The organism is Streptomyces sp. NPDC001858 (assembly GCF_053594615.1).
Window position 1 is genome coordinate 48,002 of record NZ_JBSFEV010000023.1, and the last position, 105,502, is coordinate 153,503.

General features: G+C 71.1%; 87 protein-coding genes and 1 riboswitch. Of the genes, 61 read left to right on the forward strand and 26 right to left on the reverse strand.

Features of this window, described 5'->3' with window-relative positions:
- Positions 1 to 491: 491 nt before the first annotated feature.
- Both ACWCPF_RS28120 and ACWCPF_RS28125 read right to left on the reverse strand, forming a co-directional pair.
- On the reverse strand, positions 492 to 1,718 hold the full coding sequence (locus ACWCPF_RS28120; RefSeq protein WP_451047897.1) for a cation:proton antiporter: 1,227 nt from the start codon (positions 1,716 to 1,718) through the stop codon (positions 492 to 494).
- A gap of 3 nt (positions 1,719 to 1,721) precedes the next feature.
- The gene (locus ACWCPF_RS28125; RefSeq protein WP_451047898.1) at positions 1,722 to 2,207 is read right to left on the reverse strand and encodes a cation:proton antiporter regulatory subunit; all 486 of its coding nucleotides are present in this window, start codon (positions 2,205 to 2,207) and stop codon (positions 1,722 to 1,724) included.
- Positions 2,208 to 2,504: 297 nt separating this feature from the next.
- Here ACWCPF_RS28125 and ACWCPF_RS28130 point away from each other — a divergent pair, with 297 nt between their 5' ends.
- The 4 genes from ACWCPF_RS28130 to ACWCPF_RS28145 all read left to right on the forward strand — a co-directional run bounded on the left by ACWCPF_RS28130 (position 2,505) and on the right by ACWCPF_RS28145 (position 6,646).
- Positions 2,505 to 3,515, forward strand: a complete 1,011-nt coding sequence (locus tag ACWCPF_RS28130) for a sensor histidine kinase (RefSeq protein WP_451047899.1) — start codon at positions 2,505 to 2,507, stop codon at positions 3,513 to 3,515.
- Positions 3,512 to 4,234 carry a response regulator gene (locus ACWCPF_RS28135; RefSeq protein ID WP_451047900.1) on the forward strand — a complete coding sequence of 241 codons (723 nt, stop codon included), beginning with the start codon at positions 3,512 to 3,514 and terminating at the stop codon, positions 4,232 to 4,234. The genes ACWCPF_RS28130 and ACWCPF_RS28135 overlap by 4 nt, the downstream gene beginning before the upstream one ends.
- A 69-nt stretch (positions 4,235 to 4,303) precedes the next feature.
- Complete coding sequence (miaB, locus tag ACWCPF_RS28140) at positions 4,304 to 5,833, forward strand: tRNA (N6-isopentenyl adenosine(37)-C2)-methylthiotransferase MiaB (protein WP_451047901.1); 1,530 nt, start codon at positions 4,304 to 4,306, stop codon at positions 5,831 to 5,833.
- A 93-nt stretch (positions 5,834 to 5,926) separates the two neighbouring features.
- Positions 5,927 to 6,646, forward strand: a complete 720-nt coding sequence (locus ACWCPF_RS28145) for a class III extradiol dioxygenase subunit B-like domain-containing protein (protein WP_451047902.1) — start codon at positions 5,927 to 5,929, stop codon at positions 6,644 to 6,646.
- Between the two features lie 156 nt (positions 6,647 to 6,802).
- Here the strand turns inward: ACWCPF_RS28145 and ACWCPF_RS28150 are convergent, their stop codons facing one another.
- The gene (locus ACWCPF_RS28150) at positions 6,803 to 7,072 is read right to left on the reverse strand and encodes an antitoxin (protein WP_451047903.1); all 270 of its coding nucleotides are present in this window, start codon (positions 7,070 to 7,072) and stop codon (positions 6,803 to 6,805) included.
- A 24-nt stretch (positions 7,073 to 7,096) separates the two neighbouring features.
- Complete coding sequence (locus tag ACWCPF_RS28155) at positions 7,097 to 7,408, reverse strand: hypothetical protein (protein WP_451047904.1); 312 nt, start codon at positions 7,406 to 7,408, stop codon at positions 7,097 to 7,099.
- A 181-nt stretch (positions 7,409 to 7,589) separates the two neighbouring features.
- On the opposite strand from ACWCPF_RS28155, the gene miaA reads away from it, so the two are divergent.
- From miaA to hflX, 6 genes are all read left to right on the forward strand, one after another.
- The gene (gene miaA / locus ACWCPF_RS28160; protein ID WP_451047905.1) at positions 7,590 to 8,528 is read left to right on the forward strand and encodes a tRNA (adenosine(37)-N6)-dimethylallyltransferase MiaA; all 939 of its coding nucleotides are present in this window, start codon (positions 7,590 to 7,592) and stop codon (positions 8,526 to 8,528) included.
- Between the two features lie 108 nt (positions 8,529 to 8,636).
- The gene (locus ACWCPF_RS28165) at positions 8,637 to 9,146 is read left to right on the forward strand and encodes a hypothetical protein (RefSeq protein ID WP_451047974.1); all 510 of its coding nucleotides are present in this window, start codon (positions 8,637 to 8,639) and stop codon (positions 9,144 to 9,146) included.
- Positions 9,147 to 9,178: 32 nt separating this feature from the next.
- Complete coding sequence (dapF, locus tag ACWCPF_RS28170) at positions 9,179 to 10,048, forward strand: diaminopimelate epimerase (protein ID WP_451047906.1); 870 nt, start codon at positions 9,179 to 9,181, stop codon at positions 10,046 to 10,048.
- A 299-nt stretch (positions 10,049 to 10,347) separates the two neighbouring features.
- Entirely contained in the window at positions 10,348 to 12,552 is a 2,205-nt protein-coding gene (locus ACWCPF_RS28175) for a RelA/SpoT family protein (protein ID WP_451047907.1), read from the forward strand.
- 135 nt (positions 12,553 to 12,687) lie between these two features.
- A complete protein-coding gene (locus ACWCPF_RS28180; RefSeq protein WP_451047908.1) occupies positions 12,688 to 14,247 on the forward strand; it encodes a M1 family metallopeptidase in 1,560 nt (519 codons plus the stop codon).
- Positions 14,248 to 14,384: 137 nt separating this feature from the next.
- Positions 14,385 to 15,878 carry a GTPase HflX gene (hflX, locus tag ACWCPF_RS28185; protein WP_451047909.1) on the forward strand — a complete coding sequence of 498 codons (1,494 nt, stop codon included), beginning with the start codon at positions 14,385 to 14,387 and terminating at the stop codon, positions 15,876 to 15,878.
- Positions 15,879 to 15,987: 109 nt separating this feature from the next.
- On the opposite strand, the gene ACWCPF_RS28190 is transcribed toward hflX, so the two are convergent.
- Entirely contained in the window at positions 15,988 to 17,175 is a 1,188-nt protein-coding gene (locus ACWCPF_RS28190) for a trypsin-like serine peptidase (RefSeq protein WP_451047910.1), read from the reverse strand.
- A 180-nt stretch (positions 17,176 to 17,355) separates the two neighbouring features.
- Positions 17,356 to 18,576, reverse strand: a complete 1,221-nt coding sequence (locus ACWCPF_RS28195; RefSeq protein WP_451047911.1) for a trypsin-like serine peptidase — start codon at positions 18,574 to 18,576, stop codon at positions 17,356 to 17,358.
- Between the two features lie 280 nt (positions 18,577 to 18,856).
- On the opposite strand from ACWCPF_RS28195, the gene ACWCPF_RS28200 reads away from it, so the two are divergent.
- The 4 genes from ACWCPF_RS28200 (at position 18,857) to ACWCPF_RS28215 (ending at position 25,392) form a co-directional block, all read left to right on the forward strand.
- Complete coding sequence (locus ACWCPF_RS28200; RefSeq protein ID WP_451047912.1) at positions 18,857 to 20,458, forward strand: diaminobutyrate--2-oxoglutarate transaminase family protein; 1,602 nt, start codon at positions 18,857 to 18,859, stop codon at positions 20,456 to 20,458.
- 70 nt (positions 20,459 to 20,528) lie between these two features.
- The gene (locus ACWCPF_RS28205) at positions 20,529 to 22,526 is read left to right on the forward strand and encodes an IucA/IucC family protein (RefSeq protein WP_451047913.1); all 1,998 of its coding nucleotides are present in this window, start codon (positions 20,529 to 20,531) and stop codon (positions 22,524 to 22,526) included.
- On the forward strand, positions 22,421 to 23,188 hold the full coding sequence (locus ACWCPF_RS28210) for a GNAT family N-acetyltransferase (RefSeq protein ID WP_451047975.1): 768 nt from the start codon (positions 22,421 to 22,423) through the stop codon (positions 23,186 to 23,188). The genes ACWCPF_RS28205 and ACWCPF_RS28210 overlap by 106 nt, the downstream gene beginning before the upstream one ends.
- 167 nt (positions 23,189 to 23,355) lie before the next feature.
- On the forward strand, positions 23,356 to 25,392 hold the full coding sequence (locus tag ACWCPF_RS28215) for an ATP-dependent DNA helicase (RefSeq protein WP_451047914.1): 2,037 nt from the start codon (positions 23,356 to 23,358) through the stop codon (positions 25,390 to 25,392).
- A 233-nt stretch (positions 25,393 to 25,625) separates the two neighbouring features.
- On the opposite strand, the gene lexA is transcribed toward ACWCPF_RS28215, so the two are convergent.
- Positions 25,626 to 26,405: a transcriptional repressor LexA gene (gene lexA, locus ACWCPF_RS28220; RefSeq protein WP_351909523.1), complete on the reverse strand. Its 780-nt coding sequence runs from the start codon at positions 26,403 to 26,405 to the stop codon at positions 25,626 to 25,628.
- A gap of 582 nt (positions 26,406 to 26,987) precedes the next feature.
- On the opposite strand from lexA, the gene nrdR reads away from it, so the two are divergent.
- Positions 26,988 to 27,557: a transcriptional regulator NrdR gene (gene nrdR, locus ACWCPF_RS28225; RefSeq protein WP_451047915.1), complete on the forward strand. Its 570-nt coding sequence runs from the start codon at positions 26,988 to 26,990 to the stop codon at positions 27,555 to 27,557.
- A 166-nt stretch (positions 27,558 to 27,723) separates the two neighbouring features.
- The gene (locus ACWCPF_RS28230) at positions 27,724 to 30,624 is read left to right on the forward strand and encodes a vitamin B12-dependent ribonucleotide reductase (protein WP_451047916.1); all 2,901 of its coding nucleotides are present in this window, start codon (positions 27,724 to 27,726) and stop codon (positions 30,622 to 30,624) included.
- Positions 30,625 to 30,729: 105 nt separating this feature from the next.
- Here ACWCPF_RS28230 and ACWCPF_RS28235 read toward each other — a convergent pair whose 3' ends face one another.
- A complete protein-coding gene (locus tag ACWCPF_RS28235) occupies positions 30,730 to 31,263 on the reverse strand; it encodes a TerD family protein (RefSeq protein WP_451047917.1) in 534 nt (177 codons plus the stop codon).
- Between the two features lie 156 nt (positions 31,264 to 31,419).
- On the opposite strand from ACWCPF_RS28235, the gene ACWCPF_RS28240 reads away from it, so the two are divergent.
- The 5 genes from ACWCPF_RS28240 (at position 31,420) to ACWCPF_RS28260 (ending at position 35,583) form a co-directional block, all read left to right on the forward strand.
- Positions 31,420 to 32,025, forward strand: coding sequence for a YdbC family protein (locus ACWCPF_RS28240; RefSeq protein WP_451047918.1), 606 nt, complete (start codon positions 31,420 to 31,422; stop codon positions 32,023 to 32,025).
- 132 nt (positions 32,026 to 32,157) lie between these two features.
- Entirely contained in the window at positions 32,158 to 32,817 is a 660-nt protein-coding gene (locus ACWCPF_RS28245) for a histidine phosphatase family protein (RefSeq protein WP_451047919.1), read from the forward strand.
- Positions 32,818 to 32,829: 12 nt separating this feature from the next.
- On the forward strand, positions 32,830 to 33,735 hold the full coding sequence (locus ACWCPF_RS28250) for an ADP-ribosylglycohydrolase family protein (protein ID WP_451047920.1): 906 nt from the start codon (positions 32,830 to 32,832) through the stop codon (positions 33,733 to 33,735).
- 443 nt (positions 33,736 to 34,178) lie between these two features.
- Positions 34,179 to 34,880, forward strand: a complete 702-nt coding sequence (locus ACWCPF_RS28255) for a ribonuclease HII (RefSeq protein WP_358804472.1) — start codon at positions 34,179 to 34,181, stop codon at positions 34,878 to 34,880.
- Between the two features lie 67 nt (positions 34,881 to 34,947).
- The gene (locus ACWCPF_RS28260) at positions 34,948 to 35,583 is read left to right on the forward strand and encodes a hypothetical protein (protein ID WP_451047921.1); all 636 of its coding nucleotides are present in this window, start codon (positions 34,948 to 34,950) and stop codon (positions 35,581 to 35,583) included.
- Between the two features lie 353 nt (positions 35,584 to 35,936).
- Here the strand turns inward: ACWCPF_RS28260 and ACWCPF_RS28265 are convergent, their stop codons facing one another.
- Together ACWCPF_RS28265 and ACWCPF_RS28270 are read right to left on the reverse strand one after the other, a co-directional pair.
- Positions 35,937 to 36,557 (reverse strand): hypothetical protein, encoded by a 621-nt coding sequence (locus ACWCPF_RS28265; protein ID WP_451047922.1) that lies wholly within the window; start codon positions 36,555 to 36,557, stop codon positions 35,937 to 35,939.
- 366 nt (positions 36,558 to 36,923) lie between these two features.
- Entirely contained in the window at positions 36,924 to 39,089 is a 2,166-nt protein-coding gene (locus ACWCPF_RS28270; RefSeq protein ID WP_451047923.1) for a RecQ family ATP-dependent DNA helicase, read from the reverse strand.
- A 195-nt stretch (positions 39,090 to 39,284) separates the two neighbouring features.
- On the opposite strand from ACWCPF_RS28270, the gene ACWCPF_RS28275 reads away from it, so the two are divergent.
- From ACWCPF_RS28275 to ACWCPF_RS28305, 7 genes are all read left to right on the forward strand, one after another.
- Positions 39,285 to 41,087, forward strand: coding sequence for a DUF4192 domain-containing protein (locus tag ACWCPF_RS28275; RefSeq protein ID WP_451047924.1), 1,803 nt, complete (start codon positions 39,285 to 39,287; stop codon positions 41,085 to 41,087).
- A 649-nt stretch (positions 41,088 to 41,736) separates the two neighbouring features.
- Positions 41,737 to 43,656: a glycogen debranching N-terminal domain-containing protein gene (locus tag ACWCPF_RS28280; protein WP_451047925.1), complete on the forward strand. Its 1,920-nt coding sequence runs from the start codon at positions 41,737 to 41,739 to the stop codon at positions 43,654 to 43,656.
- 140 nt (positions 43,657 to 43,796) lie between these two features.
- Positions 43,797 to 44,567 (forward strand): NUDIX hydrolase, encoded by a 771-nt coding sequence (locus tag ACWCPF_RS28285; protein WP_451047926.1) that lies wholly within the window; start codon positions 43,797 to 43,799, stop codon positions 44,565 to 44,567.
- A gap of 133 nt (positions 44,568 to 44,700) precedes the next feature.
- Positions 44,701 to 46,998: an ATP-binding cassette domain-containing protein gene (locus tag ACWCPF_RS28290; RefSeq protein ID WP_451047927.1), complete on the forward strand. Its 2,298-nt coding sequence runs from the start codon at positions 44,701 to 44,703 to the stop codon at positions 46,996 to 46,998.
- Between the two features lie 163 nt (positions 46,999 to 47,161).
- The gene (locus ACWCPF_RS28295) at positions 47,162 to 48,049 is read left to right on the forward strand and encodes a FadR/GntR family transcriptional regulator (RefSeq protein WP_451047928.1); all 888 of its coding nucleotides are present in this window, start codon (positions 47,162 to 47,164) and stop codon (positions 48,047 to 48,049) included.
- 427 nt (positions 48,050 to 48,476) lie between these two features.
- Positions 48,477 to 50,018 (forward strand): RNA polymerase sigma factor, encoded by a 1,542-nt coding sequence (locus ACWCPF_RS28300; protein WP_451047929.1) that lies wholly within the window; start codon positions 48,477 to 48,479, stop codon positions 50,016 to 50,018.
- 133 nt (positions 50,019 to 50,151) lie between these two features.
- A complete protein-coding gene (locus tag ACWCPF_RS28305) occupies positions 50,152 to 51,018 on the forward strand; it encodes a serine protease (protein ID WP_451047930.1) in 867 nt (288 codons plus the stop codon).
- 137 nt (positions 51,019 to 51,155) lie between these two features.
- Here the strand turns inward: ACWCPF_RS28305 and ACWCPF_RS28310 are convergent, their stop codons facing one another.
- Positions 51,156 to 51,386, reverse strand: coding sequence for a DUF7455 domain-containing protein (locus ACWCPF_RS28310; protein WP_451047931.1), 231 nt, complete (start codon positions 51,384 to 51,386; stop codon positions 51,156 to 51,158).
- Positions 51,387 to 51,829: 443 nt separating this feature from the next.
- Between ACWCPF_RS28310 and ACWCPF_RS28315 the strand changes: the two genes are divergently transcribed.
- The 6 genes from ACWCPF_RS28315 (at position 51,830) to ACWCPF_RS28340 (ending at position 58,898) form a co-directional block, all read left to right on the forward strand.
- Positions 51,830 to 53,950: a DNA gyrase/topoisomerase IV subunit B gene (locus ACWCPF_RS28315; RefSeq protein ID WP_451047932.1), complete on the forward strand. Its 2,121-nt coding sequence runs from the start codon at positions 51,830 to 51,832 to the stop codon at positions 53,948 to 53,950.
- A 346-nt stretch (positions 53,951 to 54,296) separates the two neighbouring features.
- A complete protein-coding gene (locus tag ACWCPF_RS28320; protein WP_451047933.1) occupies positions 54,297 to 54,821 on the forward strand; it encodes a DUF1453 domain-containing protein in 525 nt (174 codons plus the stop codon).
- Complete coding sequence (locus tag ACWCPF_RS28325) at positions 54,818 to 55,969, forward strand: sensor histidine kinase (protein ID WP_451047934.1); 1,152 nt, start codon at positions 54,818 to 54,820, stop codon at positions 55,967 to 55,969. Before ACWCPF_RS28320 ends, ACWCPF_RS28325 begins: the two co-directional genes overlap by 4 nt.
- On the forward strand, positions 55,966 to 56,649 hold the full coding sequence (locus ACWCPF_RS28330; RefSeq protein ID WP_451047935.1) for a response regulator: 684 nt from the start codon (positions 55,966 to 55,968) through the stop codon (positions 56,647 to 56,649). The genes ACWCPF_RS28325 and ACWCPF_RS28330 overlap by 4 nt, the downstream gene beginning before the upstream one ends.
- An 81-nt stretch (positions 56,650 to 56,730) precedes the next feature.
- Positions 56,731 to 57,309 carry a DUF485 domain-containing protein gene (locus ACWCPF_RS28335; protein ID WP_451047936.1) on the forward strand — a complete coding sequence of 193 codons (579 nt, stop codon included), beginning with the start codon at positions 56,731 to 56,733 and terminating at the stop codon, positions 57,307 to 57,309.
- Positions 57,306 to 58,898, forward strand: a complete 1,593-nt coding sequence (locus ACWCPF_RS28340; RefSeq protein ID WP_451047937.1) for a solute symporter family protein — start codon at positions 57,306 to 57,308, stop codon at positions 58,896 to 58,898. The genes ACWCPF_RS28335 and ACWCPF_RS28340 overlap by 4 nt, the downstream gene beginning before the upstream one ends.
- Positions 58,899 to 58,944: 46 nt before the next feature.
- On the opposite strand, the gene ACWCPF_RS28345 is transcribed toward ACWCPF_RS28340, so the two are convergent.
- Positions 58,945 to 59,637, reverse strand: coding sequence for a response regulator (locus ACWCPF_RS28345; RefSeq protein ID WP_451047938.1), 693 nt, complete (start codon positions 59,635 to 59,637; stop codon positions 58,945 to 58,947).
- Positions 59,638 to 59,798: 161 nt separating this feature from the next.
- Between ACWCPF_RS28345 and ACWCPF_RS28350 the strand changes: the two genes are divergently transcribed.
- From ACWCPF_RS28350 to ACWCPF_RS28360, 3 genes are all read left to right on the forward strand, one after another.
- On the forward strand, positions 59,799 to 60,614 hold the full coding sequence (locus ACWCPF_RS28350; protein ID WP_451047939.1) for an ABC transporter ATP-binding protein: 816 nt from the start codon (positions 59,799 to 59,801) through the stop codon (positions 60,612 to 60,614).
- A complete protein-coding gene (locus ACWCPF_RS28355) occupies positions 60,604 to 61,467 on the forward strand; it encodes an ABC transporter permease (RefSeq protein WP_451047940.1) in 864 nt (287 codons plus the stop codon). The genes ACWCPF_RS28350 and ACWCPF_RS28355 overlap by 11 nt, the downstream gene beginning before the upstream one ends.
- 151 nt (positions 61,468 to 61,618) lie before the next feature.
- Positions 61,619 to 62,680 carry an ABC transporter substrate-binding protein gene (locus ACWCPF_RS28360; RefSeq protein WP_451047941.1) on the forward strand — a complete coding sequence of 354 codons (1,062 nt, stop codon included), beginning with the start codon at positions 61,619 to 61,621 and terminating at the stop codon, positions 62,678 to 62,680.
- Between the two features lie 79 nt (positions 62,681 to 62,759).
- Here ACWCPF_RS28360 and ACWCPF_RS28365 read toward each other — a convergent pair whose 3' ends face one another.
- From ACWCPF_RS28365 to ACWCPF_RS28390, 6 genes are all read right to left on the reverse strand, one after another.
- Positions 62,760 to 63,440 carry a response regulator gene (locus tag ACWCPF_RS28365; RefSeq protein ID WP_451047942.1) on the reverse strand — a complete coding sequence of 227 codons (681 nt, stop codon included), beginning with the start codon at positions 63,438 to 63,440 and terminating at the stop codon, positions 62,760 to 62,762.
- The gene (locus ACWCPF_RS28370; protein ID WP_451047943.1) at positions 63,437 to 65,107 is read right to left on the reverse strand and encodes a sensor histidine kinase; all 1,671 of its coding nucleotides are present in this window, start codon (positions 65,105 to 65,107) and stop codon (positions 63,437 to 63,439) included. The genes ACWCPF_RS28365 and ACWCPF_RS28370 overlap by 4 nt, the downstream gene beginning before the upstream one ends.
- A gap of 162 nt (positions 65,108 to 65,269) precedes the next feature.
- A complete protein-coding gene (locus ACWCPF_RS28375) occupies positions 65,270 to 66,214 on the reverse strand; it encodes a sucrase ferredoxin (protein WP_451047944.1) in 945 nt (314 codons plus the stop codon).
- Between the two features lie 166 nt (positions 66,215 to 66,380).
- Positions 66,381 to 67,658 carry a citrate/2-methylcitrate synthase gene (locus tag ACWCPF_RS28380; RefSeq protein WP_451047945.1) on the reverse strand — a complete coding sequence of 426 codons (1,278 nt, stop codon included), beginning with the start codon at positions 67,656 to 67,658 and terminating at the stop codon, positions 66,381 to 66,383.
- Between the two features lie 76 nt (positions 67,659 to 67,734).
- Complete coding sequence (locus tag ACWCPF_RS28385; RefSeq protein WP_363167549.1) at positions 67,735 to 67,974, reverse strand: hypothetical protein; 240 nt, start codon at positions 67,972 to 67,974, stop codon at positions 67,735 to 67,737.
- Between the two features lie 274 nt (positions 67,975 to 68,248).
- Entirely contained in the window at positions 68,249 to 68,806 is a 558-nt protein-coding gene (locus ACWCPF_RS28390) for a DUF6082 family protein (RefSeq protein ID WP_451047946.1), read from the reverse strand.
- A 323-nt stretch (positions 68,807 to 69,129) separates the two neighbouring features.
- On the opposite strand from ACWCPF_RS28390, the gene ACWCPF_RS28395 reads away from it, so the two are divergent.
- Positions 69,130 to 70,200, forward strand: a complete 1,071-nt coding sequence (locus ACWCPF_RS28395) for a CobW family GTP-binding protein (RefSeq protein ID WP_451047947.1) — start codon at positions 69,130 to 69,132, stop codon at positions 70,198 to 70,200.
- Positions 70,201 to 70,207: 7 nt separating this feature from the next.
- On the opposite strand, the gene ACWCPF_RS28400 is transcribed toward ACWCPF_RS28395, so the two are convergent.
- Positions 70,208 to 72,673, reverse strand: a complete 2,466-nt coding sequence (locus tag ACWCPF_RS28400; RefSeq protein ID WP_451047948.1) for a DNA gyrase/topoisomerase IV subunit A — start codon at positions 72,671 to 72,673, stop codon at positions 70,208 to 70,210.
- Between the two features lie 269 nt (positions 72,674 to 72,942).
- On the opposite strand from ACWCPF_RS28400, the gene ACWCPF_RS28405 reads away from it, so the two are divergent.
- The 4 genes from ACWCPF_RS28405 to ACWCPF_RS28420 all read left to right on the forward strand — a co-directional run bounded on the left by ACWCPF_RS28405 (position 72,943) and on the right by ACWCPF_RS28420 (position 77,730).
- Entirely contained in the window at positions 72,943 to 74,292 is a 1,350-nt protein-coding gene (locus ACWCPF_RS28405) for a M16 family metallopeptidase (protein ID WP_451047949.1), read from the forward strand.
- The gene (locus ACWCPF_RS28410; protein ID WP_451047950.1) at positions 74,289 to 75,677 is read left to right on the forward strand and encodes a M16 family metallopeptidase; all 1,389 of its coding nucleotides are present in this window, start codon (positions 74,289 to 74,291) and stop codon (positions 75,675 to 75,677) included. The genes ACWCPF_RS28405 and ACWCPF_RS28410 overlap by 4 nt, the downstream gene beginning before the upstream one ends.
- 245 nt (positions 75,678 to 75,922) lie before the next feature.
- Positions 75,923 to 76,091, forward strand: a riboswitch (cyclic di-AMP (ydaO/yuaA leader).
- Between the two features lie 11 nt (positions 76,092 to 76,102).
- Positions 76,103 to 76,846, forward strand: coding sequence for a M23 family metallopeptidase (locus tag ACWCPF_RS28415; protein ID WP_451047951.1), 744 nt, complete (start codon positions 76,103 to 76,105; stop codon positions 76,844 to 76,846).
- Positions 76,847 to 77,034: 188 nt separating this feature from the next.
- On the forward strand, positions 77,035 to 77,730 hold the full coding sequence (locus ACWCPF_RS28420; RefSeq protein WP_451047952.1) for a GntR family transcriptional regulator: 696 nt from the start codon (positions 77,035 to 77,037) through the stop codon (positions 77,728 to 77,730).
- A gap of 149 nt (positions 77,731 to 77,879) precedes the next feature.
- On the opposite strand, the gene ACWCPF_RS28425 is transcribed toward ACWCPF_RS28420, so the two are convergent.
- Entirely contained in the window at positions 77,880 to 78,161 is a 282-nt protein-coding gene (locus ACWCPF_RS28425; protein WP_351909603.1) for an HPr family phosphocarrier protein, read from the reverse strand.
- A 179-nt stretch (positions 78,162 to 78,340) separates the two neighbouring features.
- Here ACWCPF_RS28425 and ACWCPF_RS28430 point away from each other — a divergent pair, with 179 nt between their 5' ends.
- From ACWCPF_RS28430 to ACWCPF_RS28445, 4 genes are all read left to right on the forward strand, one after another.
- Positions 78,341 to 81,238: a bifunctional acetate--CoA ligase family protein/GNAT family N-acetyltransferase gene (locus ACWCPF_RS28430; protein ID WP_451047953.1), complete on the forward strand. Its 2,898-nt coding sequence runs from the start codon at positions 78,341 to 78,343 to the stop codon at positions 81,236 to 81,238.
- A 255-nt stretch (positions 81,239 to 81,493) separates the two neighbouring features.
- Positions 81,494 to 82,090, forward strand: coding sequence for a DUF5998 family protein (locus tag ACWCPF_RS28435; protein ID WP_451047976.1), 597 nt, complete (start codon positions 81,494 to 81,496; stop codon positions 82,088 to 82,090).
- Positions 82,090 to 83,280, forward strand: a complete 1,191-nt coding sequence (locus tag ACWCPF_RS28440; protein WP_451047954.1) for an alkaline phosphatase family protein — start codon at positions 82,090 to 82,092, stop codon at positions 83,278 to 83,280. Before ACWCPF_RS28435 ends, ACWCPF_RS28440 begins: the two co-directional genes overlap by 1 nt.
- A 105-nt stretch (positions 83,281 to 83,385) precedes the next feature.
- Positions 83,386 to 84,033 carry a thymidine kinase gene (locus ACWCPF_RS28445; protein ID WP_451047955.1) on the forward strand — a complete coding sequence of 216 codons (648 nt, stop codon included), beginning with the start codon at positions 83,386 to 83,388 and terminating at the stop codon, positions 84,031 to 84,033.
- A gap of 28 nt (positions 84,034 to 84,061) precedes the next feature.
- Here the strand turns inward: ACWCPF_RS28445 and ACWCPF_RS28450 are convergent, their stop codons facing one another.
- Positions 84,062 to 84,865: a VOC family protein gene (locus ACWCPF_RS28450; protein ID WP_451047956.1), complete on the reverse strand. Its 804-nt coding sequence runs from the start codon at positions 84,863 to 84,865 to the stop codon at positions 84,062 to 84,064.
- Between the two features lie 220 nt (positions 84,866 to 85,085).
- Between ACWCPF_RS28450 and ACWCPF_RS28455 the strand changes: the two genes are divergently transcribed.
- Positions 85,086 to 85,937 carry a sulfurtransferase gene (locus ACWCPF_RS28455; protein WP_451047957.1) on the forward strand — a complete coding sequence of 284 codons (852 nt, stop codon included), beginning with the start codon at positions 85,086 to 85,088 and terminating at the stop codon, positions 85,935 to 85,937.
- A 127-nt stretch (positions 85,938 to 86,064) separates the two neighbouring features.
- Here the strand turns inward: ACWCPF_RS28455 and sepH are convergent, their stop codons facing one another.
- From sepH to ACWCPF_RS28470, 3 genes are all read right to left on the reverse strand, one after another.
- Positions 86,065 to 87,102 carry a septation protein SepH gene (sepH, locus tag ACWCPF_RS28460; protein ID WP_451047958.1) on the reverse strand — a complete coding sequence of 346 codons (1,038 nt, stop codon included), beginning with the start codon at positions 87,100 to 87,102 and terminating at the stop codon, positions 86,065 to 86,067.
- 468 nt (positions 87,103 to 87,570) lie between these two features.
- The gene (locus ACWCPF_RS28465) at positions 87,571 to 88,890 is read right to left on the reverse strand and encodes a D-arabinono-1,4-lactone oxidase (protein WP_451047959.1); all 1,320 of its coding nucleotides are present in this window, start codon (positions 88,888 to 88,890) and stop codon (positions 87,571 to 87,573) included.
- Positions 88,850 to 90,088, reverse strand: a complete 1,239-nt coding sequence (locus ACWCPF_RS28470; RefSeq protein WP_451047960.1) for an MFS transporter — start codon at positions 90,086 to 90,088, stop codon at positions 88,850 to 88,852. Before ACWCPF_RS28470 ends, ACWCPF_RS28465 begins: the two co-directional genes overlap by 41 nt.
- Before the next feature lie 238 nt (positions 90,089 to 90,326).
- On the opposite strand from ACWCPF_RS28470, the gene ACWCPF_RS28475 reads away from it, so the two are divergent.
- Both ACWCPF_RS28475 and ACWCPF_RS28480 read left to right on the forward strand, forming a co-directional pair.
- Positions 90,327 to 91,454 carry a ferrochelatase gene (locus tag ACWCPF_RS28475; protein ID WP_451047961.1) on the forward strand — a complete coding sequence of 376 codons (1,128 nt, stop codon included), beginning with the start codon at positions 90,327 to 90,329 and terminating at the stop codon, positions 91,452 to 91,454.
- Between the two features lie 8 nt (positions 91,455 to 91,462).
- Positions 91,463 to 92,278: an inositol monophosphatase family protein gene (locus ACWCPF_RS28480; protein ID WP_451047962.1), complete on the forward strand. Its 816-nt coding sequence runs from the start codon at positions 91,463 to 91,465 to the stop codon at positions 92,276 to 92,278.
- A 74-nt stretch (positions 92,279 to 92,352) separates the two neighbouring features.
- On the opposite strand, the gene ACWCPF_RS28485 is transcribed toward ACWCPF_RS28480, so the two are convergent.
- Positions 92,353 to 92,526, reverse strand: coding sequence for a hypothetical protein (locus tag ACWCPF_RS28485; protein ID WP_351909625.1), 174 nt, complete (start codon positions 92,524 to 92,526; stop codon positions 92,353 to 92,355).
- Between the two features lie 427 nt (positions 92,527 to 92,953).
- Between ACWCPF_RS28485 and ACWCPF_RS28490 the strand changes: the two genes are divergently transcribed.
- The 4 genes from ACWCPF_RS28490 (at position 92,954) to ACWCPF_RS28505 (ending at position 96,551) form a co-directional block, all read left to right on the forward strand.
- Entirely contained in the window at positions 92,954 to 93,607 is a 654-nt protein-coding gene (locus tag ACWCPF_RS28490) for a response regulator transcription factor (RefSeq protein WP_003993508.1), read from the forward strand.
- A gap of 6 nt (positions 93,608 to 93,613) precedes the next feature.
- Positions 93,614 to 94,861 carry a sensor histidine kinase gene (locus ACWCPF_RS28495; RefSeq protein ID WP_451047963.1) on the forward strand — a complete coding sequence of 416 codons (1,248 nt, stop codon included), beginning with the start codon at positions 93,614 to 93,616 and terminating at the stop codon, positions 94,859 to 94,861.
- Between the two features lie 396 nt (positions 94,862 to 95,257).
- The gene (locus ACWCPF_RS28500) at positions 95,258 to 95,554 is read left to right on the forward strand and encodes a DUF4193 domain-containing protein (RefSeq protein ID WP_003993510.1); all 297 of its coding nucleotides are present in this window, start codon (positions 95,258 to 95,260) and stop codon (positions 95,552 to 95,554) included.
- Between the two features lie 13 nt (positions 95,555 to 95,567).
- Entirely contained in the window at positions 95,568 to 96,551 is a 984-nt protein-coding gene (locus ACWCPF_RS28505) for a hypothetical protein (protein WP_451047964.1), read from the forward strand.
- A gap of 84 nt (positions 96,552 to 96,635) precedes the next feature.
- Here the strand turns inward: ACWCPF_RS28505 and ACWCPF_RS28510 are convergent, their stop codons facing one another.
- Entirely contained in the window at positions 96,636 to 97,100 is a 465-nt protein-coding gene (locus ACWCPF_RS28510) for a DUF3093 domain-containing protein (RefSeq protein ID WP_451047965.1), read from the reverse strand.
- 58 nt (positions 97,101 to 97,158) lie between these two features.
- Here ACWCPF_RS28510 and ACWCPF_RS28515 point away from each other — a divergent pair, with 58 nt between their 5' ends.
- From ACWCPF_RS28515 to ACWCPF_RS28550, 8 genes are all read left to right on the forward strand, one after another.
- Entirely contained in the window at positions 97,159 to 97,743 is a 585-nt protein-coding gene (locus ACWCPF_RS28515) for a PaaI family thioesterase (protein WP_451047966.1), read from the forward strand.
- Entirely contained in the window at positions 97,740 to 98,291 is a 552-nt protein-coding gene (gene dut, locus ACWCPF_RS28520) for a dUTP diphosphatase (protein ID WP_451047967.1), read from the forward strand. Before ACWCPF_RS28515 ends, dut begins: the two co-directional genes overlap by 4 nt.
- A 1-nt stretch (position 98,292) precedes the next feature.
- The gene (locus ACWCPF_RS28525) at positions 98,293 to 99,069 is read left to right on the forward strand and encodes a DUF3710 domain-containing protein (RefSeq protein WP_351909637.1); all 777 of its coding nucleotides are present in this window, start codon (positions 98,293 to 98,295) and stop codon (positions 99,067 to 99,069) included.
- 222 nt (positions 99,070 to 99,291) lie between these two features.
- Positions 99,292 to 100,470 (forward strand): alginate lyase family protein, encoded by a 1,179-nt coding sequence (locus ACWCPF_RS28530; RefSeq protein ID WP_451047968.1) that lies wholly within the window; start codon positions 99,292 to 99,294, stop codon positions 100,468 to 100,470.
- A 227-nt stretch (positions 100,471 to 100,697) separates the two neighbouring features.
- Positions 100,698 to 103,250 (forward strand): ATP-binding protein, encoded by a 2,553-nt coding sequence (locus ACWCPF_RS28535; RefSeq protein WP_451047969.1) that lies wholly within the window; start codon positions 100,698 to 100,700, stop codon positions 103,248 to 103,250.
- Entirely contained in the window at positions 103,244 to 103,960 is a 717-nt protein-coding gene (locus tag ACWCPF_RS28540; RefSeq protein ID WP_451047970.1) for a response regulator, read from the forward strand. The genes ACWCPF_RS28535 and ACWCPF_RS28540 overlap by 7 nt, the downstream gene beginning before the upstream one ends.
- A gap of 183 nt (positions 103,961 to 104,143) precedes the next feature.
- Positions 104,144 to 104,542 (forward strand): OB-fold nucleic acid binding domain-containing protein, encoded by a 399-nt coding sequence (locus ACWCPF_RS28545; protein ID WP_078615454.1) that lies wholly within the window; start codon positions 104,144 to 104,146, stop codon positions 104,540 to 104,542.
- A gap of 3 nt (positions 104,543 to 104,545) precedes the next feature.
- Positions 104,546 to 105,319 carry a DUF3159 domain-containing protein gene (locus ACWCPF_RS28550; RefSeq protein ID WP_451047971.1) on the forward strand — a complete coding sequence of 258 codons (774 nt, stop codon included), beginning with the start codon at positions 104,546 to 104,548 and terminating at the stop codon, positions 105,317 to 105,319.
- Positions 105,320 to 105,502 lie beyond the last annotated feature (183 nt).

Consider the following 105,502-nt stretch of genomic DNA (forward strand, 5'->3'; position numbering starts at 1 on the left):
GTCAGCGGCAACGCTTCAGCCGGCCCCTCCGCCGTCGGCGATCGCGCCTCAGCCGATCCACCGCCTTTAGTGCCCGCGCCTCAGCCGACCCTCCGCTGTCAGCGGCAACGCTTCAGCCGGCCCCTCCGTCGCCGGCGATCGCGCCTCAGCCGATCCACCGCCTTCAGTGCCCGCGCCTCAGCCGACCCTCCGCCGTCAGCGGCAACGCTTCAGTGGCCGCCTCCGTCGGCGGCGGCCCGCCTCAACCGACCCCACCGCTGTCAGGGGCCCCGCCTCAACCGACCCACCGCCCTCAGCGCCCCCGCCTCAGTCGCCACCCGCGTCGGCGGCAACGCCTCACTCGCCCACCCGCCTCAGCGGCTCCGCCTCACTCGCCCACCCGCCTCAGCGGCTCCGCCTCACTCGCCCACCCGCCTGAGCGGCTCTGCCTCACTCGCCCACCTGCCTCAGCGGCTCTGCCTCACTCGCCCACCTGCCTCAGCGGCTCCGCCTCACTCGCCCACCGGTGTCGGTGGCAATGTCTCGGGTGACTGCTGAGGCTTGGCGGTGGCGTTGTTGGGTGCTTTGCGACGTGCCCAGCGTGCCGCCAGCGGTTCTGTGTAGCGGGCGGTGATCGGGCCCGCGATGACCAGGATCAGGACGTACGCCGTCGCCAGCGGGCCCAGTGACGGCTCGATTCCGGCGGTGACGGCCAGTCCGGCGATGACGATCGAGAACTCCCCGCGCGCCACCAGCGCGCCGCCCGTCCGCCAGCGCCCCTTGACCGAGATCCCGGCCCGCCGGGCCGCCCAGTAGCCCGTGGCGATCTTCGTCGCGGCGGTCACGATCGCCAGCGCGAGGGCGGGCAGCAGGACGGGAGGGATGCTCGCCGGGTCGGTGTGCAGCCCGAAGAAGACGAAGAAGACCGCGGCGAACAGGTCCCGCAGCGGACTGAGCAAGGTGTGCGCGCCCTCGGCGACCTCCCCGGACAGCGCGATGCCGACCAGGAACGCCCCCACCGCTGCCGACACCTGGAGCTGCTGTGCCAGGCCCGCGACCAGGATCGTCAGTCCCAGCACGACGAGGAGCAGCTTCTCCGGGTCGTCGCTCGACACGAAACGGGAGATGACCCGGCCGTACCGCACCGCCGCGAACAGCACGAGCCCCGCGACGCCCAGTGCGATCGCCACGGTGACACTGCCGGCCGCCAGGCCCACGCCGGCCACCAGGGCGGTCACGACGGGCAGGTAGACCGCCATGGCCAGGTCCTCCAGGACCAGCACGCTCAGGATCACCGGGGTCTCCCGGTTGCCGACCCGGCCCAGATCGCCCAGCACCTTGGCGATCACCCCGGACGACGAGATCCAGGTGACGCCCGCCAGCACCACGGCCGCCACCGGCCCCCAGCCCAGCAGCAGCGCGGCGGCCGCGCCCGGCACGGCGTTGAGGGCGCAGTCCACGAGGCCGGCCGGATAGTGGGACTTGAGGTTGGAGACGAGATCGCTGGCCGTGTACTCCAGGCCGAGCATCAGCAGCAACAGGATGACGCCGATCTCGGCGCCGATGGCGACGAACTCCTCGCTCGCGCCGAGCGGCAGCAGCCCTCCCTCGCCGAAGGCCAGACCGGCCAGCAGATACAGCGGGATCGGCGAGAGCCGGAAACGGGCGGCGAACCGCCCGAGCAGGCCGAGGCCGAGGATGATGGAACCGAACTCGATCAGCAGGACTGCGGAGTGCACGGATCACTCCCGACCGAGTATCGCCGCGGCCGCGTCCACGCCTTCGCGGGTGCCGATGACGATGAGGGTGTCGCCGCCCGCAAGACGGAAGTCGGGGGTCGGGGACGGAATCGCCTCCGCCCGGCGCAGCACCGCCACGATCGAGACCCCGGTCTCCGTGCGCATCCGGGTGTCGCCCAGCAGCCGCCCGTTCCAGCGCGAGGTCGCCGCCACCTCGACCCGCTCGGCGACCAGGCCCAGGTCCGTGGTGTAGAGCAGGCTCGGGCTGTGATGGGAGGGCATCAGCGCGTCGATCAGCGCGTCGGCCTCGGTGCCGGTCAGCCGCAGGGACTGGGCGCAGGAGTCGGGGTCGTCGGCTTGGTACACGCTGAACGTGCGGGTGCCGTCGCGATGGGCCACCACGGACAGGTGGCGCTGCTCCCGCGTGACGAGGTCGTACTGGACTCCGATGCCTGGCAGCGGTGTCGTCCGAAGGCGTGGAGCAGACACGTTTCTTCCCCTTGCTGATCGTGTGCCGGTCGTGCCGGTCGGGCTGGTCGTACCGGTCGGCCAGCCGTGCCGGTCGGACCGGCCGTATCGGTCACGCGGGCTGGGCCGATGGCGTCGGTCGTGCCGATCGTTCCTGTGACGTTCTCGACGACTGCCCTGAGCCGCCATGCTGCCATCCCCCCGTACGGTGACGACATGGGTGTCGTGACGGATGGACAGGGCCGACGGTGGGCGAAGAGGCTGGTCACGGCGGTGCCATGGCAAGACGGAGAGAGCAGGGGAGGAGGAACCGCGCACATGTCGTTGTTCTGGCGGATCTTCGTCCTCAACGCCTTCGGCCTGGTCGTGGCGGCCGCGCTGCTGCTGGGCCCGGTCACCGTCTCCACTCCCATACTGCCGGGCGAGGTGCTCGTCGTGGTGGCGGGCCTGGCCGCGCTGCTGACCGTCAACGCGGTCGTGCTGCGCGTCGGACTGGCCCCGCTGGGGCGGCTGGGCCGGGCCATGGCCGACGCCGACCTGCTGCACCCCGGGGCCCGTGCCGTGGTCTCGGGGCCGGTCGAGACGGCAGAGCTGATCACCACCTACAACGCCATGCTGGACCGGCTGGAGGCCGAGCGCGCGGCCAGCGCGGCCGGGGCGCTGTCCGCACAGGAACGCGAGCGCCACCGCATCGCCCGCGAACTGCACGACGAGGTCGGCCAGACCCTGACCGCGGTGCTGCTCCAGCTCAAGCGCGTCGCCGACCGGGCCCCCGCGGACCTGCGCGAGGAACTGGGCCAGGCGCAGGAGGCCACCCGGTCCGGCCTCGACGAGATTCGCCGCATCGCCCGCCGACTGCGCCCCGGCGTCCTCGACGAACTCGGCCTGCTCAGCGCGCTGCGCTCCCTCGCCGCCGAGTTCACCACCCATGGACTGACCGTGCGCCACGACCTGCGCACCGGGCTGCCCCCGCTGACCGAGGAGACGGAACTCGTGCTCTACCGCGTGGCCCAGGAAGCCCTCACCAACACCGCCCGGCACTCGGGGGCCGACCGCGCTGAACTCCGCGTCCGTCCGGTCGCCGACGGCGTCGAACTCCTCGTCCGGGACAACGGCAGCGGCCTGGGCGCGGCGGCGGAACAGGGCGCCGGCATCCGGGGGATGCGCGAACGGGCCCTGTTGATCGGCGCGACCCTCGACGTCTCGTCGGCGAGGAGGACGGGGGCCGACGGGCCGAGAGGGACAGACGTGCGGCTGCGGGTGGCGGTGCGGGCCACGGCGGCGAGCGCCGACCGACTGGACGCCGCCCCGGTAGGAGGCCCCCGATGACGGACGGCACCTCAGCGACCTCCCCCACACCCGCACCACCTCCCACACCCGCACCACCCGCCCCGCTGACCCGCGTCCTCCTCGCCGACGACCACACACTCGTCCGCCGGGGAGTGCGGCTCATCCTGGACGGCGAGCCCGATCTGACGGTGGTCGCCGAGGCCGGCGACGGGGCCGAGGCGGTCGAGCGCGCCCGCGCCGGGGACATCGACCTGGCCGTCCTGGACGTGGCCATGCCCCGGATGACCGGCCTGCAGGCGGCCCGGGAGCTCTCCCGTCGCCTCCCGGACCTGCCCATTCTCATCCTGACGATGTACGACAACGAGCAGTACTTCTTCGAGGCCCTCAAGGCCGGAGCCGGCGGCTATGTCCTCAAGTCGGTCGCCGACCGGGACCTCGTCGAGGCCTGCCGGGCGGTCGTGCGCGACGAGCCGTTCATCTACCCGGGCGCGGAACGGGCCCTCGTCCGCTCGTATCTGGACCGGCTGCACCGCGGCGACGGCGTCGACGGACTGCCCGAGCGGCCCATCACCGAGCGCGAGGAGGAGATACTCAAGCTCGTGGCCGAGGGCCACACCTCCAGGGAGATCGGCGCGCTGCTCCACATCAGCGCCAAGACGGTCGAACGGCACCGCGCCAACCTCCTGCACAAGCTGGGGATGCGCGACCGCCTGGAGCTCACCCGCTATGCGATCCGCGCCGGTCTCATCGACCCCTGAGGCCGGCCGGCGGCGCCTGCCGCTCGGCGGGGAGACGGGCGTTCGGCGTGGAGCGCCTACCCTTGAGCCATGACCAGCAGCAGCGACCGGAGCCTCGCAGTGGACGTTCAAGCACCCAAGAGCTACGAAATCCGCACTTACGGGTGCCAGATGAACGTCCATGACTCCGAGCGATTGTCCGGGCTGCTCGAAGAGGCCGGGTACGTGCGCGCACCCGAGGGGTCGGACGGCGACGCGGACGTCGTCGTCTTCAACACCTGCGCGGTGCGCGAGAACGCCGACAACCGGCTGTACGGCAACCTCGGCCGGCTCGCGCCGCGCAAGGCGAGCCGTCCCGGGATGCAGATCGCGGTCGGCGGCTGCCTCGCGCAGAAGGACCGCGACACCATCGTGAAGCGGGCGCCCTGGGTGGACGTCGTCTTCGGCACGCACAACATCGGCAAGCTTCCGGTCCTGCTGGAACGCGCGCGCGTGCAGGAAGAGGCGCAGGTCGAGATCGCCGAGTCGCTGGAGGCCTTCCCCTCCACGCTGCCGACGCGCCGCGAAAGCGCTTACGCGGCCTGGGTGTCGATCTCTGTCGGCTGCAACAACACCTGCACCTTCTGCATCGTCCCGGCCCTGCGCGGCAAGGAGAAGGACCGCCGCACCGGCGACATCCTCGCCGAGATCGAGGCGCTGGTCGGCGAGGGCGTCTCCGAGATCACCCTGCTCGGCCAGAACGTAAACGCTTACGGCAGCGACATCGGTGACCGTGAGGCGTTCAGCAAGCTGCTCCGCGCGTGTGGCGCGATCGAGGGCCTGGAGCGCGTCCGCTTCACCTCGCCGCACCCGCGCGACTTCACCGACGACGTCATCGCCGCCATGGCCGAGACGCCCAACGTCATGCCGCAGCTGCACATGCCGATGCAGTCGGGGTCGGACACGGTCCTGAAGGCGATGCGCCGCTCGTACCGGCAGGAGCGCTACCTCGGGATCATCGAGAAGGTCCGCGCGGCCATCCCGCATGCGGCCATCACCACCGACATCATCGTGGGCTTCCCCGGCGAGACCGAGGAGGACTTCGAGCAGACCCTCCACGCGGTCCGCGAGGCCCGCTTCGCCCAGGCGTTCACGTTCCAGTACTCCAAGCGGCCCGGCACCCCCGCCGCGACCATGGACGACCAGATCCCCAAGGAGGTCGTGCAGGCGCGCTACGAGCGTCTCGTCGCCGTTCAGGAGGAGATCTCCTGGGAGGAGAACAAGAAGCAGGTCGGCCGCACCCTGGAGCTCATGGTGGCCGAGGGCGAGGGCCGCAAGGACGGCGCCACCCACCGCCTCTCGGGCCGTGCCCCCGACAACCGCCTGGTCCACTTCACCAAGCCGGAGCAGGAGGTCCGCCCCGGCGACGTCGTCGTCGTCGAGGTGACGTACGCCGCCCCGCACCACCTCCTGGCCGAGGGCGCCGTCCTGGAAGTGCGCCGCACGCGCGCGGGGGACGCCTGGGAGAAGCGCACCGCGGAGAAGGCGGCGAAGCCGGCCGGCGTGCTGCTCGGTCTGCCCAAGATCGGGGTGCCCGCCCCGCTTCCGGTCGCCACGGGCAGCGGCTGCGGCTCCGACTGACGCGTCCGGCGCGTCCGGCGCGTCCGGCGCTTCCGGGGTGACCACCTGCGGGTGGTCACCCCGCGAGTCTTCCGCGGGGTTACCCTGCCGATCATGCTTGTCGCCGCCGCAGTCTGCCCCTGCCCGCCCCTTCTCGTGCCCGAGGTGGCCGCGGGCGCCGCTCCCGAGCTGGACGCCGCACGCACGGCCTGCTCCGACGCGCTGGCCGTGCTGGCGGCCGCGAGGCCGGACCGGCTGGTGGTCGTCGGCCCCGCCGAGGAGTCCGCACGCGGCCCGCATTTGGAGGGTGCCCCGGGCTCGTTCCGCGGCTTCGGAGTGGACCTCTCCGTGCGGCTCGGCCGCGGCGACGGCGAGGGCTCGGCGTCCCCGCGCGGGCTGCCGCCGTCCCTCGCCGTGGGCGCCTGGCTGCTGGAGCGGACCGGGTGGTCGGATGCCCCGATCGAGGGACTCGGCGTGGGCGAGGCGCTGACGGCCGAGCGCTGTCTGGAGGCCGGCCGGGAGATCGCGGGCGCGGCGAAGCGGGTCGCGTTGCTGGTGATGGGCGACGCCAGCGCCTGCCGGACGCTGAAGGCGCCGGGCTATCTCGACGAGCGCGCGGTGCCGTTCGACGCGGAGGTCGCGCGGGCGCTCGGCGCGGCGGACGTCGCGGCGCTCAAGGCACTGGACCCCGAACTGGCGTCCGAGCTCAAGGTCTCGGGCCGGGCGCCCTGGCAGGTGCTCGCGGGCGCCGCCGAGGACGCGGAGCTGACCGGAGTGCTGCTGTACGAGGACGCTCCGTACGGCGTCGGGTACGTGGTCGCGACCTGGTCGTAGAGCCGGGCCGGACGGCGCGGCTCCAGGACGCGCCACGGGTGAAACGGCACATGAGGCGGCACATGAAGCGACAGATGGAGCGGCAGGTGAGACGGCGGACGGCCGCGAGCGCGTGCGCTTCGCGGCCGTCCGCCGTCTCACCGTTCCGCAGTCCGCTCAGGAAGCCGGCGGGGGCGGGCCGGGCGGAGTGAACGTGTCGCCGCCGCCGGCGGGCGGCTCTTTGTGCGCGATCCGGTCCATGGCGCCCTTGGCCTTGTCGGTGCCCGTGTGGATCCTGTCGCTGTACTTGCCCTTGGTCCTGTCGTCGACGACCTTGGCGGCTTTGTCGATGCCGTGCTGAACCTTGTCCCCGTGCTGTTGCGCGAGGTCAGAGACCTTGCCCTTGGCCGGGGCGAGCCTGGCCTTCAAATTGTCCAAAAGACCCATGGGTCACCTTCCCTCGCGGGTGCGTCATGTGCGGGCGCCTTCGCCGGCCTCGCTGTCGGCCGCTTCCTCGGCCGACTGCTGCCGGGGGATCTCGACGCCATCGGTGGCGGCGACCGGCTCGGCTGCCCTTCCCGTTCCCGCCACCGTCTCTGTCTCCGTCGTATCCCCGGCTTCGGCCGTCTCATGCACGGCCTCGGCAGCCTGCTCCGGCTTGGCGCCCTCCTCCGGGGTGTCGTCCGGCGTCGTACCGGACGGTGCCTCGGCGGCGGTCGCCTCCTCGGTCGCAGCCTCCTCAGAGGCCTTTGACCTCCGGAAAAGTCGCGCCAAAACGCCCATATCCACTCCATACGGTACTCGTGCGGGCGAAATCCCGCGTTGGCCGGTGCGTCCGATTGCGCCACCGGGGTCGCCGCCCCTGTGCGGGGCGACGGGAAACTCGCAACGGGCAACGACCCCGGACCGGCGTCGTCACGTAACTCGTTCGAGGGCGGGGGCCGGGGTTTGCGAGACTGGTGCCGTGAGCAGCGCACCCCCCGCCCCCCGCGTCATCGCCGTCGTCGGACCGACCGCGGCCGGAAAGTCCGATCTGGGCGTCTTCCTGGCCCGACGACTCGGCGGCGAGGTCGTCAACGCCGACTCCATGCAGCTCTACCGAGGGATGGACATCGGCACCGCCAAGCTGACGCCCGAGGAACGCGGCGGCGTCCCGCACCACCTCTTGGACGTCTGGGACGTCACGGTCACCGCCTCCGTCGCCGAGTACCAGCGGCTGGCACGCGCGCGGATCGACGCCCTGCTCGCCGAGGGCCGATGGCCGGTTCTCGTCGGCGGCTCCGGGCTGTACGTCCGCGGCGCCGTCGACAACCTGGAGTTCCCCGGCACCGACCCCGAGGTCCGCGCCCGGCTCGAGGAGGAGCTCACCCTGCGCGGATCGGGCGCGCTGCACGCCCGGCTGGCCGCCGCCGATCCCGAGGCCGCGCACGCGATCCTGCCCGGCAACGGCCGCCGTATCGTCCGGGCCCTGGAGGTGATCGAGATCACCGGAAAGCCCTTCACGGCCAACCTGCCCGGCCATGACTCCGTCTACGACACCGTCCAGATCGGGGTCGACGTGGCCCGCCCCGAACTCGACGAGCGCATCGCCCGCCGCGTCGACCGGATGTGGGACGCGGGGCTCGTGGACGAGGTCCGCGCGCTGGAGGCGCGGGGCCTGCGCGAGGGGCGTACGGCGTCGCGCGCGCTCGGCTACCAGCAGGTTCTCTCGGCCCTCACCGGCCAGTGCACGCAGGCGGAGGCGCGCGCGGAGACGGTCCGTGCCACCAAGCGCTTCGCGCGCCGTCAGGATTCCTGGTTCAGGCGCGATCCGCGGGTGCACTGGTTGAGTGGGGCTGCGGCTGATCTCACCGAACTTCCGGAGCTCGCGTTGGCGTTGGTGGAACGACCGGTTACAGCCTGATCACGTCATGGCATCGGGACGCCCAGGCCGCCTTCCGGGCCTCCGACGCCGTGCCATCATCGAGCTTCGATCGACCAAGTGGAGTCCGAGTTGGGAGGGCGCGTGGCGATGGAGGCCGGCCCTCGCGACACCGCAAAAGGCACTGAGCAGGTGACCACCGAGCGTGGTGAACCGGAGCCCGAGGAAGCCCGTCTGAGCCCCGACGGGCCGGACGAGGACGACACCGTCGGCGGGGTGACCGACGACGGTCCCGAGCCCGAGGAGATGTTCGCGGGCGGCCCCGAGGTCGAGGTCGAACTGCGCCCGCAGCGCCGGCTCCGGATCTGGCAGCTCGCGCCCATCGTGGCGCTGGCCGCGACCGGCTCCCTGATGTTCGCCTTCCCGCTCGCCTTCGACTTCGGCGACAGCGGGGCCATGATCGCCATGCTCGGGCTGCTGATCTGCTCCTGCGCGGCCGGCTGGGGAATGATGGCCGCCCGCCGCGTCGGCTACACATGGCCCGGTCTGCCCCAGCGCGGCTCCGGTCGCCGACCCGACTGGCGGGTCGTCCTCGCTTACGTCGTGATGGTCGCGGCGGTGGTCGCCCTGGCCGTCGGGCGGGTCGCCCGACTGCGCTGAGCCCGGCGCGTGCCACCCCGTACGATCGAGGGATGAGCACCCGGATCGCCTTCCTCAAGGGGCACGGCACCGAGAACGACTTCGTGATCGTCCCGGACCCCGAGAACGCCATCGACCTCCCCCCGACCGCCGTCGCCGCTTTGTGCGACCGTCGCGCGGGCATCGGCGGCGACGGACTGCTGCACGTCGTGCGGTCCGCCGCGCACCCCGAGGCGAAGGACATGGCGGCCGAAGCGGAGTGGTTCATGGACTACCGCAACGGCGACGGCTCGATCGCCGAGATGTGCGGCAACGGGGTCCGGGTCTTCGCGCGCTACCTCCAGCACGCCGGTCTCATCCCTGAGGGGGACCTCGCCGTCGCCACGCGCGGGGGTGTGAAGAGCGTCCACCTCGCCAAGGACGGGGACATCACCGTCGGCATGGGCAAGGCGCGGCTGCCCGAAGGGGAGGTCACCGTGAGCGTCGACGGGCGCAGCTGGCCCGCGCGGAACGTGAACATGGGCAACCCGCACGCCGTCGCCTTCGTGGACGACCTCGCGCACGCGGGCGCGCTGCACGCTCCGCCGCCCTTCAGCCCCGCCTCCGCTTACCCGGACGGGGTCAACGTCGAGTTCGTCGTGGACCGGGGCCCGCGGCACGTCGCCCTGCGGGTGCACGAGCGGGGGTCCGGCGAGACCCGCTCGTGCGGCACGGGCGCGTGCGCCGTCGCCGTGGCGGCCGCCCGCCGGGACGGCGCCGACCCGGCGGTCACCGGGACGCCCGCCACGTACACCGTGGACCTGCCCGGCGGCCGTCTGGTGATTACCGAGCGGCCCGACGGCGAGATCGAGATGACCGGACCCGCAGTGATCGTGGCCACAGGCGAGATCGATCCCGAGTGGCTGGAAACCGCCGTTCGCTGACGAGGCCTCGGTTTGGCATCGGAGGCAGGAAGGGGCCGGGGGTGTGGAGGAGCAGCCCCCGGGGCCGGTCGTGGGTTCGAATTCATGACCGCCTCCAGGTCAGGCGGCTCAAAACCGTAAACCCCTGATCCTTCGCTCGAATGGGTGATCCGTTTCACGCTCGGCGAGAGGCGGTCAGTCGGGCGTGGTGGGGTCGGTAGCATCAAGCACCGGCCCGGACGGGGGACCGTTGACCAGTCCCCTGAGCCGTGTCCGCCCTGGGACACCCCGTCCGCCGGTCCACGCAGCCGGAGGTGCCCATGAGTGCGGAGGCCACGAACCCTGCGACCCCAGGCCCGGTAGTGCCTGCAGTGCCTGCAGCCCCCCGCAGGCGCAGTCGCCCCCGGATCGACCTGCGCCGCCTGGGCCGGGCCGCGTTGCTCGGACCGGCCTCCCGCGGCCGGCTGCCCGACGCCATCGGCCATGTGGTCGAGGCCCACCGCGCCCATTACCCCGACGCCGACCTGCAACCGCTGCACCGCGCCTATGTGCTCGCCGAGTCCTCGCACCGCGGCCAGATGCGCAAGAGCGGCGAGCCGTACATCACCCACCCGCTCGCCGTGACGCTGATCCTCGCCGAACTCGGCGCGGAGACCACGACCTTGACGGCGTCTCTGCTCCACGACACCGTCGAGGACACCGATGTGACCCTCGACCAGGTCGGCGAGCAGTTCGGCGCCGAGGTGCGCTACATCGTCGACGGCGTCACGAAGCTGGAGAAGGTCGACTACGGGGCGGCCGCCGAGCCCGAGACCTTCCGCAAGATGCTCGTCGCCACCGGCAACGACGTCCGCGTGATGTCGATCAAACTCGCCGACCGACTGCACAACATGCGCACCCTCGGCGTGATGCGCCCCGAGAAACAGGAACGCATCGCCAAGGTGACCCGGGACGTCCTCATCCCGCTCGCCGAACGCCTCGGCGTCCAGGCCCTCAAGACCGAACTGGAAGACCTCGTCTTCGCGATCCTCCATCCCGAGGAGTACGAGCACACGCGCGAGTTGATCGTCGACAACGCCTCCCGCGCGGACGACCCCCTCGCCGAGTTCTCCGACGCGATGCGCGCCATCCTGCGCGACGCCGACATCCAGGCCGAAGTCCTCATCCGCCCACGGCACTTCGTCTCCGTGCACCGCGTGTCCCGCAAGCGCGGCCGGATGCGGGGCGCCGACTTCGGCCGGCTGCTGGTGCTCGTGAACGAGGACGCCGACTGTTACGCCGTCCTGGGCGAACTGCACACCTGCATGACCCCGGTCGTCTCGGAGTTCAAGGACTTCATCGCCGTCCCCAAGTTCAACCTGTACCAGTCGCTGCACACCGCCGTCGCCCGCGAGGACGGCCAGGTCGCCGAAGTCCTCATCCGTACCCACCAGATGCACAAGGTCGCCGAGGCCGGCGTCGTCGCACTCGGCAACCCGTACACGGGGACCGCGGAGGAGCAGACCGGGCAGCGAGTCCCGGCAGACGAGGAACGCGTCGACCCCACCCGGCCCGGCTGGCTCTCCCGCCTCCTGGACTGGCAGGAAGGCGCTCCCGACCCCGACACCTTCTGGTCCACCCTGCGCGAGGACCTCGCCCAGGACCGCGAGATCACCGTCTTCCGCCCCGACGGCGGAACCCTCGGCCTGCCCGAGGGCGCCACCTGCGTGGACGCCGCCTACGAGCAGTACGGCGAGGACGCGCACGCCTGCATGGGCGCCCGCGTCAACGGCCGCCTGGCGACCCTCAGCACGGTTCTGCGGGACGGGGACACCGTTCAGCTCCTCATGGGCCAGGACCCCGCTTCGGAGCCCTCCAGAGAGTGGCTGGAGCACGCCCACACCCCCGCCGCCCGGATCGCCATCCAGCGATGGCTGGCGACGCACCCGACCCCGGCCGAGCACGAGGGCCCTGCACCGGCAGCCGACTCCGGGGCCGCCGGCACCGCCAAGGCCGCCGAGGCGACCGCACGGTCCACCGCCGACGCGACCACGGGCGACGAGCCCGCCCCGCGGCCAGGCGCCGCGATCACCGTCGTCGACCGGCCCGAGGCCAGCGTCCGGCTCGCCGGGTGCTGCACGCCCGTACCGCTCGACGCGGTCACCGGCTTCGCGGTGCGCGGGGGAGTGGTGACCGTGCACCGCGCCGAGTGCACCGCCGTGGCGCGCATGGTGGACGCGGGACGCGAGGAAGTCGAGGTGACCTGGGGCGACACCACGGGATGCCGGGTCACCCTGGTCGCCGAATCGTTCGGCCGCCCCCATCTGCTCGCCGACCTCACCGAGGCCATGGCCCTGGAAGGCGCGGAGATCGTCTCCGCGACCGTCGAGCCCCCGAGCCAGCAGCGGGTCCGCCACACGTACACCGTCCGACTCCCCGACGCCGCCCACCTGCCCACCCTCATCCGGGCCATGCGCAACGTGCCCGGGGTCTACGACGTGGGCCGCGCGCAGCATCACGCGCCTGCCTCCACGGGGCCGGTCTAGGTCGCCCACACGCGTGTGCCCGAGCCGCGCGGGCGTCCCGCCCGGGCGTCACGCACACGCGCGTGAGCAACCCGTTCGGGTGGGGCGGGCGCGCGTCGCCCACGCGGCACCCGTGCGCGCTGGTAGCGGTGGTGCATGCTGCTCACCCCCCGCGTCCGGCTGAAGTCCGCGCTGCTCGCCTCGGCCGTCTCCGTCTGCCTCGTCGCCGCGAGCGCACCGGCCGTCCCGCTCGGCGTCGGCGACCGTCTCTTCCCGCACCTGGGCAACCCCGGGTACGACGTCGCGTCGTACGACCTGTCCTTCACCTATTCCGGCTCCAACAGCAAGCCCCTCCAGGCGGTCACCACCATCGACGCCTGGACCACCACCGCCCTGGAGCGGATCAACCTGGACTTCGCCCACGGCAAGGTCGACTCGGTCGAGGTCGACGGCCGGCCCGCCGCCTTCGCCGGCGCGGGCGACGACCTCGTGGTCACCCCGGAGGACTCGCTCACCCCGGGCAGCTGGATGCGGATCACCGTGCGGCACACCAGCGATCCAGTGAGCACCGCCGACCGCGACGGCGGCTGGGTCAGGACAGCGGACGGTCTCGCCATGGCCAACCAGGCGGACGCCGCCCACCTGGTCTTCCCGTGCAACGACCATCCGTCCGACAAGGCGATGTTCACGATCCGGGTCACCGCGCCGAAGGAGTACACGGCCGTCGCCAACGGGCTGCCGACCGGCGTCGAACGGGTCGGCGACGCCACCACGTGGACGTACCGCACCCGGCACCCCATGGCGACCGAGCTCGCCCAGGTGTCCGTCGGCCGTTCCACCGTCGTGCACCGCGAAGGGCCGCACGCACTGCCCGTCCGGGACGTCGTGCCCACCAAGGACCGTGAACTCCTCGAACCGTGGCTGAAGAAAACCCCCGACCAGATCGCCTGGATGGAGGGCAAGGTCGGCCCCTACCCCTTCGAGACGTACGGCGTGCTCATGGCCGAGGCGTCCACCGGGTTCGAACTCGAGACGCAGACCCTCTCTCTCTTCGAGAGAGACCTCTTCACCGAGCCCGGCTACCCCAAGTGGTACGTCGAGTCGATCATGGTCCATGAGCTGGCCCACCAGTGGTTCGGCGACAGCGTCAGCCCCCGCACCTGGTCGGACCTGTGGCTCAACGAGGGACACGCCACCTGGTACGAGGCCCTGTACGCGGAGGAGAAGGCGGGCCGCACCCTGGAGGCGCGCATGAAGGCGGCGTACGGCGCCTCCGACCGCTGGCGCGCGGCGGGAGGCCCGCCGGCGCAGCCCAAGGCGCCCGACCCCGGCCAGAAGATCAGCATCTTCCGGCCCAACGTCTACGACGGCGCGGCGCTCGTCCTGTACGCCCTGCGCGAGAAGATCGGCGGGCCCGCGTTCCAGCACCTGGAGCGGGCCTGGGTGCACGACCACCGTGACTCCACGGCGTCCACGGCCGACTTCCAGAACCTCGCCGAGGAGATCTCCGGACGCGAGCTGTCCGGGTTCTTCAAGGCCTGGCTGTACGCCGAGAAGACCCCGCCGATGCCCGGCCACCCGGACTGGAAGTCGGTGGCGCCGACAGCCGCGAAGGGCCCGAAAGCCACACCGCAGGCCGCGCCGCACACCGAGCCCCACACGGCGCACCACACCGCGCACCAGGCCGTGCCCAAGGCCCCGCCGGCCGCGAAATAAGGCCGTGACGAGACGGGCCGTACCGTGCGACCATCGTGACGTCGGCGCGGCACGGCCCGCGGGAATCTCCCGGGGTGCTCGTGCGTTCTTCTCCTTGAAGGCCGCCGTATCGGTATCCCCAACGACGTAAGGACCCAATGACCTCCTCTTCTTCCCCTTCCCAGGACACCAAGCGCATGGCGCACGCCTACCCCGAAGGTCTTCGGGCCGATGCCCTGATGGAAGAGGACGTCGCCTGGAGCCACGAGATCGACGGAGACCGGGACGGCGACCAGTTCGACCGCTCCGAGCGCGCGGCCCTGCGCCGCGTGGCAGGCCTCTCCACCGAGCTCGAGGACGTCACCGAGGTCGAGTACCGCCAGCTCCGCCTGGAGCGGGTCGTGCTCGTCGGCGTCTGGACCACGGGGACGGCGCAGGACGCGGACAACTCCCTCGCGGAGCTGGCCGCCCTCGCGGAGACCGCGGGCGCGCTCGTGCTCGACGGCGTCATCCAACGCCGCGACAAGCCCGACGCGGCCACCTTCATCGGTTCCGGCAAGGCCCTGGAGCTGCGCGACATCGTCGTCGAGTCCGGCGCGGACACCGTCATCTGCGACGGTGAGCTGAGCCCCGGCCAGCTCATCGCCCTCGAAGACGTCGTCAAGGTCAAGGTCATCGACCGTACGGCCCTGATCCTCGACATCTTCGCCCAGCACGCCAAGTCCCGAGAGGGCAAGGCGCAGGTCGCGCTCGCGCAGATGCAGTACATGCTGCCGAGGCTGCGCGGCTGGGGTCAGTCGCTGTCCCGTCAGATGGGCGGCGGCAAGGGCGGCGGCCTCGCCACCCGTGGCCCCGGTGAGACCAAGATCGAGACCGACCGGCGACGGATCCGCGAGAAGATGGCGAAGATGCGCCGGGAGATCGCGGAGATGAAGACCGGCCGCGAGATCAAGCGCCAGGAGCGCAAGCGCCACAAGGTGCCGTCCGTCGCCATCGCGGGCTACACCAACGCCGGCAAGTCCTCGCTGCTCAACCGCCTCACGGGCGCGGGCGTCCTGGTCGAGAACGCCCTCTTCGCGACCCTCGACCCGACCGTGCGGCGCGCGGAGACGCCCAGCGGCCGTCTGTACACGCTGGCGGACACCGTCGGCTTCGTCCGGCACCTGCCGCACCACCTGGTCGAGGCGTTCCGCTCCACCATGGAGGAGGTCGGCGAGTCCGACCTGATCCTGCACGTGGTGGACGGCTCGCACCCGAACCCGGAGGAGCAGCTGGCCGCCGTGCGCGAGGTGATCCGGGACGTCGGCGCCACCAAGGTGCCCGAGATCGTCGTGATCAACAAGGCGGACGCGGCCGATCCGCTGACGCTCCAGCGGCTGATGCGGATCGAGAAGCGCTCCATCGCGGTCTCGGCCCGGACCGGCCTGGGCATCGGGGAACTGCTGGCGCTCATCGACGACGAGCTGCCGCGGCCCTCGGTCGAGATCGAGGCGCTCGTGCCGTACACCCACGGCAAGCTGGTCGCCCGTGCCCACTCCGACGGCGAGGTGATCTCCGAGGAGCACACCCCGGAGGGCACCCTGCTCAAGGCGCGGGTGCACGAGGAACTCGCGGCGGACCTCGCGCCGTACGTACCGGCACCGGCCGCCTAGGACCTGTCGGTCCTGGCCGTTGGTCTGCGTCCGGGCTGTCGTGGCCCGCTGAACGCCCGAAGGCCCGCTCCCTGCTTGTCGCAGGGGCCGGGCCTTCAGCGTGTCCGGCTCACTGTCCGCCGTAGGTCTTGCTCATGTTCTGGTAGAGCGCCTCGGCCTCCTGGCCGAGTTGCGGCCCCGCCAGCCAGGTGTTGTCGACCGGGCCGATGGAGGTGTTGGAGACCAGCTTGGTCTCGCCGTCCACCACCCGGAACCAGCCGCCGCCGGAGGAACCCCCGGTCATCGTGCAGCCGATCCGGTACATCGTCGGCAGCGAGGTGCTCAGCGAGAGCCGGCCCGGCCGGTCGACGCACTTGAACATCTTCAGCCCGTTGTAGGGCGCTGCCGCGGGATAGCCCCAGGCGCCCATCGCGTCGACCTCGGTCGCGGACGGCGCGGAGAAGTCCACGTCCAGCGCCCCGCCGACCGTCTCCTCCAGCGACTTGGAGCCCGCTTCCGGCGTCACATGCAGCACGGCGTAGTCGTACGCGGCACCCGCTCCGCCCGTCTCCGAGCCGCCGGCGATCCACTCGTTCGAGGTCGACGCCCAGTCGGCCCACCAGTTGCCGTAGGGGGCGATCTCGGCGGCCTTGGCGTCGCGGAGCTGTGCCTCGGTCTTGCCGAGGTCGTTGTAGGCCGGGACGAAGACGAGGTTGCGGTACCAGCCGCCCTCGCCACCGGCGTGCACACAGTGCCCGGCCGTCCACACGAGGTTGGACTCGCCCGGGTGGTTCACGTCCGTGACGACCGTTCCGGAGCAGACCATGGTGCCCTCGGGCGAGTCGAAGAAGACCTTGCCGACCGGGGCGGCGTTCTCGTGGTACGGCGTCTTCTCGGCCGCCGCATCGACGGCCGTCGGCTCCGGATCGCTGACGCCCCGGTCGGCGGCGGCGTCCTTCGTCGTGACCGTCTTGTCGGCCTCCTTCGCGGACCGCATCCGCTCCGGCTTCCACAGCCCCTCGATCACGGGGTTGACGAAGTCCTTCGCCTCACTGAGCCACTTGTCCTCGTCCCAGTCCTGCCAGCCGCCGTCGGCCCACTTGTCCACGTCGATGCCGTGCTGCTTGAGCTTGTCGGCGATCTCGGCAGGGAGCCGGGCCTTGCCGTCACCGGAGCCGGTCGCGGTGGCGGACCCTGAGGCGGCGGCAGCCGCCTTGTCGTCGTCGGAGCCGTTGCAGGCGGTCGCCGTCAGTGCCAGGGCGGTGGCGAGCCCGGCCGCGAGCAGGGCGCGCGCGACGGGCGTACGTATGGAACGCATGGTGCGATGTCCCCCGTTGGAGCGTCATGAATGTCATGCGCCTGTCAGGTGAACCGTCGAGTTCGCGCGATGATCGCCCGCAGACAACACCCCACTATGCCCGTGGAATTCGGGACGAACGGCGGTGGGACGGTGAAGGTTCCCGTCAGACGTCCCACCGCGCACGCAGCCCCGATCCGGCTACTGATCGGCGAACTTGTCGCTCACCGAGTCGTAGACGCCCTTGGCCACCTCACCCAGCCGCGGTCCCGCCAGCCAGCCCGCGTCCGCCGGGCCGATCGAGGTGTTGGACACCAGCGCCGGCTTTCCGTCCGACCCGGCCGCGACCCAGCCGCCGCCCGACGAACCGCCGGTCATCGTGCAGCCTATGCGGTACATCGTCGGGTCCGCGGAGCTCAGCGAGAACCGCCCCGGCCTGTCCTGGCACTGGTACAGCTTCTGGCCGTCGTACGGAGCCGCCGCCGGGTAGCCCGTCGCGGTGATGCTGCTCACCTTCGGCACCGCCGGGGCGTTGAAGTCCACCGGCAGCGCCGAACCGACGGTCTCCTCCAGGGACTTGCCCGAGCCGCCCTCCTCCGGCGTCACATGGATGACGGCGTAGTCGTACGAGGCGCCGGCGCCGCCGGTCGGCCCGCCCTGCGCGATCCACTGGTCCGAGGTCCGCGTCCACTCGCCCCACCACACGCCGTACGGAGCCGCTTCCTCCTTGGTGGCGGTCTCCAACTCCTTCGACGTCTTCCCGGAGTCGTTGTACGACGGCACGAACGCGATGTTGCGGTACCAGCCGCCGTTCTTGCCGGCGTGCACACAGTGCCCCGCCGTCCACACCAGGTTGGACTTCCCGGGATGGGCCGGGTCCTGGACGACCGTCGCCGAGCAGACCATCGTGCCCTCGGGGGAGTCGAAGAACACCTTCCCCGCCTCGGGGGCCTTGGCGTGGTACGAGGGCGAGACCGCCTTCGCCTCCACCGCCTGCGGTGTCGCGTCGGTCACGCCCTGGTCACCGGAGAGGTCGTTCTCGTCGACCGCCCGGTCCGGGTCCTCGGCCTCCCGCATCCGGTCCGGGTCCCACAGACCCTTGATGATCGGGTTGATGTAGTCCTGCGCCTCGCGCAGCCAGTCGTCCTTGTCCCAGTTCTTCCAAGCGCCGTTCTTCCACTTGTCGAGATCGATCCCGTGCTCTTTGAGCTTGTCCTTGATGTCGTCCGGGATCGTGATCGTGTTGTCGCCGGTCGACGCCGAGGCGCTGACCTGGCTGTCCGCGTTGGTGTCGCCCGAGTCGCAGGCGGTCGCGGTGAGCGCGAGCGCCGAGGCGAGGGCCACGACGCCCAGCACGGGGGAGGTTCTGCGGCGCGCGTTCCTCCCCCGGCGAACGGTGAACGACGGCCGTATGGATCGCATGGTCTGACTCCCCCTGCTGTCAACGAACTTGAAACACCGGCCGTTCCCCAGAGCGGAACTCATGGTGATCTCATACCGAGTTCAAGCGGGTCTCACGGCCATGTGCGATGCCACCACACGATATGCCGTCGCTGTGGGGGACTCCCGACGGAATGGCAACTGTTCGGTCACAGCAAGGATCTTGAAGCAACCCGTAACCAGGAAGGCCGTCCGGGGTTGGTACCGGTGGGGGGTCTGCTGTCTGCGCTCGGCCCCCTGAACTGCGGGAGGACAGGAAGCCGTGGCCGTCACCGAACCAGTGCCCGAGGGCATCCTGAGACGTCAGTCGGCACGCGAGTCGGCCGCGCGCACCTACGCGCGTGCCCTGCCGATCGTCCCGGTACGAGCACGCGGGCTGACCATCGAGGGCGCGGACGGCCGCCGCTATCTCGACTGTCTCTCGGGCGCCGGCACCCTCGCGCTCGGCCACAACCACCCCGTCGTGCTGGAAGCCATCCGCGGGGTTCTCGACTCGGGCGCGCCCCTGCACGTCCTCGACCTTGCGACCCCCGTCAAGGACGCCTTCATCACCGAGCTGTTCCGGACCCTGCCGCCCGGTCTCGCCGACCACGCGCGCGTGCAGTTCTGCGGACCGGCCGGCACGGACGCCGTCGAGGCCGCCCTCAAACTGGTCCGGGCCGCCACCGGCCGCACGGGCGTCCTGGCCTTCACCGGCGCCTACCACGGGATGACCGCCGGATCCCTCGAAGCCTCCGGGGGCGCCTACGACGTACGGGTGGCGCGCCTGCCCTATCCGCAGGACTACCGCTGCCCGTTCGGCCTCGGCGGGGAACGCGGCGCCGAACTCGCCGCCCGCTGGACCGAGTCCGTCCTCGACGACCCCAAGTCGGGCGTCCGGCAACCCGCCGGCATGATCCTCGAACCCGTCCAGGGCGAGGGCGGTGTGATCCCCGCACCTGACGCGTGGATGCGCCGCATGCGCCAGATCACCGCGGACCGCTCGATCCCGCTGATCGCCGACGAGGTCCAGACGGGCGTCGGACGGACCGGCGCGTTCTGGGCGGTGGAGCACAGCGGGGTCACCCCGGACGTGATGGTCCTGTCCAAGGCCATCGGCGGCAGCCTGCCGCTCGCCGTCGTCGTCTACCGCGAAGACCTCGACGTCTGGCAACCCGGCGCCCACGCGGGCACGTTCCGCGGTAACCAACTCGCCATGGCCGCCGGCACGGCCACCCTCGCCTACGTTCGCGAGAACCGCCTCGCCGAACGCGCGGCCGTCCTCGGAGCCCGCATGCTGGACCGACTCCGCGACCTGGCCCGGGACTTCCCGTGCATCGGAGACGTGCGGGGGCGTGGGCTGATGATCGGGTTCGAGATGGTGGACCCCGAGGGAGCAGGCGTGGCAGGCGTGACCGCCGGGATCGACGCCCATACCCAGGCTCACGCCGACGACGGACTCGACGCGACTTCCGACGGCGACGGCGACGGCGATAGCGACGGCGACGGTGCCCGCGCTCGTGCCCGTGCCGCCGAGCCCCGCGCGGAGCTGTACTCGGCCCGGGTGCCGGCCCCCTGCCCCGCCGCCCCCGCGCTGGCCGCCGCCGTCCAGCGTGAGTGCCTGCGGCGCGGCCTGATCGTCGAACTCGGCGGACGGCACGCCGGCGTCGTACGCCTGCTCCCGCCCCTGACCATCACCGACGAGCAGGCCGCCGCGGTACTGGACCGACTGGCGGACGCCGTGGCGGCCGCGGCCCGCAACCACGCCCGCGGCAAGGGCCGCCGAGGTCACCCCCAGCCGAACCCCCTGAACGAGCCGAGCGCGCCGGGCCGCCCGCCCGGGCGGGTTCCACGCCAGGGCGGCCGTGCCGAACGGGCGGGGTAGTCCGGCAAGCCGCTGCCGCACCGGCGCGACCACAGACCCCGTCGGCCCCACCACGTCACGAGGAACGACCTTGACCACCTCCCCGCAGTCTGCCCCCGACATCGACTTCTCCGCTCCCGCTCCCGCTTCCGCTTCCGCTCCCGCGTCCGTCGCCGTTCCCGCGTCGGCGTCCGGCTCGGGTGCGCCCCTGATCCAGGTTCCCGTGCCGCGTGGGCGAGCGGACGCCCCCGCCGCCGATCTCCTGGACCACCCCGATCCGTACGCCGCTGCCCAGGCGGCGGCCGTGGAGAACCTGCTGCGCTGCTGGGTGCGCGAGGCCGGTCTGTCCGCACCGGGCGACGGCGTCCTGCGCGTGCCGCTGCCCGCGAGCGGTGTCACCCTGCGCGCCCCCGTCCACTATTGGTCCGCGACGGGCTGGCACCGCTTCGGCCTCCCGCGCCTGGCCGGCGCACCCGAGCAGTCCCCGCCCGCGGACGCCGTCACGGTCGCGGCTCTGCTGGCCCGTGAGACGCTCACCGCTGCCGACCCGGCACCCGGTCCCGCCCCCGACAGTGGCGAAGGCGGCGAAAGCGTCGACCTCGTCGCGCGCGTCGCAGACTCCGTCCGCCGGACCGCGGCCTTCATCAGCGAGCGCCGAGAGGACCCCGCCCACGACGAACAAGACCTGTTCCTCGCCGCCGAGCAGGCACTGGTCCTCGGGCATCCGCTGCACCCGACCCCGAAGAGCCGAGAAGGACTCTCGGACGGTGAAGCCCGCCTGTACTCACCCGAGTTGCGTGGCACCTTCCTCCTTCGCTGGCTCGCTGTCGCTCCTTCCGTGCTGGCCACCGACTCCGCCTGGACCGAACGCGGCCGTCCCGTCCCTGCCGCCCGACTCACGGCCCGTCTCGCCGGGGCCGCACTGCCCCTGCCCGACGGGTTCGCCGCCCTGCCGGTGCATCCCTGGCAACTGCGCGAAGCGCGGCACCGGCCCGAGGTCGAAGCGCTGTTCGAGGCCGGACTGCTCCAGGACCTCGGAGCCCACGGCCTTCCCTGGCGTCCCACCTCCTCCGTACGCACCGTCCACTGCTCCGCCGCCCCCGCGATGCTGAAACTGTCGCTGGGGCTGCGCATCACCAACTCCCGTCGCGAGAACCTCCGCAAGGAACTCCACCGAGGCGTCGAGGTACACCGCCTGCTCCGCGCGGGACTGTCCAAGCGCTGGCAGGCAGCCCACCCCGGCTTCGACATCGTCCGGGATCCGGCCTGGCTCGCGGTCGACGGACCGGACGGCCTGCCGCTGACCGGGCTCGACGTGATGATCCGGCACAACCCGTTCGCCGCCGCGGACGATGTCTGCTGCATCGCCGGACTCGTGGCACCCCGGCCGCACGCCGGAGGGACCTCGGGATCGGACGAAACGACGCCTTCGGCACACCCCGCCGCCCCGGAGTCGGCGCCCGCATACCACCGCTCCCGGCTGGCCTCGATCGTCGCGCGACTCGCCGTACGGACCGGCCGGCCGCTGGGGGCGGTCGCCGCCGAGTGGTTCCTGCGCTACCTGGAACAGGTCGTCCGTCCCGTCCTGTGGCTCGACGGTGAGGCCGGGATCGCCCTGGAGGCGCACCAGCAGAACACGCTCGTCCTCCTCGACCCCGACGGCTGGCCGATGGGCGGCCGCTACCGCGACAACCAGGGCTACTACTTCCGCGAGTCCGCCCGCGCGGAACTCCAAGCCCAACTGCCGGGCATCGGCGAGCGCAGCGACACCTTCGTCTCCGACGACGTCACCGACGAACGCTTCGCCTACTACCTGGGGATCAACAACGTGCTCGGCCTCATCGGCGCGTTCGGTTCCCAGCGGCTCGCCGACGAGCAACTGCTGCTCGCCGCCTTCCGGCGCTTCCTCGCCGACGCCGCCTCCGGCCCGGACCGGCTGCGCAGTTCGCTGCCCTCCCGCCTGCTCGACTCACCTTTCCTGCGCTGCAAGGCCAATCTGCTGACCCGGTTGCACGGCCTGGACGAGCTCGTCGGCCCGGTGGACACGCAGTCGGTCTACGTCACCATCCCCAACCCCCTTCGTCTCTGAGTCACATGCCCCACCCGATCTGCCGAGAGGAGCCAGCCGTGCCTCCCGTCGAGGCCGCCGCCGACACCCGTAGACCCGCGCCCCGTGCTGTCCCCGGCCCGCTCGACGGCAGCGGCGACTGGGGGCCCGTCGCCACCTCGGCAGGCGCGTTCCGGCTCGTGCCCGTACGGATCGAAAGAGATCTCCCGCTCGTCGGCCGGTGGATGAACGACCCGGCCGTCGCGGCGTTCTGGGAACTGGCCGGGCCCGAGCCGGTGACCGAGCGACACCTGCGCCGCAAACTGGCCGACGGGCGCAGCATTCCCTTCCTCGGTCTGCTGGAGGGACGGCCCATGAGCTACTGGGAGGTCTACCGGGCGGACCTCGACCCGCTGGCGCGCCACTATCCGGCCCGGCCGCACGACACCGGGATCCATCTCCTCATCGGCGGTGCCGCCGACCGCGGACGAGGCCTCGGCGGGCCGCTGCTCAGAGGAGTCACCGAACTTCTCCTCGCCAGAAGACCCGCGTGTGCCCGCGTCGTCGCCGAACCCGACCTTCGCAACATTCCGTCCATCGCTGCCTTTCTGAGCGCCGGTTTCCGGTTCTCCGCAGAACTCGCCCTGCCCACCAAGCGGGCCGCCCTCATGGTCAGAGACCGAGTCCTGTCCGATGCGTCGTGACGCCACGCAGTCGTGCCGTCACTTCTCGCAACGACTCGCGCATCGACTCGGTTCCCGCCCATGCCCTGCTCCACCACCCGACCGAGAAATCCCGCCGTCTTGATCCCTTCCCTCCCGTCAGCCTCGACCGCCCGATTGTCAGTGCCGAGCCGTAGGGTGGTCGCGCTATGACGAAGCCCTCACTCCCTGAACTCCTGCACGCTGCCGTCACCGCCGTCGGCGGCACGGAGCGCCCCGGCCAGGTCACCATGGCCGAAGCCGTCGCCGAGGCGATCGACGACGGATCCCACCTGCTGGTCCAGGCCGGCACCGGCACCGGCAAGTCGCTCGGCTACCTCGTGCCCGCGCTCGCGCACGGGGAGCGCGTCGTGGTGGCGACCGCCACGCTGGCCCTGCAGCGCCAGCTCGTCGAGCGGGATCTGCCGCGCACGGTCGACGCGCTGCATCCGCTGCTGCGCCGCCGCCCGGAGTTCGCGATGCTCAAGGGCAGATCGAACTACCTGTGCCTGCACCGTCTGAACGAAGGCGTTCCGCAGGACGAGGAAGAGGGCCTCTTCGATCAGTTCGAGGCGGCCGCACCCACCAGCAAGCTGGGCCAGGACCTGCTGCGGCTGCGGGACTGGGCGGGCGACACCGAATCCGGTGACCGCGACGACCTCACGCCCGGCGTCTCCGACCGGGCCTGGGCCCAGGTGTCGGTGTCCTCCCGGGAGTGCCTGGGCGCCACGAAGTGCGCCTACGGCGCCGAGTGCTTCGCGGAGATGGCCCGCGAGCGCGCCAAGCTGGCCGAGGTCGTCGTCACCAACCACGCGCTGCTCGCCATCGACGCCATCGAGGGCGCCCCGGTCCTGCCGCAGCACGAGGTGCTGATCGTCGACGAGGCGCACGAGCTGGTGTCGCGGGTCACTGGTGTGGCCACCGGCGAGCTCACCCCGGGCCAGGTCAACCGGGCCGTGCGCCGGTCGGCGAAGCTCGTCAACGAGAAGGCGGCCGACCAGCTGCAGACCGCCGCCGAGGGTTTCGAACGGCTCATGGAGCTGGCGCTGCCGGGCCGCCTGGAAGAGATCCCGGAGGACCTCGGCTACGCCCTGATGGCCCTGCGCGACGCCGCGCGGACGGTCATCTCGGCCATCGGCGCGACCCGCGACAAGTCCGTCCAGGACGAGGACGCGGTCCGCAAACAGGCGCTGGCCTCGGTCGAGACGGTGCATGACGTCGCCGAGCGGATCACCAACGGATCCGAATGGGACGTCGTCTGGTATGAGCGGCACGACCGCTTCGGCGCCTCCCTGCGGGTCGCCCCCATGTCCGTGTCGGGCCTGCTGCGCGAGAAGCTCTTCGCGGACCGCTCCGTGACCCTGGCTTCGGCGACGCTGAAGCTGGGCGGCGACTTCAACGGGGTGGGCGCCTCCATGGGGCTGGCCCCGGAAGGCACACAGGGCGAGGACGTCCCGCAGTGGAAGGGCCTCGACGTCGGCTCGCCCTTCGACTACCCCAGGCAGGGCATCCTCTACGTCGCCAAACACCTCTCGCGCCCCGCGCGGGACGGCGACCGTGCCGACATGCTGGACGAACTGACCGAACTGATCCGGGCCGCCGGCGGCCGGACCCTCGGGCTCTTCTCCTCGATGCGGGCCGCGCAGCTCGCCGCCGAAGAACTGCGCATGCGCATCCCCGAGTTCCCGATCCTCCTCCAGGGCGAGGAGACCCTCGGCGAGCTGATCAAGAACTTCTCGGCGGATCCCCAGACCTGTCTGTTCGGCACACTGTCGCTCTGGCAGGGCGTCGATGTCCCGGGCCCCAGCTGCCAGCTGGTCGTCATGGACAAGATCCCGTTCCCGCGGCCGGACGACCCTCTGATGAGCGCCCGCCAGAAGGCGGTGGAGGAAGCCGGCGGCAACGGCTTCATGGCCGTCGCGGCCACCCACGCGGCGCTGCTCATGGCGCAGGGCGCGGGCCGCCTCGTACGGGCGTCGGGGGACCGTGGCGTGGTCGCCGTCCTGGACCAGCGGCTTGCGACGGCCCGCTACGGGAGTTACCTGAAGGCCTCCCTGCCGGACTTCTGGTACACGACGGACCGCGACCAGGTCCGGAGGTCGCTCACGGCGATCGACGCGGCAGCCAAGCAGACGGAGGCGACCAAGCAAGCGGAAGCGGGAGCGGCTGCACCGGCAGAGGCGGTCGAGCAGGCACCGGCGCAGTGAAGGCGGCCGCGCAGTGACGGCAGCGGTGCAGTGACGGCAGGGGATCCGTGAAGGCCGGGGCCGTCCCAGTTCTGGGACGGCCCCGGCCTTCACGGATCCACGGGGGCCTTCTCGCGGACCCTCGGGCGGCTTCGCAAGCCGCGTCGAGCACAGCACAGGGCCCCGGAACCGGCGCAGGGATCCCGGGGCCCAGTCAGGGGGTGGACGCGGTGAAGGCCCGTCCGCCGCCGTGCTCAGACGCGGCGGAGTACGGCCACCACCTTGCCGAGGATGGTCGCGTCGTCGCCCGGGATCGGCTCGTAGGCGGCGTTGTGCGGCAGGAGCCACACATGGCCGTCCTCGCGCTTGAAGCGCTTGACGGTGGCCTCGCCGTCGAGCATCGCGGCCACGATGTCGCCGTTCTCGGCGACGGGCTGGCGGCGGACGGTGACCCAGTCGCCGTCGCAGATCGCGGCCTCGATCATCGAGTCGCCGACGACCTTCAGCACGAACAGCTCGCCGTCGCCCACCAGCTGCCTCGGCAGCGGGAAGACGTCCTCGACCGATTCCTCGGCGAGGATCGGGCCACCGGCGGCGATGCGGCCAACCAGCGGGACGTACGACGCGGCGGGCTTGCCGGCGGTGTCCGTGGGCTGCACGGAGGCGGCCTGGTCGGAACCGCGCACCTCGTACGCGCGTGGGCGATGCGGGTCGCGGCGCAGGAAGCCCTTCCGCTCCAGTGCCATCAACTGGTGGGCGACCGAGGAGGTGCTGGACAGGCCGACCGCCTGACCGATCTCCCGCATGGACGGCGGGTAACCGCGCCGCTGCACGGAGTCCCTGATGACCTCGATCACTCGGCGCTGCCGGTCGGTGAGTCCCGAACTGTCCGCGCGGATGCCTGGAGGTCGCCCAGGCAGAGAGCGCTTGTGCGCTTCGGGATTCATGGATTCGTTCATCGCATGCACCGGCTCGAGTCGGCCCTGGGAGCGGTCCTGGGCAGTGATGGTGGCACTGTCTGCGGTGGTGGTCACGTCGGCCCCTCTCGGTTGTCTCCCTGCTGGACAACGGTAGTTGCTTTCGAAAGGTTGCGCCAAACACACGTTCGAGTGAAAAAGCGTGGATAGCCTGACTTGATCATGTGTCTGGGTGTATGGCTAACGCGGTGCCCGGCAGGTGGAAGGGCTTGAGGTTGTACTCTTCACCGCCGGAGCCGACGACCTTGTGAGGTGCGGCCTCAGTCTGCCATCCGGCCTCCCGTCGGTCGGGAACCGGCCCCGCCCTGCGCGAGAGTCCCACCTCTCCTCCTTGTGGCGCCCACCGTATCGCCGTGAGTGCCGCGGCGATACGGCCGTACGCGCGCGTGCAGGGGTGGATTTCGGGTGCTCGGTGTGACGGCGGGAACGCGTGGGGTGAACCCGACGGTTGCGACACGCGATACAGCCTGGATGTATGAGCCAAGCCCCACATCTAGTGGTTGGATTGCATCAGCGGCCCAGAAGTTGTGGTCCCCGGTGTCTTCGGATGCTCATGGATCCCCTATGCTTGGGGCTGCTTCGAGGGGCCCATGAGGCCCGGCGAGGCCATTGAGTCTGCTGTGAGGAGGGTTGGAGTTCATGCACTGCCCCTTCTGCAGGCACCCCGACAGTCGTGTCGTCGACAGCCGTACGACGGATGACGGCACGTCGATCCGCAGGCGCCGCCAGTGCCCTGACTGCTCCCGTCGTTTCACGACCGTGGAGACGTGCTCGCTCATGGTGGTGAAGCGGTCCGGAGTCACCGAACCCTTCAGCCGTACCAAGGTCATCAATGGCGTGCGCAAGGCATGCCAGGGACGGCCGGTCACGGAGGACGCGCTCGCTCAGCTCGGCCAGCGGGTCGAGGAAGCGGTGCGGGCCACCGGAAGCGCCGAGTTGACCACCCACGATGTGGGGCTGGCCATACTCGGCCCGTTGCAAGAGCTCGACCTCGTCGCCTATCTGCGATTCGCCTCCGTCTACCGGGCGTTCGACTCGCTCGAGGACTTCGAGGCCGCCATCGCGGAACTCAGGGATCAGACAGGACACCCCGCCGCGGACGACGACGACCGCGCGGACGACACAGGGGCTGTCGCGGGGAGCCAGGAAGACAGCGGCGGGCGCGGAGGGACCGTGCAGGTCCCCGAGCCCGCCCACGCCGCCGACTGACCGACGGGCCGGAGCCGGGACTTCACATTCCCGGACCGGCCGGGCGGCGGTGGACCGATACCTGCTGTGGGCGGTAGCGCGTGTACGCCCACGGCACAACACAGAACATCGTGTCACGGGAACAGCGTGGCATTTCAGGGCGTTTTCGCCCGTAGAGGGAGGCGGCATGACAGAGACGGCGAGCGGTCCGGCACGAGGTTCCCGCGCCAAGGGCGCCAAGACCACCAAGGGCCTGCGTATCGAGCGCATCCACACCACCCCCGGCGTGCACCCGTACGACGAGGTGGTCTGGGAGCGCCGTGACGTCGTCATGACCAACTGGCGCGACGGCTCGGTCAATTTCGAGCAGCGTGGCGTCGAGTTCCCCGACTTCTGGTCGGTGAACGCGGTCAACATCGTCACCAGCAAGTACTTCCGCGGTGCCGTCGGCACCCCGCAGCGCGAGGTCAGCCTCAAGCAGCTGATCGACCGCATCGTGAAGACCTACCGGAAGGCCGGCGAGGACCACAAGTACTTCGTCTCGCCCGCCGACGCCGAGATCTTCGAGCACGAGCTGGCGTACGCCCTCCTGCACCAGATCTTCAGCTTCAACAGCCCCGTCTGGTTCAACGTGGGCACGCCGCAGCCCCAGCAGGTCTCCGCCTGCTTCATCCTCGCCGTCGACGACTCCATGGAGTCGATCCTCGACTGGTACAAGGAAGAGGGCATGATCTTCAAGGGCGGTTCCGGCGCAGGCCTGAACCTGTCCCGCATCCGCTCCTCCAAGGAACTCCTCTCCTCCGGCGGCAACGCCTCCGGCCCGGTCTCCTTCATGCGCGGCGCCGACGCCTCCGCCGGCACCATCAAGTCCGGTGGCGCCACTCGCCGGGCGGCCAAGATGGTTGTCCTGGACGTGGATCACCCGGACATCGAGGACTTCATCGCGACCAAGGTGAAGGAAGAGGAGAAGATCCGCGCTCTGCGCGACGCGGGCTTCGACATGGACCTGGGCGGCGACGACATCACGTCCGTCCAGTACCAGAACGCCAACAACTCGGTCCGGGTGAACGACGAGTTCATGGAGGCCGTCGAGCACGGCGGCCAGTTCGGCCTCCGCGCGCGGATGACCGGCGAGATCATCGAGAAGGTCGACGCCAAGGCGCTCTTCCGCAAGCTCGCCGAGGCCGCGTGGGCCTGCGCCGACCCGGGCATCCAGTACGACGGTGTGATCAACAACTGGCACACCTGCCCCGAGTCGGGCCGGATCACCGCGTCGAACCCGTGCAGCGAGTACATGCACCTGGACAACACGTCCTGCAACCTCGCCTCGCTGAACCTGATGAAGTTCCTCAAGGACGACAGCAAGGGCAACCAGTCCTTCGACGCCGACCGCTTCCAGCAGGTCGTCGAGCTCGTCATCACCGCGATGGACATCTCCATCTGCTTCGCGGACTTCCCGACCCAGAAGATCGGCGAGAACACGCGCGCGTTCCGCCAGCTCGGCATCGGCTACGCCAACCTCGGCGCCCTGCTGATGGCCACCGGTCACGCGTACGACTCCGACGGCGGCCGCTCCCTGGCCGGTGCCATCACCTCCCTGATGACGGGCACCGCCTACCGCCGCTCCGCCGAGCTGGCCTCGGTCGTCGGCCCCTACGACGGCTACGCCCGCAACGCCGACGCCCACAACCGCGTGATGAAGCAGCACTCCGACGCCAACGGCACGGCCGTCCGCGTGGACGACCTGGACAGCCCGGTCTGGGCCGCGGCGACCGAGGCCTGGCAGGACGTGCTGCGCCTCGGCGAGAAGAACGGCTTCCGTAACTCCCAGGCGTCCGTGCTCGCCCCGACCGGCACCATCGGTCTGGCGATGTCCTGCGACACCACCGGCGTCGAGCCCGACCTCGCCCTGGTCAAGTTCAAGAAGCTGGTCGGCGGCGGCTCGATGCAGATCGTCAACGGCACCGTGCCGCAGGCCCTGCGCCGCCTGGGCTACCAGGAGGAGCAGATCGAGGCGATCGTCGCCCACATCGCCGAGAACGGCAATGTGATCGACGCGCCGAGCCTCAAGAACGAGCACTACGAGGTCTTCGACTGCGCCATGGGCGAGCGCGCCATCTCCCCGATGGGCCACGTCCGCATGATGGCCGCGATTCAGCCCTGGATCTCCGGCGCCATCTCCAAGACGGTCAACATGCCGGAGACGGCGACCGTCGAGGAGGTCGAGGAGATTTACTTCGAGGCCTGGAAGCTCGGCGTCAAGGCGCTCGCGATCTACCGCGACAACTGCAAGGTCGGCCAGCCCCTCTCCGCGAAGACCAAGGAGAAGGAGAAGACCGAGGTCACCGCGAAGGCCGAGGACACGATCCGCACCGCGGTCGAGAAGGTCATCGAGTACCGCCCGGTCCGCAAGCGCCTGCCCAAGGGCCGTCCCGGCATCACGACCTCGTTCACGGTCGGCGGCGCCGAGGGCTACATGACCGCCAACTCCTACCCGGACGACGGTCTCGGCGAGGTCTTCCTGAAGATGTCCAAGCAGGGTTCGACCCTCGCCGGCATGATGGACGCCTTCTCCATCGCGGTCTCCGTCGGCCTCCAGTACGGCGTGCCGCTGGAGACGTACGTCTCGAAGTTCACGAACATGCGCTTCGAGCCGGCCGGCATGACCGACGACCCGGACGTGCGGATGGCGCAGTCGATCGTCGACTACATCTTCCGTCGCCTGGCGCTCGACTTCCTGCCCTTCGAGACGCGCTCCGCACTCGGCATCCACTCCGCCGAGGAGCGTCAGCGCCACCTGGAGACCGGCTCGTACGAGCCGAACCTCGAGGACGAGGACGTGGACGTGGAGGGACTCGCCCAGTCCGCCCCGCGCCCGACGGACCTGAAGGCCGTCGCCACCCCGAAGGCCGACGTCGAGGTGGCCAAGCCCGCCCCGCAGCAGGCCCACACCAGCGCCGAGCTGGTGGAGATGCAGCTGGGCATCCAGGCGGACGCCCCGCTGTGCTTCTCCTGCGGTACGAAGATGCAGCGGGCCGGTTCCTGCTACATCTGCGAGGGCTGCGGATCGACCAGCGGCTGCAGCTGATGTCTTGCCCCTGCTGGGTGTGACCCAGCAGGTCAGGGCGGGTGGAGCCGGTACTCGGCTCCACCCGCCCTCGGCGTTCTGCGGCTCGGGGCCGACGCGCCGGCGTCAGGGCCGGCGCAGCTGGCCCATGATCCTCGTGAACGTCGCAGGGTCGTCCTCGAAGCCCTGGACGCCGGAGTGGAACGACCAGCCGTCCGACGGCTCGCGGACGAACTCCGCGACCGTCGCCGCGGTCGCACCCAGAACCGCGCCGAAGTCGTCCTCGTCCAGGACGGTGTAGCTCTCCCGTATCCGGAAAGCCGGGTTGAGCACGCTGACGAAGGTCCGGTGGTCGGGGTTCTGCTGGACGACGACACCGACGACCACGCGCGCGTACCGCGCGTTGAGGCGGTCGAGTTCCAGCGTCATCACCTCGTCCCAGCCGAACCCCTTGCCGTCCTTGCTGTCCCGGTTGAGATAGATCGTGCCGTCCGGGGAACGACTGTCGAAGTGCACCACATAGGCAGGGGCGCCCTTCGGATCGCTCGCCAGATAGGTCGCGGCCACAATGTCCAGATCGGTGGGCGGTTGTCCCGCAGGACTCGGGTCCCACTTCAGCGCCATCTCGATCTTGCGGATTCCCTTGTTGAGCCCGCTCACCGGACTTCCCCTCCCCGTTTCCCCGTTTGCTGTCGCCCCGAACTGGCCGACCGTCACGGCTGGTTGCCCATCCTGCCACGCGCGCGTGCAGCGTCGCAGGACCGCTGTGTGCCCGAGAGTGACCAACGCCACGCCTGCGGGCCGTACCATGGCGCGGTGCTGGTCAAGTGGATTCGCTGCACCGTGGTGGACCGCCGCGGTTTCGAACGGGGACAGCGAAAGTGGGCGGGGCTTCTGGGGGAGCCGGGATTTCGGGGACAGGGCGGGGGCTGGAGCAGGGGGCGCCCCGCGGTCGCGCATGTCTTCGCCTTCTGGGAGAGCCGCGCCTTCTACGACTCCTTCATGGCGCGCTCCCACGACCGGCTCGCGGCGGCCCAGTCGGGCACCTTCAAGGACGCCCAGGTGCGCCTGTTCGACTACCGCTTCGACGTGAAGACCGGCTTCGAACCCCGCTTCACCGACTCCGACCTGCTGCGGGTGGCCCTGTGCCGGGTGCACGAGGAACGCGCCGAGCACTTCACCCTGATGCAGGAGAAGGTGTGGAACCCCGCCATGGCTGGCTCGCCCGGCATGATCCGCGGGCTGTTCGCCGAGGCGCCCGGGCACGAGTTCATGGTCCTGTCGATGTGGCGCTCGCAGGCCGAACACGGAAAGTACCGGACCGAACGCGTGGAGCGGCTGGCGCTGCGCGCCCAGACCGAGGCGGACATCGCCGCCCTCACCGGTGACATCGTCGAACTCGAGTCGACCTGGACGGTTTGAAATCCGGGAGTCGGCGTGGAGCACGATGATCGTGTGCTGATTTGGGCTTTCTGATGCGGGATCTGTGTGACCTGCGCCGTATGGAGGCGCTGTGAGTGCTCGATCGGCCGTCATCCGATCTAGGGTTTTGGCATGGCACGACCACGGCGCATCGTCCTTGTCCGCCACGGGGAGTCAACGGGCAATGTTGATGACACCGTCTACGAGCGTGAGCCCGACCATGCACTCGCCCTGACCGACCGAGGATGGCGGCAGGCCGAGGAAACGGGAAAGAACATCCGGGAGGTGTTCGGCCGCGAGCGGGTAAGCGTGTACGTCTCCCCCTACCGGCGGACGCATGAGACCCTCCGCGCCTTCCACCTCGACCCCGAGCTCATACGGGTACGCGAGGAGCCCCGGCTGCGGGAGCAGGACTGGGGAAACTGGCAGGACCGCGAAGACGTACGGCTGCAGAAGACCTACCGGGACGCCTACGGCCACTTCTTCTACCGCTTCGCGCAGGGCGAGAGCGGGGCCGACGTCTACGACCGGGTCGGCGGCTTCCTGGAGAGCCTGTTCCGCAGCTTCGAGGCCCCCGACCACCCGCCGAACGTACTCATCGTGACCCACGGCCTGGCGATGCGCCTGTTCTGCATGCGCTGGTTCCACTGGACGGTCGCCGAATTCGAGTCCCTCGCCAACCCGGGGAACGCCGAGATGCGCATGCTCGTTCTCGGAGACGACGGCAAATACACGCTTGACCGGCCCTTCAACCGCTGGCGAGATCCGGAGCCCTACGGGATCACTGGATAGAGTGGGAGATCGATGACTGTTGACACCTCTCCCGACGGGCGCCTGGAACGCGCCCTTGCCAGCCTGCGCGGCCTCGCCGTGGGTGACGCGCTGGGCTCCCAGTTCTTCGTGCCGGCGAACTACCCGCTGCTGCAGCGCCGCGAGCTGCCGCCCGGCCCATGGCAGTGGACCGACGACACCGAGATGGCCTGCTCCGTCGTCGCCGTCCTGGCCACCCATGACCGCATCGACCAGGACGCCCTGGCCCACTCCTTCGCGGAGCACCACGACTTCGACCGCGGGTACGGCCCAGCGGTCAACCGGCTGCTGAGGCTGGTCCGGGAGGGCGCCGACTGGCGTGAGCTGTCGGCCGCCCTCTTCAACGGGCAGGGGTCCTGGGGCAACGGCGCCGCGATGCGGATCGCCCCCCTGGGCGCCTGGTACGCGCACGATCCCGAACAGGCGACCCACCAGGCGGAGATCTCCGCCTACCCCACGCATCAGCACCGTGAGGCCGTGGTCGGGGCCATGGCCGTCGCCGCGGCCGCCGCGCTGGCAGCGGCCCCGGAAGGCCCGCCGCGCGCCGAGGCGCTGCTGGACGGCGTCATCGCCCTCGTCCCGAAGAGCGCCGTCGGCGCCGGCCTGCGCCGCGCCAGAGACATGCTCGATTACGCCGACGCGGCCACCGTCGCGGCGGTGCTGGGCTGCGGACGGCGTACCTCGGCCCACGACACCGTCCCCTTCGCGATCTGGTCGGCCGCGCGGGCCCTCACCGACTATGAGACGGCGTTCTGGACGACCGCGCAGGTCGGCGGGGACGTGGACACGACCTGCGCCATCGTGGGCGGAGTACTGGCGTCCGGCAAGGCCGGAGCGCCGCCGGGGGCGTGGGCGCGGCAGGTCGAAGCGCTGCCGGGATGGATGCCCGCTGCCGTCTGACGCGCGGCAGGTGTCCGCCGATGCTCTCCCGCTCTCCTGCTGCGCTGTTCTGGTTTGGCGGTGTGCTCGGTGATTCACGAATGCGATCCACTCGGGGTGGAGCGCTGCCAGAACCTGACCTTCGAGGGCGTGGTCGACTCGACCGTCGAGATCCTTCAAGAGGTCGTCGGACGAGGAATCCAGGGGCGGGTGAGGTCTGGATCGACGCGGTCAGCGGGCGGGTCTCTGACTTCCTCCCGGCCATGGTGATGCGTCGATCCAAGATGTGCTCATGCGAAGGGAGTGCCCGAGAGCTCGATGAGATGATCGACCGGCTCAGGCTGCGGTCGCTGCGGTCGGACGCCCTCTGATCGCGGTTTCGACGCCGCTGCTCTCAGGCCGTCGGGGGCGGGTGCCGACCGGGGTGTCGCGAGGGGATCCGGGCGGCGTAATCTAAGGACGCCATGCCGTACGAACCACCCACTCACACCGTCGAGCGCTCTCTGCGCGCCACCACCGGAGCCAAGGTCATCGCCGGTGTCGACGAGGTGGGCCGCGGTGCGTGGGCCGGACCTGTCACCGTCTGCGCGGCGGTCACCGGACTCCGCCGACCCCCCGCCGGTCTCACCGATTCCAAGCTGCTCACGATCAAGCGGCGCACCGAGCTCGCCGAGGTGTTGCTGACGTGGGTGACCTCCTACGCCCTCGGGCACGCTTCCCCGGAGGAGATCGACGACCTCGGGATGACGGCCGCCCTGCGGCTCGCCGCCGGGCGGGCCCTGGAAGCGCTCCCGATCCGCCCGGACGCGGTGATCCTCGACGGCAAACACGACTACCTCGGCGACCCGTGGCAGGTTCGCACGGTGATCAAGGGCGACCAGTCGTGCGTGGCGGTCGCGGCGGCCTCGGTGATCGCCAAGGTCCAGCGCGACAAAATGATGGCCGAACTGGGTATCGACCATGCAGACTTCGGTTTTGCGGACAATGCCGGGTATCCATCCCCCGTGCACAAGGCCGCACTGGAGGAGCGGGGCCCCACCCCGTACCACCGGCTGTCGTGGGCGTATCTTGATGCGCTGCCCCAGTGGCGGCATCTCAAGAAGGCCCGCAGCTGGGCGAACGGAAGCGTTCCGGAGATCGAAGGTCAGCTCGGCTTCGACTTCTGACGATTCCGGCCGCGCTGTGTGCCACCCGTTGGCGCGTGTCGCACCAATGTTTGATAAGAAACAGCCCATGCCTCTCATTCCCGAGGAGCCTCAGATTCACGAGAGTGCCCAGGGTCCCCGCGCCACTCCGGCCAGCGGCCGCACAGCGCCGACCCCTCGACCTGTACCCGGACCCCGTCCCGCGGCTCCGTCGCGTCCCGGTCGTCCCGGACCCCTTCGGCCCACGCCGCCGGCGCAACGCACACCGCGTGACGTGGCCGCCAAGCCCGGGCCCGCGGCCCCGGCCGCTCCCGCCGCCGCGCCCGCGTCGGTGACCCCCCAGGTCCAGCTGATCCCGGCCTCGGTCGAGGGCGCGCTGGACGCCGCCGAGGAGGCCGTGGACCTCCTCCTGGAATCGGGGCGTGCCCCAGGGGACGTGCTGGTGATCACCACCGGCGAACAGCATCCCTGGGCCGCCCACGAACTGTCCTTCGGCGAGGCGCCCTACTGGGCGCAGCACGACGCGGGGGACGACGTCTTCTACGCCGATGCCGCCGTCGCGGGCCGAGCGGGTGTGCGTCCGGTCGTCGTGGTCGCCGTCAACGGCGGGTCCGACACCGTGGCCGCGACCACGCTGCCGCTGGCCCGCGCTCGGGCCGCTGCCCTGCTGATCGTCTGCGGTGACCCGCAGCAGATCAACACGGCGCTCGGCGCGGGCGTCTGAGTCGGTTCCGGCAGGCCGCGAGGCGTCGGGATCATGGAGGCGTCGCTGCCGCGGCGCCTCTGTGGTGTGCCCGCACGACGCCTTCCGGTGGACGGATGCGTGTGCGTGGCTGCGTGTGCGCGGGACGGCAGAGGTCGCGGCGCACGCGTTTCGGTGTGCCTGGGTCGGTGTCGTCCGATCCGGCCCTGCCCTGCCCGGCGTTGTCCGACACGGTCGGCTCCGTAGAGGATCTGGTCCTCGGCGGCTGCCAGGACCGATCGGCGGCGCAGGCGAGCAACCGTGGCGCCCGCGTCGTTGCGGGCGCCGATGCCGATGCCGATGGGACGGGCAAGAGGCGTTGCGCCGGTCGCTCTTCAGCGAGCGGCCGCGCGTCTCAGTACCTCTGAGGCGGAGCCACCGGTCCGTGGCAGCGGAGGCGGGGCCTCGGACAGGGCGAACGGCTCCGGAGCCGAATGCGAGTTGGGGCGACGGCCTCCCCGGCCCTCCCCGAGGACCTGCCAGCCGTCCTGGGTCAGCGTGATGTACGCACCGCAGCGCAACCCGTGCAGCGTGCAGGCGTCACGCAGGCCCCACATCCACGCCCCGTCCTCCTCGGTCCAGTTCGCGTCGCCGTCACGGCAGTACAGCAGCACGGCGGTGCGCACGGGCGTACGGCGTCGCAGGTCGTGCGGGACGACCCGGCGCAGTTGGGCGAGCAGGGCGTTGCGGAACATCCAGCCGTCGGTGGATGTCTGGCGTCGGGTGAACGAGGCGCTGGCCCGCACCCGTTCGTCCGGGTCGAGCACAGCCACGATCGCGGTGGCCAGCTGTGGTCGGTGCCGCGAGTGCAGCCCGCTGACCACTTCCCGTGGGTTGCGCAGCAGCGGGATGCCGGCTCCGGCCCATTCGGCAGGCTCGAGCAAGCGGTTGGCGGAGGTGGTGGACGTGGACGTCGACAACGATGCCGCCGAGGACGGAGCGAATCCGAAGGTCACGATCCTCCCTTCGGCTACGGCCCACACTGCGGGCGGGTCGGATTCGGGGGAGCGCACACCGCAGCAGAGCCCTACCGGACTACGGACGAGCCGTGCGGGGAGCGGACCTCAATTCTTCCTGTCGAACTTGGATGCGGCAACGAGCAATTGGGGCCACCGACCGTTATATGGAGGTGAGTGGCTTATATCCCTACCCAGTGATTCGCGGAACGACGCCTGAGTCCACCGTTCAAGCCGCGTCCGCGCCATGTTCGTGCTCTGTTCGCCTCCTTGAGGCAGGAACTTCAACGGAACGCCGCTGCCGAGACACCCCTGACACCGCCGATACCGGCGACGTCTTCGCCGCCCCGGCGGCCGCCCTGGCGGTCAGCCTTGCACGGCCAGAACCAAGGGCAACACCCCCTGCGCGCCCGCGCGGCGGAGCATCCGGGCCGCGACCGCGAGGGTCCAACCGGTCTCGGTGTAGTCGTCCACGAGCAGGACAGTGCCCCGGGCCTCGGCCAGGGCGGCAGCGAGCGCGGGAGGCACCTCCAACAGGCCGTGGAGGGCCTTGAGGCGTTGGGCGCTGTTGCTGCGGGAGATCGGCGAGGCGTCGGCGGTGTACTCCACCGACCCCAGGAGCGGCAGCCGGCCGACCTCCGCGATGCGCGCGCCCAGCGAGTGGATCAGCCGCGGTCGCGTGCGTGAGGCGACGGTGACCACGCCGACCGGGCGCGCCGTGGCGTCGGCCGCTCCGGAGGCCCAACCGCCGGGACCCTTCGCCCAGTCGGCCAGCACGCCCACCACGGCCTTGGCCACGTCGTCCGGAACCGGTCCGTCGGAAGCCTGCGCGGTGAGCATCGGACGGAGCCGGTTGCCCCAGCCGATGTCCGAGAGACGCCCCAGGGCGCGCCCGTTCGCCGCCTGTTCGCCCGCGGGAATGCGTCCCTTGAGTTCCATGCCGATCGCCGGGAGACCGGTCGGCCACATCCGGCGGGGCTCCACCTCGACGCCCGCGCGGCCCAGGTCCACGCGCGCGGCGTCCAGCGCGGCCGTGGACGTCTCGGCGGCGTAGCGTGCTCCCGCGCAGTTGTCGCAGCGGCCGCAGGGCTTGGCGCCGTCGTCGTCGAGCTGGCGCTGGAGGAATTCCATCCGGCAGTCCGTCGTCGACGCGTACTCCCGCATGGCCTGCTGTTCGGCCTTGCGCTGGCGCGCTACCCACTCGTACCGCTCGGTCTCGTACGTCCACGGCTGTCCGGTCGCGAGCCAGCCGCCCTTGACCCGCTTGACCGCCCCGTCCACGTCGAGGACTTTGAGCATGGTCTCCAGGCGGGAGCGGCGCAGCTCTACCAAAGGCTCCAGGGCGGGCAGTGACACGGGCCGCCCCGCGCGCGCGAGGACGTCCAGCGTGCGGCGGACCAACTCCTCCGGCGGGAAGGCGAGCGACGCGAAGTACTCCCAGATCGCCTCGTCCTCCTTCCCCGGCAGCAGGAGCACCTCCGCGTGCTCGACGCCGCGTCCCGCGCGGCCCACCTGCTGGTAGTACGCGATCGGGGACGAAGGCGAGCCGAGGTGCACGACGAAGCCGAGGTCGGGCTTGTCGAAGCCCATACCGAGCGCGGAGGTGGCGACCAGCGCCTTCACCTTGTTGGCCAGCAGATCCTCCTCCGCCTGCTGCCGGTCGGCGTTCTCCGTGCGGCCCGTGTACGACGTGACGATGTGGCCGCGCTGCCGGAGGAAGGCGGCGACCTCCTCCGCGGCCGCCACGGTGAGCGTGTAGATGATTCCGGAGCCGGGGAGTTCGTCGAGGTGCTCGGCGAGCCAGGCCATCCGGTGAGCGGCGTCGGGCAGCCGCAGCACGTTCAGGCTGAGGCTCTCGCGGTCCAGCGCGCCGCGCAGCACCAGGGCGTCCGACGTTCCGCCGGTGCCGAGTTGTTCGGCGACGTCGGCGGTCACGCGCGCGTTGGCGGTCGCGGTCGTCGCGAGCACCGGTACACCCGGCGGGAGATCGGCGAGCATGGTCCGCAGCCGGCGGTAGTCCGGCCGGAAGTCATGACCCCAGTCGGAGATGCAGTGGGCCTCGTCGACCACGAGCAGCCCGGTCGCCGCGGCCAGTTCGGGCAGCACCTGGTCGCGGAAGTCCGGGTTGTTGAGCCGCTCCGGACTGACGAGCAGGACGTCGACCTCGCCCGCGGCGATCTCGCCCCGCACGGTCTCCCACTCCTCGGTGTTCGAGGAATTGATGGTCCGCGCATGGATTCCGGCGCGGGCGGCGGCCTCGACCTGGTTGCGCATGAGGGCGAGCAGCGGTGAGACGATCACCGTGGGGCCGGAACCACGTGCTCGGAGCAGCGAGGTCGCCACGAAGTAGACGGCGGACTTGCCCCATCCCGTCCGCTGGACCACGAGAGCCCGGCGCCGGTCCGCGACCAGCGCCTCGATCGCCCGCCACTGGTCCTCGCGCAGCCGTGCCCCGCCCGACGCATCGCCGACGAGACGGGCGAGGACGGCGTCGGCGTCGGCCCGGAGATCCGCGTTGCTCGTGTGCTCCATGCCCCCATACAACAGGACGGCGCTGACAATCCGGTCCCGACCGGGGCGGGAGCAGGGCGGGAGCGGGGCATGAGCGGGGCGGGAGCAGGGCGCTGGGCGGGTTCCGGGGCCGACGGTCCCGTATGTCTGGCATGGCCCTGATCGGACTTATCCACAGGCTCAGCGGGATTTCGTGATTCGCGAGATCGTCTGCGCATGACGAATCACGGCGAAATCACTGGATCCTCCGAAAACGGCGACATCACCGGACGTGACGGATGTGACGGGCGGGAGGAGCGGGACCGGCAGAACGGACAGGGCGGAGGCGTGCTGTACGACGGGCCCCCGCCAGGTGAGGGGCAGACGGCGGCGAGTGGGCAGCTCCCGTCGAATGAGCAGACCCCGGCGGGCGGGCACGCGGCGTATGTCAGCCACACGATGTACAACGGAAAACCCGAGTACGGCGCCAGCCCCGCCGCCCACCAGGTCACCCTGCGCTCCCCGGCCGAGCTGGCCGATGCCTTGCCCTATCTGCTCGGGTACCGGCCGGAGGACAGCATCGTCCTGGTCGCCCTGCACGACCAGGGCGGACGGGGCCGGTTCGGTGGCCGTGCCCGCCTAGGCATTCCCGCGAACCCGGACGACTGGGGAGCTGTCGCCCACCAGCTGGCGGAGGGGCTCGTGAAGGGCAGCGAGCGCCGAGGCCACCGTCCCGCGCAGATGGTCGCCTACCTCTGCCAGGAGCCGGAGAAGGGCGAGACGGGCCGTCAGGTCATGGAACGACTGCTGCCGCTGGCCCACCGGCTCCGTGTCGCATGCGGCAACCTCGACATCCCCGTGATCGAGGCGCTGTGCATCTCCGATGGCCGTTTCTGGTCCTACTGCTGCGGAGGCGAGGGCTGCTGCCCGGTCGAGGGCGTCCCGATGGGCCTGCCGGGGACTTCCGTGCTGGCCGCCGCCGCGACCTACGCGGGGATCCAGGTCCGCGGCACTCTGCGCGAGCTGCGGGCCCGACTGCTGCCTCTCGAGACCGGTGCCGCCCTGGAACAGGAAGTCGCCCTGGACGCGGTCGGCATGGCGCTCATCCCCAGGATTCTCGATGAGGCGAGTCGTGCGGCGGTGGCCGACGAGACGCTCGAACTGGCCGGACGGATCAGGCGGCGCTTCGCCGAAGCGCCCCTGGTGTCGGGCGTCCTCCTTGCGGACCACCGAGACGACGAACTGCTCGGATGCGACGAGGCCGCGGCTCTGATCCTCGGCCTTCAGGACCGGGTGACACGCGACTGGGCGGCGCAGTGGATGGAGGGCGACGAGGCCGCCCCCGCCCTGCGGCTGTGGCGGGCTCTGGCCCGCCGCTGCGTGGGATCGTACGGCGAGTATGCGGCGGCGCCCCTCACGCTCGCGGGCTGGGTCGCCTGGTCCAGCGGCGACGAACTCGAGGCGAGGGAAGCCCTGGCCATGGCCCTGGGCACCGACCCGGACTATCTGTTCGCCCGCCTCCTGCACCAGGCCTGCAACGAGGGCCTCGACCCCGAGTCGGTACGCCGCTGCCTGCGCACCGAGCGCACCGAGCGCGAGCGCCCGGAGGGCTGCGACAGTCACACCGCAGCGGCGGGTCCGGGCCGTCCGGGCGAAGGGAACCACCCCCGCGAACCCGACGACGTGGACAGCCGCTGCGGAGCCGAAGAGCCGGATCACCCCGGTCACACGGAGGACGTCGCGGACTCTGGGCAGCACGGCCCAGCCGCAGGCACGCAAGGATCGGTGCCGACGTCGACGTCCGCACTCACGGCCGCACGAAGGCGCCGCCGCTCTCGTCCCGCCGCCGCCGGGACCGGCCACCCGTCGGCTGGGGGCGGAGAGGGATCTCACGCGGCGAGGACGCACACCACACATCCCGCCGGGTCGAGCCGAGGAGGCTCCCGTCCGCGCCCTGCCGGAAAGCCGTCCGCACGACGTCGCGGCGACTGCCCGGAAGCAGCGCGGTCTGACGGCGACGACAACGTCGGGAAGGCGTGACGCCCTGTCGGCATCGCCGACGAGGTCCATGCCGAACGACGGCCGTGGCCAGGGAGTGCCGGGGCCGGGGCCGGGGCGCGTTGCCGACGACATCCCGCAGCCACCTGCCGAAGGTGGCTGCCGACGACCGCGGCTGGGCGAACACCGCCCTGCCCGGTCCCGTCTGCCGCGGCGGCCGGCCACGCCCGGAGGCCGAGGCGGCTCGGCGAGTCCCGTCCGGCGGCCATGGCGAGTCCCGTCAGGCCGCCATTCGGTGGGGGCTGCGGCCGGGGGCGTGACCCGGGGGAGTCCCGCCCCGTTCACCTGAGTGGCGGAACGCCTGCACGGGTCGTGCCGCCGCAGCGCACCCGCCCTGCCGGAGCCTTCCACCAGGCCTCGACCATGTCCGAGGCGCACAGAGAGCAGAAGAAGTCACCGCATGCATCAGCCGACTCCGCCCTCAGCCGCCGCCGACCAACGCTCGAGCCGCGACAACCCGGTGCCGACCTCCGGCACACGCGCTGACGAGGCCGCCCGCAACACGTCCGGGTTCCAGTCCGCAGGCGCGTCCCGTCGCCCTGCTCCGCCCTCTTCGCCCAGAGGCGCCGCGCCGCCGCCCGGGTCGCCGGCTCAGCCGCGTTCCGTCGGTCTGCCCCCCGCCCACACGGCGATGATCTGCGTCGCCCTGCCGGGCCTCGCCATCTCGACCGAACAGGGGCAGCTGACCGGGCGGGGGCTGGACGGGTTCTACCGGGCGGGTCGGCGCATCCTGTCCCGTTGCCAGGTCCGGGTGGCGGGACGCGAACCGCTGGTCGTCCAGGCCCGTATGACGGCGGCCGACCGGGCCCGATTCGTCGGCACCCTCCGTGTCACCCCGCACGGCGGCCCGGACCCGGACGTCGTCGTCGAGCGGACCCGTTCCGCCGACGGCACGGAGCGGATCACGCTGCACAGCGCTGCGGCCCGGCCACTGCGCCTGCCGGTGGAGGTGGCCCTCGGCACCGACCTGGCCGACCTGGGGGCCATCGCGTCCGGTGCCGTGGGCCCCGAACTGCCCGCCAGCGTCCATGACTCCGGCCTGCGTTGGTCCTGTGCGGCCGGGACATCGTGCGTCACGGCCGACCCGCCGCCCGCCGATGCGATCGCCTCCGCGGGTCTGCTGCGCTGGGACTTCGACGTGCCTCCCGGCGGCAGTGTCCGCGTGGAGTTGAGAGTGCGTCTGGAAGGTGCCGGTCCGGTCCGAGCCGTCGGGCGCGCGGCCACGAGCCCGCTCGCTCCGGCGCAGGCCACGGGCGACGATGCGCGCGTCCCGGCGCTTCTCGCGACCAGCGTCGAGGATCTGCAGGCACTGCTGGTGCGAGACCCCGCGCACCCCGCCGACACCCACCTGGCGGCGGGGGCGCCCTGGCGCTGCGGCCTGGCCCCGGCCGAGGCACTTGCCGCGGCCCGTATGACGCTGCCGCTCGGAACCCGTCTCGCCGCGGGCACCTTGCGCATCCTCGCCCGCACCCAGGTCACGGGCCGCGGACCCCGATGCGGCATGATCCCCGGCCCCCGGCGGGACGCGGGCGCCCACCTGCCTCCGGGCTGTACGGGGACCGAGGCCACGCTGCTCTTCCCGGTGCTCCTCGCGGAGGCCCGCCGATGGGGTCTGCCCGACCAGGAGACGGAGGAACTGCTGCCGGCCGCCGAGCGCTGCCTCACCTGGCTGCGCACCGCGGTCGGCGACGGGCCCTATCTGGGCGACCCCCAGCCCAACGGGCCCGTCCGCTGCGAGACACAGGCCCACGCCCACCGTGCGGCGCTCCTCGGCGCCGACCTGCTCGACGCCTGCGCGAGACCGGGCGGCGACGGGCTACGGCAGTGGGCTCGGGCAACACGTGCCGTCTTCCGGCGGGACTTCTGGATCGACGACCCGGGAGGCGGCAGACCCGCGGCCGCTCTCGCCCCGGACGGGCGACCGCTGTCCCACCTCTGCGCGACGACCGTCCACCTCCTCGACACCGGCTTGCTCGGCGGTGGCGCCCATGCCGCCGGGCTGCTGGACAAGGTGCAGACCGAACAGCTCGCCCGGCTGCTCGGCAGCCCCGCCATGGACTCCGGGTGGGGACTGCGCGGCCTCGGCGCGAAGGAGGTCGGCTACAACCCCTTCGGCCACCGCAGCGGTGCCGTGCGGGTCCACGAAACGGCGATCGCCGTCGCGGGACTGGCGGCGGCGGGCTACGAGAAGGAGAGCGCGGCGCTGCTGCGAGGCGTACTGGCGGCGGCCGAAGCCTTCGGCCGCCGACTCCCGGAGATGTACGCGGGAGAGCAGCGCGGCGACGGGAACGCACCCCTTCCCCATCCGGCCGCCTGTCGTCCCGCGGCCACCGCCGCGGCGGCCGGGGTCCTGCTGCTGACCACCCTCGTCGGCATCCGGCCCGACGCCCCGGCCGGAACCGTCACCCTGCGCCCGGTCCCCAGCGCACCCCTGGGCGAGATCGGCCTGACCGGGCTGCGGGTCGCGGGCGCTCCCTTCTCCGTACGGGTCAGTCGGCTCGGACTCGCCATGGTGGAGGAAGCAGCCGATGGGCTCCAACTGGGAGTGTGACCCCGTGTGACCTCGTGTGACGCAGTGCCGGAAGGGCGCCGAAGCCGACGCCGACAGGCCCGCTGAACCGCAGCGGATCAGCCGCCGAAGCGGTCGACGAAGGGAGTGTTTATCGTCAGGAAGACGACTATGATCGCCGCATGCCCTACGACCCGTCAGCCTTTCCGCCCTTCGCCGTCACCGTGGACCTGGTCGTGCTGACCGTGCGCCGCCATGCCCTGTGCGCGCTGGCGGTGCGCAGGGGTGAGGCGCCATTCCAGGGGCGGTGGGCGCTCCCGGGCGGCTTTGTGCGGGCCGACGAGGACCTGACGCAGGCGGCGGCGCGCGAACTGGCGGAGGAGACCGGACTGCGCGCCCACGATCCCGCGGCCCCGGAATCGGCACCTGCCCCGGACAACGGCGCCCACTTGGAGCAGCTCGCCACGTACGGCGATCCCAAGCGCGATCCCCGGATGCGCGTCGTCAGCGTCGCGCACCTGGCGCTCGCTCCGGACCTGCCGGCTCCGCGAGCGGGCGGCGACGCCAGCAACGCGCGCTGGGCGCCGGTCGAGGAACTGCTGCAGCACGGTGGCTACGGCCGGGACGGCGAGCCGCTCGCCCCGCTCGCCTTCGACCACGCCCAGATCCTCGCCGACGGCGTGGAGCGAGCCCGCTCCAAGATCGAGTACTCGTCCCTCGCGACCGCGTTCTGCCCCACCGAGTTCACGGTCGGCGAACTGCGCCGCGTCTACGAGGCGGTATGGGGCGTGGCGCTCGATCCGCGCAACTTCCACCGCAAGGTGACGGGCACGCCCGGCTTCCTGGTCCCCACCGGTGGCACCACCACTCGGCAGGGTGGCCGGCCGGCCCAGCTGTTCCGCGCGGGCGGCGCGACCTTGCTCAACCCGCCGATGCTGCGGCCCGAGATCTGACACCGGCCTGCCGCTGTCGCTGCCGCTGATGCACGGGCGGCAGCCCGAGCGGATCGGCCAGATCGACCAACGCTGGCACGGTCGGCCGTGCGGTGTCCAGAAAAACAGGATATGGGGCGCTATCTTCCTACAGGTGATCCAGGCCTTCGGACTGACCAGCAACTCCCGCAAGGCGCTTCCGCCCGCCGTCGACGATGTCTCCTTCGAGGCGCGCGCGGGCCGCGTCACCGTCCTGCTCGGAGCGCCGGGCGCGGGCAAGACCACAGCGCTGAGACTGATGCTCGAACTCCAACAGGGCCGCGGCCTCGCCTACTTCAGAGGTCGCCCCCTGCATCGCATCGCCCACCCCTCGCGCGAGGTCGGCGTCGTCCTGGGCGATGTGCCGGGGCACCCGGCCCGCACGGTCCGCGGCCATCTGCGCATGCTGTGCGCGGCCGCCGGCGTGCCGGTCCGGCGGGCCGACGAAGTGCTCGAAGTGGTCGGGCTGGTCAGCCTGGGCGACGAACGTCTGAGCACCCTCTCCCGCGGCATGGACCGGCGGCTCGGCCTTGCCTGTGCTCTCCTCGCGGACCCGCACACCCTTGTCCTCGACGATCCGGCCGACGGGCTCTCCGGGCGCGAGAACCGCTGGCTGTACGGCATGCTGCGCGCCCACGCGGACCACGGCGGCACGGTCCTGATGACCACGGCCGATCCCAAGGAGGCCGCCCGCACCGCCGATCACGTCCTCACCCTGGAGCAGGGCAGACTCGTCGCCGATCAGAGGGCCGCCGATTTCGCCCGCACCCGGCTGCGGCCCCGGGTGGCCGTCCGCAGCCCGCACGCCGTCCGGCTGGCCGCCCTGCTCACCAAAGAGGCCCGAGCCGCACAACGCTCCGTCGAGGTCGTGCAGGAGGACGGCAACCGGCTCTCCGTGTACGGCAGTAGCTGCGCCCACGTCGGCGAGACGGCGTTCCGGCACAGCATCCTCGTCCACCAACTCGCCGACGAGACAGGAGACATGGGACCGGGTGCGGGTGCGGGTGCGGGTGCGGGCGCGGGGGTAGGGGCAGGATCGGGAGCAGGGGCAGGAGCAGGAGCAGGAGCAGAGACTCGGCGTCGGACACGCGCTGGAGCCGCCCCGGACCTCTCGGTCGGAGCCGCCCCGGACCCCTTGGCCCAAGCCGCCCCGGACCCGTCGGGCGAAGCAGGGCCGAACCCCTCCGGCGACGTCCGACCGGATGCCTCGGGTGGGACGACGGCCACCGTCGGCACCCCCGCAGCGAGCGCCGAACGCGCGAAGATCTCCGATGGCGCACGCGCGGGAGGCAGCCGTGGGGAGGCCGGCGCGGCTGTAGCGCCGCGCAACCCCGACGACTCCCCATCGCCTTCCTCGGCGACGCGTCAGGCGACCGATGCGCGTCCTTCCGACGGGCCCCGGGCCGCCCATGGAGACTCCCGGTCGCCGGCCGCCGCACCGGCCGACGACAGCACCGCATCGGACACCGCACGCGTGACCGCGGCCCTCACCGTGGAGGAGCGCCGCTCCGCCACCGAGCCGACCCCCGAGCCGGCCACCGAGCCGGCCGCCGTGCCCTCCGCCCGGCACGCGCCCCGCCGCTCCGCTGTCCGCAACTTCGACACCCTGCCGGCCCTGCCACCCCCCATCGCCGTCCGCTCCGCCCCCAGCCCGCTGCGCCCCCTGCGCTACGAACTCCGCCGTGCCGCCGGGATCAGCACCGGGTTCGTCGCCGCTGCCGTCGTGCTGCTCGTCTCCGCCGTCACCGCCGTACTCCTTGCCCGTATGGGCCACACCTCGCAGGCGCGACTGCTCGCGGCGTGGCCCGTGGAACTGCCGCTGCCGCCCGCGGCGCTCGGTGCGGGACTGCTCGGCGCGTTGGCCTTCGGCGACGAGTTCCGCCACCCTGCCCTGGCGGCGGACCGCGGCACCGTGCCCCGGCGGCTGGGGGTGCTCGTCGCCAAACTCCTCGTCGCCGCCTTCACCGCCTTGATGCTGGCCTTCCTGACGGTGGGCTGCGACGCCGAATTGCTCTATCTCGTCTACGGACGGGAGCTCGCGCAAGTTCCCGCGGACTGGCTTGCCATGAGTGCGAGTTGGCTGGGTCTCGTGGTCGGCTGTGCCTGGGCCGGTGTGCTGGCCGCAGGCGTGTTCCGGTCCACCACGGCCGGGCTGGCGGCGGTGGTCGCCGTGCCCGTCGTCGTGGTGCCCGTCGTGCAGAAGGCCTTGGAGAGCACGTCTGTGCGGGCCGCGGCCGGATTCTCGATGCGGCTCCGCGAGACGCTCCTGGTGCAGTGGCCCTTCGGAGGAGAGCGCTATCTCGTCGGCGTGACGCGTGTGATCGCCCATCCCGTGGGCGGGGCAATGGCGTTGTCCCTGACGGCTTTGCTGTGCGCGTATCTGCTCACGACCCTGCGTCGCGGGGTTCGATGAGGACCGTCCGGGACCCTTCCGGTCTCGGCATGTGCGCAACTCCCCGGAGAAAGCCCATTTCTTTCCGATAAGGCGTCAATTGCGACGGGGTGAGCGATCACCCTTTCGTGTGCTTTTCACCAAAGACCTCAAGGGAGTTGGAGGCAGCGCCGACAAAGGATCCGTGAGTACCCTTGCGCACACCATGATGACCGCCGCCCGCTCCGCCGACTCCGGTCTGGCCGGCCCGGGCGAACTCGATCGCTATCCCTACGCCGAGGCCCCGGCGGCCGACCGCGTGGGAGTCCCCGTCTGGGAGGCCGCGGACCCGGAGCTGGGCCGGGTGGGCCGCCGTGCCGCAGGCAGCCGCGGCCGCGGACTGCACGGCCAACTCGTCCAGCAACTGGGCCAGATGATCGTCTCGGGCGACCTCGGCGCCGACCGGCCACTGGTTCCCGAGGAGATCGGCCAGCGGTTCGAGGTGTCCCGCACCGTCGTCCGCGAGTCGCTGCGCGTCCTCGAGGCCAAGGGCCTGGTCAGCGCCCGGCCGAACGTCGGCACGCGCGTGCGACCCGTGAGCGACTGGAACCTGCTCGACCCGGACATCATCGAATGGCGGGCCTTCGGTCCCCAGCGTGACGATCAGCGGCGCGAGCTGAGTGAGCTGCGCTGGACGATCGAGCCGCTCGCCGCCCGCCTCGCCGCCGGGCACGGCCGGGCCGACATCCAGCAGCGACTGTCCGACATGGTCGAGATCATGGCGCACGCCATGGGCCAGGGTGACGCGCTCACCTACTCGCGCGCCGATGCCGAGTTCCACTCGCTGCTGATCCAGCTCGCGGGCAACCGCATGCTGGAGCACCTTTCCGGGATCGTGTCGTCCGCCCTGCAGGTCTCCGGCGGCCCGGTCACCGGCTGTGACCGGCCGAACGACGCGGCGCTGGGGCATCACGGCAGGATCGTCGACGCCCTCGCAGCGGGCGACGGCACGGCGGCCGAGACGGCCATGCGGCAGCTGCTCATCGTGCACCCCGAGGTGGAGCGCGTCGTGCCGGCGCCGCGCGAACACTGACCGCACCCCGCGGGGGGACGGTCCGGGGATGCCTTCCCCCTCCCGCGTCATCCTCGGCCGTTTCGCCCGCACTCCCGTCGGACCCCGCAGCACCCGTCCCGGGGCTGCGGGGTCCGACGGTCGACGTGGCGGGATTCGGGAGCGAAGGTCCGGGTAGGTGTCACGCGTGACCTCCTATGCTCGTGTCTGACCGTTTTTGGGCGCTTACGGGGTGTGACTCGGGCCACGAAGATTGGGCGTAACGCTTGTGGAAACAACGCGATGACCTAAGAGGTAACAGCCGCAGAGGGAATACGGACGCCGTTCAAGGCGCTGTGCATCCTCCCGGCCCCCGCCCGCGCCGTCGGCCCACCCCGAGGCCGGTGGTCGGCTCTCGTCCGCTTGGACGGGGCCGGAAGCCGTTTTCCAACGTTCCGAGAGGTTGTTCGTGTCGGCCAGCACATCCCGTACGCTCCCGCCGGAGATCGCCGAGTCCGTCTCTGTCATGGCGCTCATTGAGCGGGGAAAGGCTGAGGGGCAGATCGCCGGCGACGATGTGCGTCGGGCCTTCGAAGCTGACCAGATTCCGGCCACTCAGTGGAAGAACGTACTGCGCAGCCTCAACCAGATCCTCGAGGAAGAGGGTGTGACGCTGATGGTCAGTGCCGCGGAGCCCAAGCGCACCCGAAAGAGCGTCGCAGCGAAGAGTCCGGCCAAGCGCACCGCCACCAAGACGGTCGCGGCGAAGACGGTGACCACGAGGAAGGCCACCGCCACCACCACGGCCGCCCCCGCCGTACCCGCTGTGGACGACCCCGCAGACGAAGCCACCCCCGCCAAGAAGGCGGCTGCCAAGAAGACGACGACCGCCAAGAAGGCGGTGGCGAAGAAGACCGTCGCCACCAAGAAGACGGCGGCCAAGAAGACGACCGCCAAGAAGGACGACGCCGAGCTGGTCGAAGAAGAGGCCATCGAGGACGCTCCCAAGGGCGACGAGCCCGAGGGCACCGAGAGCGCCGGCTTCGTCCTGTCCGACGAGGACGAGGACGACGCGCCCGCGCAGCAGGTCGCCGCGGCCGGCGCCACCGCGGACCCGGTCAAGGACTACCTCAAGCAGATCGGCAAGGTCCCGCTGCTCAACGCCGAGCAGGAGGTCGAACTCGCCAAGCGCATCGAGGCCGGTCTGTTCGCCGAGGACAAGCTGGCCAATGCCGACAAGCTCGCGCCGAAGCTCAAGCGCGAGCTGGAGATCATCGCCGAGGACGGTCGCCGCGCCAAGAACCACCTTCTGGAGGCCAACCTCCGTCTGGTGGTCTCCCTGGCCAAGCGCTACACCGGCCGCGGCATGCTCTTCCTGGACCTCATCCAGGAGGGCAACCTCGGTCTGATCCGCGCGGTCGAGAAGTTCGACTACACCAAGGGCTACAAGTTCTCCACGTACGCCACCTGGTGGATCCGTCAGGCGATCACCCGCGCGATGGCCGACCAGGCCCGCACCATCCGTATCCCGGTGCACATGGTCGAGGTCATCAACAAGCTCGCGCGCGTGCAGCGCCAGATGCTCCAGGACCTGGGCCGCGAGCCCACCCCGGAGGAACTGGCCAAGGAACTCGACATGACCCCGGAGAAGGTCATCGAGGTCCAGAAGTACGGCCGCGAGCCCATCTCGCTGCACACCCCCCTGGGCGAGGACGGCGACAGCGAGTTCGGCGACCTCATCGAGGACTCCGAGGCCGTCGTCCCGGCCGACGCGGTCAGCTTCACCCTCCTCCAGGAGCAGCTGCACTCTGTCCTCGACACCCTGTCCGAGCGTGAGGCGGGCGTCGTCTCCATGCGATTCGGTCTCACCGACGGTCAGCCGAAGACCCTCGACGAGATCGGCAAGGTGTACGGCGTGACGCGCGAGCGCATCCGTCAGATCGAGTCCAAGACCATGTCGAAGCTGCGCCACCCGTCCCGTTCGCAGGTGCTGCGCGACTACCTCGACTAGGCCGTAGCCGTACGACGCCGAAGGCCCGGTTCTCCGAGGGGAGCCGGGCCTTCGGCGCGGGCGCGCGGGTGCGGGCCATCGGACGCTGAATCACTCTGGGTGTTCATCGACCTCTCCAGAGTGAGGAGCGCGCATGCGTCGTCCCCTTGTCCGGGCCTTGTCCCGGCCGTTGATCCTGGTGGCCGCGGCGGTGGCCATACCGTTGGCCTCCGCCGCCCCGGCGGCCTCCGACGGCGTCGTCGTGGGCGGTCTCCCGGTCGACGTCGCCCAGAGCCCGTGGGCGGTCGCGCTGTCCAGCCGTGACCGGTTCGGAGGTATGCGCTCGGGGCAGTTCTGCGGAGGCGTGGCGGTCGGCCCGTCCACCGTGCTCACGGCGGCCCACTGCCTGGCCGAGGACGTCCTGGGAGGGCCGCCGGGGCAGGTGGCCGACCTGAAGGTCGTCGCGGGCCGTACGGACCTGTACTCCGACGCGGGACAGGAAGTCTCCGTGCGCAGTGTCTGGGTGAACCCGGGCTACGACAGTGCCAGCAATGCCGGCGACTTCGCCGTGCTCACCCTTGCCGGGTCGCTCCCGGCGGCGGCGGTCATCGGTATGGCCGCCGCGGGCGATGCGGCCTACGAGCCGGGCTCGGACGCCGTCGTCTACGGCTGGGGAGACATAACAGGCTTCGGCGCGTACGCCCACAGCCTGAGGGCGGCTCGCGTCCATGTGCTGGCCGACGCGCTCTGCGAGCAGGCGTATCCCGCTTCGGCGGACGGCATGTACATCGCGCGGAGCATGGTGTGCGCCGGAGAGGAGCGGGGCGGCCGCGACGCCTGCCAGGGGGACAGCGGGGGACCGCTGGTCGCGCAGGGCCGGCTCATCGGGCTCGTGTCCTGGGGAAGCGGCTGTGGGCGGCCGGGGAGCCCGGGCGTCTACACGCGTGTGTCCGACGCCGTACGGACGCTGAAGTGGGACGTCGCCACCCGAGGGTCCCGCCAGGCCCCTGCTGGGGTCTGAGCGGGTCTTCCCTAGGCGAGGCTGACGCCCTGGCTCGGGCCTCGGCCCGGCAAGAGCGGGCGGCCGCCCCTGGGAAACAGGGACGGCCGCCTGTGTACCGGCCTATGCCGGTTCTGGCTCGTCGTAGACGCGTCGGATCAGCGCTCTTCTTCGGACGAGGCCGCCGGCACGGTCGTCAGCCGCTCCGTCTCGTCCTGTATCTCAGCGGCGATCTTCTTGAGTTCCGGCTCGAACTTGCGGCCGTGGTGGGCGCAGAAGAGCAGTTCTCCGCCGCTGAGCAGGACGACGCGCACGTACGCCTGGGCGCCGCAGCGGTCGCAGCGGTCAGCGGCCGTCAGCGGGCTCGCGGGGGTCAGAACAGTAGTCACGTCGCCTCTTCTCTAGCTCGACGAGCTGTCGTACCAGGGTCAACATCCAACCAGCCCCAAAACGTTCCCGCTCGTGGCTTCTCCTCGAAAAAATCTTTCCCGAGGTGGCCGTCTGCTGCCGGTTTGGCGGCGAATGTGCCGTATTGCGTGGTCTGTGGCTTACGGTTTCGCGCTGTCGGTCATGGTTCTATCCTCCCGGCTGGATTGCCGGTTTGTTCATGAGGACGTGCCCGGAGCCTAAATGGTTCATGCCTCGAAGGGAACGTGATATGTACTTCACTCCATCGAGGGATCGAACATGCATGCGACGCTGGACTAGGGTGAGTTCAGACGAGGGTGGCGTTACAACGGCTCTACCAGGCCTCGGTACCCTCTTGGCGGCAACCCAAGCCGTGCCCTTACCCAGAAGGGCCCCAACTGAAATTCAGCGAGGAGCGAACCGCGTGACCGCCGAAACGTCCGTGCCGTCCACAGCGCTGCTGGCAGGAGCAGACCGGGACGGTTCCAACTACACCGCGCGGCACCTGCTCGTCCTCGAGGGCCTCGAGGCCGTGCGGAAGCGCCCGGGTATGTACATCGGCTCGACCGACAGCCGCGGTCTGATGCACTGCCTGTGGGAGATCATCGACAACTCCGTCGACGAGGCCCTGGGCGGTTATTGCGACCACATCGAGGTGATCCTCCACGACGACGCCTCGGTCGAGGTCCGTGACAACGGCCGTGGCATCCCCGTCGACGTCGAGCCCAAGACCGGCCTGTCCGGCGTCGAGGTCGTCATGACCAAGCTGCACGCCGGCGGCAAGTTCGGCGGCGGCTCCTATGCCGCCTCCGGCGGTCTGCACGGCGTCGGCGCCTCCGTGGTCAACGCCCTGTCCGCCCGACTCGACGTCGAGGTGGACCGAAACGGCAACACGCACGCGATCAGCTTCCGGCGAGGAGTCCCGGGCTCCTTCGCCGCGGACGGCCCCGACGCCAAGTTCGAGACGGGCGGCCTGCGGAAGATCAAGAGGATCGCCAAGAACCGCACCGGCACGCGCGTGCGGTACTGGGCCGACCGCCAGATCTTCCTCAAGGACGCCAAACTCTCCCTGGAGAACCTCCACCAGCGCGCCCGCCAGACCGCGTTCCTGGTGCCCGGCCTGACCATCGTCGTCCGTGACGAGTACGGTCTCGGCGACGGCGGCAGCAAGGGCGAGGAGTCCTTCCGCTTCGACGGCGGCATCAGCGAGTTCTGCGAGTACCTGGCCGCCGACAAGCCCGTCTGCGACGTCCTCCGCTTCACCGGGCAGGGCACCTTCAAGGAGACGGTCCCGGTCCTGGACGACCACGGGCAGATGACCCCGACCGAGGTCACCCGCGAGCTCGGCGTCGACGTCGCGATGCGCTGGGGCACCGGCTACGACACGAACCTCAAGTCGTTCGTCAACATCATCGCCACGCCCAAGGGCGGCACGCACGTCGCGGGCTTCGAGCAGGCGATCGCCAAGACGATGAACGAGGTCCTGCGCGCCAAGAAGCTGCTGCGCGTCGCCGAGGACGACATCGTCAAGGACGACGCCCTGGAGGGCCTGACCGCCGTCGTCACCGTCCGGCTGGCCGAGCCCCAGTTCGAGGGCCAGACCAAGGAGATCCTCGGCACCTCGGCAGCCCGGCGCATCGTGAACACCGTGATCTCCAAGGAGTTCAAGGCGTTCCTGACCTCCACCAAGCGCGATGACGCGGCTCAGGCGCGGGTCGTCATGGAGAAGGCCGTCGCCGCCGCACGCACGCGTATCGCAGCCCGGCAGCACAAGGACGCGCAGCGCCGCAAGACGGCACTGGAGTCCTCCTCCCTGCCCGCGAAGCTGGCCGACTGCCGCAGCGACGACGTCGAGCGCAGCGAGCTGTTCATCGTCGAGGGAGACTCCGCGCTCGGCACGGCGAAGCTCGCCCGGAACTCCGAGTTCCAGGCCCTGCTGCCGATCCGGGGCAAGATCCTCAACGTCCAGAAGTCGTCCGTGACCGACATGCTCAAGAACGCCGAGTGCGGCGCGATCATCCAGGTCATAGGAGCCGGCTCGGGCCGGACGTTCGACATCGACGCGGCCCGCTACGGCAAGATCATCATGATGACCGACGCCGATGTGGACGGCTCCCATATCCGTACGCTGCTCCTGACGCTGTTCCACCGCTACATGCGGCCCATGGTCGAGTCCGGCCGGGTGTTCGCCGCGGTGCCGCCGCTGCACCGCGTCGAGCTCATCCAGCCCAAGAAGGGCCAGGACAAGTACGTGTACACGTACTCGGACCGTGAGCTGCGCGACAAGCTCATGGAGTTCCAGAGCAAGGGCGTCCGGTACAAGGACTCTATCCAGCGCTACAAGGGCCTCGGCGAGATGGACGCCGACCAGCTGGCGGAGACGACGATGGACCCGCGCCATCGCACCCTGCGTCGCATCAACCTCTCGGACCTGGACTCCGCCGAGCAGGTCTTCGATCTGCTGATGGGCAACGACGTGGCGCCGCGCAAGGAGTTCATCTCCAGCTCGGCGGCGACGCTGGACCGGTCCCGCATCGACGCGTAGCCGCTGCGCTCGGCCTGGGCGGCGCGTCGTCCGGGCCTGGGCCGGGGTCCGGCCCCGCCCGTGCCCGCGCCGGATCGATCCGTAGGGTCGACGAGAGCGTCGGTCAGGCGGCGCGGCCGGGGCGGAGGGACGGCCTGGGCTTCTGGCTTCCGGCTTCCGCCGCCGGTTCGGCGGTTCCTCTGGGGCGTTCGGTGGGGTTCTCCACCCGTGGGTGGAGAACCCTGGCCTGCGGAGATCCACCCATGATCCACCCCAGCTCCGATCTGCGGAGCGGCGCGTTTCCGTAGCGTCGAAGGCGTCGGCAGCGCTCGCTGTCGGCATCCCCTTCCCGCACACGGAGGCTGTGATGTCCGGGCTCGTCGACGCACTGGTGATCGTGGCCGTGGCCGGCTTTGTGATCGCGCGGCAGTTGCGCGCAAGCCGTATCGACACGGACCGGCGATGGTGGCTGCTGCCCGGGATCCTGGCCGTCATAGCGCTGCGCGAGCCCGGCCTGCTCGATGCCCGTCACCACACCGCGGCGGCCCTGATACTCGGTGCCGAACTGATCGTCGGCCTGGCCATCGGAGCCGCCTGGGCCTGGACCACCCGAGTCTGGGTGGAGCAGGACGGCTCGGTGTGGAGCAAGAGCACCAAAGCGAGCGCGGCCGTCTGGGGCGCCGGCATCGGTGTGCGACTGGGCCTCTTCGGGGTCGGTGCGCTGCTGGGCATCCACCAGGACAGCTCGGCCCTGCTGCCGGCACTCGCGGCCACCCTCCTGGTCCGCTCCGGCGTGCTGATCCGGCGTGCGCAGTCCCTGAGCCAGGCTCCCGTCCACGCCACGGCGTACGGTGACCACGTGCCCCGGTCCACGTGGAAGGAGCGCGTGTGACGGAGAACTTCTGGACCCGCTGGCCCTCACGGGAAGCGCTGGGCCCCAAAGAGCTCTCGCGGCCCAGGCGGCTGCTGGCCTGGGCCGTAAGGCTCCTGGTGCTGAGCGCGCTGCTGTGGGGCGCCTTCCACGACAGCCGCGTCCACGGGTGGGCCGCGCTCGCCGGGGCCGGCGGAGTGCTCGCGGCAGGCGGGCTGGCCTGGGCTTTGTTCCGGACCACGCTCGAACATCGGCTGTGGGCGTCGCTGGCACTCGTCCTCATGCTGCTGGGACTGGCGGCAGGGGCGGAAGGCGTCGGATTTGACTCCGCGGCCGTAGTCCTCTGGTGCGGGTGCGCCATCGCAGTGCTGGAGCGACTGCCTCTGTGCGCCGCAGTGCCCATGGCCTCGGTCGGATTCGCCGCCTTCGCTGGGGTCAACGACGACCCGAGGCCGACCTCGGCCGCCGTCATCGCAGGCATGGCGCTGGCCGGATACGCACTGCGCCTGGACGCCGAGGCCAGAGGCCAGACACAGCGACTGCTCGCACAGGAGCGGGCCGCGCGCGCGGCCGAGGCCGAGTCCGCCGCACTCGCGGAGCGGGCCCGCATAGCCCGGGAGATCCACGACGTCCTGGCCCACAGCCTCTCGGCGCAACTCGTGCATCTGGAAGCTGCCCGGCTGCTCATCGAGCGGGGTGCGGACCGAGAACAGATCCTCGAACGCGTGGTCGCGGCACGCGGAATGGCCCGCGACGGTCTCGAGGAGACCAGACAGTCGCTCTCCGCACTGCGCGGTGAACTGACGCCGCTGGAGGACTTCCTGACCGACCTCGTCCGTACGTCCGACGGCGCGGAGGTCACCGTGAAGGGTGAACGCAGACCGCTGCCGGTCGAGGCCTCGCAGGCGGTGCGCAGGGTCGCCCAGGAAGCCCTGACGAACGCCCGCAAGCACGCACCGGGTGCGAAAGTCCGCGTGCGACTGGAGTACAGCCCGCGTGAAGTCACCCTGGACGTGCGGGACTCGGGCGGTTCGCCGGGCGAACTCGCCGAGGCGGGAGGCGGGTACGGTCTGCTGGGCATGCGCGAGCGCGCCGAACTGCTGGGCGGATCGCTCGCCGCGGGACCGGAGGAGAAAGGCTTCGTGGTGACGCTGAAGGTGCCGCTGTGACGGAGGAGCCGGAGAGGAAGCCGGCCAGGGTGGTCGTCGCGGACGATCAGACGATCGTCCGGGAAGGCATCGTGATGCTGCTCGGGCTCCTGCCGGGAGTCGAGGTCGTGGGAGCCGCAGCGGACGGGGACGAGGCGGTGCGGCTGGTCGGCGAACTCGCTCCCGATGTGGTGCTGATGGACCTGCGGATGCCCCGCTGCGACGGAGTGGAGGCGACTCGGCGCATCCGCACGGAGCACCCCGCCACACAGGTCGTCGTGCTCACCACCTACGCGGACGACGAGTCCCTGTTCCCGGCGCTGAAAGCAGGCGCGCGTGGATACCTCACCAAGGACGCGGGCGGGGACGAGATCGTACGGGCCGTGCACAGCGTGCTGTCCGGGGACGCGGGGCTGTCGCCGAGCGTCCAACGCAGGCTGCTGGAGCGTCTGTCGGCGCCCGAACCGGAGCCGGCCGCGCCCGCCGGTCCGCCCGACGGGCTGACGACACGGGAGGCGGAGGTGCTGGTGCTGATCGCCGACGGGCTCAGCAACCCGGAGATCGCGCGCCGGCTGAGTGTGTCCACCGCGACGGTGAAGACACACATCAACAACATCTTCTCCAAGACGGGACTCAATGGCCGTGCTCAGGCGGTGCGTTACGCGTACGGGAAGGGGCTGGTTCGGCCACCCAGGGGGTGAATCGGCCTGTCGGTCACCTGAAGGGGTGAAGCCTGCGGGGAAGAAGAGCCGGGGATCTTCCCGTTCTGTCCATCCTTGGGCATGCAGTCAAGCAACGGTCGTGTCCGTGCCGACGGGGACGGTCCCGAGACCGGCGGCCCCACGCCACACGCCCGCGAACACGACCGAGGCCACGGCCAGACCTTCTTCGACACACCAGGAGACGTGCGCTACGCGGACCCGTGGTACGACGCGCTCGCCTCGGGCTGGGGTGAGTCGGCCGGCGTAGCGGCGCCCGTGACCGAGGTTCCGGCGGTACGTCGGCAGCGGGAGACCGGAGCCGTGGCGGCGGCGCAGGTCTACCTCGAAGTGCAGCGCAGCGCCGCGTTCCAGGAGGTGCGCAGCCGGTACCGGCGGTTCGTGGTGCCCGCCGTCGCCGCCTTCTTCGTCTGGTACGTGGCGTACGTCGTGACGGCGACGACGGCACCCGACTTCATGGCGCGGCCGGTGGCGGGCGCGGTGAACGTGGCGTTGCTCGCCGGACTCGGACAGTTCCTCAGCACGTTCCTGCTCACCTGGGCCTACGCCCGGCACGCCCGGCTGCGCCGGGATCGCGCCGCACTCGATCTGCGGTGGGACACCCAGGAGTTGACGCGTGAGGCGACGGGCGGTGCGTCATGACCGGCGTCCATCAGACACCGGCGTTGCTGCTGTTCAGCGTGTTCGTCGCGGTCACGTTGGGCATTACGACCTGGGTGAGCCGCAACCGGCACGGTTCGGAGGAGGAGTTCTATGTCGGCGGGCGGCTGTTCTCCCCTATGGAAAATGGTTTTGCCATCGCGGGCGACTACATGTCGGCCGCCTCCTTCCTCGGCATCTCCGGTCTGATCGCACTCTTCGGGTACGACGGCCTGTTGTACTCGGTGGGTTTTCTCGTGGCCTGGCTGGTGGTGCTGTTCCTCGTCGCCGAACTGGTGCGCAACTGCGGGCGGTTCACCCTCGCCGACGTGGTCGCCGCGCGGATGAGCGAACGGCCGGTGCGGATCGCCGCGGGAACTTCCTCGGTCACCGTGTCCGTTCTCTATCTGGTGGCGCAGATGGTGGGTGCGGGCAGCCTGGTCGCGCTGCTCCTCGGGAACACGGGAGAGGCGGCGCAGTCCTGGGCGGTCATCGGCGTCGGCGCACTCATGGTCATCTATGTGTCGTTGGGAGGGATGCGGGCCACCACCTGGATTCAGATCGTCAAGGCGGTTCTGCTGCTGGGCGGTACCGTCACGCTCACGGTGCTCGTCCTGGTGCGCTTCCACGGTGACTTCGACCAGTTGCTGCGCACGGCGGCCGAGCGCAGCGGGCACGGCGCCGCGTTCCTCGCTCCTGGACTGAAGTACGGCGGGGACTGGACCGCGCGCTTCGACTTCATGAGCCTGGGGCTCGCCCTGGTGCTGGGGACCGCGGGGCTGCCGCACATCCTGTCCCGCTTCTACACCGTGCCGACCGCGCAGGCCGCCCGGCGCTCGGTCGTCTGGTCGATCGGGCTCATCGGCGGCTTCTACCTGATGACCATCGTCCTGGGCTTCGGCGCGGCGGCGATCGTCGGCCCGGAAGCCGTGCGCGGTTCGAACGCGGCCGGGAACACGGCGGTTCCGCTCCTGGCCCTCGACCTGGGGGGCGGCGCCGACTCCACGGGTGGAACGGTGTTGTTCGCGGTGGTGGCAGCCGTCGCCTTCGCCACCATCCTCGCCGTGGTCGCCGGAATCACGCTCGCCTCCTCGGCGTCGGTGGCGCACGACCTGTATGCCTCCCTGCGTCGCCGCCATTCCAAGCCCCGCAGCGAGGTCGCGGTGGCACGGGTCGCCGCCGTGGGCATCGGCGTGGTCGCCATCGCCCTCGGACTGCTGGCCCGCGACCTCAACGTCGCCTTCCTCGTCGGGCTCGCGTTCGCCGTCGCCGCGTCCGCGAACCTGCCGGTCCTGCTGTACTCGCTGTTCTGGCGGGGCTTCACCACGCGGGGCGCGGTATGGGCGGTGTACGGCGGGCTGCTCCCGGCCCTGGCGCTCGTCGTGCTGTCGCCGGTGGTGTCGGGCAGCCCCGAGTCGCTCTTCCCGGGCGTGGACTTCCAGTACTTCCCGTTGCAGAACCCGGGCCTGGTCTCGATTCCGCTGGGCTTCCTGGCGGGCTGGCTCGGCACGGTCACCTCGCCCGAGGTCGCGGACGAGGCCAAGTACGCGGAGACCGAGGTGCGGTCACTGACAGGGGCGGGCGCCGCTTAGACGTGTCGCTTCGCCGCTGTGCTGCGCAGCGGGCGCCGGCCCGCGGCTACGGCGCCACCCAGGCATAGCGGTGTTCCGGGCGGCCGGTGTCGCCGTACTTGAGGGAGAGGCGCAGGCGGCCGGCCTGCTCCAGATGACGGAGGTAGCGCTGGGCGGTGGAGCGGCTCAGGCCGGTCTCGGCGGCGACCTCGTGGGCCGACAGAGGGTGGTTCGCTCGATGCAGGACAGTGCAGATCAGGTCCGTGGTCGGTTCCGAGTGGCCGCTCGGCAGACCGGGCGAGGACGGCGCCGGCGCGGTGCGCAGGGCGCCGAAGATGCGGTCGACCTGCTCCTGGCCGGCGATGCCGTGGCCCCCGACCCGGTCGACCGTGCGGCGCAGGGCGGCGTATGAGTCGAGACGTGTGCGCAGCGCGGCGAAGGTGAACGGTTTGACCAGGTAGTGCAGGGCACCCAGCCGCATCGCGGTCTGCACCGTGGTCACGTCGCCGGCCGCTGTGATCATGATGACGTCGGTGCCGTGGCCCTGCTCCCGCATGCGGTGCACGAGTTCGAGTCCGGTTCCGTCGGGAAGGTAGTGGTCGAGCAGGACCAGGTCGATGTTTCCGCGCTGCATGGCGGCGAGCGCCTGCGCGGCACTGTGGGCGCGGGCGGCCACCTGGAAACCGGGAACCTTCCCCACGTACTTGGCGTTGATCTCGGCGACACGGAAGTCGTCGTCCACCACCAGGACGTCAATCATGGGGCCTCTCTCCGTGGCGGCCGGGCGGGCGTCAAACCTGTGTTTCGGCTTCGCTGTTGTAGCGCGCGCAGAACGAGCACAACAGGCTCTTGCAAGCAAAAGAAGCGCATGCGCCCATAAGACTGCTGCTGTCCCACCGGTCACCTCTACGGTCCCCGGCCATGAGCGCACACACCAGCCCCGCCATCCAGCTGCGGGGTGCGAGCAAGGTCTTCAAGACCCCGTCGGGAGCCCCGCACACCGCTGTGCGGGAACTCGACCTCACCGTCCGGCAGGGCGAGTTCGTGGCCGTCGTCGGACCGACCGGCTGCGGGAAGTCGACCACGTTGACCCTGGTCAGCGGATTGGAAGAGCCCACCCAGGGCGAGGTGCTGGTCGCCGGGCAGCCCGTGCGTGGCGTCGGCGACAAGGTCGGTTTCGTCTTCCAGCAGGACGCGACGTTCCCGTGGCGCACAGTCCTGTCCAACGTCATGGCCGGCCCCCGTTTTCGTGGTGTGCCCAAGGCGGAGGCGAGGCGGAGGGCCCGCGAGTGGCTGGCCCGGGTCGGACTCACCGCGTTCGAGGACCGCTACCCGCATCAGCTCTCCGGCGGTCAGCGCAAACGCGTCGCGCTCGCCGCGACCTTCGTCAACGACCCCGAGATCCTGCTCATGGACGAGCCGTTCTCGGCGCTCGATGTGCAGACCAGGGCTCTGATGTCGGACGAACTCCTCGAACTGTGGGAGGGCACCGGCGCGTCCGTCGTCTTCGTCACCCACGACCTGGAGGAGTCCATCGCGCTGGCCGACAAGGTCGTCGTGATGACCGCCGGCCCCGCCACCGTCAAGCACGTCTTCGACATCGACCTGCCGCGGCCGCGCAAGGTCGAGTCGGTGCGTCTGGAGCCGCGGTTCATCGAGATCTACCGCGAGATCTGGGAGTCCCTCGGTGAAGAGGTCCGCATCACCCGCGAAAGAGGTGCCGCCCATGTCGCCTGACGTTCTCGAGCCGCCGCTGGTCGACACGGTCAAGACAGCCGACCGCGCCCACTCACGCGCGCGTGCCGCACGCAAGCGCAAGGTCGTCGTCGCGGCGTCCCGCGTCCTGCTGCTGGTGGCCGTGCTCGCCCTGTGGGAGGCGTTCTCCCGGGCGAAGGTCATCGATCCGTTCAACTTCTCGATGCCCACGAAGATCTGGGACCAGATCTACACCTGGGTGACGCACGGGACCGCGCTCGGCTCCCTGGGAGAGCAGATCTGGTACACGCTCTACGAGGCGCTGCTCGGCTGGATCATCGGCGTGGTCACCGGCGTCGTGTGCGGAATCGCGCTCGGGCGGATCACGTTTCTCGCCGACATCCTTGGTCCATACATCAAGGTGCTCAACTCCATACCCAGGATCGTGCTGGCCCCGATCTTCGTGATCTGGTTCGGTCTCGGCCCGGCCTCGAAGGTCGCCTCGGCCGTCGTCCTGGTGTTCTTCCCGGTCTTCTTCAACGCTTTCCAGGGCGCCCGCGAGGTCGACCGCAACCTGGTCGCCAATGCCCGCATTCTCGGCGCGAGCGACCGCAGGGTGACGCTGCAGGTGGTCATCCCGTCCGCCACTTCCTGGATCTTCACCAGCCTCCACGTCAGCTTCGGCTTCGCGCTGATCGGCGCCATCGTCGGCGAGTACATCGGCGCCACCAAGGGCATCGGCCTGCTCGTCGCGCAGTCCCAGGGCACGTTCAACGCGGCCGGCGTGTACGCCGCGATGGTCATCCTCGCCGTCGTCGCACTGGCCGCCGAGGGGCTGCTGACCTTCGCCGAGCGCCGCATCTTCCGCTGGAAGCCGTCGGCCTCCGACAGCTGACCCATCGTTGAACGATCCCCACTTCGCTTCCCCGTCCCCCCGTCCCCCCGTCCCCCCGTCCCCCCGTCCCCCCGTCCCCCCGTCTCCCCTCTCCACCTCCCCATCCCCGCTTCCCTCCCCGCATCGCCTCTCACAAGGACGTGAACCCGCCATGCGCACAACCGCCAGATACACGGCCCTGGCAGCCGCCGGCCTGCTCGCCCTCGCCTCCCTCACCGCCTGTGCCAACGACGCGGCGAGCACCGCCTCCACCGGCTCGGACAGCAAGGGCGACGGCAAGGGCACGAAGGTCAAGATCATGGTCGGCGGCCTGGACAAGGTCATCTATCTGCCCGCGATGCTCACCCAGCGCCTCGGCTACTTCGACGCCGAGGGACTCGACGTCGAACTGCTGAGCGAGCCGGCCGGTGTGCAGGCCGAGACCGCGCTCGTCTCCGGCCAGGTCCAGGGCGCCGTCGGCTTCTACGACCACACCCTCGACCTCCAGGTGAAGGGCAAGGAGGTGGAGTCCGTCGTCCAGTTCTCGCACGCGCCCGGCGAGGTGGAGATCGTCTCCACGAAGGCGGAGGACGACATCGCCTCGCCCAAGGACTTCAAGGGGAAGAAGCTCGGCGTCACCGGGCTCGGCTCCTCAACCGACTTCCTCACCAAGTACCTCGCCGTGAAGAACGGCGTCAAGGTCAGCGAGTTCACCCCGGTCGCCGTCGGCGCGGGGCCCACCTTCATCGCGGCCCTCCAGCAGGGCGCCATCGACGGCGGCATGACGACCGACCCGACCGTGGCGACGATCCTGGACAAGAAGGCCGGCAAGATCCTGCTCGACATGCGGACCCCGAAGGGCTCCGAGGAGGCGCTCGGCGGACCGTATCCGTCGTCAAGTCTGTACATGCAGACGGACTGGGTCAACGACCGCAAGGACACCGTCCAGAAGTTGGCCAATGCATTCGTCAAGACGCTCAAGTGGATGTCCACCCACAGTGCGAGCGAGATCGCCGACAAGATGCCGGCCGACTACTCGCAGGGCAACGGCATGCTGTACTCGGTGGCCATCCAGAACACGCTGCCCATGTTCACCAAGGACGGCGTGATGCCCGAGAACGGCCCCGAGACCGTCGAGAAGGTCCTCAAGGCGTTCAACCCGAACATCCAGAACGCGGACGTCGACCTGAGCCGGACCTACACGACCGAGTTCGTCGACAAGGCGACGGGCTGACGGTCGAGTAGGCGGCGGCCCCGCATCCGTATTCCAGGAAGGGGCACGGTTCCTTCCCCCGCCCCCAAGAACCGTGCCCTCAGGCGCGGGTCGCCCACACGTAACGGTGTTCCGGGCGGCCCGCGTCGCCGTATTTCAGGGTCAGACGGGCCCGTCCCGTGCGCTCCAGGAGCTTCAGATAGCGCTGGGCGGTCTGGCGGCTCACCCCCGTCCGATCGGCGATCTCCTGGGCCGACAGGGGTCCCTCGGCGTTCATCAGGGACTGCCGCACGAGTTCGGCGGTGGTGGGCGAGTGCCCTTTGGGCAGACCGGGCTCCGAGGAGGCGGACAGCGCGCCGAAGATGCGGTCGACGTCGGCCTGTTCGGCCTCGCCGCCGCCGTCGAGGGTGCGGCGCAGCTCGGCGTATGCCTCCAGCTTGGCGCGCAGCCCGGCGAAGGCGAACGGTTTCACCAGGTACTGCAGGGCGCCCTGGCGCATCGCCGCCTGCACGGTCGAGACGTCCCGCGCGGCGGTCACCATGATGACGTCGGTCTGGTGGCCGCGCCGACGCATCTCCTGGACCATCTCCAGGCCTGTCTCGTCGGGCAGGTAGTGGTCCAGGAGGACGAGGTCCAGGTGCGGCAGCAGTTCCAGCTGGCGCAGGGCGTCGGCGGCGTTGTGGGCCTCGCCGGCCACGTGGAAGCCGGGCACCTTCTCGACGTAGGCGGCGTTGACCCGGGCGACCCTGGTGTCGTCGTCCACGACCAGGACCTCGATCATCGGGACTCCTCCTCGGCGGCGCTCTTCACCGGTGCGGCGAGGGCGGGTTCCAGTTCGGGCTCGGTCAGCGCCTCGGGCAGGACGACGGTGAACTCGGCGCCGCCGCCGGCGGCCTCGCCGACCGTGGCGCTGCCGCCCTGCCGCTCGGCGAGTCTGCGCACCAGCGAGAGCCCGATGCCGCGCTTGCCGTGTGCGGGCGGCTTCTTCGTGGACCAGCCCTCGGTGAAGACCAGCTCACGCTGCTCGGCCGGGATGCCCGGGCCGGTGTCCCGCACCCGCAGTACCGCGGCCCGGCCGTCCGCCCGCAGTTCGATCTCCACGCGCGCGTGCGGGGTGCCCGCGACGGCGTCGAGCGCGTTGTCCACCAGGTTGCCGACGACCGTGACCAGCCCGCGCGGGTCGATCAGCCGGTCGGGCAGCCGGGTCCGGTCGGAGACCCAGAGCGCGACGCCGCGCTCCGCCGCGACGGTCGCCTTGCCGACCAGCAGGGCGGCGAGCAGCGGGTCCTCGATCTTCTCGGTGACCTGCTCCGAGGTGGCCCGGTGGTCGCCGACCACCTCCCCGACGAACTCCACGGCGTCGTCGTACATCTCCAGTTCGAGCAGCCCGAGCAGCGTGTGCATGCGGTTGGCGTGCTCGTGGTCCTGGGCGCGCAGCGCGTCGATGAGCCCGCGCGTCGAGTCGAGCTCGCGGCCGAGCTGTTCCAGCTCCGTGCGGTCGCGCAGGGTGGCCACGGCGCCGCCGTCGTCGGTGGGCATGCGGTTGACGACCAGGACCCGCTGCCCGCGGACGGCGATCAGATCGGTGCCGGTCACCCGGCCGGCCAGGACGTCGGCCGTGCGGCCCAGGCCGAGCGCCTCGTCGGGCGCCTCGCCCACCACCTCGTCCCCGATGCCGAGCAGACGCTGGGCCTCGTCGTTGAGCAGCCGGACGCGGCCCGCAGGGTCCAGGGCGACGACCCCCTCGCGGATCCCGTGCAGCATCGCCTCGCGCTCCGCGAGCAGTGCGGAGATGTCCGAGAAGGCCAGGTCACGGGTCTGGCGCTGGACCCGCCGGGAGATCAGCCAGGCGGCCAGCGCGCCCACGGCGAGGGCGCCTCCGGCGTAGGCGAACAGCCCGGGGATCGCGTGGATCAGGCGGGCCCGGACGCTGTCGTACTCGATGCCGACCGAGACCGCTCCGATGATCTTGTCGTCGGCGTCGCGCAGGGGCACCTTGCCGCGGGCCGAGCGGCCCAGCGTGCCGCTGTCGATCTCCATGACGTCCCTGCCGGCCAGGGCCTGGCTCGGGTCGGTCGAGACATGGCCGCCGACCTGCGCGGTGTCGGTGTGCGACCAGCGCGTGCCGTGCAGGTCCATGACCACGACGTACTCGGCGCCGCTGGCCTCGCGGATCCTCTCGGCCTCCCGCTGCACGGGTCCGTCGACCGACGGCCGGGTGCGCTGGAGGTCCTCGGCTATCTGCGGCACCGCCGCGGTGGTCTGCGCGATGGCGAGCGCACGGCGCATCGCCTGGTCGTCCAGCTGGGCGCTGAGCGGGGCGAGGAACAGCCCGGTCGCGAGCACCACGACTCCCGCGGCGATCGCCAGCTGCATGAGCAGGAGCTGCGAGAACATGCGCCTCGGCATTCCGAGGCGCAGGCGTCGCGCGGGGGGAGTGGGGCTCATACCCAAGAAGGTACGTGGGCGGGAGCGCGCAGCCGTAGGGGTGGGTGACGTGGATCACTTGACCGAGTCAAGAGGAAACGGTTCGGCCGTGTCCGCGCGGGGCATGATCGAACCGTGTTCGAGAGCGGCTCGACCCGCCGCGTTCGCGGCTTAGAGTGCGGCTCAGCCCACCGCTGCCGAACCCGCCATTTCGTGCAGTGCCACGACGTCCATCCGCGCGGGTGAACCGAGCACCGACGTGCCGCAGCTCTCCGGCCGGGGCGGCTGCGCGGCCCCTTGGGTCACGACGACCTGCCAGTGACGTCCGTCCGTGTGCGCGACGGTCACCTCCCAGCGCGGAGCGCCGCCGGTGGTCCGCACGATGCTCAGCACCTCCGCCGCGTCCTCACCGGTCGCCGCCCGCACCGCCAGCTCCGCCGCCTGGCCGGGCCGTTCCCAGGCCGAGCTCCCGCGGCACCCCTCCACGACGATCCGCCCTTCCTGGACGCCGTGCAGGACCTCCTTGACGGTGTGGGCCTCGGCGCGGCCGTACGCGTATCCGTGCGGCAGGACGAGCAGCGTGGGAGAGAAGCGATGACCCCCCAGATGGGTGACCTCCCAGGCGCCCTGCACGCCCGAGGCGGCGAGCTCCGCGGCCAGCGGACGGCCGAGGAGCGCGCAGCAGCGGTCGCGCTTGCCGTTGGTGCAGACGAGGGCGAGGGGGTCGCCGGTGTGGGGCCGGCCCCCGAGCGCGTGGTCGAAGGTGTGGTGCTCGCCCCGGCCGAGCGCGGCCATGTCGAGGTCGAGCAGCCGCCCTGGGTCGGTGGTCGTGGCGCTGTGCAGCCAGATGCCGCCGGGCGTGGTGTGGGCCGCGTACACGTGCCGTACGGGCGGCGGCATGCCCGGGTCGGCGTGCCGGCCGGGGCGGCGGATGAGCGCGATACGCACCCCCGTGCCCTTCGCCGCCGCGTCCAGGGCGCGGCCCAGTGCCGGGTCGAGGTGGCTCGACGTGAGCGCATCGGCTCCCCACGGACCGGTCTGCTCCAGCAGGAGCCAGGTCCTGGCGGTGGCCGCGGTGCCGGAAATGGGCTCGTCGAGGTTCCGCGAGACGGTTGCGCACGTACTCACAGAGGTGAGCCTAACCTGACTTGGCGGCCGGCGACTTCCCACTACGCCTGTGGAACGCTGTGGAGTCGCCGGGCCGTGGCTGTGTCTGCTGCGACACCCGAGGCCACCCGCGCGCGGACCGTCCGCCGCCGGACGGCTGCTCCGGCGGTGGCTGCAGTGGCTGCGGCTACTCCGGCAGTGGCTGCGGCTGCTCCGGCAGTGGCCGTGGCGGCTTCGGGCCCACGTAGTGCCCGCTGGGCCGCATCCGCAGGGGGCGCTCGCCGTACTCCTCCAGGGCGTGGGCGATCCAGCCCGCCGTGCGGGCGACGGCGAAGATCGTCTCGCCGGCCGAGGACTCCATGCCGCAGGACGCGGTGAGCACGGCCAGCGCCAGGTCCACATTGGCGTGCAGCGGCGCATGGCGGGCGGTCGTGGCGACGACGTCCCGGGCGGCGGCGAGGGCGGGCGCGGCTTCTGGAATGTTTTCCAGGAGGGCGAAGAGGGCACGCGCGCGTGGGTCCTCGCCGGGGTAGAGCGGGTGCCCGAGACCGGGAATGCGACGCCCGGCCCGCAGCTCTTCCGCGATCACCGGGACCGCGCTGCCGAGGTCGAGCACCTCCAGGAGCATCCGGTGGGCGAGCCCGCTCGCCGCGCCGTGCAGGGGTCCTTCGAGCACGCCGAGCCCGGCGGAGACGGCAGCGTACGGGTGTGCGCGGGCCGAGGCGGCCACACGCACCGCGAGCGTCGAGGCGGCCAGGTCGTGGTCGGCGAGCAGACCGAGCGCCGTGTCGAGGACGTGCAGTTGCGCCGGTTCGGCGGGGCGTCCGCTGAGCCGGCCCCACAGCCGCCCGGCGAGGGAGCCTTCGTCGCGGTGGGTGGGCCGCTTCGGGGGCAGTGCGGCGACGAGGGTGGGGATCAGGATGCGCGCGGTGCCGAGCACCGCGTCCTCGGACAGGTCGAAGCGCAGGGGGTCGACGGCCGCCGCGGCGACGGCGGCGACCCGCAACCGGTCGGTGGGGCCGGTGTGTTCGGGCAGCGCCTCGACGACACGGCGGGCGGCCGACACGGACGCCTCGGGCGCGGTGAACGTGACCCCGGGCCGCAGCCGGCCCGTCCACAGCCACTCGGCGACCTCTTCGTAGGAGTGGCGGGAGGCCAGATCGACGGCGTCCACGCCGCGGAAGTAGTAGCGGTCCTCGACGATCGACGTGACGTGGGTGCGTACCGACAGCTCCGCCCCGGATCCCGGACTCCCGCTGCTCTCCCGCCTGTTGCGGCGCGCCAGCGCGCCGACCTCCTCGGGGTCGAACGTGCTGCCCCGTCCGCCCGGCGTGCGCCTGCTGCTCAACTGGCCGCGGCTGACGTACGCGTACACGGTCTCGGGTTTCACCCCGAGCGCCTCGGCGGCCTCCTTGGTGCTCAGCCGTCGTTCGGGGTGGCCGGGGCCGGGTTCTTGATCGCGCATGGGGGCCACCGTATCCACCCGGACGAGGAAGGCCCGGCGTCGCGAAGGGGCGGGCCGGGCCGGTGTCTCAGGAGGGCTAGAGGTCCGGAATATCGGCCTTTGCGCGCAGGAGGGTCTCTCGGGTGATGACGACAATGCGCTCGTGCTCACCGCGTGAGGCGTCGGAGGGAAGGCCGGGGTCCAGTGAATCCGTGGCGTCCGTGCCGATTACCGCGAAATTGCCGTCGGCAAGTTCAAAAATATCGGGGCAATTCGCTCCGCTCACGCTTCCCCGAGCGCGCGGAGATGCACCGATCCGACGGATGATCTGACTCACTGTTGCTTCCCTTGGGTCCGTTGGCTTCGCACGACGACTACGCGGTGCAAGGCGGGCCCTGTGGGGTGCGCTCGTCATCCGGCGGCGTAGGCGACGATCTGGTGGGGTCCTCTACGCGATCAAGCGCGAGTCAACTCCCTGACGCCCCACTCAACTCTCAACTTCATCGGTTCGTTATGGGCCGTGGGTGTGAACTCCGGAAGCGGGGAGTGCGGCCGCGCGCGTGAGCCCTCGCCCTCCGGAGTGCGCCGACAGCGTCGAGACCGCACTGCTTTCACGGAGTCGGCGGCTCGCCCACCACCCACCATTCGTCGGCGTCCGACTCCTCGAGTTGTATCAGGAGTTCGTCCACCATACGGCCGAGTTCCGCTTCGTCCGAGCCGTCCGCAATGGTGGCCCGTTGATGTCTGGTCGCGTACCAGTACTCCCGTACGACGGGATTCTGCAGAATGCCCCGGATGTACCCGAAGAACTCTTCGCGGGAGATATTGCCGATCCGGTAATAAAAGAGCGCGTTCGTGTAGAGCGCGTTTGCGTAGAGGTACTGGCGCCGCTGCTTGGTGGAAACGGGCGCCTCGAAGAGGTCCAGCACTTCTGCCAGTTCGGGGTCGTCGATGGCTTTGCTCAGCAATTCCCAGTGCAGGCGTTGCTGGTTGGCCAGGTTGGTGTGCTGCTGGGAGTGGGCGGTGCGTTCCAGGTGTTCCAGTCGCACGCGGAGTGCCTCCAGCGCATGGCGTTGTGCCGCCATGGTGATCAGAGCACCGGCGGCCATGCCGACGGCCGCCGCGGCGGCTGCACCGAGTCCGCGTACCCCAAACCTCTGTGTGGCCATGTCAAAAACTCCCGATCGGGCGGCCGTGCGCCGGTCGTCGGGGTGCGGGTGGGCGTGACGGGGACCGGCGAGCGGTGGGCGGCGCTTGCCGCCTCCCAGAGTGCCGAGCGGCTCTGATCGGCGGGGGAGGCGGAGGGGAGGCGCACGGAGGGAAGCGAGGGTCGCACGCCAGGGCGCCATGCCCAAGGTCTGCCCCGCACATGCTGCTGACAAGCGTTCACTTCGCCGGGTTTCCTCCGGCTCGTATCCTGGGACCGCATTCATTCCTCGCACGCGCGCCCGGCCGCGAGCCGGTGCACGCGCGGCGTTCAGAGAGGTCGCACGTGTCGCACAGCCGCAGTCCGCAGCAGATCCCGGTCGTCGTGCTCGCCGGATTCCTGGGCTCCGGCAAGACGACCCTGCTCAACCATCTCCTGCACCGCAGCGGAGGCAGCCGCATCGGGGCGATCGTGAACGACTTCGGCGCCATCGAGATCGACGCCATGGCCGTCGCCGGCGCGCTCGGCGACTCCACCGTCTCCCTCGGCAACGGCTGTTTGTGCTGCGCCGTCGACGCCAGTGAACTCGACGTCTACCTCGAACGGCTCGCCGCGCCGGCCGCCGGCATCGACGTCATCGTCATCGAGGCCAGCGGCCTCGCCGAGCCCCAGGAACTCGTGCGGATGGTCCTGGCCAGCGAGCACCCCGGGATCGTCTACGGCGGGCTCGTCGAGGTCGTCGACGCCGCCGAGTTCGACGCGACCCGCGCGAAGCACCCCGAGATCGACCGGCACCTCGCGCTCGCCGACCTCGTCGTGGTGAACAAGCTCGACCGCGCGCCCGAAGCCGACCGCGTCCTCGCGCTGGTGCGCTCCCTGACCGACCGGGCCGCCGTCGTCCCCGCCACCTACGGCCGTGTCGACGCCGAGCTCCTCTTCGACTGCCGGCCCAGCCGCGAGCGCGTCGGGCAGCTCTCCTTCGACGACCTGCACGACCATGCCCAGGACGGCCACGCCGACCACCTGCACACCGCCTACGACAGCCTCTCCTACCGCTCCGAAGTCCCCCTCGACCCGCGCCGGGCGATGGAGTTCCTCGACAGCAGGCCCGAGGGGCTCTACCGGATCAAGGGGTACGTCGACTTCGGCCCGCACGACCCGGCCAACCGGTACGCCGTGCACGCCGTCGGGCCCTTCCTCCGCTTCTACCCGGAGCCCTGGGCGGCCGCCGACGCCCGGCTCACCCAGGTCGTCCTCATCGGCGCCGGCATCGACACCGCCGCCCTCGCCAAGGAACTCGACGCGTGCACGAGCGACGCTCCGCACGCCGACGAGCACGGCATGTGGGGCGTCCTGCGCTACGTACCGGCCCCCGCCGAGGACGGGGACCTGCTGGATCCTCCGGACGAGGCGTAGACCCGGCCTAGACCGGCCCGGCCACCACCGACACCGTCTTCGCCAGCGATACGCCCGAACCGTCCCGGCGCGGGTCCATCTCCGGGAGGTCGGCGGGCAGGCCGTTCTTCTGCGCCGCCTTGGCCGGGACGGGGCCCGCCCAGGCCAGGGAGAGGCAGTCCTCGCCCTTCAGGAACCGCTGACAGCGCACACCGCCGGTGGCGCGCCCCTTGCGCGGGTACTGGTCGAAGGGGGTGAGCTTGGCGGTCGTCTGGACGGAGTCGTCCAGCGTTCCGCGCGAGCCCGCGATCGTGAACACCACCGCGTCCACCGCGGGGTCCACGGCCGTGAACGAGATCACCTTCGCGCCCTCGATCAGCTTGATGCCCGCCATACCGCCCGCCGGACGGCCCTGCGGGCGCACCTGCGCGGCCTGGAAGCGCAGCAGTTGGGCGTCGTCGGTGATGAAGACCAGGTCCTCCTCACCGGTGCGCAGCTCGACGGCGCCGACGATCCGGTCGCCGTCCTTGAGGGCGATGACCTCCAGCTCGTCCTTGTTGGTCGGGTAGTCGGGCACGACCCGCTTGACCACACCCTGTTCCGTGCCCAGCGCCAGACCCGGGGACGATTCGTCCAGCGTGGTCAGACAGACCACCGTCTCGTCGCCCTCCAGGGAGACGAACTCCGCCAGCGGGGCGCCGCCCGAGAGGTTCGGCGCCGTCGCCGTGTCCGGGAGCTGCGGCAGGTCGACGACGTTGATCCGCAGCAGCCGGCCCGAGGACGTGACCGCGCCGATCTCCCCGCGCGCGGTGGCCGGCACGGCCGAGACGATCACATCGTGCTTGGTGCGCCTGCCGTCCCCGTCCTCCGAGTCCTCCGCGAAGGGCTCGCCGTTGGCCGTGCGGGCCAGCAGGCCCGTGGAGGACAGCAGGACGCGGCACGGGTCGTCCGCGACCTGGAGGGGCACTGCGGTGGCCGTGGCGCCCGAGGACTCCAGCAGGACCGTACGGCGCTCGGTGCCGAACTTCTTCGCCACCACGGCGAGTTCCGCCGAGACCAGCTTGCGCAGCTCCGCGTCCGAGTCCAGGATCCGGGTCAGCTCCGCGATCTCCGCGTTGAGCCGCTCCTTCTCCGCCTCCAGCTCGATGCGGTCGAACTTGGTGAGCCGGCGCAGCGGGGTGTCCAGGATGTACTGCGTCTGGACCTCCGACAGCGAGAAGCGCTCCATCAGGCGCTCCTTGGCCTGCGTGCTGTTCTCGCTGGAGCGGATCAGCCGGATGACCTCGTCGATGTCGACGAGCGCCGTCAGCAGGCCCTCCACCAGGTGCAGCCGGTCACGGCGCTTGGTACGCCGGAACTCGCTGCGGCGGCGCACCACGTTGAAGCGGTGGTCGAGATAGACCTCCAGAAGCTCCTTGAGACCCAGCGTGAGCGGCTGGCCGTCGACCAGCGCCACGTTGTTGATGCCGAAGGACTCCTCCATGGGCGTCAGCTTGTACAGCTGCTCCAGGACCGCCTCCGGCACGAAGCCGTTCTTGATCTCGATGACCAGGCGCAGGCCGTGCGCGCGGTCGGTGAGGTCCTTGACGTCGGCGATGCCCTGGATCTTCTTCGAGCCGACCAGGTCCTTGATCTTGGCGATGACCTTCTCGGGACCGACGGTGAACGGCAGTTCGGTGATGACCAGACCCTTGCGGCGGGCCGTCACCGTCTCCACCGCGACCGTGGCTCGGATCTTGAAGGTGCCGCGGCCGTTCTCGTAGGCGTCCCGGATGCCGGAGAGGCCGACGATCCGGCCGCCGGTCGGCAGGTCGGGTCCCGGGACGAACTTCATCAGGGCGTCCAGATCCGCGCCGGGGTAGCGGATCAGGTGCCGGGCGGCCGCGACGACCTCGCCCAGGTTGTGCGGCGGCATGTTCGTGGCCATGCCGACCGCGATCCCTGACGCGCCGTTGACCAGCAGGTTCGGGAAGGCGGCGGGCAGTGCCACCGGCTCCTGCTCCTGGCCGTCGTAGTTCGGCGTGAAGTCGACCGTGTCCTCGTCGATCGACTCCGTCATCAGGCTCGTCGCCTGGGCCTGGCGGCACTCGGTGTACCGCATGGCGGCCGGCGGGTCGTCGTTGCCCAGCGAACCGAAGTTGCCGTGGCCGTCGACCAGCGGCACACGCATGGAGAAGGGCTGGGCCATGCGCACCAGGGCGTCGTAGATCGACGCGTCGCCGTGCGGGTGCAGCTTGCCCATGACCTCGCCGATGACGCGGGCGCACTTCACATAGCCGCGATCCGGGCGCAGGCCCATCTCGTTCATCTGGTAGACGATGCGGCGATGCACCGGCTTCAGGCCGTCACGGGCGTCCGGCAGGGCGCGGGAATAGATGACCGAGTACGCGTACTCGAGGAAGGAGCCCTGCATCTCGTCGACGACGTCGATGTCGAGGATCCGCTCCTCGTACGAGTCGTCGGGCGGCGGGGTCTTCGTGCTGCGGCGGGCCATCGCTGCCGGCTCCTTGCTGGGGCGTGACGGGATCTGACGCGGACCATTGTGGACCGTGGCAGTGACAGCGCGGGCGTGGACCCGGCGTCGGCGGTCCGGCCCCGCACGCGGAGGCACCTCCTCCACGGCTGCCCGCAGGCTACGCGATCTCGCTCTCGGCGTATGTCGCCCGGGAACTTCGCGGACCGTCCGCACGCTTGCATACAGTGGCAGGACCGGCAGGAAAACCGCGGTTTCGACGACCGCGTCCGCGATCGGAAGGGACGTACATGCCCATGGGTCACACCGCCACAGCCCAGGCAGGCTCCGGGGGCCTGACAGCGACCGAGCACCGCCTGGCCAACGGCCTGCGCGTGGTGCTCTCGGAGGACCACCTGACCCCCGTCGCGGCGGTGTGCCTCTGGTACGACGTGGGCTCGCGCCACGAAGTCAAGGGGCGTACCGGCCTTGCTCACCTTTTCGAGCACCTGATGTTCCAGGGCTCCGGCCAGGTCAAGGGCAACGGCCACTTCGAACTGGTCCAGGGCGCGGGCGGCTCGCTCAACGGCACCACCAGCTTCGAGCGCACCAACTACTTCGAGACCATGCCCACCCACCAGCTGGAGCTCGCCCTCTGGCTGGAGGCCGACCGCATGGGCTCCCTGCTCACCGCCCTCGACGACGAGTCGATGGAGAACCAGCGCGACGTCGTCAAGAACGAGCGCCGCCAGCGCTACGACAACGTCCCCTACGGCACCGCGTTCGAGAAGCTGACCGCTCTCGCCTACCCGGACGGCCACCCCTACCACCACACGCCGATCGGCTCGATGGCCGACCTGGACGCGGCGACCCTGGAGGACGCGCGAGCGTTCTTCCGCACGTACTACGCGCCCAACAACGCGGTCCTGTCCGTGGTCGGCGACATCGACCCGGCGCAGACCCTCGCCTGGGTCGAGAAGTACTTCGGCTCCATCCCCGGCCACGACGGCAAGCCCGCTCCGCGCGACGGCGCGCTGCCCGAGGTCATCGGCGAGCAGCTGCGCGAGATCGTCGAGGAGGAGGTGCCGGCCCGCGCCCTGATGGCCGCCTACCGGCTGCCCGAGGACGGCACGCGTGCGTGCGACGCCGTCGACCTGGCGCTCACCGTCCTCGGCGGCGGCGAGTCCTCCCGGCTCTACAACCGCCTGGTGCGCCGTGACCGGACGGCCGTGGCGGCCGGGTTCGGCCTGCTGCGGCTCGCCGGGGCCCCCTCCCTGGGCTGGCTGGACGTGAAGACGTCCGGGGACGTCGAGGTGCCCGTCATCGAGGCCGCGATCGACGAGGAGCTCGCCCGGTTCGCCGCGGAGGGCCCCACGGCCGAGGAGATGGAGCGCGCCCAGGCCCAGTTGGAGCGCGAGTGGCTCGACCGGCTCGGCACGGTCGCCGGCCGCGCGGACGAACTGTGCCGGTACGCCGTCCTGTTCGGCGACCCGCAGCTCGCCCTGACCGCCGTCCAGCGGGTGCTGGACGTCACGCCCGAGGAGGTGCAGGAGATCGCCAAGGCCCGTCTGCGCCCCGACAACCGCGCGGTGCTCGTCTACGAGCCGACCGCCGCCGAAGCCCCCGCCGACCAGGACGAGAACGAGGAGGCGGCCCGGTGACCGAGCTCGCCACGATGGACTTCCACCCCCAGCCCCGGGCCGGCGAGGCCAAGCCGTGGGCTTTCCCGGCGCCCGAGCGGGCCGCGCTGGCCAATGGGCTGACGGTCCTGCACTGCCACCGCCCCGGCCAGCAGGTCGTCGCCGTCGAGATCCTCCTCGACGCGCCGCTGGACGCCGAACCGGCGGACCTGGACGGCGTCGCCACGATCATGGCGCGCGCGTTCTCCGAGGGCACCGACAAGCACTCCGCCGAGGAGTTCGCCGCCGAACTGGAGCGCTGCGGGGCCACGCTGGACGCGCACGCCGACCACCCCGGCGTCCGGCTCAGCCTCGAAGTGCCGGCCTCGCGCCTGCCCAAGGGCCTCGGCCTCCTCGCCGACGCCCTGAGGGCGCCCGCGTTCGCCGACAGCGAGGTCGAGCGCCTCGTCCGCAACCGGCTGGACGAGATCCCGCACGAGCTGGCCAACCCCTCCCGGCGGGCCGCCAAGGAGCTCTCCAAGGAGCTGTTCCCCGCCACCGCGCGCATGTCCCGCCCGCGCCAGGGCACGGCGGAGACGGTCGAGAAGATCGACTCCGCGGCGGTGCGCGCCTTCTACGAGAAGCACGTCCGCCCCGCCACGGCCACCGCCGTGGTCGTCGGCGACCTCACCGGCATCGACCTGGACGCGCTGCTGAGCGACACCCTGGGCGCCTGGACGGGCTCCTCGGCCCAGCCGCGGCCGGTGCCTCCGGTGACCGCCGACGACACCGGCCGGGTCGTCATCGTGGACCGTCCCGGTGCCGTCCAGACGCAGCTGCTGCTCGGCCGTATCGGCGCCGACCGGCACGACCGCGTGTGGCCCGCTCAGGTGCTCGGCACGTACTGCCTCGGCGGCACCCTCACCTCCCGCCTGGACCGCGTCCTGCGCGAGGAGAAGGGCTACACCTACGGCGTCCGCGCCTTCGGGCAGGTCCTGCGGTCCGCCCCGGACGGCTCCGGCGCCGCGATGCTCGCCATCAGCGGCTCCGTGGACACCCCGAACACCGGTCCCGCCCTCGAGGACCTCTGGAAGGTGCTGCGCACCCTCGCCGCCGAGGGGCTGACCGACGCCGAGCGTGACGTCGCCGTGCAGAACCTGGTCGGGGTGGCCCCGCTGAAGTTCGAGACCGCGGCGGCCGTCGCGGGCACGCTGGCCGACCAGGTCGAGCAGCACCTGCCCGACGACTTCCAGGCGACGCTGTACCAGCAGCTCGCCGCGACGGGCACCGTGGAGGCCACCGCGGCGGCCGTGAACGCCTTCCCGGTGGACCGGTTGGTGACCGTCCTCGTGGGCGACGCGGCCCAGATCAAGGCGCCGGTCGAGGCCCTCGGCATCGGCGAGGTGAAGGTCGTGTCCGCGGAGTAGGCGGAGTAGTCCGCTGAGGAGGCCGCGAAGCGGTTCGCAGAGCGGACCGGCAACGGCACGCGCGTGTAGGGGCCCTGGTCGACGCAAGCGTCACCAGGGCCGCTAGATGTCCGAATTGGGGCGGAGGTTGCCTGTCTGCCCTGTGGGATGCGCTACAAAAACCGGGATTCGTTTGAGGATTGAAACCGGCCCCGCTTAGCTTCGTGCGGACTGTTCGTCAGGCAGTGCGCCGCAGCCGCGGCACCGGACAGTCATCGCCGAGTCCCCTACGGCGCGAGCCAGGGGAGCCGGGGACCCACGTGTGTGAAGTCCCTGGGGTGAATCGGGCGCCCGCGCGAGTCGCGAGGGGGTCCGTAGGAGACCTTCCTGCTCCGAACCCGTCAGCTAACCCGGTAGGCGAGAGGGAAGGAAAGGACACCCCTGACTTGGCGATCACCTACGCCACCGGGAAGCACCGTCGGCCCAGCCGGATGCAGCGGACCACCGTTCGCGCGGCGGGCGTCGCGGCGCTCACCACCACCGGTGTCATGGCCACCGTCGCCGCCACGCCGGCCCTCGCCGCCGAGCCCACGCCCGAGCAGACCGGGCTGATCCCCGTGGTCACGGTCGGCGAGTCCGTCGCCGAGCAGCTCGACGACCAGGTCGCCGTGCAGAAGCACGCCGCGTTCGAGAAGGCCTCCCGCGAGGCCGCCGCCAAGAAGGCCGTGGAGGAGCGCGAGGCACGCGTGCGTGCCGCCCGCGAGGCCGAGCGCAAGCGCCTGAACACCTTCGTGCTGCCGATCACCAGCTCCTACGTGTCCACCGGCTACCACGCCAGCAGCTCCCTGTGGTCCTCCGGCAGCCACACCGGCGTCGACTTCCACGCGGCCAGCGGCACCACCGTGCACGCGGTCGGCCTGGGTACCGTGGTCGAGGCCGGCTGGGGCGGGTCGTACGGCTACCAGGTCGTGATCAAGATGATCGACGGGACGTACACCCAGTACGGTCACCTGTCGTCCATCGAGGTGTCGGTGGGCCAGCAGGTCACCCCGGGCCAGCGGATCGCCCTGTCCGGCGCGACCGGCAACGTCACCGGCGCGCATCTGCACTTCGAGGCCCGCACCACCGCCGAGTACGGCTCGGACATCGACCCGGTCTCCTACCTCCGCCAGCACGGCGTGAACATCTGACGACGTACGGCGACAGATCGTTCGGCCCCGGCCCTCCCGGCCGGGGCTTTCGTCGTTTTCGAGATCCCGCTGTCCAAAAAATATCCACGGATTCCAGTCCGCCATCGGAAATTCCCGCTGATTGCAATAGAGTCACGGAACACACGTCAATCGTCGACGTTTCACGGGGATTAAGGCGGAGGTCCGTCATGCGTATTCCGGCGCACTCGGTGTGCACGGCCGTCCGGGACGACATCGTCGCGGGTGTCTACGAGCGCGGCAGCCGCCTCACGGAGGAACTCCTCGCTCGCCGCTACGGCGTTTCCCGTGTGCCCGTCCGGGAGGCGCTGCGCACGCTGGAGGCGGAAGGCTTCGTGGTCACGCGCCGCCACGCGGGCGCGTGCGTCGCCGAGCCGACCGAGCAGGAGGCCGCGGACCTGCTGGAGATGCGCATGCTGCTGGAGCCGCTCGGCGCCTCCCGGGCCGCCCAGCGGCGCACCGAGGCCCATCTGAAGGTGCTGCGCGGTCTCGTCCGGCTGGGCCAGGAGCGGGCCAGGAGGGGCAACAGCGAGGATCTGCGCTCCCTGGGGGGCTGGTTCCACGAGACGCTCGCCCAGGCCTCCGGAAGCCAGGCCCTGACCTCGATGCTCACCCAGCTGCGCCACAAGATCGCCTGGATGTACGTGGTGGACGCCCCGGCCGACCCGGTGGAGTCCTGGGGGGAGCACGGCGCGATCGTGGACGCGGTGGCGCGCGGCGACGGGGAGCGCGCGCGTGCGGTCACGGCGCTGCACACCGAGCGGGCGACGGCCGCGCACCGGCTGCGCTTTTCCGGCGGCGCCGAGCGCGTCGACCGTGTGAGGACTTCGCAACCTCCCGTAAACATGACGGGTCTGCGGCATTAACACGAGGGCCGTATACAAAGAGGAGTGAATTCGTGGGGCGCTATTTCTGCTGCCCATGAGCGGGAAATTCAAAGGGCTCGCCCGACAATTCGGACGAGCCCTTCGGTGTTGCGTGACGACGTATTTACTGCAGCGCGCCGTCAGCGTTTTCAGACAGTCTCGGGGAGCTCCTCGAGACCTTCGGCGACCAGCTTCGCGAGCCGGTCGAGGGCAGCGTCCGCGCCCTCGGCCTCGGACGCGAGGACGATCTCCTCGCCGCCCTTGGCGCCCAGGCCGAGGACGGCCAGCATGGAGGCCGCGTTGACGGGGTTGCCGTCGGCCTTGGCGATCGTCACGGGGATGCCTGCGGCCGTGGCGGCCCGGACGAAGATGGAAGCGGGGCGGGCGTGAAGGCCCTCGGCCCAGCCGACGTTGACGCGGCGCTCAGCCATGTGATGCTGCCCTTCAGTGTCTCAGGTTGTCTAGACCAGTGTTCCACACGTGAAGCGTGGGAGGGCGGGACCGTGCGGTCCCGTCCCGACGTGGTCGTCGGATCGCGGCCTCGATCCGACGTGCGTCCTCCACAGACTGCCTCGCGCCGTTGTCGTACGCGAGCCGTACTCTGGGCCCCATGCAGAGCGCGTCGGACCGGCACGAGTACCCCGCCCACTGGGAGGCCGACGTGGTGCTGCGCGACGGCGGCACCGCACGCATCCGCCCCATCACCGTTGATGACGCCGAGCGCCTGGTCAGCTTCTACGAGCAGGTCTCGGACGAGTCGAAGTACTACCGCTTCTTCGCGCCCTACCCGCGCCTGTCCGCAAAGGACGTCCACCGCTTCACGCACCACGACTTTGTGGACCGGGTGGGACTCGCGGCCACCATCGGCGGCGAGTTCATCGCAACCGTACGCTATGACCGGATTGGCGCCGACGGCATGGCCGCCTCCGCGCCCGCCGACGAGGCCGAGGTCGCCTTCCTCGTCCAGGACGCGCATCAGGGGCGCGGTGTCGCCTCCGCGCTCCTCGAACACATCGCCGCCGTGGCGCGCGAGCGGGACATCCGCCGCTTCGCCGCCGAGGTGCTCCCCGCCAACACCAAGATGATCAAGGTGTTCACGGACGCCGGCTACACCCAGCAGCGCCACTTCGAGGACGGCGTCGTCCGTCTGGAGTTCGACCTCGAACCCACCGAGCGCTCCGTCGCCGTGCAGCGCGCGCGGGAGCAGCGCGCCGAGGCCCACTCCGTGGGACGGCTGCTGGCGCCCGGCTCCGTGGCTGTCGTCGGCGCCGGCCGCACCCCGGGCGGCGTGGGCCGGAGTGTCCTCGGCAACCTCCGGGAGGCCGGCTTCACCGGCCGCCTGTACGCCGTGAACAAGGCCTTCCCCGCGGACCTGAAGGAACTCGACTCGGCGCCCGCCCACCGCTCGGTGCGCGACATAGCGGAACCCGTCGACCTCGCGGTGCTCGCCGTCCCGGCCGAGCAGGTGCCCGAGGCCGTCGCCGAGTGCGGCGAGCACGGCGTGCAGGGGCTCGTCGTCCTGTCCGCCGGTTACGCGGAGAGCGGTCCCGAAGGGCGCGAGCGCCAGCGCGAACTCGTCCGGCACGCGCGCGCGTACGGGATGCGGATCATCGGCCCCAACGCGTTCGGGGTGATCAACACCTCCCCCCAGGTGCGGCTCAACGCCTCGCTCGCCCCGGAGATGCCGAGGCCCGGCCGGATCGGGCTGTTCGCCCAGTCCGGGGCCATCGGCATCGCCCTGCTCTCCCGGCTCCACCGGCGCGGCGGCGGCGTCACCGGAGTCACCGGCGTGTCGACCTTCGTCTCCTCCGGCAACCGCGCGGACGTCTCCGGCAACGACGTCCTGCAGTACTGGTACGACGATCCCGACACCGACGTCGCGCTGATGTACCTGGAGTCCATCGGCAACCCGCGCAAGTTCACCCGCCTCGCCCGGCGTACGGCGGCGGCCAAGCCGCTGGTGGTCGTCCAGGGCGCCGGTTCCGGCCCCCAGGGGCACACCGTGCGGGCGACGCGGCTGCCCCACGCGACGGTGTCGGCGCTGCTGCGGCAGGCCGGCGTGATCCGGGTGGACACCATCACCGAACTGGTCGACGCCGGTCTGCTGCTGGCCCGCCAGCCGCTGCCTACGGGGCCGAGGGTCGCGATCCTCGGCAACTCCGAATCGCTGGGTCAGCTGACCTACGACGCCTGCCTCTCCGAGGGACTGCAACCGCTGCACCCGCTGGACCTGACCACGGAGGCGTCGGCGGAGGACTTCCACGCCGCACTGGCGCGGGCGCTGGCCGACGACACGTGCGACGCGGTGGTCGTGACGGCGATCCCGGCGATCGGCGAGGCGTCGCCCGGCGACGGGGAACTCGCCCAGGCCCTTCGCTCGGCCGCGGCCGCCGCGCCCGCCAAACCGGTGCTCGTCGTCCACGTGGAACTCGGCGGCCTCGCGGCGGCCCTGTCCGCCGCGACGAGCACCGCACCGCGCGCGGAGACCACCGCACCGCGCGCGGAGGCCACCGCACCGCGCGCGGAGGCCACCGCACCGCGCGCGGAGGCCACCGCACCACGCACGGAGACCACCACACGCGCGCGTGCCGCGGCGGAAGGCGCCGGGACAGCGCAGCCCGCCGCCGTCGAGGCGCCCGAGGGAGCACACCTCATCCCCGCCTACCCCGCCGCCGAACGCGCCGTCCGCGCCCTCGCCGAAGCCGTGAAGTACGCACAGTGGCGGCGTGAGGCGGCCGACCCCGGCAAGGTGCCCGAGTACGAGGACATCGACGAGAAGGGCGCCGCCGAACTGATCGGCGGGCTCCTCGCGCGCGGGCAGGGCCTCACCCTCGGCACCGAGGAGACCTGCGAGCTGCTCGGCCGCTACGGCATCCGCACCCGCCGGGCGACCCCCGCGCCCACCCCCGACGAGGCCGCGCGGGCCGCGGAAGCCCTGGGCTACCCCGTCGTCCTCAAGGCCACCGCCCCCCACCTGCGCCACCGCGCCGACCTGGGCGGCGTACGCCTCGACCTGGCCGACGAGGAGCAACTGCGCCGGGCGTACGTCGAGTTGACCGAGCTCTTCGGCCGGCCGGAAGAGCTCCGCCCGGTCGTCCAGGCGATGGCGCCGCGCGGGGTCGACACGGTCGTCCGCGCGGTCATCGACCCGGCCGCCGGTGCCGTGCTCTCCTTCGGGCTCGCCGGGGCCGCCTCGCAGCTGCTCGGGGACATGGCGCACCGGCTGGTTCCGGTCACCGACCGCGACGCGGCCTCGTTGATCCGCTCGATCCGGACCGCCCCGCTCCTCTTCGGCTGGCGCGGCTCGACGCCCGTCGACACCCCCGCCCTGGAGGAACTGCTGCTGCGGGTGTCCCGGCTGGTCGACGACCACCCCGAGGTCGTCGCGGTCACCCTGGAACCGGTCGTCGTCGCCCCGCACGGCCTGAGCGTCCTGGGCGCCTCCATACGCCTCGCGCCCCCGCCCGCGCGCGACGACCTCGGACCGAGGACCCTCCCGACGTACTGAGACGTCCGGGAGCCCGCCCCGCGGAGCCGCTGTGCCGAGCGCCGCGAACGCCCTGCGGCCGTGGCCGCGTTCGCGACGGACACGGGCGGGCCCGCACCCGTCTCCTCTCCCGTGGCGGCCGCATCCCGGCACGCGCGCGAGACGCGACGCACCGGCAGCGGTTGCCTCCATGGGCGCGGGCCTCCGCGATTCCGAGGGATCGGCCCGCCGAAGCGGGTCGTGACCGGTGCCTCGCAGTCAGTGGGTCCCCGTAGGATGGAGGGCATGGCCAAGACCAGTACGACGACCCAGGGGCTGCGCGCGGCGATCGAGCGCAGCGGCTACTACCCGGCCCTCGTGGCCGAGGCGGTGGAGGCCGCTGTGGGCGGCGAGCCGATCCGGTCGTACCTGGTCCACCAGGAGACCACGTTCGACCAGAACGAGGTGCGCCGGCATGTGACCGTGCTGGTCCTCACCGGCAACCGCTTCATCGTCAGCCACACCGACGAGCAGGCCGCCGACACCACCTCCCCGACGCCGTACGCCACGACGTCCACGGAGTCGGTCAAGCTCGGCCGGATCTCCTCGGTCGTCCTCAGCCGCGTGGTCGCCAACCCGGAGTCGTACGCGCCGGGCACCCTGCCGCGCGAGGTCGTGCTGACCATCGGCTGGGGCGCCGTCTCCCGCATCGACCTGGAACCGGCCGCCTGCGGCGACCCGAACTGCGACGCCGATCACGGCTACACCGGCAACTCGACGGCGGACGACCTCAGCCTGCGCGTCAGCGAGGCGGGGGACGGCCCGGAGACGGTCCGCCAGGCGCTCGCCTTCGCCCAGGCGCTCTCCGAGGCCACCGCGGACGTCACCCGCTGATGGCACAGCCCACCCACTGGGACTTCCCCGAACCCCTCGCCGTCGGCTCCGCCCCCGTCCCCGAGTACGGCACCGGCTCCCTCGCCGACCTGCTGCCCACGCTGGCCGCGGGCATGGGCGTACCCGGCACCACCGCGGCGATCGGCGAGCTGGCCCCGGCCGACCGCAACTGCGTCTTCCTGATCGACGGCCTCGGCTGGGAGCAGATCAAGGACCACCCCGAAGAGGCGCCGTATCTGCACGCGCTCCTCGGCAGCTCGCGCGGCGGCACCGGACGTCCGCTCACCGCCGGCTACCCGGCGACCACCGCGACCTCCCTGGCTTCCGTCGGCACCGGACTCCCGCCCGGCGCGCACGGCCTGCCGGGCTACACCGTGCGCAACCCCGACACCGGCGCGCTGATGAACCAGCTGCGCTGGCAGCCGTGGACCTCGCCCGCCGCCTGGCAGCCGTATCCCACGGTCTTCCAGCTCGCCCACGAGGCGGGCGTGCACGCCGCCCAGGTGTCGTCCCCCGCGTTCCAGAACACCCCGCTGACCAAGGTCGCGCTCAGCGGCGGAACGTTTCACGGGCGGCTGACCGGCGAGGAGCGCATGGACCTCGCCGCCGAGCAGCTCGCCGCCGGCGACCGCTCCCTCGTCTACACGTACTACGCCGAACTCGACGGCGCCGGGCACCGCTACGGCGTCGCCTCCGACACCTGGCGCGGTCAGCTCATGTACGTCGACCGGCTGGTCCAGCGACTCGCCGAGCAACTGCCGCCGCGCAGCGCGCTCTACGTCACCGCCGACCACGGCATGGTCGACGTGCCCTTCGACGACGAGCACCGCATCGACTTCGACGCGGACTGGGAACTGCGCGCCGGGGTCGCCCTGCTGGGCGGCGAGGGCCGCGCCCGCCATGTCTACGCCGTGCCGGGTGCCGAGAACGACGTCCTGACCTGCTGGCGCGAGGTGCTCGGCGAACAGTTCTGGGTGGCCTCCCGGGACGAGGCGATCGCCGCGGGCTGGTTCGGACCGCAGGTCGACGAGCGGGTGCACGCCCGCCTCGGCGATGTGATCGCGGCCGCCCGGGACGACGTCCTGATCATCGCTTCCGAGCGGGAGCCCAAGGAGTCGGCGATGGTCGGCAACCACGGTTCGATGACCCCTGCCGAGCAGCTGGTGCCCCTGCTCGAAGTACGCTCCTGAGGTCCCGGAACCCTCCCAGAACCGTTTCTGCCCCACGGCTGTCCCACGCGGCCCGACCACCGCCCGACCGCTGCCCCACCTTCACCGAAAGGCGTTCGACTCCCCATGCCCGAGCTGGTGTTCTTCTCCGGAACCATGGACTGCGGGAAGTCGACGCTGGCTCTCCAGATAGAGCACAACCGCTCCGCGCGCGGGCTGCAGGGCATGATCTTCACCCGCGACGACCGGGCGGGCGAGGGCAAGCTGTCCTCCCGGCTCGGCCTGGTCACCGACGCGGTCGAGGTCGAGGACGGTCAGGACCTGTACGCCTCCCTCGTCGAGCATCTCTCGCAGGGCGGCCGCGCGGACTACGTGATCGCCGACGAGGCGCAGTTCCTCGCCGAGGAGCAGATCGACCAGCTCGCGCGCGTGGTCGACGACCTGGACATCGACGTCTACGCCTTCGGTATCACCACCGACTTCCGCTCCAAGCTGTTCCCCGGCTCCCAGCGGCTCGTCGAGCTCGCCGACCGCGTGGAGGTCCTCCAGGTCGAGGCCCTGTGCTGGTGCGGCGCGCGCGCCACGCACAACGCTCGCACGGTGGGCGGCGTGATGGTCGTCGAGGGCGCGCAGGTCGTCGTCGGGGACGTCGACCAGGGGGACACGGTCGGCTACGAGGTGCTGTGCCGACGCCACCACCGCCGCCGGATGACCTCGGCTTCGGCCAGGGCGGCAGCCCTGTCGCCGGACGTGCTGCCGGTGCAGCAGGTCTAGGACCAGGACCCGCTCCGGGAACCGCCCGTCACCGCAGCCCCTGGAGCAGGGAGAACCGGGCCCCCTCGGGGTCGGCCACGGACGCCACGCGCCCGTGCGCGCCGTCCCGGGCCGGTTCGAGGACCCGCCCGCCGAGGTCGACGACCTGGGCGAGCGCCGCGTCGGTGTCGGCCACCTCGAAGTACGTCGTCCAGTGCGGCCCCTGGTCCCGGGGCAGCGCGGGCCCCACGCCGTGGATGCCGGCGACCGGGCGGCCGCCGACGTTCAGCGTCACGTGGTCGAGGTCGGCGGACACGACCGCCTCCTCGTCGTAGCCGAACACCGTCTCGTAGAACTTGCGGACGCCCGCGGCCTCGAAGGTCGTCAGCTCGTACCAGGCGGGGGTGCCGGGCACGCCGGTGATGCCGGTGCCGAAATGGGCCGCGGCCTGCCAGACGCCGAAGACCGCTCCGGAGGGGTCGGAGCCGATCGCGAGGCGGCCGGCGGCGGAGGCGTCCAGGGGGCCGACCCCGATCGTGCCGCCGCACAGCCGGACCGTTTCGGCGGTCGTGTCCACGTCGTCCGAGGCGAGATAGGGCGTCCAGGCGACGGGCAGCTGGCGGTCCGGGGCCAGTTGGCCGATACCGGCCACCTCCTGGCCGTCGAGCAGCGCCCGCACATAGGGGCCGAGCTGATGCGGACCGGGTTGGAACTCCCAGCCGAACAGCCCGCCGTAGAACTCCTGCGTCGCCGTCAACCCGTGCGCCATCAGACTCACCCAGCAGGGTGTACCGGGCGCATACCGACCGTGTGCTGCGCCGATCGGGCCGGTCGGCCCGCCTGCCTCGGTCATCGTCACTCTCTCCTCGGCCACTCCCGGTGGCCGCTTCGCTTCTGCCCTCGGAGGATGCCTGATGGGGGGTTTCTCAACGGTTTACGCGCGGTTGTCGCTGTATGTCGATCGCATGTACGGCATGTGCTCGACTCCGCACGCCTCGTGATCGGGCCTGTCCGGCCGAGCAGAGTAGCCGGACATGAGCGATGGGGCCACCCCGTGCGCCAGGATGGTGGCCATGAACGCCATCATCACCGCATCGGAACTGGCCGGCGACCTGGCGGGGGATCGCCCGCCCGTCGTCCTCGACGTCCGCTGGCAGCTCAGCGTGGCCAAGGCGGCCGGGGAGCCGCCGTTCGACGGCCGTGCCGCCTACGAGGCCGGTCATGTGCCGGGCGCGGCCTATGTGGACCTGGACCGGGAGCTCGCGGGAGCGCCCGGCGGGGGCGGCCGGCACCCGCTGCCGGACCTCGCGGAGTTCGGCGCGGCGATGCGCCGGGCGGGCGTCTCGGCCGGCCGTCCGGTGGTCGTGTACGACGGCGGGCAGGGCTGGGCGGCGGCACGCGCGTGGTGGCTGCTGCGCTGGACGGGTCACCCGGACGTGCGGGTCCTCGACGGGGGGTTGCCGTCGTGGCGGGGCGACCTCTCGGTCGACGTCCACGCGCGCGTGGAGGGCGACTTCGAGCCGAATCCGGGCGCCGCGGGCCTCCTCGACGCGGACGGGGCCGCGGCCCTCGCCCGCTCCGGAGTGCTGTTCGACGCCCGCGCGGGGGAGCGGTACCGCGGCGAGGTCGAGCCGATCGACCGGGTCGGCGGACACATCCCGGGCGCCGTGTCCGCGCCCACGAACGACAATGTGGGCCCGGACGGCCGCTTCCTGCCCGTCGAGGACCTGAGGGACCGTTTCAAGGGCCTGGGAGCGTCGGACGGCGCCGAGGTCGGCGTGTACTGCGGATCGGGCGTCTCCGGCGCGCACGAGGTGCTGGCGCTGGCGGTCGCGGGGATCCCGGCGGCCCTGTACGTCGGGTCCTGGTCGGAGTGGTCCTCGGACCCGTCCCGGCCGGTCGCCGTGGGCCCCGACCCCCAGTAACCGGACACGTAAGGGAGGGCCGCGCCGAACGGGTGCGGCCCTCCCTTACGTATGTACCGTCGTGCGAACCGAAACCCACGAACCGGCGGACGCCCCGGGCGAGTTGCCCGAGGGCCGCTTACTCCTGTTACTCCTGCTTCTTGCGCCGGGTGCCGAACACGATCTCGTCCCAGCTGGGCACGGCGGCGCGGCGGCCCGGACGGACGCCGTCCGCCTCGGCCTGGCGGTCGGTGGCCCCGATGAGCCGGTCGCGATGGCTTCCGACGGAACGCGGCATGAGGACGTCCGCGTAGGCGGAACCGGCGGAGGCGGCGGGCGCCGGCGGCTCCTCGGCGACGGGCTCCTGCTCGTCGGGTTCCTCCGTGACGGGCTCGGCCGGACGCTCCGGGACGACCATGTCGCCCCGGAAGCTCGGCACCGCCTCCAACAGGCTGGTCAGCGAGTCGCGTTCCCGCTCGGCCGTGCTCTCCTCGGCCGGTTCGGACGGCTGGGCGGGCAGGCTCGGCCGGTCGAGGGCGCGGTCCAGCGGACGGTCGCGGGGCAGCCGGGCGATACGCGGCACGAAGGGAAAGCTGGGCTCGGGGGCGGCCAGGTCGTCGGACTCGCCGATGAGCGAGCGCGCCTCGTCGTCGACGGCCTGGACGAGCCGCCGGGGCGGGTCGTACGTCCAGCTCGCCGAGTGGGGTTCGCCCGCGACCAGGTAGACCAGCAGGACTTCCCAGGTGCCGTCGTCGCGGCGCCACGAGTCCCACTGGACGGTGTCCTTCTCGGCGCCACGGAGCAACAGCCGTTCCTGGACGGCCTCGCCGAGCTGTGGCCCGGCGTTCTCTCCGGGCCGACGGACCGGAGTCTTCCGGGCCCGCTCGGCCATGAAGGCTCGTTCGGCCAGCACGGGGCCCTCGAAGCGGCGCACACGGTCGACGGGGATGCCGGCCATCTGCGCGACTTCTTCCGCGGTCGCACCGGCACGTATACGTGCCTGGATGTCGCGGGGGCGGAGATGGCTCTCCACCTCGATCTCGATCTGGCCGAGGCGGGGACGGTCGCCGCGTACGGCGGCGCGCAGACGCTCGTCGATCGGAAGCGTGTACTCCGTGCTGTCCGCAGCCTTCAGCACCAGCCGTGTGCCGTCATTCGAGACGGCCACGACACGCAGTTCGGGCATGGGGACCTCCCGGGTGGTGCCTGCCGACGTCACGTGCGTCGCTGCTTCCGCTAGTCGAGTGTGGCCTGCCCGGGTGCAGCCTGCCACAACCTTGCCGAGTTGCCCGGCGTGTCGGGCACAGGCCCTGCCTCGCCGTTATGGCACGGTTACCTATTCGCCACGCTGAGTGACCAACACCATCACCCTGTGCAACTAGCCCCCCTTCAGGCGGTCCGGCGAGGCTCCGGACATCCTGGCGGGAGACCGGGCCCAGGGCTCGCAACAGTACTCCATTTGGGCCACGTGCGTGGATTGGCGCGCCACTCAACTTCAGGCGAGAGGTGGGACTTGGCCGCCTCTTGCGGACTTTTCGCGATCTTGAAGGTGGCGTACTTCACGCAATCTCCCGAAGGTTCCCGATATGCGCGAATGGCCTGATTCGAGCGAAGCGGCGGCGCCGTCGGCCGCCGCGTGCGCTCCCGGGGTCCGCTACGCGCCCAGGACCCTCCGCAGGTAGTCGTTCTGGAACCGGCGGTCGGGGTCCAGCCGGTCCCGCAGCGCCGTGAACTCGCCGAAGCGCGGGTAGACGCCGGCGAGGTACTCCGCGTCCCGGGTGTTCACCTTGCCCCAGTGCGGCCGGCCCTCGTGCGCGGTGAAGATGCGCTCCGCGGCGGTGAAGTACCCCTGATAGGGCGTGCCCTTGACCATGTGAACGGCGATATAGGCGCTGTCGCGGCCGGAGGCGGTGGACAGGGCGATGTCGTCGGCGGGCGCGGTGCGCACCTCCACGGGGAAGCTGACCCGCAGACGCGAGCGCTCGACCATGGACCGGAGCTCGCGCAGCGTCTCGGTCACCGCCTCGCGCGGGACCGCGTACTCCATCTCCACGAACCGCACCCGGCGCGGAGAGGTGAAGACCTTGTAGGGGATGTCGGTGTAGGTGCGCGCGGACAGGGCCTTGCTGGAGACCCGGGCGATCGTCGGGATCGTCGCGGGCGCCGCGCGCCCGACCCACTGGGCCACCTGGAAGACGCCGTTGGAGAGGAACTCGTCCTCGATCCACCCCGCGACCTGGCTCACCGGCCGGCGCGGGCCGGCGCTGCGGTTGTTGCGCTTGGTGTTGGTACTGCCGGTGTGCGGGAACCAGTAGAACTCGAAGTGCTCGTTCTCCGTCCACAGTTCGTCGAAGTCGGCGAGGACCTTGTCGAACGGCATCGGTTCCTCCCGCGCGGTGAGCAGGAAGATCGGCTCCACGGCGAAGGTGATGGCGGTGACGATCCCGAGCGCGCCCAGGCCGATCCGGGCGGCCGCGAAGACCTCGGGGTTCTCCTTCTCGGAGCAGGTGAGCACCGAGCCGTCGGCCGTGACCAGTTCCAGGCCCTTGATCTGGGCGGCGATCGACGCGGACTCGCGGCCCGTGCCGTGCGTGCCCGTGCTGGTGGCCCCGGAGACCGTCTGCTCCATGATGTCGCCCATGTTCGTGAGCGACAGGCCCTCGCGCGCGAGGGCCATGTTGAGTCTCTTGAGCGGCGTGCCGGCCTCCACCGTGACGGTCAAGTCGTCCCGGTCGATCCTGCGGATCCCGGTCAACAGTTGAGGGCGGATCAATACGCCGTCCGTCGCGGCGATCGACGTGAAGGAGTGGCCGCTGCCGACGGCCTTCACCCGCAGCCCGTCCTCGGCGGCCCGCCGCACGGCCTCGGCCAGTTCGTCGACGGAGGCGGGCGTGACCTCCCGCGCGGGGCGTGCCGCGACGTTGCCGCCCCAGTTACGCCACGTGCCGTTCTTCCCGCTCGCTGTGCTGCTCAACGGTGCCTCCCCGACCCGGTGCCGGCCTGCTCAGCCGGCGGTACCCCAGGAATCCGACCGCGACCGCGACGGCTCCGGACACCGCCGGAACCCCGTACCCGGCTCGCGCCCCGGCCGCGTCGATGACCCAGCCGGCGACGGCGGAGCCGAGCGCGACCCCGACCGCGAGCCCGGTGCTGATCCACGTCATGCCCTCGGTCAGTTGTGCACGTGGTACGTGCTCTTCGATGAGGGACATGGTGGTGATCATCGTGGGAGCGATGGCCAGGCCCGCAAGGAACAGCGCCACGGCCAGAAACGGCAAGTTTCCGACCAGTAGGAGGGGGATCATACTCACGCCCATCATGAACACGCCCAGCAGCCAACGACGTTCCGGGGCCCCCTTGAGGTGCAGCAGGCCGAACACGAGCCCCGCCACGCACGAACCGGCCGCGTACACCGCCAGGACGAGACTGGCGGCGCCCTTGTGGCCCTGCTCCTCGGCGAAGGCGATGGTGACCACGTCGACCGCCCCGAAGATCGCTCCGGTCGCCACGAAGGTGGTCACCAGGACCTGCAGGCCCGCCGAGCGCAGCGCCGAACCGTCGGCACGCTGCTCGCGCGGATGCGGCTCGGGCTCGGTGGCCCGCTGGGCGGTCAGCCAGAAGACGCCGACGGCCAGGAAGCACCCTGCCAGCAGGGGGCCGGCCTCCGGGAACCAGACCGTGGACAGACCGATGGAGATGATCGGCCCGAAGATGAAGCAGACCTCGTCCACCACGGACTCGAAGGAGTACGCCGTGTGCAGCTGCGGAGTGCCCCGGTAGACGGCCGCCCAGCGGGCCCGGACCATGGCGCCGAGGCTGGGCACGGTGCCGATGCCGGCGGCGCACACGAACAGCGCCCAGTCCGGCCACTCGAAGCGCGCGGCCAGCAGCAGCCCGGCCGAGGCGGCGAGCGCGACCAGCGTCGCCGGGCGCAGCACCCTGCGCTGACCGTGCAGGTCCACCAGCCGCGAGATCTGCGGTCCGAAGGCGGCGGCCGCCAGCGCGATGGTCGCCGACAGCGCACCCGCCAGCCCGTAGCGGCCAGTGAGCTGGGACACCATCGTGACCACGCCGATGCCCATCATCGACAGCGGCATCCTGCCGAGGAACCCCGCGGCGGAGAAGCCCTTGGAGCCGGGGGCGGCGAACAGGGCGCGGTAAGGGCTGGGCACGGTGGGTCTCCGGTGGTCCGGCTCACGCGCGCGCGGCGGCTCGGCACGGCGTGAGGGAAGGCGGTTCGTAGGGACTCGATGACGGGTGCGGTGAGTCCGGCGGAACCGGTAAGGCGTAAATGCAGCTCATACAGCTTACGAACTTAGGCAACCCTAACGCACTGGTGTGCGAGGTTTGCCCGTCCGTCCGTCCCCCCGCCGTTTTCCGGCTGTCAGAGGCGGGTGGCAGGATCGACCCATGCGAGACGTGCTCGACGCCACCCCCTACGACGCCCTGCTCCTGCTCTCCTTCGGCGGACCGGAAGGCCCGGACGACGTGGTCCCGTTCCTGGAGAACGTGACGCGCGGGCGCGGCATCCCCAAGGAACGCCTCAAGGAAGTCGGGCAGCACTACTTCCTCTTCGGCGGGGTCAGCCCCATCAACGACCAGAACCGCGCCCTGCTGGACGCGTTGCGCAAGGACTTCGCCGACCACGGCCTGGACCTGCCGGTCTACTGGGGCAACCGCAACTGGGCGCCGTACCTCACGGACACCCTGCGCGAGATGGTCGCCGACGGCCGCCGCCGCATCCTGGTCCTGGCCACCAGCGCGTACGCCTCGTACTCCGGCTGCCGCCAGTACCGCGAGAACCTCGCCGAATCGCTGGCAGCGCTGGAGGCCGAGGGCCTCGCGCTGCCCAAGATCGACAAGCTGCGGCACTACTTCAACCACCCCGGCTTCGTGGAGCCCATGATCGAGGGCGTGCTGCGCGCGCTCGCCGACCTTCCCGAGGACGTCCGCGGCGGCGCGCACCTCGCCTTCACGACGCACTCGATCCCGAACGCGGCCGCGGACGTCTCCGGCCCCGTGGAGGACCACGGCGACGGCGGCGCGTACGTGAAGCAGCACCTGGACACCGCGCGGCTCGTCGCCGACGCCGTCCGCGAGCGCACCGGCGTCGACCACCCCTGGCAGCTCGTCTACCAGTCGCGCTCCGGCGCCCCGCACATCCCCTGGCTGGAGCCGGACATCTGCGACCACCTGGAGGAGCGGCACGCGGCCGGCGTCCCGGCCGTCGTGATGGCCCCCATCGGCTTCGTCTCCGACCACATGGAGGTCCTCTACGACCTCGACACGGAGGCCAAGGCCAAGGCGGAGGAGCTCGGCCTGCCGGTGCGCCGCTCGGCCACCGTCGGCGCCGATCCGCGCTTCGCCGCCGCGATCCGCGAGCTCGTCCTGGAGCGCGCGCAGACGGAGAGCGGCGTGAAGGTCACTCCGTGCGCCCTCGGAGCGCTCGGCGCGAGCCATGACCTGTGCCCGGTGGGCTGCTGCCCCGCCCGCGCCCCCAAGCCCGCCGCCGCGGGCGCCGACAGCCCCTACGCGTGAGGAACGGCGTGACCGACCCCCTGCACACGGAACTGCTCGAACTCGCCCGGGAAGCCGCCCGCCGGGCCGGTGAGCTGCTGCGGGACGGCCGTCCGGCCGACCTCGCGGTCGCCGCCACCAAGTCGAGCCCCATCGACGTGGTCACCGAGATGGACATCGCGGCCGAGAAGCTGATCACGGGCCTGATCTCGGAACACCGACCCGAGGACGGCTTCCTCGGCGAGGAGGGCGCCTCCAACGAGGGCAGCAGCGGCATCCGCTGGGTGATCGACCCCCTCGACGGCACCGTCAACTACCTCTACGGCCTGCCCACCTGGGCCGTCTCCATCGCCGCCGAGCAGGACGGCGACACCGTCGTCGGGGTCGTCGAGATCCCGATGCGGGGCGAGACGTTCCACGCCGTGCGCGGCGGCGGGGCCCGCGGGACGGGCGGCGGGGCGGGCGAGCGGGTCCTGAGCTGCCGACCGACGGCGCCCCTCGAACAGGCACTGGTCTCCACCGGCTTCAACTACGTCACCGAGGTCCGCGTCCACCAGGCCGACGTCGCCCACCGGCTGATCCCGCTGGTGCGCGACATCCGGCGCAGCGGCTCGGCCGCCGTCGACCTGTGCGACGTGGCCGCGGGCCGCCTCGACGGCTACTACGAGCGCGGGCTGCACCCCTGGGACCTCGCCGCGGGCGACCTCATCGCCCGGGAGGCGGGCGCGCTGACCGGTGGACGGCCCGGAGAGCGCCCCGCACGCGACCTGGCGATCGCCGCCACCCCCGGCGTCTTCGAGCCCCTCCAGCGCCTGCTGGAGGACTTCGGCGCCTGGCACGACTGAGCCGCCTTCGCTCGGACATGCGAAGGGGCCCCGGCGCTGGATTCGGCGGGGCCCCTTCGTCATGCGAACTGCTTTCAGACGCTCGTCGCGCCGACCTCCACACCGTGCTCGGCGGCGAGGCGGCGCAGGTCGTCGAGCTCGGCCTGCTCCACCTCGACGAGGAAGTCGTCGCCCTCGTCGCGAGCCCGCGTCAGGTCGGACTCGGTCGCCCTTATGCGCTGCAGAAGTCCTGCGGTGAATGCGTCCATGCTGCGCCCCCTCGTCCTGGGTCGTGGGTCATGGGTCGATGGCACGGGGGTGTGCCGGGTCGGGAAAGGGGCGATCACGTCTCCAACAGGTGCCCAGCGCTGCCCTGCCGGGCGGCGACGGTGCCGGACACCCACGCCCACTCTGCGGCAAGTGGATCGCAGCGTGCCGCTTCGTGTGCTGCGGCACATGCAGAGCGTGATCGCGGGGTGTAAAGCCGTCCTCCCCCCGCTCCCTTCCGCGGAAACCTCAACCCGACGAGAAAATCTCGCATTCCCGGGCTTCACACCCGTCCTTCGTCTCCCTCTCACCGCCTTACCGCCGACTTATGGCCGAAAAGGGCAGGATGGAAGCCCACAGTCACCAAAGACCCCTGCCCGCGTGCGCTCACGGAGCGCTACGCGAGTGGACACAGGAAGGACAAGCGACGTGCGCGTACTCGTGGTCGAGGACGAGCAGCTGCTCGCCGATGCGGTGGCCACCGGACTGCGCCGGGAGGCCATGGCCGTCGACGTCGTGTACGACGGTGCGGCCGCCCTGGAACGCATCGGCGTGAACGACTACGACGTGGTCGTCCTCGACCGCGACCTCCCCCTCGTGCACGGCGACGACGTCTGCCGCAAGATCGTCGAGCTCGGCATGCCCACGCGCGTGCTGATGCTCACCGCCTCCGGCGACGTCAGCGATCGCGTGGAGGGTCTGGAGATCGGCGCCGACGACTACCTCCCCAAGCCCTTCGCCTTCAGCGAGCTGATCGCACGCGTGCGTGCCCTCGGCCGGCGCACCAGTGTGCCGCTGCCGCCCGTCCTGGAGCGCGCGGGCATCAAGCTCGACCCCAACCGCCGCGAGGTCTTCCGCGACGGCAAGGAGGTCCAGCTCGCGCCCAAGGAGTTCGCGGTCCTGGAGGTGCTGATGCGCAGCGAGGGAGCCGTGGTCTCCGCGGAGCAGCTTCTCGAGAAGGCCTGGGACGAGAACACCGATCCGTTCACCAACGTCGTCCGCGTGACCGTCATGACGCTGCGCCGCAAGCTGGGCGAACCCCCGGTGATCGTCACCGTGCCCGGTTCCGGCTACCGGATCTGATGCACGATGGCCGCGACGCCCGCGCCGCCCCAGGCGCCCCCCAAGCCCACCTGGGACCCCAGGAGCCCGCAGATCCCCTTTCCGTGGCTGCGGCCCACCATCCGCATACGCCTCACCCTGCTCTACGGCGGGATGTTCCTGATCGCGGGCATCCTGCTGCTGTCGATCATCTATCTGCTGGCGGCGCAGGCCATCAGCACGGGCAACCAGCCGCCGTTCAAGATCGTGAACGCCACCGGCGTGATCAAGGTGGCCAGCACGGACTGCTCCGGGCTCACCGCCGAGTCGGGCCTGACCCAGTTCAACTCCGCGGTCAGCGCCTGCATCGACCACCAGCGCCAGATCGCCCTGGACAACCTCCTCAGCCGATCCCTGCTCGCCCTCCTCGGCCTCGCGATCATCGCCTTCGCCTTCGGCTACGCCATGGCCGGCCGCGTGCTCTCCCCGCTCGGCCGGATCACCCGTACCGCGCGCGCGGTCGCGGGCTCGGACCTGGCCCGTCGTATCGAGCTGGACGGACCGGACGACGAGCTGAAGGAGCTGGCCGACACCTTCGACGACATGCTGGAGCGGCTGCAGCGCGCCTTCACCGCCCAGCAGCGCTTCGTGGGCAACGCCTCGCACGAGCTGCGGACGCCGCTCGCGATCAACCGCACCCTGCTCGAAGTGCACCTCTCCGACCCCGGTGCGCCGGTGGAGCTGCAGCAGCTCGGCAAGACGCTGCTGGCCACCAACGAGCGCAGCGAACAGCTGGTCGAGGGTCTGCTGCTGCTGGCCCGCAGCGACAACCAGATCGTCGAGCGCAAGCCGGTCGACCTCGCCGAGGTCGCCGAGCAGGCCATCGACCAGGTGCACGGGGAGGCGGCGGCCAAGGGCGTGGTGATCCGGGGCGAGCACAAACCCGCGGTCGTCCAGGGCAACGGCGTGCTGTTGGAGCGGATCGCCTTGAACCTCGTACAGAACGCCGTACGGTACAACGTGCCCGAGGGCGGCTGGGTCGAGGTGACCACCGAGATCCAGCACGGCCAGGCAGTCCTGGTCGTGTCGAACACCGGGCCGGTCGTGCCGGCGTATGAGATCGACAACCTGTTCGAGCCCTTCCGTCGGCTGCGTACGGAGCGGACGGGCAGCGACAAGGGCGTCGGGCTCGGCCTGTCCATCGTGCGGTCCGTGGCGCGGGCGCACGGCGGCCATATCGCGGCCCAGCCGCGCGAAGGGGGTGGGCTGGTGATGCGAGTCACCTTGCCTGTCTGAGATCATTGCGCCGACACCCGCGGGGATGTTCGCTTTGCGCGGAATTTTCTGGGCTCCAACTGGGCTTTCCCGTGTGTGATCGATCACAAGGGCGAATTTCCGGCCATCTACTCTCCGTGATCATGAATGCCACCGTAAGGCCCGGAAAATCCGGGTTTTCGGGGGTCCTGATCACGGGAAGTACACGGTGAGACGCCTTTGAAGTGCGGCATTCGGACCGTGTACGGTCCCGATCGCCATCCATGCCGATCACTCGTGAGGAGTTCGGTTGGGTGTCGATTGAGTAACAGACCTTGATGTGAGGCAAAATCTCCGCCTCGAGGCGGGCACAAGTCCGGCCTCTCACGCGTTACGTGCGCTGGAGACACCGCAGACACCCAGAGGGGGAGAGGCGAAATGGCTACCGATTACGACACCCCACGCAAGACCGATGACGACGTGGATTCCGACAGCCTTGAAGAGCTGAAGGCCAGGCGGAACGACAAGTCCGCCTCCGCAGTCGACGTCGACGAGTTCGAGGCCGCGGAAGGGCTCGAGCTGCCCGGTGCAGACCTCTCCAATGAGGAGCTGGCTGTCCGGGTACTGCCGAAGCAGCAGGACGAGTTCACCTGCATGAGCTGCTTCCTGGTGCACCACCGCAGCCAGCTGGCCCGGGAGAAGAACGGTCAGCCGATCTGCCGCGACTGCGACTGAGGACGGGTCGGCCGTGACTGGCTCGACCCCTCCTCGGAAGCGCCGCTTCCCCCTGCGGGGAACGGACAAAGGGCCCTCCCGCGGCCCTCACGGCGTGCGTGACGACGAGCGAGGCTCATCCGGTACGGGAGAGATCCCGGCAGGATCGGCCTCGCTCGAACCCGCGACCGACCGGGGTGACCGCCCGGTGCCGACGCGGAATGCCGCCCCCGTCGCAAGGCGACGGGCGGCGGTCATCCGGGAGAAGGCCACCGGCCTGGCCCGGGAAGGCGTCCGCAAGGGCGGTGACCGCGCCAGGGCGGGGCTGGCGCACCTCGCCGACCGGATCATCGAGATCGCCCCGCGGATCCCCGTACGGGACCTTCAGACGCTCCGCAGACAGTTCCCGGGCCTCGGCCCCGAGCAGCTCGCGGACAAGCTCGTGACGGGCGCGGCGAACGCCACGTCCACCGTCGGAGCGGGCATCGGGGCGGCGGCCATGCTTCCCGTGCCGCCCGCGATGCCGACCGAACTGGCGGCGGAGATCACCGGGGTCGCGGCGGTCGAACTGAAACTGATCGCCGAACTCCACGAGGTCTACGGCGTGCGACCGCCTGGCAACCTCAAGGACCGCAGTACCGCGTACCTGCGCTCCTGGTCGGGCGAACGCGGGATCGACGTCCTGAAGCCGGCGTCGGTCAACTCGGCGCTCGGCGGGCAGATGAAGCGCGAGCTGCGCCAGCAGATCATGAAGCGCATGGTCCGCGACCTGCCGAACCTGATGCCCTTCATGGTCGGGGCCGCCGTCGGAGCGGTCATGAACCGGCGCGACACCCGGCGCGTGGCCGCGAAGGTCCGGGCCGACCTGAGGAAGATCCAGGTGCCGTGGGACGCGCTGCCCGAACTGCCGCCGCTGGAGAAGCCGGCGGATCCACTGGCCGTCGGGGAGATCCCCACGCACCCCTTGAACCCCGGCAACCCCGAGAACCCCGAGAACCCCGGAGAGCTCGGGGGCTGAAGGGCTTCCGGGGCTGAGGTTCGCCGAGGCCGGCGGAGGTCTGCGGAGGTCTGCCGGGGCCGTCCGGCGGGGCTGGGCGCTCGGCTACGCGGCCGTCTCCCGCGCCGCCTTCAGGGCCTGCGCCAGGCGCTCCGGCTCCCGCGTCGACAGGTACAGATACGGCGTGGGGTCGGCCGGGTCGATGACCTCCACCTTCAGCGCCCTCGGGATATAGGCGCGCAGCAGCAGGAAGGCGCGGGTGTCGGCCTTGTACGTGCGCCAGGCGCGCGCCTCCTCCGGGTCCAGGATCTCCGCCTCGCCCAGGGCCGTGACCGGGATCTTCGCCTCGCCCGCGATGAGCGAGTCGCCCACCACGCGGATGCGGAGGGATCCGTAGGAACTGGCCACGACCGCCGCGGCCGCGGTGCCGCCCACCAGGCCGCCGAGCAACGGCAGGGTGCCGAAGGGCAGCAGGATCAGGGCCATGGAGACGCCCACGAGGAACGAGACGAACCACCAGGAGCGCGGGGCGGTGAGACGTTCTTCGTACGGGGTGGCGGAGAGCTGCATGGAGCCAAGCTTGGCACGGTGCCCGGATACACCGGACGCGCGGGTAAGGTCTGCGGCTGTGAGTGGTACTTCCCCAGCTCTTGAGCCTCCGGCCGATGCCGTGAAACCCGTTCGGCACCCCGACGCTCCGGCGCCCGGCGAGCTGCTCGGCGCCCACTACGAACAGTGTTTCGGATGTGGCGGCGAGCAGGCCCACGGGCTGCATCTGGAGGCGCGGGCCGGCGAGGGGGTGACCGTCACGGCCGAGTTCACCGTCCAGCCCGCCCACCAGGGCGCGCCCGGTCTCGCGCACGGCGGGGTCCTGGCCACCGCCCTGGACGAGACGCTGGGCTCGCTGAACTGGCTGCTGCGGACGATCGCCGTGACCGGACGGCTGGAGACCGACTTCGTCGAGCCCGTGCCCGTCGGCGCCACGCTCCACCTGGAGGCCGAGGTGACCGCGGTGGCCAGGCGCAAGATCTACTCGACCGCCACCGGGCGGATCGGCGGCCCCGACGGTCCGGTCGCCGTCCGCGCCGACGCGCTCTTCGTCGAGGTCGCGGTGGAGCATTTCGTCAGCCATGGCCGTGAGCAGGAGATCCAGGCCGCCATGAGCGACCCGGACCGGATCAGGCGCAGCCGTGCCTTCGAGGTGAACCCGTGAGCCGTGACTCCCTGAACGTCCAGATCCGGCGCGTCGACCCCGACGTACCGCTTCCGACGTACGAACACCCGGGGGACGCGGGAGCCGATCTGCGCACCACGGAGAGCCGGGAACTCGCGCCGGGGGAGCGGGCCGTCCTGCCCACGGGCGTGTGCATCGCGCTGCCGGAGGGGTACGCGGCCTTCGTGCACCCGCGTTCGGGGCTCGCCGCACGGTGCGGCGTCGCCCTCGTGAATGCCCCGGGGACGGTTGATGCCGGGTACCGTGGGGAGATCAAGGTGATCGTGGTGAATCTCGACCCGCGCGAGTCCGTGCGGTTCGAGCGCTTCGACCGGATTGCCCAACTGGTCGTCCAGCAGGTCGAGAGGGTCCGCTTCCAGGAGGTGGCGGAGCTTCCCGACTCGGCGCGGGCCGCAGGGGGCTTCGGGTCCACCGGCGGGCATGCCGCCGTGGGCGACGCAAGCGGTACAAGCGGTTCGGCCGCCGAGGGCGGCGCGACGGGTGGGAATCGATACGCTTCGGTCGTATCCGACCGGGAAGGACAGTGACGTGTTCGGACGTCGCAAGAAGAAGGGTGCCGCCGAGGACGCGGCCGGCGAGGCCGAGCAGGTCGTCGACAGTGTCGACACTGAGGCGGACGACGTAGAGGGCGAGGACGAGGGCGCACGCGAGCGCGTGCGGCTCGAGCCCGAGCCGAGGCCCGACGGGCCCTGGGACGACTCGGAGGTGCGCGATCCGGCCGACGGCCGCGTGGACCTCGGCGGGATCTTCGTGCCCGGGGTCGACGGCATGGAACTGCGGGTCGAGGTCGCCGGTGACGCGATCGTCGCGGCGACCGTCGTGCTGCGCGACAGCGCCATCCAGCTGCAGGCCTTCGCGGCTCCCAAGCGCGAGGGCATCTGGGGCGAGGTGCGCGAGGAGATCGGCTCCGGCATCACCCAGCAGGGCGGCATCGTCGACGAGGTCGAGGGTCCGCTGGGCTGGGAGCTGCGGGCCCAGGTGCCGGTGCAGCTGCCGGACGGCAAGAGCGGCTTCCACGTCGTGCGGTTCGTCGGCGTGGACGGTCCCCGCTGGTTCCTGCGCGGGGTGATCTCGGGCCAGGGCGCGGTGCAGCCGCAGGCGGCCGGTCTGCTGGAGAACATCTTCCGGGACACGGTCGTGGTCCGCGGCGAAGGCCCGATGGCGCCCCGGGACCCGATCGTCCTCAAGCTGCCGAACGACGCGCAGATGGTGCCCGAGGGCGTCCAGCAGCAGGAGGAGGGCTCGCGCTTCTCCGGCGGCATGGGCCAGCTGCAGCGCGGACCGGAGATCACCGAGGTCCGATAGTCCGACAGCCGCTCGGCGGAAAGGGCCGTACCCCTCAAGGGGTGCGGCCCTTTGGCATGTCCCTTCCCAGGTCCTTCCCCCGGTCCTTCCCGGGCCCTCCCCAGGTCTTTCCCGTGCGCGAACTCTTGACGGTCAATTGGTCTGGACCTATGGTCTCCGCTCAACGCCTGAGTTCATAAGGGCGCTCTGTGTTCATATACAAGAACCAGAAACGGAGCCGCTGTGCGTCGAACCGCATTCCTTGTGACCGTCACCGCTCTCGTCCTGGGCGCTCTCGCGTCCCCGAACGCCCCCCGGGCCCAAGCCGCGCCCACCACCTTCGCCCATCCCGGCGTCACCGTCTCCCGGGCGCAGCTGGACTTCGTCCGGGGCAAGGTCGACTCCGCGGCCCAGCCCTGGAAAGGCGCCTTCGACCAGCTGCTGGCGAGCAAGTACGCCAACCTGAGCCGCACCCCCAAACCCCGCGCGGTCGTCGAGTGCGGGCCCTACTCCAACCCCAACAACGGCTGCACGGACGAGCGAGAGGACGCCCTCGCCGCCTACACCGACGCGCTCGCCTGGTACGTCACGCGCGACGAGCGGTACGCGAAGAAGGCCATCGAGCTGATGGACGCCTGGTCGGGCGTGATCAAGGACCACACCAACAGCAACGCGCCGCTGCAGACCGGCTGGGCGGGCTCGTCCTGGCCGAAGGCCGCCGAGATCATCAAGTACACGTACACCGGCGGCTGGGCCGGCTCGGGCCGCTTCGCGACCATGCTCCGGGACGTCTACCTGCCCGAGATCATCAACGGCTCCCACTCCAACGGCAACTGGGAGCTGTCGATGATGGAGGCCGCCGTCGGCATCTCGGTCTTCCTGGAGGACCGGGCGTCGTACGACAAGGCCATGGCGAGGTTCCGCACCCGCACGGCCGCCTACGTCTACCTCGCCTCCGACGGTGAGCTGCCGAAGACCGTGCCGAGCCAGAACCTGAACACCCGGGACAAGATCGTCGCCTACTGGCAGGGGCAGGGCACCTTCGTCACCGGGCTGACCCAGGAGACCTGCCGGGACCTCACCCACACCGGCTACGGCATCTCCGCGATCTCGCACGTCGCCGAGACCAGCCGGATCCAGGGCCAGGACCTGTACGGCACCGACGTCGGCGAACGGCTGCGGCAGGCCCTCGGCTTCCAGTCCAAGTACCAGCTCGGCACGGCCGTCCCGAGCTGGCTGTGCGGCGGCTCCCTGACGACGGGGCTCGGCCCGGTCACCGAGGTCGGATACAACGCGCTGCACAACCGGCTGGGGATCGCGATGACCAACACGCAGACGCTGACCCTGCAGAACCGCCCGGCCGGCAGCAACAACCTCTTCGTCGCCTGGGAGACGCTGACCCACGGAGACAATCCGGCATGATCCGAAGCGCCTGAGCCGATCCGCCTGAGCCGATCCGCCTGAACCGATCCGCGTGAACCGATTCGGGGGGCTCGTCCGATGAAGGGCTGAGGGGCGCGGGTGATCGTCTCGCCGCGTCAGGGTTGCGTCAAAGGCACCCCTCGCCCCTGAGCACGTCCCTTATGTCGGAACTGTTGGCCGTAGGGTCGACGCTGCGTACGCAGCAGTCACTGGAAGACAATGAGGCCATGGCACGCGGCAAGCTTCGGATCTACCTCGGTGCGGCACCGGGCGTCGGCAAGACGTACGCCATGCTGTCCGAGGCCCACCGACGGGTGGAGCGCGGCACCGACTGCGTGGTGGCTTTCGTCGAGCATCACCAGCGGCCGCGCACCGAGGTGATGCTGCACGGCCTGGAACAGATCCCGCGCCGGGAGCTGCAGTACCGGGGCGGCGTCTTCACCGAGATGGACGTGGACGCGGTCCTCTCCCGTGCCCCGCAGGTCGCCCTGGTGGACGAACTCGCCCACACCAACGTCCCCGGCTCGCGCAACGCCAAGCGCTGGCGGGACGTGGAGGAGCTGCTCGCCGCCGGCGTCGACGTGATCTCCACGGTCAACATCCAGCACCTGGAGTCCCTCGGCGACGTCGTGGAGTCCATCACGGGCGTACGGCAGCAGGAGACCGTGCCCGACGAGTTCGTCCGGCGCGCCGACCAGATCGAACTGGTCGACATGTCACCGCAGGCGCTGCGACGGCGCATGGCGCACGGCAACATCTACCAGCCCGACAAGGTCGACGCGGCCCTGTCCAACTACTTCCGGCCCGGCAACCTCACCGCACTGCGGGAGCTGGCCCTGCTCTGGGTGGCCGACCGGGTCGACGAGTACCTGAAGGAGTACCGCAGCGAGCACCGGGTGTCGGCGATCTGGGGTTCGCGCGAGCGGATCGTGGTCGGGCTCACCGGCGGCCCGGAGGGGCGCACCCTGATCCGGCGGGCGGCGCGGCTGGCGGAGAAGGGCGCCGGCGGCGAGGTGAGCGCCGTGTACATCGCGCGCAGCGACGGGCTGACCTCGGCCTCGCCGAAGGAGCTGGCGGTCCAGCGCACCCTGGTCGAGGACCTGGGCGGCACCTTCCATCATGTGGTCGGCGACGACATACCGGCCGCGCTGCTCGACTTCGCCCGCGGGGTCAACGCCACGCAGATCGTGCTCGGCTCCTCCCGCCGCAAGACCTGGCAGTACGTCTTCGGGCCCGGGGTCGGCGCGACGGTCGCCAGGGAGTCGGGGTCCGACCTCGACGTGCACATCGTCACCCACGACGAGGTCGCGCGGGGGCGTGGGCTGCCGGTGGCCCGGGGCGCCCGGCTCGGGCGGGCCCGGATCATCTGGGGCTGGCTGGTCGGCGTGGTGGGGCCGGTGCTGCTGGCGCTGCTGCTGAACACCGTCCACCTCGGCCTCGCCAACGACATGCTGCTGTTCCTGGCGGTGACGGTCGCGGCGGCGCTGCTCGGCGGACTGCTGCCCGCGCTGGCCTCGGCGGCCGTGGGCTCGCTCCTGCTGAACTACTTCTACACACCGCCCCTGCACAGATGGACGATCGCCGACCCGAAGAACATCGTCGCCATCGTGATCTTCGTCGGGGTGGGCGTCTCGGTCGCGTCGGTGGTGGACCTGGCGGCCCGGCGTACGCACCAGGCTGCCCGGCTGCGGGCCGAGTCGGAGATCCTGTCCTACCTGGCGGGCAACGTGCTGCGGGGCGAGACCAGCCTGGAGGCGCTGCTGGAGCGGGTGCGCGAGACCTTCGGCATGGAGTCGGCGGCGCTGCTGGAGCGGGCGGACGACAGATCGCCGTGGACCCGCGCGGGCCACGTCGGCTTCGGACCCCCGGTCGAGCGGCCCGAGGAGGCGGACGTGGACGTGCCGGTCGGCGACCACCTGGCGCTGGCGCTCACCGGGCGGGTGCTGCCCGCGGAGGACCGCCGGGTGCTGGCCGCGTTCGCCGCGCAGGCCGTCGTCGTGCTGGACCGGCGGCGGTTGCAGGAGGAGGCCGAGCAGGCCCGCGCGCTGGCCGAGGGCAACCGCATCCGCACGGCCCTGCTGGCCGCCGTCAGCCACGATCTGCGGACCCCGCTGGCCGGCATCAAGGCGTCGGTGTCGAGCCTCAGATCCGACGACGTGGCCTGGTCCGAGGAGGACCGCGCCGAGCTGCTGGAGGGTATCGAGGACGGCGCGGACCGCCTCGACCACCTGGTGGGCAACCTGCTGGACATGTCCCGCCTCCAGACCGGTACGGTCACGCCGATCATCCGGGAGATCGACCTCGACGAGGTCGTGCCGATGGCGCTCGGCGGGGTCCCGGATCCGGCGGAGAGCGTGGAGCTGGACATCCCGGAGACGCTGCCCATGGTCGCCGTGGACGCGGGACTGCTGGAGCGGTCGGTGGCCAATCTCGTGGAGAACGCCGTCAAGTACAGTCCGGGCGGCGAGCCCGTGCTGGTGTCGGCGAGCGCGATGTCCGACCGGGTCGAGGTACGCGTCGTGGACCGCGGGCCCGGCGTCCCCGACGAGGCCAAGGAACGGATATTCGCGCCCTTCCAACGCCATGGCGACGCCCCGCGCGGAGCCGGCGTGGGGCTCGGCCTCGCCGTCGCGCGTGGCTTCGCCGAAGCCATGGGCGGCACCCTGAACGCCGAGGACACCCCCGGCGGCGGCCTCACCATGGTGCTCACCGTCCGCGCGGCGGCCGGACCGCGCCTCGAGCTGCACACCGTACGACCCGAAAGGCAGGCCTCATGCTGAGCCCGGCTGGGGGGACACCCCAGACCCCCACGAGGGTGCTCGTGATCGACGACGAGCCGCAGATCGTGCGCGCCCTGGTGATCAACCTCAAGGCCCGCAAGTACGAGGTGGACGCGGCGCACGACGGCGCCACCGCCCTCCGGCTCGCCGCCGCACGCCACCCGGACGTGATCGTCCTCGACCTGGGCCTGCCGGACATGGACGGCGTGGAGGTGATCAAGGGGCTGCGCGGCTGGACCAGGGTGCCGATCCTGGTGCTGTCCGCCCGGCACTCCTCGGACGAGAAGGTCGAGGCGCTCGACGCGGGCGCCGACGACTACGTCACCAAACCGTTCGGCATGGACGAGCTGCTGGCCCGGCTGCGGGCCGCCGTCCGCAGGGCCGAACCCCCCGGGAGCGGTGAGGACGAGGTGCTGGTGGAGACGGACGGGTTCACCGTCGACCTGGCCGCGAAGAAGGTCAACCGGGCCGGGAAGGACGTCCGGCTGACGCCCACGGAGTGGCATCTGCTGGAGGTGCTGGTGCGCAACGCCGGCCGGCTGGTCAGCCAGAAACAGCTGCTGCAGGAGGTGTGGGGGCCGTCGTACGGGACGGAGACGAACTACCTGCGGGTGTACATGGCGCAGCTGAGACGGAAGCTCGAGGCGGACCCCTCGCATCCCAAGCACTTCGTCACGGAGCCAGGGATGGGCTATCGGTTCGAGCGCTGAGCGCTCCGCTGGTAGTGCCGCGATGTGCCGTCGTTCCGCTGCGGCGTCGTCGTGGCTGGTTGCGCCCGCGCGGCGGAGCCGCAGATGTCAGCGCCCCGCGCCCCTTCAGGGCGCTGCCGACTTCAGTGGCCTGACTTCGGCAGGGGCTACGGCTCTGTCGGTGCGCCCCGGTACGCTTCAGACATGAGTGCTGTTCCTCGTTCCGAAAAGCCGGTGGGGCGGTTCCGGCGCATGCTCGACCGGCTGTCCTCGTCGCAGGAGGACCTGGAGTCCGAGGAATTGCGCGAGGACGCCGAGACGGCCGGTTGCACGCGGATCGGAGACTGCCAGGACCGGCAGATCGTCACGGTTACTGGTACCTTGCGCACGGTCACTCTGCGGCCGCGCGCCGGAGTCCCCGCCCTGGAAGCCGAGCTGTTCGACGGCACCGCCGCGCTCGACGTGGTGTGGCTGGGCAGACGCTCCATAGTGGGCATAGAGCCGGGGCGCAGGCTCATCGCATCGGGGCGGGTCTCCATGAGCCGGGGCCGCCGGGTGCTGTTCAACCCCAAGTACGAACTGAGACCCCTGGGTAGGGAGTAGCCGGTGACGTCGCTCGACAAGCCGACCGAAGACACGACCGCGGAGGACACTGCCGCGGCCGACGCCCGGGCGGTGACCGAGGCCGCCCTGTTCGAGGCGTTCGGCGGCGTGCGGGGCATGGTCGAGACCGTGGTGCCAGGCCTGCTCTTCGTCACGATCTTCACGATCAACAAGGACCTGCACATGGCCGCGATCGCCGCGATCGCGGTGTCGCTGATCCTGGTCGTGGTCCGCCTGGCGATGAAGGACACGGTCAAGCACGCCTTCAGCGGGGTCTTCGGCGTCGCCTTCGGCGTCGTCTTCGCGATGATGACCGGCAACGCCAAGGACTTCTATCTGCCGGGCATGCTCTACACGCTCGGGCTGGCGCTGGCGTACATCATCACCACGCTGTGCGGGGTGCCGCTGATCGGTCTGATCCTCGGCCCGGTCTTCAAGGAGAACCTGTCCTGGCGGACCCGCAACCCGGGGCGCAAGGCGGCGTACGCCAAGGCCAGTTGGGCGTGGGGGCTGATCCTGCTCGCCAAGTGCGCGATCCTCTTCCCGCTGTACTGGTGGGCGAACACCGAGCAGCTGGGCTGGGTGCTGGTGGCCCTGAAGATCCCGCCGTTCCTGCTCGCCGTCTGGCTGACCTGGGTCTTCCTCGCGAAGGCGCCCGCGCCGATCGACGTGTTCGCGGAGATGGAGGCGGAGGAGAAGGCCGAAGAGGAACGCAAGGCGGCGCTGGCTGCGGAGCACGGTGAGGCCACGAGCGGCCGGCACCGCCGGGACGGCTGAGCGCTCTGCCGTCCCGGCGATGCCGCGATGTGCCGTCGTTCCGCTGCGGCGTCGTCGTGGCTGGTCGCGCAGTTCCCCGCGCTCCTAAAGGGGCGGCGGGGGGCCGGGGGCAGCGGCCCACTCGGCGCCCGGGTCCACCTCGTGCAGGATGCGCCGCAGGTCGATCCAGACCGTGGAGTCGAG

Coding starts and splice junctions, on each gene's coding strand:
- ACWCPF_RS28245 (WP_451047919.1), top strand. CDS start 32,158: ATGGCACGACCACGGCGCATCGTCCTTGTCCGCCACGGGGAGTCAACG.
- ACWCPF_RS28155 (WP_451047904.1), bottom strand. CDS start 7,408: ATGGGCGTTTTGGCGCGACTTTTCCGGAGGTCAAAGGCCTCTGAGGAG.
- ACWCPF_RS28340 (WP_451047937.1), top strand. CDS start 57,306: ATGACCGGCGTCCATCAGACACCGGCGTTGCTGCTGTTCAGCGTGTTC.
- ACWCPF_RS28390 (WP_451047946.1), bottom strand. CDS start 68,806: ATGGCCACACAGAGGTTTGGGGTACGCGGACTCGGTGCAGCCGCCGCG.
- ACWCPF_RS28145 (WP_451047902.1), top strand. CDS start 5,927: ATGCTTGTCGCCGCCGCAGTCTGCCCCTGCCCGCCCCTTCTCGTGCCC.
- ACWCPF_RS28270 (WP_451047923.1), bottom strand. CDS start 39,089: ATGGAGCACACGAGCAACGCGGATCTCCGGGCCGACGCCGACGCCGTC.
- ACWCPF_RS28260 (WP_451047921.1), top strand. CDS start 34,948: ATGCCTCTCATTCCCGAGGAGCCTCAGATTCACGAGAGTGCCCAGGGT.
- ACWCPF_RS28305 (WP_451047930.1), top strand. CDS start 50,152: ATGCGTCGTCCCCTTGTCCGGGCCTTGTCCCGGCCGTTGATCCTGGTG.
- ACWCPF_RS28320 (WP_451047933.1), top strand. CDS start 54,297: ATGTCCGGGCTCGTCGACGCACTGGTGATCGTGGCCGTGGCCGGCTTT.
- ACWCPF_RS28440 (WP_451047954.1), top strand. CDS start 82,090: ATGGCACAGCCCACCCACTGGGACTTCCCCGAACCCCTCGCCGTCGGC.
- ACWCPF_RS28130 (WP_451047899.1), top strand. CDS start 2,505: ATGTCGTTGTTCTGGCGGATCTTCGTCCTCAACGCCTTCGGCCTGGTC.
- ACWCPF_RS28495 (WP_451047963.1), top strand. CDS start 93,614: ATGGCCGCGACGCCCGCGCCGCCCCAGGCGCCCCCCAAGCCCACCTGG.
- hflX (WP_451047909.1), top strand. CDS start 14,385: ATGACCTCCTCTTCTTCCCCTTCCCAGGACACCAAGCGCATGGCGCAC.
- ACWCPF_RS28135 (WP_451047900.1), top strand. CDS start 3,512: ATGACGGACGGCACCTCAGCGACCTCCCCCACACCCGCACCACCTCCC.
- ACWCPF_RS28215 (WP_451047914.1), top strand. CDS start 23,356: ATGACGAAGCCCTCACTCCCTGAACTCCTGCACGCTGCCGTCACCGCC.
- ACWCPF_RS28435 (WP_451047976.1), top strand. CDS start 81,494: ATGGAGGGCATGGCCAAGACCAGTACGACGACCCAGGGGCTGCGCGCG.
- miaB (WP_451047901.1), top strand. CDS start 4,304: ATGACCAGCAGCAGCGACCGGAGCCTCGCAGTGGACGTTCAAGCACCC.
- ACWCPF_RS28255 (WP_358804472.1), top strand. CDS start 34,179: ATGCCGTACGAACCACCCACTCACACCGTCGAGCGCTCTCTGCGCGCC.
- ACWCPF_RS28190 (WP_451047910.1), bottom strand. CDS start 17,175: ATGCGTTCCATACGTACGCCCGTCGCGCGCGCCCTGCTCGCGGCCGGG.
- nrdR (WP_451047915.1), top strand. CDS start 26,988: ATGCACTGCCCCTTCTGCAGGCACCCCGACAGTCGTGTCGTCGACAGC.
- ACWCPF_RS28420 (WP_451047952.1), top strand. CDS start 77,035: ATGCGTATTCCGGCGCACTCGGTGTGCACGGCCGTCCGGGACGACATC.
- ACWCPF_RS28430 (WP_451047953.1), top strand. CDS start 78,341: ATGCAGAGCGCGTCGGACCGGCACGAGTACCCCGCCCACTGGGAGGCC.
- ACWCPF_RS28150 (WP_451047903.1), bottom strand. CDS start 7,072: ATGGGTCTTTTGGACAATTTGAAGGCCAGGCTCGCCCCGGCCAAGGGC.
- ACWCPF_RS28355 (WP_451047940.1), top strand. CDS start 60,604: ATGTCGCCTGACGTTCTCGAGCCGCCGCTGGTCGACACGGTCAAGACA.
- ACWCPF_RS28275 (WP_451047924.1), top strand. CDS start 39,285: ATGACGAATCACGGCGAAATCACTGGATCCTCCGAAAACGGCGACATC.
- ACWCPF_RS28285 (WP_451047926.1), top strand. CDS start 43,797: ATGCCCTACGACCCGTCAGCCTTTCCGCCCTTCGCCGTCACCGTGGAC.
- ACWCPF_RS28540 (WP_451047970.1), top strand. CDS start 103,244: ATGCTGAGCCCGGCTGGGGGGACACCCCAGACCCCCACGAGGGTGCTC.
- ACWCPF_RS28455 (WP_451047957.1), top strand. CDS start 85,086: ATGAACGCCATCATCACCGCATCGGAACTGGCCGGCGACCTGGCGGGG.
- ACWCPF_RS28175 (WP_451047907.1), top strand. CDS start 10,348: ATGAGTGCGGAGGCCACGAACCCTGCGACCCCAGGCCCGGTAGTGCCT.
- ACWCPF_RS28405 (WP_451047949.1), top strand. CDS start 72,943: ATGCCCATGGGTCACACCGCCACAGCCCAGGCAGGCTCCGGGGGCCTG.
- ACWCPF_RS28360 (WP_451047941.1), top strand. CDS start 61,619: ATGCGCACAACCGCCAGATACACGGCCCTGGCAGCCGCCGGCCTGCTC.
- ACWCPF_RS28450 (WP_451047956.1), bottom strand. CDS start 84,865: ATGACCGAGGCAGGCGGGCCGACCGGCCCGATCGGCGCAGCACACGGT.
- ACWCPF_RS28250 (WP_451047920.1), top strand. CDS start 32,830: ATGACTGTTGACACCTCTCCCGACGGGCGCCTGGAACGCGCCCTTGCC.
- ACWCPF_RS28380 (WP_451047945.1), bottom strand. CDS start 67,658: ATGCGCGATCAAGAACCCGGCCCCGGCCACCCCGAACGACGGCTGAGC.
- ACWCPF_RS28230 (WP_451047916.1), top strand. CDS start 27,724: ATGACAGAGACGGCGAGCGGTCCGGCACGAGGTTCCCGCGCCAAGGGC.
- ACWCPF_RS28485 (WP_351909625.1), bottom strand. CDS start 92,526: ATGGACGCATTCACCGCAGGACTTCTGCAGCGCATAAGGGCGACCGAG.
- sepH (WP_451047958.1), bottom strand. CDS start 87,102: ATGCCCGAACTGCGTGTCGTGGCCGTCTCGAATGACGGCACACGGCTG.
- ACWCPF_RS28545 (WP_078615454.1), top strand. CDS start 104,144: ATGAGTGCTGTTCCTCGTTCCGAAAAGCCGGTGGGGCGGTTCCGGCGC.
- dapF (WP_451047906.1), top strand. CDS start 9,179: ATGAGCACCCGGATCGCCTTCCTCAAGGGGCACGGCACCGAGAACGAC.
- ACWCPF_RS28165 (WP_451047974.1), top strand. CDS start 8,637: ATGGAGGCCGGCCCTCGCGACACCGCAAAAGGCACTGAGCAGGTGACC.
- ACWCPF_RS28350 (WP_451047939.1), top strand. CDS start 59,799: ATGAGCGCACACACCAGCCCCGCCATCCAGCTGCGGGGTGCGAGCAAG.
- ACWCPF_RS28180 (WP_451047908.1), top strand. CDS start 12,688: ATGCTGCTCACCCCCCGCGTCCGGCTGAAGTCCGCGCTGCTCGCCTCG.
- ACWCPF_RS28400 (WP_451047948.1), bottom strand. CDS start 72,673: ATGGCCCGCCGCAGCACGAAGACCCCGCCGCCCGACGACTCGTACGAG.
- ACWCPF_RS28475 (WP_451047961.1), top strand. CDS start 90,327: ATGCGAGACGTGCTCGACGCCACCCCCTACGACGCCCTGCTCCTGCTC.
- ACWCPF_RS28365 (WP_451047942.1), bottom strand. CDS start 63,440: ATGATCGAGGTCCTGGTCGTGGACGACGACACCAGGGTCGCCCGGGTC.
- ACWCPF_RS28280 (WP_451047925.1), top strand. CDS start 41,737: ATGATCTGCGTCGCCCTGCCGGGCCTCGCCATCTCGACCGAACAGGGG.
- ACWCPF_RS28425 (WP_351909603.1), bottom strand. CDS start 78,161: ATGGCTGAGCGCCGCGTCAACGTCGGCTGGGCCGAGGGCCTTCACGCC.
- ACWCPF_RS28370 (WP_451047943.1), bottom strand. CDS start 65,107: ATGAGCCCCACTCCCCCCGCGCGACGCCTGCGCCTCGGAATGCCGAGG.
- ACWCPF_RS28335 (WP_451047936.1), top strand. CDS start 56,731: ATGCAGTCAAGCAACGGTCGTGTCCGTGCCGACGGGGACGGTCCCGAG.
- ACWCPF_RS28500 (WP_003993510.1), top strand. CDS start 95,258: ATGGCTACCGATTACGACACCCCACGCAAGACCGATGACGACGTGGAT.
- ACWCPF_RS28445 (WP_451047955.1), top strand. CDS start 83,386: ATGCCCGAGCTGGTGTTCTTCTCCGGAACCATGGACTGCGGGAAGTCG.
- ACWCPF_RS28535 (WP_451047969.1), top strand. CDS start 100,698: ATGGCACGCGGCAAGCTTCGGATCTACCTCGGTGCGGCACCGGGCGTC.
- ACWCPF_RS28195 (WP_451047911.1), bottom strand. CDS start 18,576: ATGCGATCCATACGGCCGTCGTTCACCGTTCGCCGGGGGAGGAACGCG.
- ACWCPF_RS28510 (WP_451047965.1), bottom strand. CDS start 97,100: ATGCAGCTCTCCGCCACCCCGTACGAAGAACGTCTCACCGCCCCGCGC.
- ACWCPF_RS28345 (WP_451047938.1), bottom strand. CDS start 59,637: ATGATTGACGTCCTGGTGGTGGACGACGACTTCCGTGTCGCCGAGATC.